General features: G+C 65.4%; 89 protein-coding genes and 1 tRNA gene (1 of these 90 only partly in view). 43 read left to right on the top strand and 47 right to left on the bottom strand.

The genetic code is table 11. The features are described from left to right. Positions 1–223: 223 nt before the first annotated feature. Positions 224–1,171 carry a hydroxymethylglutaryl-CoA lyase gene (locus AC0L3K_RS01725; protein WP_354200304.1) on the bottom strand — a complete coding sequence of 316 codons (948 nt, stop codon included), beginning with the start codon at positions 1,169–1,171 and terminating at the stop codon, positions 224–226. Then, positions 1,168–2,361, bottom strand: coding sequence for a CoA transferase (locus AC0L3K_RS01720; RefSeq protein WP_354200303.1), 1,194 nt, complete (start codon positions 2,359–2,361; stop codon positions 1,168–1,170). The genes AC0L3K_RS01725 and AC0L3K_RS01720 overlap by 4 nt, the downstream gene beginning before the upstream one ends. Positions 2,362–2,553: 192 nt before the next feature. Here AC0L3K_RS01720 and AC0L3K_RS01715 point away from each other — a divergent pair, with 192 nt between their 5' ends. Next, positions 2,554–3,294, top strand: coding sequence for a sulfate transporter family protein (locus AC0L3K_RS01715; protein ID WP_007598514.1), 741 nt, complete (start codon positions 2,554–2,556; stop codon positions 3,292–3,294). A 77-nt stretch (positions 3,295–3,371) separates the two neighbouring features. Here AC0L3K_RS01715 and AC0L3K_RS01710 read toward each other — a convergent pair whose 3' ends face one another. From AC0L3K_RS01710 to nth, 3 genes are read right to left on the bottom strand one after another with little or no spacing between them, the layout of a single operon-like run. Beyond that, entirely contained in the window at positions 3,372–5,000 is a 1,629-nt protein-coding gene (locus AC0L3K_RS01710; protein ID WP_354200302.1) for an MFS transporter, read from the bottom strand. Next, positions 4,987–6,123 carry an HlyD family secretion protein gene (locus AC0L3K_RS01705; protein ID WP_354200301.1) on the bottom strand — a complete coding sequence of 379 codons (1,137 nt, stop codon included), beginning with the start codon at positions 6,121–6,123 and terminating at the stop codon, positions 4,987–4,989. Before AC0L3K_RS01705 ends, AC0L3K_RS01710 begins: the two co-directional genes overlap by 14 nt. Positions 6,124–6,159: 36 nt before the next feature. Continuing rightward, complete coding sequence (gene nth / locus AC0L3K_RS01700; RefSeq protein WP_354200300.1) at positions 6,160–6,912, bottom strand: endonuclease III; 753 nt, start codon at positions 6,910–6,912, stop codon at positions 6,160–6,162. Between the two features lie 22 nt (positions 6,913–6,934). On the opposite strand from nth, the gene AC0L3K_RS01695 reads away from it, so the two are divergent. Both AC0L3K_RS01695 and AC0L3K_RS01690 read left to right on the top strand, forming a co-directional pair. After that, positions 6,935–7,468, top strand: coding sequence for a DUF2244 domain-containing protein (locus AC0L3K_RS01695; protein ID WP_354200299.1), 534 nt, complete (start codon positions 6,935–6,937; stop codon positions 7,466–7,468). 56 nt (positions 7,469–7,524) lie between these two features. Further along, positions 7,525–8,421, top strand: a complete 897-nt coding sequence (locus AC0L3K_RS01690; protein WP_354200298.1) for a bifunctional helix-turn-helix domain-containing protein/methylated-DNA--[protein]-cysteine S-methyltransferase — start codon at positions 7,525–7,527, stop codon at positions 8,419–8,421. Positions 8,422–8,577: 156 nt separating this feature from the next. On the opposite strand, the gene AC0L3K_RS01685 is transcribed toward AC0L3K_RS01690, so the two are convergent. The 8 genes from AC0L3K_RS01685 to dnaK all read right to left on the bottom strand — a co-directional run bounded on the left by AC0L3K_RS01685 (position 8,578) and on the right by dnaK (position 16,039). Then, the gene (locus AC0L3K_RS01685) at positions 8,578–9,201 is read right to left on the bottom strand and encodes a 2,3-bisphosphoglycerate-dependent phosphoglycerate mutase (protein ID WP_007598504.1); all 624 of its coding nucleotides are present in this window, start codon (positions 9,199–9,201) and stop codon (positions 8,578–8,580) included. A gap of 19 nt (positions 9,202–9,220) precedes the next feature. Further along, on the bottom strand, positions 9,221–10,036 hold the full coding sequence (dapB, locus tag AC0L3K_RS01680) for a 4-hydroxy-tetrahydrodipicolinate reductase (RefSeq protein ID WP_007598502.1): 816 nt from the start codon (positions 10,034–10,036) through the stop codon (positions 9,221–9,223). Positions 10,037–10,295: 259 nt separating this feature from the next. Continuing rightward, positions 10,296–10,607: a DUF1330 domain-containing protein gene (locus AC0L3K_RS01675; protein ID WP_027566211.1), complete on the bottom strand. Its 312-nt coding sequence runs from the start codon at positions 10,605–10,607 to the stop codon at positions 10,296–10,298. A gap of 95 nt (positions 10,608–10,702) precedes the next feature. Continuing rightward, positions 10,703–11,416: an orotidine-5'-phosphate decarboxylase gene (pyrF, locus tag AC0L3K_RS01670; protein ID WP_007598498.1), complete on the bottom strand. Its 714-nt coding sequence runs from the start codon at positions 11,414–11,416 to the stop codon at positions 10,703–10,705. Positions 11,417–11,422: 6 nt separating this feature from the next. Further along, positions 11,423–12,001: an NADPH-dependent FMN reductase gene (locus AC0L3K_RS01665; protein WP_354200297.1), complete on the bottom strand. Its 579-nt coding sequence runs from the start codon at positions 11,999–12,001 to the stop codon at positions 11,423–11,425. A gap of 57 nt (positions 12,002–12,058) precedes the next feature. Continuing rightward, positions 12,059–12,658, bottom strand: a complete 600-nt coding sequence (locus AC0L3K_RS01660) for a class I SAM-dependent methyltransferase (RefSeq protein WP_007598495.1) — start codon at positions 12,656–12,658, stop codon at positions 12,059–12,061. An 88-nt stretch (positions 12,659–12,746) separates the two neighbouring features. After that, a complete protein-coding gene (dnaJ, locus tag AC0L3K_RS01655; RefSeq protein ID WP_007598494.1) occupies positions 12,747–13,880 on the bottom strand; it encodes a molecular chaperone DnaJ in 1,134 nt (377 codons plus the stop codon). 257 nt (positions 13,881–14,137) lie between these two features. Next, positions 14,138–16,039 carry a molecular chaperone DnaK gene (gene dnaK / locus AC0L3K_RS01650; protein ID WP_007598490.1) on the bottom strand — a complete coding sequence of 634 codons (1,902 nt, stop codon included), beginning with the start codon at positions 16,037–16,039 and terminating at the stop codon, positions 14,138–14,140. A 395-nt stretch (positions 16,040–16,434) separates the two neighbouring features. Between dnaK and AC0L3K_RS01645 the strand changes: the two genes are divergently transcribed. Then, the gene (locus AC0L3K_RS01645) at positions 16,435–17,376 is read left to right on the top strand and encodes a hypothetical protein (protein WP_219681933.1); all 942 of its coding nucleotides are present in this window, start codon (positions 16,435–16,437) and stop codon (positions 17,374–17,376) included. Between the two features lie 271 nt (positions 17,377–17,647). Next, positions 17,648–18,370, top strand: a complete 723-nt coding sequence (gene pncA, locus AC0L3K_RS01640) for a bifunctional nicotinamidase/pyrazinamidase (RefSeq protein WP_219681965.1) — start codon at positions 17,648–17,650, stop codon at positions 18,368–18,370. Positions 18,371–18,512: 142 nt separating this feature from the next. On the opposite strand, the gene grpE is transcribed toward pncA, so the two are convergent. After that, complete coding sequence (grpE, locus tag AC0L3K_RS01635) at positions 18,513–19,127, bottom strand: nucleotide exchange factor GrpE (RefSeq protein WP_275168934.1); 615 nt, start codon at positions 19,125–19,127, stop codon at positions 18,513–18,515. A 96-nt stretch (positions 19,128–19,223) separates the two neighbouring features. Continuing rightward, entirely contained in the window at positions 19,224–20,312 is a 1,089-nt protein-coding gene (hrcA, locus tag AC0L3K_RS01630) for a heat-inducible transcriptional repressor HrcA (protein WP_007598483.1), read from the bottom strand. A 181-nt stretch (positions 20,313–20,493) separates the two neighbouring features. Between hrcA and rph the strand changes: the two genes are divergently transcribed. From rph to hemW, 3 genes are read left to right on the top strand one after another with little or no spacing between them, the layout of a single operon-like run. Then, positions 20,494–21,207, top strand: a complete 714-nt coding sequence (gene rph, locus AC0L3K_RS01625) for a ribonuclease PH (protein ID WP_007598482.1) — start codon at positions 20,494–20,496, stop codon at positions 21,205–21,207. An 11-nt stretch (positions 21,208–21,218) separates the two neighbouring features. After that, a complete protein-coding gene (gene rdgB, locus AC0L3K_RS01620) occupies positions 21,219–21,854 on the top strand; it encodes an RdgB/HAM1 family non-canonical purine NTP pyrophosphatase (RefSeq protein ID WP_354200296.1) in 636 nt (211 codons plus the stop codon). Beyond that, the gene (gene hemW / locus AC0L3K_RS01615) at positions 21,841–22,995 is read left to right on the top strand and encodes a radical SAM family heme chaperone HemW (RefSeq protein WP_354171993.1); all 1,155 of its coding nucleotides are present in this window, start codon (positions 21,841–21,843) and stop codon (positions 22,993–22,995) included. Before rdgB ends, hemW begins: the two co-directional genes overlap by 14 nt. Positions 22,996–23,116: 121 nt before the next feature. On the opposite strand, the gene AC0L3K_RS01610 is transcribed toward hemW, so the two are convergent. Next, positions 23,117–24,370, bottom strand: a complete 1,254-nt coding sequence (locus AC0L3K_RS01610; protein ID WP_473365413.1) for a penicillin-binding protein activator — start codon at positions 24,368–24,370, stop codon at positions 23,117–23,119. A 349-nt stretch (positions 24,371–24,719) separates the two neighbouring features. On the opposite strand from AC0L3K_RS01610, the gene rsmI reads away from it, so the two are divergent. From rsmI to AC0L3K_RS01575, 7 genes are all read left to right on the top strand, one after another. After that, complete coding sequence (gene rsmI / locus AC0L3K_RS01605; RefSeq protein ID WP_219681937.1) at positions 24,720–25,670, top strand: 16S rRNA (cytidine(1402)-2'-O)-methyltransferase; 951 nt, start codon at positions 24,720–24,722, stop codon at positions 25,668–25,670. After that, a complete protein-coding gene (locus AC0L3K_RS01600) occupies positions 25,657–26,058 on the top strand; it encodes a YraN family protein (RefSeq protein ID WP_007598474.1) in 402 nt (133 codons plus the stop codon). The genes rsmI and AC0L3K_RS01600 overlap by 14 nt, the downstream gene beginning before the upstream one ends. A 10-nt stretch (positions 26,059–26,068) precedes the next feature. Continuing rightward, entirely contained in the window at positions 26,069–27,013 is a 945-nt protein-coding gene (gshB, locus tag AC0L3K_RS01595; protein ID WP_007598473.1) for a glutathione synthase, read from the top strand. A 446-nt stretch (positions 27,014–27,459) separates the two neighbouring features. Further along, a complete protein-coding gene (cpaB, locus tag AC0L3K_RS01590; protein ID WP_007598472.1) occupies positions 27,460–28,263 on the top strand; it encodes a Flp pilus assembly protein CpaB in 804 nt (267 codons plus the stop codon). 10 nt (positions 28,264–28,273) lie between these two features. Continuing rightward, on the top strand, positions 28,274–29,791 hold the full coding sequence (locus AC0L3K_RS01585) for a type II and III secretion system protein family protein (RefSeq protein ID WP_354200389.1): 1,518 nt from the start codon (positions 28,274–28,276) through the stop codon (positions 29,789–29,791). Between the two features lie 67 nt (positions 29,792–29,858). After that, the gene (locus tag AC0L3K_RS01580; RefSeq protein ID WP_473365412.1) at positions 29,859–30,593 is read left to right on the top strand and encodes a CpaD family pilus assembly protein; all 735 of its coding nucleotides are present in this window, start codon (positions 29,859–29,861) and stop codon (positions 30,591–30,593) included. Then, a complete protein-coding gene (locus tag AC0L3K_RS01575; protein ID WP_354172003.1) occupies positions 30,590–31,879 on the top strand; it encodes a CpaE/TadZ family protein in 1,290 nt (429 codons plus the stop codon). The genes AC0L3K_RS01580 and AC0L3K_RS01575 overlap by 4 nt, the downstream gene beginning before the upstream one ends. A 230-nt stretch (positions 31,880–32,109) precedes the next feature. Here the strand turns inward: AC0L3K_RS01575 and AC0L3K_RS01570 are convergent, their stop codons facing one another. Beyond that, the gene (locus AC0L3K_RS01570) at positions 32,110–32,895 is read right to left on the bottom strand and encodes a tetratricopeptide repeat protein (protein ID WP_354200294.1); all 786 of its coding nucleotides are present in this window, start codon (positions 32,893–32,895) and stop codon (positions 32,110–32,112) included. An 80-nt stretch (positions 32,896–32,975) separates the two neighbouring features. Further along, positions 32,976–33,221, bottom strand: a complete 246-nt coding sequence (locus tag AC0L3K_RS01565; RefSeq protein WP_007598461.1) for a PilZ domain-containing protein — start codon at positions 33,219–33,221, stop codon at positions 32,976–32,978. A gap of 226 nt (positions 33,222–33,447) precedes the next feature. Here AC0L3K_RS01565 and AC0L3K_RS01560 point away from each other — a divergent pair, with 226 nt between their 5' ends. From AC0L3K_RS01560 to AC0L3K_RS01540, 5 genes are all read left to right on the top strand, one after another. Continuing rightward, the gene (locus AC0L3K_RS01560) at positions 33,448–34,986 is read left to right on the top strand and encodes a YifB family Mg chelatase-like AAA ATPase (protein WP_247429433.1); all 1,539 of its coding nucleotides are present in this window, start codon (positions 33,448–33,450) and stop codon (positions 34,984–34,986) included. A gap of 53 nt (positions 34,987–35,039) precedes the next feature. Continuing rightward, positions 35,040–35,381: a hypothetical protein gene (locus AC0L3K_RS01555; protein ID WP_354127084.1), complete on the top strand. Its 342-nt coding sequence runs from the start codon at positions 35,040–35,042 to the stop codon at positions 35,379–35,381. A gap of 119 nt (positions 35,382–35,500) precedes the next feature. Next, positions 35,501–35,968, top strand: coding sequence for a hypothetical protein (locus AC0L3K_RS01550; RefSeq protein WP_007598455.1), 468 nt, complete (start codon positions 35,501–35,503; stop codon positions 35,966–35,968). A 140-nt stretch (positions 35,969–36,108) separates the two neighbouring features. Further along, a complete protein-coding gene (locus tag AC0L3K_RS01545) occupies positions 36,109–38,334 on the top strand; it encodes a PAS domain-containing hybrid sensor histidine kinase/response regulator (RefSeq protein WP_473365437.1) in 2,226 nt (741 codons plus the stop codon). A gap of 102 nt (positions 38,335–38,436) precedes the next feature. Further along, complete coding sequence (locus AC0L3K_RS01540) at positions 38,437–39,066, top strand: histidine phosphatase family protein (protein ID WP_219681948.1); 630 nt, start codon at positions 38,437–38,439, stop codon at positions 39,064–39,066. 84 nt (positions 39,067–39,150) lie between these two features. On the opposite strand, the gene AC0L3K_RS01535 is transcribed toward AC0L3K_RS01540, so the two are convergent. The 8 genes from AC0L3K_RS01535 to hisB all read right to left on the bottom strand — a co-directional run bounded on the left by AC0L3K_RS01535 (position 39,151) and on the right by hisB (position 44,414). Next, positions 39,151–39,390: a hypothetical protein gene (locus AC0L3K_RS01535; protein WP_473365411.1), complete on the bottom strand. Its 240-nt coding sequence runs from the start codon at positions 39,388–39,390 to the stop codon at positions 39,151–39,153. A 97-nt stretch (positions 39,391–39,487) separates the two neighbouring features. Next, complete coding sequence (gene coaA / locus AC0L3K_RS01530; protein WP_007598451.1) at positions 39,488–40,444, bottom strand: type I pantothenate kinase; 957 nt, start codon at positions 40,442–40,444, stop codon at positions 39,488–39,490. A 20-nt stretch (positions 40,445–40,464) separates the two neighbouring features. Beyond that, on the bottom strand, positions 40,465–40,791 hold the full coding sequence (locus tag AC0L3K_RS01525; RefSeq protein WP_007598445.1) for a phosphoribosyl-ATP diphosphatase: 327 nt from the start codon (positions 40,789–40,791) through the stop codon (positions 40,465–40,467). Positions 40,792–40,892: 101 nt separating this feature from the next. Next, positions 40,893–41,669 carry an imidazole glycerol phosphate synthase subunit HisF gene (gene hisF / locus AC0L3K_RS01520; RefSeq protein ID WP_007598443.1) on the bottom strand — a complete coding sequence of 259 codons (777 nt, stop codon included), beginning with the start codon at positions 41,667–41,669 and terminating at the stop codon, positions 40,893–40,895. Positions 41,670–41,679: 10 nt separating this feature from the next. Next, entirely contained in the window at positions 41,680–42,411 is a 732-nt protein-coding gene (hisA, locus tag AC0L3K_RS01515) for a 1-(5-phosphoribosyl)-5-[(5-phosphoribosylamino)methylideneamino]imidazole-4-carboxamide isomerase (protein ID WP_354200291.1), read from the bottom strand. 166 nt (positions 42,412–42,577) lie between these two features. Continuing rightward, entirely contained in the window at positions 42,578–43,228 is a 651-nt protein-coding gene (gene hisH, locus AC0L3K_RS01510) for an imidazole glycerol phosphate synthase subunit HisH (protein WP_007598439.1), read from the bottom strand. After that, a complete protein-coding gene (locus AC0L3K_RS01505) occupies positions 43,225–43,755 on the bottom strand; it encodes a DUF2628 domain-containing protein (RefSeq protein ID WP_106943954.1) in 531 nt (176 codons plus the stop codon). Before AC0L3K_RS01505 ends, hisH begins: the two co-directional genes overlap by 4 nt. Positions 43,756–43,820: 65 nt before the next feature. Beyond that, complete coding sequence (gene hisB, locus AC0L3K_RS01500) at positions 43,821–44,414, bottom strand: imidazoleglycerol-phosphate dehydratase HisB (RefSeq protein WP_007598437.1); 594 nt, start codon at positions 44,412–44,414, stop codon at positions 43,821–43,823. A 191-nt stretch (positions 44,415–44,605) separates the two neighbouring features. Between hisB and hslV the strand changes: the two genes are divergently transcribed. From hslV to AC0L3K_RS01475, 5 genes are all read left to right on the top strand, one after another. Continuing rightward, positions 44,606–45,166 (top strand): ATP-dependent protease subunit HslV, encoded by a 561-nt coding sequence (gene hslV / locus AC0L3K_RS01495; RefSeq protein WP_007598435.1) that lies wholly within the window; start codon positions 44,606–44,608, stop codon positions 45,164–45,166. Between the two features lie 177 nt (positions 45,167–45,343). Further along, complete coding sequence (locus AC0L3K_RS01490) at positions 45,344–45,829, top strand: GNAT family N-acetyltransferase (RefSeq protein WP_007598433.1); 486 nt, start codon at positions 45,344–45,346, stop codon at positions 45,827–45,829. Next, positions 45,826–46,443 (top strand): DUF2585 domain-containing protein, encoded by a 618-nt coding sequence (locus tag AC0L3K_RS01485; RefSeq protein WP_473365410.1) that lies wholly within the window; start codon positions 45,826–45,828, stop codon positions 46,441–46,443. The genes AC0L3K_RS01490 and AC0L3K_RS01485 overlap by 4 nt, the downstream gene beginning before the upstream one ends. Before the next feature lie 51 nt (positions 46,444–46,494). After that, the gene (gene hslU, locus AC0L3K_RS01480; RefSeq protein ID WP_007598430.1) at positions 46,495–47,799 is read left to right on the top strand and encodes an ATP-dependent protease ATPase subunit HslU; all 1,305 of its coding nucleotides are present in this window, start codon (positions 46,495–46,497) and stop codon (positions 47,797–47,799) included. A gap of 28 nt (positions 47,800–47,827) precedes the next feature. Continuing rightward, a complete protein-coding gene (locus tag AC0L3K_RS01475; protein WP_473365409.1) occupies positions 47,828–48,952 on the top strand; it encodes a hypothetical protein in 1,125 nt (374 codons plus the stop codon). 27 nt (positions 48,953–48,979) lie between these two features. Here the strand turns inward: AC0L3K_RS01475 and AC0L3K_RS01470 are convergent, their stop codons facing one another. Together AC0L3K_RS01470 and AC0L3K_RS01465 are read right to left on the bottom strand one after the other, a co-directional pair. After that, positions 48,980–50,197, bottom strand: a complete 1,218-nt coding sequence (locus tag AC0L3K_RS01470; protein WP_473365408.1) for a CaiB/BaiF CoA transferase family protein — start codon at positions 50,195–50,197, stop codon at positions 48,980–48,982. Between the two features lie 237 nt (positions 50,198–50,434). Continuing rightward, positions 50,435–50,860, bottom strand: coding sequence for an organic hydroperoxide resistance protein (locus AC0L3K_RS01465; RefSeq protein ID WP_473365407.1), 426 nt, complete (start codon positions 50,858–50,860; stop codon positions 50,435–50,437). Positions 50,861–51,014: 154 nt separating this feature from the next. Here AC0L3K_RS01465 and AC0L3K_RS01460 point away from each other — a divergent pair, with 154 nt between their 5' ends. Further along, complete coding sequence (locus AC0L3K_RS01460; RefSeq protein WP_456766988.1) at positions 51,015–51,476, top strand: MarR family winged helix-turn-helix transcriptional regulator; 462 nt, start codon at positions 51,015–51,017, stop codon at positions 51,474–51,476. 16 nt (positions 51,477–51,492) lie between these two features. On the opposite strand, the gene AC0L3K_RS01455 is transcribed toward AC0L3K_RS01460, so the two are convergent. From AC0L3K_RS01455 to AC0L3K_RS01445, 3 genes are all read right to left on the bottom strand, one after another. After that, positions 51,493–51,735 carry a GIY-YIG nuclease family protein gene (locus tag AC0L3K_RS01455; RefSeq protein WP_354200289.1) on the bottom strand — a complete coding sequence of 81 codons (243 nt, stop codon included), beginning with the start codon at positions 51,733–51,735 and terminating at the stop codon, positions 51,493–51,495. Positions 51,736–51,870: 135 nt separating this feature from the next. Next, positions 51,871–51,946 (bottom strand) — tRNA-Ala (locus AC0L3K_RS01450). 66 nt (positions 51,947–52,012) lie between these two features. Further along, the gene (locus AC0L3K_RS01445; protein WP_007598417.1) at positions 52,013–52,423 is read right to left on the bottom strand and encodes a TIGR02300 family protein; all 411 of its coding nucleotides are present in this window, start codon (positions 52,421–52,423) and stop codon (positions 52,013–52,015) included. Positions 52,424–52,595: 172 nt separating this feature from the next. Here AC0L3K_RS01445 and aroA point away from each other — a divergent pair, with 172 nt between their 5' ends. The 12 genes from aroA to AC0L3K_RS01385 all read left to right on the top strand — a co-directional run bounded on the left by aroA (position 52,596) and on the right by AC0L3K_RS01385 (position 64,791). Continuing rightward, positions 52,596–53,933: a 3-phosphoshikimate 1-carboxyvinyltransferase gene (gene aroA, locus AC0L3K_RS01440; protein WP_035993851.1), complete on the top strand. Its 1,338-nt coding sequence runs from the start codon at positions 52,596–52,598 to the stop codon at positions 53,931–53,933. Continuing rightward, on the top strand, positions 53,930–54,568 hold the full coding sequence (gene cmk / locus AC0L3K_RS01435) for a (d)CMP kinase (RefSeq protein WP_007598415.1): 639 nt from the start codon (positions 53,930–53,932) through the stop codon (positions 54,566–54,568). The genes aroA and cmk overlap by 4 nt, the downstream gene beginning before the upstream one ends. Before the next feature lie 267 nt (positions 54,569–54,835). Further along, a complete protein-coding gene (rpsA, locus tag AC0L3K_RS01430; RefSeq protein ID WP_007598413.1) occupies positions 54,836–56,542 on the top strand; it encodes a 30S ribosomal protein S1 in 1,707 nt (568 codons plus the stop codon). Between the two features lie 265 nt (positions 56,543–56,807). Further along, the gene (gene sppA, locus AC0L3K_RS01425) at positions 56,808–57,788 is read left to right on the top strand and encodes a signal peptide peptidase SppA (RefSeq protein WP_007598412.1); all 981 of its coding nucleotides are present in this window, start codon (positions 56,808–56,810) and stop codon (positions 57,786–57,788) included. Between the two features lie 171 nt (positions 57,789–57,959). Further along, positions 57,960–58,265 (top strand): integration host factor subunit beta, encoded by a 306-nt coding sequence (locus tag AC0L3K_RS01420; protein WP_007598410.1) that lies wholly within the window; start codon positions 57,960–57,962, stop codon positions 58,263–58,265. 71 nt (positions 58,266–58,336) lie between these two features. Further along, a complete protein-coding gene (locus AC0L3K_RS01415) occupies positions 58,337–58,729 on the top strand; it encodes a lipopolysaccharide assembly protein LapA domain-containing protein (RefSeq protein WP_007598407.1) in 393 nt (130 codons plus the stop codon). Between the two features lie 81 nt (positions 58,730–58,810). Next, a complete protein-coding gene (locus AC0L3K_RS01410) occupies positions 58,811–59,482 on the top strand; it encodes a phosphoribosylanthranilate isomerase (protein ID WP_219678801.1) in 672 nt (223 codons plus the stop codon). Beyond that, positions 59,479–60,696: a tryptophan synthase subunit beta gene (gene trpB / locus AC0L3K_RS01405; RefSeq protein ID WP_354200288.1), complete on the top strand. Its 1,218-nt coding sequence runs from the start codon at positions 59,479–59,481 to the stop codon at positions 60,694–60,696. The genes AC0L3K_RS01410 and trpB overlap by 4 nt, the downstream gene beginning before the upstream one ends. Continuing rightward, entirely contained in the window at positions 60,693–61,529 is an 837-nt protein-coding gene (gene trpA, locus AC0L3K_RS01400; protein WP_473365406.1) for a tryptophan synthase subunit alpha, read from the top strand. Before trpB ends, trpA begins: the two co-directional genes overlap by 4 nt. Before the next feature lie 137 nt (positions 61,530–61,666). Then, positions 61,667–62,608 (top strand): acetyl-CoA carboxylase, carboxyltransferase subunit beta, encoded by a 942-nt coding sequence (gene accD / locus AC0L3K_RS01395; protein WP_007598402.1) that lies wholly within the window; start codon positions 61,667–61,669, stop codon positions 62,606–62,608. Then, complete coding sequence (locus AC0L3K_RS01390) at positions 62,605–63,948, top strand: bifunctional folylpolyglutamate synthase/dihydrofolate synthase (protein ID WP_354200286.1); 1,344 nt, start codon at positions 62,605–62,607, stop codon at positions 63,946–63,948. The genes accD and AC0L3K_RS01390 overlap by 4 nt, the downstream gene beginning before the upstream one ends. Positions 63,949–64,050: 102 nt before the next feature. Then, positions 64,051–64,791 (top strand): metallophosphoesterase family protein, encoded by a 741-nt coding sequence (locus AC0L3K_RS01385; RefSeq protein ID WP_354200285.1) that lies wholly within the window; start codon positions 64,051–64,053, stop codon positions 64,789–64,791. A gap of 101 nt (positions 64,792–64,892) precedes the next feature. On the opposite strand, the gene AC0L3K_RS01380 is transcribed toward AC0L3K_RS01385, so the two are convergent. From AC0L3K_RS01380 to ubiE, 12 genes are all read right to left on the bottom strand, one after another. Then, positions 64,893–65,906: an ATP-dependent DNA ligase gene (locus AC0L3K_RS01380; protein WP_354200387.1), complete on the bottom strand. Its 1,014-nt coding sequence runs from the start codon at positions 65,904–65,906 to the stop codon at positions 64,893–64,895. Between the two features lie 145 nt (positions 65,907–66,051). After that, positions 66,052–66,372 carry a thioredoxin gene (trxA, locus tag AC0L3K_RS01375; RefSeq protein WP_007598398.1) on the bottom strand — a complete coding sequence of 107 codons (321 nt, stop codon included), beginning with the start codon at positions 66,370–66,372 and terminating at the stop codon, positions 66,052–66,054. A 63-nt stretch (positions 66,373–66,435) separates the two neighbouring features. Continuing rightward, positions 66,436–69,945, bottom strand: a complete 3,510-nt coding sequence (gene addA, locus AC0L3K_RS01370; protein WP_473365405.1) for a double-strand break repair helicase AddA — start codon at positions 69,943–69,945, stop codon at positions 66,436–66,438. After that, complete coding sequence (gene addB / locus AC0L3K_RS01365; RefSeq protein WP_007598396.1) at positions 69,939–73,085, bottom strand: double-strand break repair protein AddB; 3,147 nt, start codon at positions 73,083–73,085, stop codon at positions 69,939–69,941. Before addB ends, addA begins: the two co-directional genes overlap by 7 nt. 219 nt (positions 73,086–73,304) lie before the next feature. Next, on the bottom strand, positions 73,305–74,027 hold the full coding sequence (locus AC0L3K_RS01360; protein WP_007598395.1) for a nucleotidyltransferase family protein: 723 nt from the start codon (positions 74,025–74,027) through the stop codon (positions 73,305–73,307). A 124-nt stretch (positions 74,028–74,151) separates the two neighbouring features. Continuing rightward, on the bottom strand, positions 74,152–74,469 hold the full coding sequence (locus AC0L3K_RS01355) for a PilZ domain-containing protein (RefSeq protein WP_007598394.1): 318 nt from the start codon (positions 74,467–74,469) through the stop codon (positions 74,152–74,154). A gap of 129 nt (positions 74,470–74,598) precedes the next feature. Continuing rightward, on the bottom strand, positions 74,599–76,131 hold the full coding sequence (gene tsaE / locus AC0L3K_RS01350) for a tRNA (adenosine(37)-N6)-threonylcarbamoyltransferase complex ATPase subunit type 1 TsaE (RefSeq protein ID WP_354200282.1): 1,533 nt from the start codon (positions 76,129–76,131) through the stop codon (positions 74,599–74,601). Beyond that, positions 76,128–78,632, bottom strand: a complete 2,505-nt coding sequence (locus AC0L3K_RS01345; RefSeq protein WP_354200281.1) for a sensor histidine kinase — start codon at positions 78,630–78,632, stop codon at positions 76,128–76,130. Before AC0L3K_RS01345 ends, tsaE begins: the two co-directional genes overlap by 4 nt. A 373-nt stretch (positions 78,633–79,005) precedes the next feature. Then, positions 79,006–79,464 (bottom strand): dUTP diphosphatase, encoded by a 459-nt coding sequence (dut, locus tag AC0L3K_RS01340; protein WP_219678826.1) that lies wholly within the window; start codon positions 79,462–79,464, stop codon positions 79,006–79,008. Then, a complete protein-coding gene (gene coaBC, locus AC0L3K_RS01335) occupies positions 79,461–80,912 on the bottom strand; it encodes a bifunctional phosphopantothenoylcysteine decarboxylase/phosphopantothenate--cysteine ligase CoaBC (RefSeq protein WP_473365404.1) in 1,452 nt (483 codons plus the stop codon). The genes dut and coaBC overlap by 4 nt, the downstream gene beginning before the upstream one ends. A gap of 56 nt (positions 80,913–80,968) precedes the next feature. Further along, the gene (gene ubiB, locus AC0L3K_RS01330; RefSeq protein WP_007598375.1) at positions 80,969–82,543 is read right to left on the bottom strand and encodes a 2-polyprenylphenol 6-hydroxylase; all 1,575 of its coding nucleotides are present in this window, start codon (positions 82,541–82,543) and stop codon (positions 80,969–80,971) included. Further along, positions 82,540–83,301, bottom strand: a complete 762-nt coding sequence (gene ubiE / locus AC0L3K_RS01325) for a bifunctional demethylmenaquinone methyltransferase/2-methoxy-6-polyprenyl-1,4-benzoquinol methylase UbiE (RefSeq protein ID WP_007598374.1) — start codon at positions 83,299–83,301, stop codon at positions 82,540–82,542. The genes ubiB and ubiE overlap by 4 nt, the downstream gene beginning before the upstream one ends. Before the next feature lie 81 nt (positions 83,302–83,382). Between ubiE and mutM the strand changes: the two genes are divergently transcribed. Further along, positions 83,383–84,264 (top strand): bifunctional DNA-formamidopyrimidine glycosylase/DNA-(apurinic or apyrimidinic site) lyase, encoded by an 882-nt coding sequence (mutM, locus tag AC0L3K_RS01320; protein ID WP_473365403.1) that lies wholly within the window; start codon positions 83,383–83,385, stop codon positions 84,262–84,264. Between the two features lie 6 nt (positions 84,265–84,270). Then, entirely contained in the window at positions 84,271–84,840 is a 570-nt protein-coding gene (locus tag AC0L3K_RS01315; protein WP_473365436.1) for a GNAT family N-acetyltransferase, read from the top strand. 191 nt (positions 84,841–85,031) lie between these two features. Here the strand turns inward: AC0L3K_RS01315 and AC0L3K_RS01310 are convergent, their stop codons facing one another. Together AC0L3K_RS01310 and AC0L3K_RS01305 are read right to left on the bottom strand one after the other, a co-directional pair. Continuing rightward, positions 85,032–85,775, bottom strand: coding sequence for a ParA family protein (locus AC0L3K_RS01310; RefSeq protein WP_007598370.1), 744 nt, complete (start codon positions 85,773–85,775; stop codon positions 85,032–85,034). Between the two features lie 280 nt (positions 85,776–86,055). Next, positions 86,056–87,414, bottom strand: a complete 1,359-nt coding sequence (locus tag AC0L3K_RS01305; RefSeq protein WP_219678839.1) for a serine protease — start codon at positions 87,412–87,414, stop codon at positions 86,056–86,058. 250 nt (positions 87,415–87,664) lie between these two features. On the opposite strand from AC0L3K_RS01305, the gene AC0L3K_RS01300 reads away from it, so the two are divergent. After that, positions 87,665–88,468 carry a HesA/MoeB/ThiF family protein gene (locus AC0L3K_RS01300; RefSeq protein ID WP_354200278.1) on the top strand — a complete coding sequence of 268 codons (804 nt, stop codon included), beginning with the start codon at positions 87,665–87,667 and terminating at the stop codon, positions 88,466–88,468. A 9-nt stretch (positions 88,469–88,477) separates the two neighbouring features. Here the strand turns inward: AC0L3K_RS01300 and AC0L3K_RS01295 are convergent, their stop codons facing one another. After that, the gene (locus AC0L3K_RS01295) at positions 88,478–89,485 is read right to left on the bottom strand and encodes an aldo/keto reductase (protein ID WP_354200277.1); all 1,008 of its coding nucleotides are present in this window, start codon (positions 89,483–89,485) and stop codon (positions 88,478–88,480) included. Between the two features lie 115 nt (positions 89,486–89,600). Between AC0L3K_RS01295 and AC0L3K_RS01290 the strand changes: the two genes are divergently transcribed. Then, the gene (locus AC0L3K_RS01290) at positions 89,601–90,509 is read left to right on the top strand and encodes a LysR family transcriptional regulator (protein ID WP_354170418.1); all 909 of its coding nucleotides are present in this window, start codon (positions 89,601–89,603) and stop codon (positions 90,507–90,509) included. A 140-nt stretch (positions 90,510–90,649) separates the two neighbouring features. On the opposite strand, the gene AC0L3K_RS01285 is transcribed toward AC0L3K_RS01290, so the two are convergent. After that, entirely contained in the window at positions 90,650–91,651 is a 1,002-nt protein-coding gene (locus AC0L3K_RS01285; protein ID WP_007598360.1) for a 2-hydroxyacid dehydrogenase, read from the bottom strand. 327 nt (positions 91,652–91,978) lie between these two features. Here AC0L3K_RS01285 and AC0L3K_RS01280 point away from each other — a divergent pair, with 327 nt between their 5' ends. After that, positions 91,979–92,398, top strand: the 5' portion of a protein-coding gene (locus AC0L3K_RS01280) for an SH3 domain-containing protein (RefSeq protein ID WP_007598358.1). The gene runs 111 nt beyond the window's last position; only the first 420 of its 531 coding nucleotides appear in the window; the start codon lies at positions 91,979–91,981; its stop codon lies off the right edge, out of view.

The raw sequence follows: 92,398 nt of genomic DNA, 5'->3' as shown, positions 1-92,398 counted from the left end.
CCCCCCCCCCCCCCCCCCCGCCGCGGCGCGGGGCCCGGGGGGGGGGGGCCCCCCCCCCCCGGGGGGGGGGGGGGGGGGGCCCCCCCCCCCGGCCCCCCCACGGGTGAGGGGTATGTGTCCGCGACTACTCCTCTTCGAGCTCGCGGAGAGCCACCCCTCATCCGGCGCTTCGCGCCACCTTCTCCCACAAGGGGAGAAGGGAAGAGCGTTCCACCCTGCGGATTTAAGCCGCCTTCGCCGCGCTCCCACCCGGCAATCCCGCCCGGGCGAGGCCGCCGTAGAGCTGCTCATTCGGCATTTCCTCGCGCAGGATCCTGCGCACCGCGATCAATTTCTCCAAATCGATGCCGGTCGCAAAGCCCTTGCTCTCGCACAGGAACACGAGATCCTCGAACACGACATTGCCGGTCGCGCCGGGAGCGAAGGGGCAGCCGCCGAGGCCGCCGAGCGAGCCGTCGAGGATACGCGCGCCTTCGTCGAGCGCCGCGGCCGCGTTCGCGATGCCCATGCCGCGGGTGTCGTGGAGATGGATGCAGATCGGCTTTGACCCCGCGAGCTTCACCGCGGCGCGCGTCAGCTCCGCCACCTGCTTCGGCCCGGCATAGCCGACGGTGTCGGCGATGCCGACGAAATCGACACCGGCCTCCAGGCATTTGTCGACCAGCCGCAGCACTTCTGCAGGGTCGACCGCCCCGGTGATCGAGCAGCCCAGCGCCATCGAGATCGCCGCGTTGACCAGCGGCTTGTGGCTGGTGCCATCGCGCATCTCGCACAGGCGTTTCAGATTGGCGATCGCGGACTCGCGCGAGCGGTGCGCATTGGCCTGGCTGTGCTCTTCCGTTGCCGAGACCACGGAGGCGATTTCGCCGACGCCGGATTCCAGCGCCTCGTTCACGCCGCGTTCGTTGAGCGCAAGCGCGATGCCATGCGCGCCGGGCAATGAAGCGACGGTCGCGACGACGTCGCGAACATCGACGAATTGCGGAAACGTCTTTGCCGGCAGGAACGAGCCGACCTCGAAATGCCGCACACCGGCGGCATATTCCTCGCGCACCCAGCGTTGCTTGGCTTCGGTCGACGGAATTTTCTTCACGAGCTGGAGCCCGTCGCGCAGGCCGACTTCGCGCAGGCTGACGCGTTCTGCGGGGTAAATCTCCTGAATCCGGCTCATGCGCGCCTCCCTGTTGTTTTTGACGTGGCGTCTTCATTTTCGGTGTTGATCTCGGCGCGAACGGTCGCGGTGTCGCCCCCGAGCGGCGCGACCCTCAGGCCTTCGCCGATATGGCTGCCGTTCCACTCGATCGGCAGCGCCGGCACCCGGAACGGCTTGCCGTCGGCGGTGACATTGTTGACGAGGCCGCCCGGCCGCAGCACATGCGGATCGGTGAAGAGATCCTCGGGCCGGTTGATCGGAGAAAAGCAGATGTTGAGCGCATCGAGCCTCTGCGACAGTCTTGCCACGTCCCACTGCCTGATGATCCCGGCCGCGCGCGGAATGATCCGCGCACGCGCCAGAATGCGATCGGTCGTGGTGCGCAAGGCGGGATCATCGAGGAATTCAGTCAGGCCGAACTCGCGGCAAAAGCTCTGCCAATGGCCTTCGGTGACGACGCCGATGAAGATGCGCTCGCCGCCGGCGGTCTCGAAGATGTCGTAGATCGGCCACGCATGCTCGCGCTCCGGCATCGAGCGCGGCTTGTTGCCGGTCATCTCGTATTCGACCATGTGCTGGGCAACCAGAAACAGGCAGTTCTCGAACAGGCCGATGCGGATGTCGGCGCCGTCGCGTTGTCCCCCGCGCTTCTGATAGAGCGCAGCGAGGATCGCGATCACACCGAACATGCCGCCCATGATGTCGTTGGCGGACGAGCCGACACGCTGGGGCTTTTCGCTGGTGCCGGTCATGGCGGCAAGCCCCGCCATCATCTGCACGACCTCGTCGAGCGCGGGGCGGTGCTCGTAGGGACCGGAGAGGAAACCCTTGTGGCCGGCGATGATCAGCTCCGGATGCCGGCGGCGCAGTTCGTCGGCGCCAAGCCCCTGCTTCGCGAGCTGGCCGTCGCGAAAATTCTCCAGGAACACGTCGGCCGTCGCCAGCAGCCGGTGCATGGTGTCGAGATCCTCAGGCTTCTCGAAATCCAGCACCACGCTGCGCTTGCCGCGGTTGAACAACGGGAAGAAAGCGGTGCCCATGCCTCCCAGGCTCCGGGTCTTGTCGCCCGCGGGCGGCTCGACCTTGATCACGTCGGCTCCGAGCTGCGCCAGGATCATGCCGCAGGTCGGGCCCATGACCATGTGGGTCATCTCGATGACGCGCACGCCTGCGAGCGGCAATCCGGCCACCGATTCTTCCGTCGCCATATGCGCCTGTTCCTTTGCCCGGCTGGTTCCGCTTGTTGTCAAGCGGGTTGGTGAAGCAACGGTCTTGCCGAATTCATCGTGGCTTCGTTGATGCGGGCGGTCAATCCGGCCATAAGCGGTGCCGCCGATCTCCCTTGCCGAAGTGGCCCGGGGTGTCTACCTCTCGCGGGTGATTTCGTGAGAGGTACTCCCATGCTGGATGCCGCCGTCAAGGCGCTGTCGCAAATGATCTCGCCGCCGATGCGCTCGATCCTGTGGCGGTCGATCGGCGTCGCACTGGTGCTGATCATCGTGCTGGCGATCGGCTTGCAGCGGCTCCTGAGCTGGTTTGCGACCTATGGCGAGGCCTGGCTGGAAGGCCTGCTCGGTCCGGGCTGGCACTCATCGCTCGAGGTGTTGTCCTGGATCATTTCGATCGCCGCGGGCTTCGGCGTCGTGTTCGGGGCTGTGTTCCTGATGCCCGCCATCACCTCGCTGGTGGCGAGCCTGTTCGTCGACGACGTCGCCGACATCGTCGAGCGCGAGCACTATCCGGCGGAGCGGCCGGGCGTCGCGCTGCCGTTCAGCCAGGCGATCTACGAGGGCGTCAAGACCGCGCTGCTGACGATCCTGGTCTACCTGATCGCGTTGCCGCTGGTGCTGTTCGCCGGCGCCGGTTTCCTGGTCTTCTTCCTCGCCACGGCCTGGCTGCTCGGCCGCGAATATTTCGAGCTCGCGGCGATGCGGTTTCGCTCGCCGGAGGAAGCCAAGGCGATGCGGCGCGACAATGCCGCGACCATCTTCACCGCGGGCCTGTTCATCGCAGCCTTCGTCTCGATCCCGATCGTCAATCTGGCGACGCCGATCTTCGCCATGGCCTTCATGGTCCACATGCATAAGCGGCTCTCAGGCCCGCGGCCCGAGCTGATCGAGCCGGCGCGACAGATGCGGTGAGGGGACGCTCCCTCTCCCGCTTGCGGGAGAGGTGACCAACCCCGTCGCGCGATCGGGCGAACCAACCATCGTCGCATTCAGGCGACCTTCACTCCGCATCTGCGCAACAGCATCCTGGCGAAGCCGAACGGCGCCGGCGTGAACGGGCCGGGCGGGGCACGGGTAACAAGCGCGACGACGCCGAGCGCGGCCATCGCCACCCAGAAGCACAGCCAGAAGCCGTCGATATAGGCGAGCACATTGGCCTCGCGCTGGACGAAGCCCGCGAGCGTACCGACCGCGCGTGCCTGTGCCGAGCCGGCACCATGGGCCGCAAAATGGTCGGCGAGCTGTTTCAGCATGCGGACCACATCGACGTCGCCGACGCCGAGATTCTGGCCGAGATAGAAGGAATGGATCTGCTCGCGGACGCGCAGCCACGTCCCCATCAACGCCACGCCGATCTCGGCACCGCCGAGCCGCATGATCTGGATATAGGCGGCAAACGAGGTCGCACGGCTCGGATCGGAATTGGACAGCAGCGTGATGATCAGCGGCAGCAAGGTCAACGACTGCCCGATCGCCTGGAGCAGCACGATGCCGGCGAAATCCTCACGCGCCCAATCATGACTGAGCTGCGTGCCCCAGAGATTGGCGGCGGCGAAGCAGGCAAATCCCACGACCACCACTGTCCGCGTATCGAAATGCCGCAGCAGCCAGATCGAGAGCGGCACCAGCACGAACATCGGCAACGCGCCGTAGGTGAGCAGCAGCAAGCCACTCTGCTCCGGCCTGAGCAGGGCGATGGTGGCGAGGAAGTTCGGCACCAGCGACGCGTTGGACAGGCTGGTCAGCGTGTAGAGCAGGATCAGGACCAGCCCCAGGCCGATATTGCGCGAGAACAGGACGTTCACATGCGCCCAAGGCTGCCGCACCAGGGATTCGTTGACGAGAAAACCCGCGACCAGCACCGCGCCGGCAATGATCAACGCCATCACGGTCCCCGATCCCAGCCAGTCCAGCCGATTGCCCTGGTCGAGCCCGGCATAGATCATCGAGACGCCGGCGCCGAGCAGCAGCATGCCACCCCAATCGGCCTCGCGCAGCAAAGCGCGATTCACCGGTTCGTTCGGCGTGCCCCAATAAACCATCAGGCCCATCAGGGGCGCGATCAGCACGCTCTGCCAGTACAGCCATTGCCAGCCGAGATGGTCGACATAGAAGCCGACCAGCGCGCTCGAGGTATCCAGCGCGAAGCCGACGCGGATCGAATAGATCGAGATCGCTGGGAGCCACCAGCGGATCGGCAAATTGCGGAACACGATCATCAACGTCGCCGGCACGAAGGTGCCGAGCAGGAGGCCATGCACGACGCTGAGCGCGAGCAATGTCGGATAGTCGTGCACGAACGGGATGATCAGCGAGACCGCGGCATAGACGAGGCTCGGGATACCGAGCACGCGGCGCAGGCCGAACACGGTGGCAAGCCAGGCCACCGCGGGCGCGATGAAGATCTGCGAGCCGATGCCTGCTGTGGAGAGCCAGGCGCCCTCGTCGAACGAGAGCGAGAACGCGCCGCGCAGGTCCGGCAGGCCTATTGTGGTCAGGCGGCTGTCGAAATTGGCGAGGAACGAGCCGAGCAGCACCGCCGCCACCGCAAACAAGGGCTGCGGCGCGACGCCGCCGCGCGAGAGCGGTCCGCGACTGGAATCGTCATTTTCCGCCATTGCCGGCCTTGGTGTCGATGCTGGTGACGACCGACATGCCCGGCACCAGCCGCGCCAGCAGTGGCTGGTTGTCGTCGAACTGGATGCGCACGGGAATGCGCTGCACGACTTTGGTGAAGTTACCGGTTGCGTTGTCCGGCGGCAGCAGCGCGACCTGCGCGCCGGTCGCGGGCGCAATGCGCTCGACCCTGCCGCGCAGCTTCTCGCGCGGGAAACTGTCGACAGTGATCTCGACTGGCTGGCCCGGTGCGACGTGCGTCAGCTGGGTCTCCTTGTAGTTCGCGATCACGTAGACCTTCGGCAACGGCACAACGTTGATGAGATTGGTGCCGATGTTGACGTAGTCGCCAGGCTGGACCTGCCGCTCGCCGACGACGCCGTCGAACGGTGCCGATATCTTGGTGTAGCCGAGCTTGAGCTTCGCACTCGCCAGTGTTGCCTTGGTCGCTTCGAGATCGGCGGCGCGCTGCTTCCTGGTGCCTTGCAGGACCTCGAGCTGGTGCTGCTGGGCCGCGATCACGGCGCGGCTCGCGCGCACATCGGCCTGCGCCTTGGCATAGCCTGCGACCGCCTGCTCGAACCGCTGCCGCGTGCCGGATTCGGTCTGCGACAGCGACTGCTGGCGCTCCTGCTCCTGCCGCGCCTCGACCTCCACGGCTTCGGCCGAGAGCCGCGCGGCCTGCGCCTGTGCAATCGTCGCATATTGCAGCTCGATCTGATTGGCCAGATTGTCGAGCACGGCTTGCGCGGCGGCGACCGCCGCTTCGGACTGCGCGACTTGCGCCTCATAGTCGGCAGGATCGATCTGGATCATGAGATCGCCGGCCTTGACGCGTTGGAAATCGGTGACCCCGACGGTCAGCACTTCGCCGGAGACGCGACTGGCAAGCCGCGTCAGCTCGGCCCGCACATAGGCGTCGTTGGTGGTCTGGACCGCCGAATTGCCGACCCATTCGTCGAAGCGCTGCGTTGCCAGCGCGACGAAGCCGAGCGCGACGATCACCGCGAACAGCGGAATCGCGAGCCGGCTCCACAGTGAACTCGCCGGTCGCTGCGTTGGCTTCGGTGGCGGCGCCGGTGTAGCAGGAGGTGGTGACGGCGAGATTTGTTCCTGCTGACTCACGCTAGACTCCAAAAACCACTTTCCCGAACGCTATTTTCAGACCGTCTTTTCCGGCCACCGGCAGAGATCGTTGATCAGGCAAACCTCGCAGCGCGGCTTGCGCGCGAGGCAAGTATAGCGGCCATGCAGGATCAGCCAATGATGGGCATGCAGCATGAACTCGGCCGGGATCACCTTTTCGAGACCGAGCTCGACCTCCAGCGGCGTCTTGCCCGGCGCAAGTCCGGTCCGGTTGCCGACGCGGAAGACATGCGTGTCGACCGCCATGGTGTGCTCGCCGTAGGCCATGTTGAGCACGACATTGGCGGTCTTGCGCCCGGCGCCCGGCAGCGACTCGATCCCGGCGCGCGTGCGCGGCACCTCGCCGCCGAATTCGCTGAGCAGCTTCGCGGACAGCGCAATGACGTTCCTGGCCTTGGTGCGGTAGAGGCCGATGGTCTTGATGTACTCACGCAGGCGCTCTTCGCCGAGGTCGAGCATCTTCTGCGGCGTGTCGGCGATCGCAAACAGCGCGCGCGTCGCCTTGTTGACGCCGGCGTCAGTCGCCTGTGCCGACAGCACCACGGCGACCAGCAGCGTGAACGGATTGACGTGCTCGAGCTCGCCTTTCGGCTCCGGGTTGGCCTTGCGGAAACGGCTGAAGACCTCGTGCACCTCGGGCGGCGTCCAGGGTTTCATGGCCTTGAGGGATTTCTTGCCGGGGACCTTGGGCTTCGCGGCGGCCGCCTTCGCCTTTTTCTTCGGCACGGACGTTTTGCGCGGGGCCGTCTTGCGGGTGATTTTCGCCATGATCGGGATATACTGAGGGACGATGAGCACAGGCAACGAAATTGAGCGCGAACGATCGGGAAGCGAGGCCGAGCCTCAGATCTTTTCCGCGCGCCTGACGCCGCACCGCTCGCTGAACCGCACCGGCTTCCTCGCGGTGATGCTGTTCCTGAGCGCCGTCAGCTTCGTCACCGGCCTCGTCTTCCTGATGATGGGCGCGTGGCCGGTGTTCGGTTTCTTCGGCCTCGACGTGCTGGTGATCTGGTGGGCCTTCAAGGCCAATTTCCGCGCGGCGCGGGCCAGCGAGGAGATCGTGGTCACGCCATCTGAATTACGCGTGCGGCGCATCAGCCAGCACGGCCAAATCGTCGAGTGGACCTTCAATCCGCTCTGGGTCCGGCTGGACATGGAAATCGACGAGGATTTTGGCATCGAGCACCTCTATCTGATCTCGCGAGGTCACCAGATCCAGATCGCCCGCTTCCTCGGACCGGATGAAAAAACAAGTTTTTACAAGGGTTTGGTTGAGGCATTAAATGCCGCCAGGCGCGGTCCGACCTACAATCCGGTGACCTGATTTGCGGATCGGAAATCGGGTGGTTTCGCACCCTGCCCTCTCCTACATTTGTCGTCATGATGACACTCGCGATACATGACCAGCGCCTGGCCGGGCCGGGCTCCCAGAACGCCGCGATGCGCGACTATGATTCCGTGCGCCGGGCGATCGCCTTCATTTCGGAAAACTGGCGCGCGCAGCCGACCATCGAGGCGATGGCGGATGCGGCCGGCGTCACCCCGGACGAACTGCACCATTTGTTCCGCCGCTGGGCCTCGATCACGCCGAAGGCGTTTATGCAGGCGCTCACGCTCGATCACGCCAAGGGCTTGCTCAGGGATTCCGCGAGCATCCTCGATGCGGCGCTCGACTCGGGCCTGTCGGGTCCGGGGCGCTTGCACGATCTCTTCGTCACGCACGAAGCGATGTCGCCGGGCGAATGGAAGAACGGCGGCGCGGGGCTGATCTTGCGCTATGGCTTTCATCACTCGCCGTTCGGCGCTGCGATCGTGATCGCGACCGATCGCGGATTATCGGGACTTGCTTTCGCCGATCCCGGTGAGGAACAGGTGGCGCTTGCCGATATGACGCGGCGATGGCGGAACGCAACTTACGTCGAGGATCACGAAGGCACCGCACCGCTGGCGCAGCGCATCTTCGACACAAAGCTCTGGCGGCCGGACCAGCCGCTGCGCGTGGTGATGATCGGCACCGATTTCGAGGTCCGGGTGTGGGAGACGTTGCTGAAGATCCCGATGGGCCGCGCGGTGTCCTATTCGGACATCGCCTGCAACATCAACAGCCCGAAAGCCTCACGCGCCGTCGGCGCCGCCGTCGGCAAGAACCCCGTGTCCTTTGTCGTGCCCTGCCACCGCGCTCTCGGCAAGAGCGGTACGCTCACCGGCTACCACTGGGGCATCACCCGCAAGCAGGCGATGCTGGGCTGGGAGGCCGGGCAGCTGGGGATGCAGTAAGACTGTCATCGGCAAAGTTTCGTAGGGTGGGCAAAGGCACGCACTTCGCGCGCCGTGCCCACCATCGTTCCGCAATCGCTGCTGCATGGTGGGCACGCTACGCTTTGCCCACCCTACAATTCTGCGTGCTTAGCGCGGCCTAGCCGCCCCTCATCTTTACCCCGCCAGATCCAGCTTCGAGGCCACCGTCGAATCCGCATTGAGACGGTAGATGATCGGCACGCCGGTGGCGAGCTCGCGCTTCAAAATGCCTTCGGGCGAGAGCTTTTCCAGCACCATGATCAGCGCGCGCAGCGAATTGCCGTGGGCGGCGACCAATGTGCGCTTGCCGTTGAGCACGCCGGGCAGGATCTCCTGCACGTAATAGGGCAATGCGCGCGCGAGCGTGTCCTTCAGGCTTTCACCGCCGGGCGGTGGCACGTCGTAGGAGCGGCGCCAGATCAGCACCTGGTCCTCGCCCCATTTCTTGCGGGCGTCGTCCTTGTTGAGCCCCGAGAGATCGCCATAGTCGCGCTCGTTCAGCGCGAGGTTCTTCGTCGTCGGCAGGCCCTTCTGGTCGAGCTCGCCGAGAATGAGATCGAGCGTGTGCTGTGCGCGCGTCAACACCGAGGTGTAGGCGACGTCGAACACGAGGCCCTGCGCCTTCAGCTTGCGGCCGGCTTCCGAGGCTTCCTTCACGCCGAGCTCGGTGAGATCAGGGTCCTTCCAGCCCGTGAACAGGTTCTTCAGATTCCATTCGCTCTGACCGTGCCGCACCAGCACGAGAAGACGTTCGCTCATTGATTGCTTTCCGTTTAGTTCAAATGTCAGACAGGCCGAGCACGTCGGCCATGGAATAGTGCCCCGGCTTCTTGCCGTGCGCCCAGAGCGCGGCCTTCAGCGCGCCGTGGGCGAACAGCATGCGATCCTCCGCGTGATGCGACAGCGTCAGGCGTTCGAACGGGCCGAGGAAGCTCACGCTGTGATCGCCGGCCGCGGTGCCGCCGCGCAACGACGCAAAGCCGATATCGCCGGGCTTGCGCGCGCCGGTGATGCCGTCGCGGCCGCGATCTGCATGCTCGTCGAGCGCGATGCCGCGGCCGGTCGCCGCCGCCTGGCCCAGCATCAGCGCCGTGCCCGAGGGCGCATCGATCTTCATGCGGTGATGGGTTTCGACGATCTCGATGTCGAAGCTCTCGTCGAGCGCCTTGGCGACGCGCTTGACCACGGCGGCGAGCAGATTGACACCCAGGCTCATATTGCCGGACTGCACCACGACGGCGCGGTTGGTGACGCTCTTGATCACGGCGTTGTCGGAGCCCGACAGGCCGGTCGTTCCGACCACGTGCACGAGGCCGCGCTCGGCGGCGATCGCGACATTGGCCAGCGTCGCCGCCGGCACGGTGAAATCCAGAATGCCGTCGGCGTCCTTCGACAATGCCCAGAGATCGCCGGACAGTTTGACGCCATTGGCCGGCAGGCCTGCGAGCACGCCGGCATCCTTGCCGAGCAGCTCCGATCCCGGCGCCTCCAGCGCACCGGCCAGCACCGCGCCTTTGGTCTCGGCAATCGCCCGAGTCAGCGCCCGGCCCATCCGGCCGCCGGCTCCAGCAACGATCAAGCGCATGTCGGACATGGTGCGATCCTCTCGCGGTTGTTGTAGCGGGGGGATGCAGTTCCGGCAACCAAGGGGGATTGGGGGCAGGCGGGCTTCCACCCTCCCCTGGAGCGCGGTCGCTTGCGGCCATCCTTCGAGACGCCCGCCTGCGGCGGGCCCTCAGGATGAGGTTGGAATCCGTGGCAACAAATTCGACGGGCGCCGATACTGCTTAGCCTCATCCTGAGGAGACCGCGGAGCGGTCGTCTCGAAGGACGAGGCGCGCGCAGACCCAGCCTCAGCCGTCCGACGGCTGCGGGCCGTCATAGCCCTCGATGATGATGAGGTCGGCGACGGAGTGCGGCTGGCGCACCTTGATGTTGGCCTGGTATTCCGGCGAGTTGTAGCAAGCGATCGCGGTCTCGTAGTCCGGGAATTCGATCACGACGTTGCGGGTGCGGCTGGCGCCTTCGACCGTGGTGAACTTGCCCGCGCGGACGACGAAGCGGCCACCCCATTTCTTGAAGATCGGACCATTGGCGACGGCATAGGGCTTGTAGCCCTCGTCACTGCTCACGTCGACGCGTCCGATCCAGTAGCCTTTTGCCATTGTTCTTCTCCCTGTGTTGTTGGGCTTCTATTTGAGCATGATCTGATCGGAAAACCGCTGCACACTTTGCGCTAACGCGGCCCTTCGGGTCCGGATCATGCTCCGAGTGCCTCGGCGATCTCGCTCTGGATCGCCTCCGCGATCGCCTTGGGGTCCGTGGCTTCCACCACCGGCCGCCCGACGACGAGATAGTCCGCGCCGGCCGCAATCGCGCGGCCCGGCGTCATGATGCGTTTCTGATCGCCGCTCGCCGCGCCCGCCGGCCGGATGCCGGGGGTGACGAGGCTCATCTGGTGGCCGACGATCTTGCGCAAGGCTCCAACTTCCTCGGGCGACGACACCAGCCCGTCGATGCCGAGCACCTGCGCCTGCTGGGCGCGCGCTTCGACGAGCTCGGAGACGCCGAGCCGGAAGCCTGCCGCGTGCAGATCGTCCTCGTTGTAGGAGGTCAGAACAGTGACGGCGAGGATCTTCAGGTTCGAGCTGCCGCGACCTTCGACGGCACCTTTCATGGTCTGCGGATAAGCGTGCACGGTGAGGAAGGTCGCGCCGAGCCTGGTGATGCTGTCGACGCCCTGCGCCACGGTGTTGCCGATGTCGTGCAGCTTGAGATCGAGAAAGACCTTCTTGCCCTTGTCGGCGAGCTTGCCCACCAGCGGCAAGCCGCCGGCATAAGCCAGCCGATAGCCGATCTTGTAGAAGGTGACGCTGTCGCCGAGCCGGTTGACCATCGCTTCCGCGGCGTCAACGCCGGGCAGATCGAGCGCGACGATCAGGCGGTCTTTCGGGGCGATCTCGGCTGGCGTCATGTCACCTCACATCATGCGTTGGGAAAAATCGATCAACTGCCGCACCAGGTCCTTCAACGCGGCGATATCGCCCTCGTGCTTCAGCCTGTCCATATCGTCATAGGCCTGGTCGGCAAAGGCGAGCGTCAGCTGGCTGGCAATCACATTGGCGTGGCAGGAGGTCAGGATCAGACGCAACGCTTGCAGCGCGCGAGCCGCGCCGAGCCGGCTCTGCGAGGCGCCGGCGAGCGCGAAGACGCGGTTGCGGAACACCTCGCCGCGCGGCTCGTGCAGCTCATGCACGCGACTGACCCAGTCGATCGCGTTCTTCAGCAGCGGCGGCACCGAGGCATTGTATTCGGGCGAGACGATCAGCACGCCATGATGCGCGCCGATCATGCGCTTGAGATTGATCGCGTGCTTGGGCACACCGGACTTGGCCTGCAGGTCGCCGTCATAGATCGGCAGCGGAAAATCGGCGAGCGAGACGCGGGTGACGTCGACGCCGGCCTGGTCGAATGCATAGGCGGCGACCGCTGCCAGCTTCGCATTGTGCGAGCCGGTGCGCAGGGAGCCGGGAATGATCAGAATTTTCGGTGCGGACATCCGCTTCCATGCGTTCGGCGAAACGAGCCCGCCACGCAAACAGCAATGCCGGCGGAATTAGTCCTTGCGATACACCCAGACGCGGGCCGGCGGAAGGTTCATCCAGATCCGTTCGGAGGCCTCTGTGGACACGCCGGGCAGCGATTTCGGAATCGGCGGCACCACCGCGTAGGTGAACTGGACGAAGGGCGCACCGGGCGCCAGGGCCGTGAAGGCGTCGCGGATCAGCCGCAGCCGCGTCAGCATCGGTTTTGTAACCAGCGGCAGGCCCGAGACGACCGCGGAGGCCGGCGCGCTCAGCACGTTCCACAGCGTGTCGCGCAGGCGATAGGCATCGCCCTGCACCACCTTGGCCTGCGGATAGCGGTCGCGCAGCAGGGCGCAGAAGCCCGGATTGTATTCGACGAGGACGAGACGCTTCTGGTCGACGCCGCGCTCGACCAGGGCCGAGGTGATGGCGCCGGTGCCGGGGCCGAGCTCAACCACCGGTGCGTCCGAATTGACGTCGACGTAATGGGCCATGGTCCGGGCCAGCAGCTTGCCCGACGGCATCACCGCACCCATGTGGAGGGGCTTTTCGATCCATGACCGGAGAAAACGCACCTCGTCATCGAGACGGGGCTTCTTCAACGCACGCGCGGACGATGGCAATGGCATGTCGGGACCGGCCGGGACCGCGTGACCGCGGCGTGTCAGAAAATGGTCATAAAGACGTATAGGCCGAAGGCGGCACGGTCAAGACGCGTCAACTCGCCCGATTACCGAAGAAATCCTTGACCTTGGTGAAGAAACCCTCGGATTCCGGCTGGGTGTTGCCGGAGGAGAGCTTGTCGAACTCGGCCAGCAATTCCTGCTGCTTTTTGGTGAGGTTCTGCGGGGTCTCGACCACGACCTGAACGTACATGTCGCCCATTTGGCGCGAGCGCAGCACCGGCATGCCTTTTGATGCGATGCGGAATCGGCGGCTGGACTGGGTCCCGGCTGGGACCTTCACCTTGGTCTTGCCCTTCTCGATGGTCGGCACCTCGAACTCGCCACCAAGCGCCGCCGTTACCATCGAGATCGGCACACGACAATGCAGATCGGCGCCGTCGCGCTGGAAGAACTGGTGCTGGGCCAGCGACAGGAAGATGTAGAGGTCGCCGGGCGGGCCGCCGCGGACCCCGGCCTCGCCCTCGCCGGCGAGCCTGATCCTGGTGCCGTCCTCGACTCCAGGGGGAATGTTGACCGACAGATTCCGCTCGCGGGTGACGCGCCCCTGACCCGAGCAGGACGGGCAGGCGTCCTCGATCATCTGGCCGCGCCCCTGGCAGCCCGGACAGGTCCGCTCCAGCGTGAAGAAGCCTTGCGACTGCCGTACGCGTCCGGCGCCGCCGCAGGTCGAGCAGGTCTTCGGCTTGGTGCCGGCCTTGGCCCCGATGCCCGAACAGGCTTCGCAAGTGACCGAGACCGGAATCTCGATCTGCGCGGTCTTGCCGCCAAAAGCTTCCTCGAGCGTGATTTCCATGTTGTAGCGCAGGTCGGCGCCGCGCTCGCGGCCGCCACGGCCGCCGCGCTGTCCGGCCATGCCGAACAAATCTTCGAAAATGTCGGAAAAGGAGGAGGCGAAGCCCGCGCCGAAACCGGCGCCGCCACCGCCGCCCTGCTCGAAGGCGGCATGGCCGTAACGGTCATAGGCGGCGCGCTTGTCCTTGTCTTTCAGGACCTCGTAGGCCTCGTTGATTTCCTTGAACTTGACTTCGCTGGTGTTGTCCCCGGGATTACGGTCGGGGTGAAACTTCATCGCCAGCTTGCGGAACGACGATTTCAGGACGGAATCGTCGGCATCGCGTTCGACTTCGAGGGTTTCGTAGTAGCAGCGCTTGGTGGACGTGGACATGATGAGCTCAGTCTATCCGATCGCGATTCAAGTCGGAGCGAAGCAACGTCGCCATGCAACGATATAGGCAGCCTTCCGCCTCGCGACAGAGGATTGCATGGCAGTGTTCAGAATAACGGCTGGGAATTGATCGATCGTAACGGGCCCAAATTTAAAGCCTTGGTCCGTCGAGCCCGACACGATGGCCTCCCCCGCGAGGGAGGAGGCCGTTGGCGCGTGTGGGGTCCAAGCCGTCCGCATCATCACCCTCGCGGGGTTCAGGCGGACTTCTTGTTGGTCTTGTCGTCGTCGACTTCGGTGAATTCCGCGTCGACGACGTCGTCCTTGGCCGCGTCCTTCTTGGCGTCGGCCTCGGCCTGCTGCTTGTACATGGCCTCGCCGAGCTTCATCGATGCCTGGGCCAGCGTTTGGGTCTTGGCCTTGATCGCTTCGGCATCGTCGCCCTTCAGCGCTTCCTTGAGGTCGCTGACGGCATCCTCGATGGCGCGGCGCTCAGTCTCGGCGACCTTCGAACCGTGCTCGGCCAGTGCCTTCTCGGTCGAATGCACAAGTCCGTCCGCGTCGTTCTTGGCAGTCACGGCCTCGCGGCGCTTCTTGTCCGCCTCAGCATTGGCCTCGGCGTCCTTGACCATCTTCTCGATGTCGGCTTCCGACAGACCGCCAGAGGCCTGGATGCGGATCTGCTGCTCCTTGGACGTGGCCTTGTCCTTGGCCGAGACGTTGACGATGCCGTTGGCGTCGATGTCGAAGGTCACCTCGATCTGCGGCATGCCGCGCGGAGCCGGCGGAATGCCCATCAGGTCGAACTGGCCGAGCATCTTGTTGTCGGCCGCCATTTCACGCTCGCCCTGGAAGACGCGGATGGTGACCGCGTTCTGGCTGTCCTCGGCGGTCGAGAACACCTGGCTCTTCTTGGTCGGGATCGTGGTGTTGCGGTCGATGATGCGGGTGAACACGCCGCCCAGCGTCTCGATGCCCAGCGACAGCGGGGTCACGTCGAGCAGCAGCACGTCCTTGACGTCGCCCTGGAGCACGCCGGCCTGGATCGCGGCGCCGATCGCCACGACTTCGTCCGGGTTGACGCCCTTGTGCGGCTCCTTGCCGAACAGTTGCTTCACGACTTCCTGGACCTTCGGCATGCGGGACATGCCGCCGACCAGCACCACTTCGCCGATCTCGGCGGCGGTGAGGCCGGCATCCTTCAGCGCCTTGCGGCAGGGCTCGACGGTCTTCTGGACGAGGTCATCGACCAGCGCCTCGAACTTGGCGCGGGTGAGCTTCATCGTCAGATGCTTCGGGCCGGTCTGGTCCGCGGTGATGAAGGGCAGGTTGATCTCGGTCTGCGTCGTCGACGACAGCTCGATCTTGGCCTTTTCAGCGGCTTCCTTCAGGCGCTGCAACGCGAGCTTGTCGTTGCGCAGGTTGATGCCCTGCTCCTTCTGGAATTCGTCGGCGAGATAGCCGACGAGGCGCATGTCGAAGTCTTCGCCGCCGAGGAAGGTGTCGCCGTTGGTCGACTTCACCTCGAACACGCCGTCGCCGATTTCGAGAATCGAGATATCGAACGTGCCGCCGCCGAGATCGTACACGGCGATCGTGCCGGCCTTGGTCTTGTCGAGGCCGTAGGCGAGCGCGGCCGCGGTCGGCTCGTTGATGATGCGCAGCACTTCAAGGCCGGCGATCTTGCCGGCGTCCTTGGTCGCCTGGCGCTGGGCGTCGTTGAAGTAGGCGGGCACGGTGATGACGGCCTGGTCGACCTTCTGGCCCAGATGGGCTTCCGCGGTCTCCTTCATCTTCTGCAAGATGAACGCCGAGACCTGCGAGGGCGAGTAGGTCTGGCCGTCGGCCTCGACCCAGGCGTCGCCGTTGGAAGCCTTCACGATCTTGTACGGAACGAGCTTCTTGTCCTTCTCGACCATCGGGTCGTCGTAGCGGCGGCCGATCAGGCGCTTCACTGCGAAGAACGTGCGCTCGGGATTGGTGACCGCCTGGCGCTTGGCCGGCTGGCCGACGAGGCGCTCACCGTCGTCCGTCACGGCGACGATCGAAGGCGTCGTGCGCATGCCTTCGGAATTCTCGATGACTTTGGCGTTCTTGCCATCCATTACGGCGACGCACGAATTCGTGGTACCGAGGTCGATCCCGATGACCTTTCCCATGGTCCTATATCCTTGTTTTTGCGGCAGGCTGGCTGGGCCCAGAAGGCACCCGAACCGAAACCCCCTAAGATCAAACATTCGCGATATTGCGATGGTTGGGGGTCATATAGGAGGGGGGGAGGTGCCTGCAAGGACCGAACGCAAGTTTCGGCCGTGAAAACATTGGGTTTTGGAAGAACATATCCGGGCTGCACCGCCCTTGCGGGTGAGGAAATATTAACAGGTCCCGCGATCGGCCCGCATCCGTCACAGCATCCCGCCCCGCCCTGTTGCGGCCAGACCAAAACCGCTAAAAGGCGGGCAGCCGGCCGGGCTCGTCATCAGGCCGCCTCGCGCGACAAAACGGCCGGCCGGCCACCATCGAACGGCCTCAATGTGAACCAATCAGAGTGCCCATGAAGCTGATCCGCCCCCTCGCCGCGCTCGTCCTCCTCGTCGCCTCTGCGCTTCCGGCTCTGGCTGCCGACGCCGTTTTCCCACCTGGCTTGCGCCTCGGCATGGTGCCATTGGTCGGCCTTAACACGGCCAAGACTTTTCCCGGCTTCGAGAGCGAGGACGGCAGCGTCAAGGTGCTGATCACAGAGCTGCCGCCGGCGGCCTATGGCGAGGTCGTGAGCGCCTTCAACTCCAATCCGGCCGGAGCCAACGGCGTCAAGCAGGACAAGATCGAGACGCCCGCGGGACTTGCCTATTTCACCACCGAGAGCGGCAAGGCCGGCGAGACCCCGGTGCGGCGCTATTCGATGATCGTGCCGGGCGCCGGCTTCTCCGGCTATGTCGCGGTGCAGATTCCCGAGAATGCGGTCAAGATCTACACCGACGAGGCGGTGCGGCAGATGTTTGCGAGCGTCGTCACCCGCAAGCAGGTCTCGGCCGACGAGCAGATCGCGCTGATGCCGTTCAAGATCACCGATCTCGCCGACTTCAAGGACGTTCGCACGCTGGCGCCGGGCTCGAGCATCATCCTGGCCGACGGCGACGAGAGCTCCGGCTATGAATCGAAGCCGTTCATCATCCTCGGCGTGATCGGCGCCACCCCGCAAGCCGCCGACGACCGCGCCCGCTTCGCCCAGGAGGCGGCGCTCCAGATCCCCGGCGTGCGCGAGTCGCGCGTCACCATGTCCGAGCCGATCCGCATCAGCGGCCAGCAGGGGTTCGAGACCCGGATCGACGGCGTCAGCGGCAAGGACAAGACGCCGGTGACCGTGGTGCAGTGGATCCGCTTCAGCAGCGGCGGCGCCTCGCTGCGCATCATCGCCAGCGCCCCGCGCGAGCAATGGCCGACTGCCTTCACCCGCTTCCGCGCGGTCCGCGACGGCATCCAGCCAAAGGGCTAGCAGCATCTGCGCATGAGATGCGCTCCCTCCCCCGCTTGCGGGGGGCTGGGGAGAGGGTGTCGCCGCAAGGGGACAATCCCCCAGAGGATAGAACCCTCACCCGCCGCGCTCTACGAGCGCAGCGACCTCTCCCGCAAGCGGGCGAGGTGCACCGAACCCGCGGCTCAAGCCCAACGACTCACCAAAGCCGGCTGCATTTTCGGGCTTCTGTTCGTATACGAACGGAACTAGGCTCCCCTTCCGTTGAGTTCATCCTGGAGGGAGGCGAATGATGCTGGATCGGCGACAAGTCTTGGCAGCGCTCGGGACGAGCGCGCTCGTGGCGCTCGCGCCAACCGCAATTCTGGCAGCGGCATCGATCAAGCCGGACGATGCATCCGCGCTGCTCGTGATCGACGTGCAGAACTGCTTCCTGCCCGGCGGCAGCCTCGCCGTGAAGGAAGGCGAGCAGGTGGTGCCCGTCATCAACAAGATCTCGAAAGCATTTTCGAACGTGGTGATGACGCAGGACTGGCACACGCAAGGCCATGTTTCCTTTGCGTCAGTCCACGCCGGGAAGAAGCCGTTCGAGACCGTCGATCTTCCCTACGGCAAGCAGGTGCTGTGGCCGGACCATTGCGTGCAGGGCACCGATGGCGCCGCGCTGTCGAAAGACCTTGCGATCCCGCAGGCCGAGCTCATCATCCGCAAGGGTTTTCACAAGGACGTCGACAGCTATTCGGCCTTCCTCGAAGCCGACGGCAAGACCTCGACCGGCCTTGCCGGCTATCTTAAGGCCCGCAAGATCAAGCGCGTCTTCGTAGTCGGGCTGGCGACGGATTTCTGCGTGGCCTGGACCGCGCTCGACGCGCGCAAGGCGGGCTTCGAGGTCTATGTGGTGGAAGACGCCTGCCGCGGCATCGACAATCAGGGTTCGCTCGCAAAAGCCTGGGCCGACATGGCCAAGGCCGGCGTGAAGCGGATTCAGTCCGCAGATATCGCCGCGAGCGCGTAAGAGACGCAACCGAACTGCTAGACCCTCATCCTGAGGAGCGCGCTTCTTGGCGCGCGTCTCGAAGGATGAAGGCCCCCGCTGCAGCAGCTCGGCCTGCATGGTTCGAGACGGCGCTGACGCGCCTCCTCACCATGAGGATCGATCAGTTCGCAGCGCCGTTCGGCTCGTTGCTGTTGGCGGGCGCGGCCTTGGCGCCGCCCTTGGCGACACCGACCAAGGCGGGACGCAGCACGCGCTCGCCGATGGTGTAGCCGGCCTGCATGACCTGCACGACGGTGCCCGCGGGTACCGACGCATCGGGCACCTCGAACATCGCCTGCTGGAAGTTCGGGTCGAACTTCTGGCCCAAGGGATCGAACTTCTTCACGCCGTGTTTTTCCAGCGCGCTCAGTAGCGAGCGCTCGGTCAGTTCGACGCCCTCGATCAGCGAGGCGAGGCCTGCATCGGCCGCCGCACGGGCTTCGGCCGGAACGGCATCGAGCGCGCGCTGGAGGTTGTCGGCGATGTCGAGCACGTCGCGGGCAAAGCCCGTGACGCCGTAGAGCTTGGAGTCAGCGACCTCCTTGGCGGTGCGCTTGCGCAGATTCTCCATCTCGGCCAGCGTCCGCAGCATGCGGTCGCGCGCCTCGGCGGCTTCCTTCTGCAGGAGCTCGACCGAGCCCGGCTCGGGATCGTCGGGCATGATGTAGGGTTTTGACACCACGGGCTCGCCGGCCGCAGCACTCGTGTCTTCGGGTTGCCGGTCTCGATCGGTCATCGGCTCTCTTTTCGCATTCGTCTCAGGGGGTTTCTGGCCCGCATATCGTGCTTCGGACGCCGAAAATCAAGCGCCCGTGATCGGGAGAGACGCAGGTCAGCCCCCCAGGAGCCGGCTGACGATGCGGGCAGCATAGTCCACGGTCGGGATCACACGGGCATAATTCAGCCGCGTCGGCCCGATCACGCCCAAAACGCCGACGATATGGCCGGCGGCATCCCGATAGGGCGAGATGATGGTGGACGAGCCCGACAGCGAGAACAGCTTGTTCTCACTGCCGATAAAGATCCGCACGCCTTCCGCAGTCTCGGCCCGCCCGAGCAGGTCGATGACCCCGCGCTTGGTCTCGAGATCGTCGAACAGCAGGCGAACGCGCTCGAGATCCTCCAGCGCATGCAAATCCTCGAGCAGATTGGCGTGGCCGCGGACGATGAGCTGGCGGTCCTCGTTCTCGCCGCCGGACCAGCTGGCGATGCCGGCCGAGATCACCTTGTGCGTCAGCTGATCGAGCTCGGTGCGCGCCTCTCCGAGCGCGGTTTCGAGCTCCAGCCGGGCCTCGGCCAGGGTCCGGCCCCGGATACGGGCATTGAGGAAGTTCCCGGCTTCGGTCAACGCCGAGGATGGAACCCCCGGTGGCAGCGTCAACACGCGGTTTTCGACCTGCCCGTCCTCGCCGACCAGGATCACCAATGCCTTTTCCGGTTCCAAGCGGACGAATTCGATATGTTTCAGCCGCGCATTGGATTTCGGCGTCAGCACGACGGCGGCTGCGCGGGTCAGGCCGGAGAGCCGCGTCAATGCCTCTTCGAGCGCAGCCTCCACCGATTGCGCGTGGCCGACGGAGGTCAACTGGCTCTGAATCGCCTGCCGTTCGCTGTCATTGAGATCGCCGACCTGCATCAGGGCATCGACGAAGAACCGCAGGCCGAGTTCCGTCGGCAACCGGCCGGCGGAGGTGTGCGGGGCGTAGATCAAGCCGAGCTGTTCCAGGTCGGCCATGACGTTGCGGACCGACGCGGGCGACAGCGGCATGGCGATCAGGCGCGAAATATTGCGTGAGCCCACCGGCTCCCCGGTCGCGAGATAGCTTTCGACGATTTGACGAAAGATGTCGCGAGAACGCTCGTTGAGCTGGGCGAGGCCCGCGCGCGGCGCGATCAGATGGATCGGATCGTGATGGGCCACAGACCGTAACTCCTCTCAGATACAGCTAATTTGTCTATCCCTGGGGCTTCTGACAAGCGTGGCGTTCGCGGATTGAAAATCCGGGGTGAATAAGGCCTCGATCTTCCCCCTTGCCGCCCACCCTCACCCAACCTACAAGCACCGCCAACAGCCCTTTTCCGAGAGTTTTGGAGGATTTCCCATGCGGCCAAGCCGCCGTGCGCCCGACGAATTGCGCCCCGTGACGCTGGAGCGCGGCGTGGTCAAATATGCGGAAGGCTCGTGCCTGGTGAAATTCGGCGACACCCACGTGCTGGTCACCGCCACGCTGGAAGACCGCCTGCCGCCATGGCTCAAGGGCCAGGGCCGCGGCTGGGTCACCGCCGAATACGGCATGCTGCCGCGCGCGACCTCGGAACGCACCCGCCGCGAGGCCTCCGCCGGAAAGCAGAGCGGCCGCACCGTCGAAATTCAGCGCCTGATCGGCCGCTCGCTTCGCACCATCATCAATCTCGAAGCACTCGGTGAGCGCCAGATCACGGTCGATTGCGACGTCCTCCAGGCCGACGGCGGCACCCGCACGGCCTCGATCACCGGTGCCTGGGTCGCGCTCGCCGATTGCGTCAGCTGGATGAAGGCGCGCAACATGGTCAAGGCCAACGTGTTGCGCGACAACGTCGCCGCGATCTCCTGCGGCATCTACAAGGGCACGCCCGTGCTCGACCTCGACTATGCCGAGGACTCCGAAGCCGATACCGACGCCAATTTCGTCATGACGGGCGATGGCCGCATCATCGAAGTCCAGGGCACCGCGGAACGCGAGCCGTTCACGGAAGCCGAGTTCCTGGCGTTGATGGCGCTTGCGCGCAAGGGCGTCGCGCGTCTCGTGGACTTGCAGAAACTGGCGGTAGCGTAGTCAATAGGCCGATGCATCGCCGAATCACCGGAAAGCTGGTCATCGCGACCCATAATCCCGGCAAGCTCGCCGAGATGAAGGAGCTGCTCGCGCCTTACGGCATCGATGCGGTGTCGGCCGGCGAGCTCGGCCTTGCCGAGCCGGACGAGACCGGAAACGATTTCCGCAGCAACGCCGCGATCAAGGCAATCGCGGCAGCGCAGGCGACGAAGCTTCCGTCTTTCGCCGATGATTCCGGCATCGTGGTCGACGCGCTCGACGGCGCGCCCGGCATCTACTCGGCGCGCTGGGCCGGGCCGAACAAGGATTTTGCCGCGGCGATGGCGCAGATCGAACGGCTGTTGCAGGAGCGCGGCGCGACCACGCCCGCCAAGCGCAAGGCCCATTTCGTTTCCGCGCTGTGCGTTGCATGGCCCGACGATCATCTCGAAGAGGTCGAGGCGCGCGTCGACGGCACGCTGGTGTGGCCGCCGCGCGGCACCGCCGGCTTTGGCTACGACCCGATATTTTTGCCCGACGGCCACAGCCGCACCTTCGGCGAAATGGAAAGCATCGAGAAGCACGGCCTGCCGCCGCTCGGTCTTGGCCTGTCGCACCGTGCCCGCGCCTTCGTGAAACTGGCGGAGATCTGCCTTGAGCCGCGCTAAGGAAGCCTTCGGCGTCTACGTGCACTGGCCGTTCTGCCTGTCGAAGTGCCCCTATTGCGACTTCAACAGTCATGTCCGTCACGCCGCGATCGACGAAGCGCGTTTTGCGTCAGCATTCGCGCGTGAGATCGCGACGACCGCCGAGCGCTCGCCCGGCCGCGAAGTCACCTCGATCTTTCTCGGCGGCGGCACGCCCTCGCTCATGCAGCCTGCAACCGTCGGCGCTGTGCTCGACGCCATCGGCAAGCACTGGACTGTAGCGAAAGACGTTGAAGTCACGCTGGAGGCAAACCCGACCAGCGTCGAGGCCACGCGCTTCGCCGGTTATCGCGCCGCCGGCGTCAATCGCGTCTCGCTCGGCGTGCAGGCGCTCGACGATGCCTCGCTGAAAGCGCTCGGCCGCATGCACAGCGCGCGCGAGGCCCTCGATGCCGTCGCCATCGCGCGCCGCTCGTTCGATCGTTATTCGTTCGACCTGATCTACGCCCGTCCCGACCAGACGCCGGCGATGTGGGCCGATGAATTGCGTCTCGCGATCGGCGAGGCGGCCGAGCATCTGTCGCTCTATCAATTGACGATCGAAGAAGGCACGCCGTTCTTCGGCCTGCATCAAGCCGGCAAGCTGAAGACGCCGGATGAAGCGGTCGCACGCGCGCTCTACGACGTCACACAGGAAACCTGCGACAAGCTCGGCCTGCCCGCCTACGAGATTTCAAATCACGCGCGGCGGGGCGCCGAGTGCCGGCACAATCTGGTCTACTGGCGCGGCGAGGAATATGCCGGCATCGGCCCCGGTGCCCATGGCCGGCTCGACATCGACGGCATCAGGCACGCGACCGCTACCGAGAAGCGTCCCGAAGCCTGGGTGATGCGGGTCGAGACCAACGGGCACGGCGTCGTCACCGACGATCTCCTCAACAGCGAAGAGCGCGCCGACGAATTTTTGCTGATGGGGTTGCGCCTCGTCGAGGGCATCGACCCCGAGCGCTACCGCGCGCTGTCAGGCCGCTCGCTCGATCCCAAGCGCATCACGCTGCTGCGCGAAGAAGGCGCGATCACGGTGGATGCAACGGGACGGCTGCGCGTGACCAGCAGCGGTTTTCCGGTGCTGGACGCGGTGGTCGCGGATCTGGCGGCGTAGCGAGCTGTCGTAGGGTGGGCAAAGCGAAGCGTGCCCACCATTTTTACCACATGTGCAGAAAGATGGTGGGCACGTCGCGCAAAGCGCGCCTTTGCCCACCCTACGGCACCGTCATCTTGAACTACGCCCCAAAACTCTTCGGCGAGCCCGCCACGGCCACGCCGCCGCCCGTCGTGACCTTCATCACCGCGAGGCCGCGCTCGTTGGTGCCGTCGGCGCGGAAGCGGAACAGGCCGTCAATGCCGGCAAAGCCGGACGGATTGGTGAGCACGTCGGATGAGAAGCGCGTCGTGCCTTGCGTGCGCGCCAGCGCGGCGACCAGGGCGACGGCGTCATAGGCGAGCGTCGCGGTGCGCACGGGCTCCGCGCCATATTTGGTGCGATAGCGGCCGGAGAAGGCGCGGAAGCCGGCCGGGTCCGGCGCGGCGTAGAGGCCGCCTTGCAAGTTGGAGCTGGCATAGACGCGCGGACTGTCCCACAGGCCGGTACCGAGCAGCTGGATATTGCGCAGATTCGCCCCCGCCGCGCTCATCGCATCGGCGACCGCGACGACGGCGTCGCCGTCATCGGCGATGAACAGCGCATCGGCGCTGCCGAGCTGCTGCGCAACGGTCCGGGCCGGCGTGGCGCGATCGGCGCCGTATTTCTCGAACGCGACGATGCGCCCGCCGCGGCGCGGCACGGCCGCCTTCACCGCGGCCTCGACCACGTTGCCATAGGCATTGTCGGGCACGAGCACGGCGACGGAGCGCTTTGCGATGCTGGCGGAATATTCGACGATGCGATTGACGTCGGACTCCGGCAGGAAGCTCAGCAGATAGACACCGCGGCCGGCAATGCTGGAATCGGTCGAGAACGCCATCACCGGGATCCCGCGCGTGCGCGCGATCTGCGCCACCGCAGGCACTGATTGCGCGAACAGCGGCCCCAGGATGATCTCGGCGCCCTCGTCCACCGCCTGCTGCGCACTCGCTTGCGCGCCCTGCGGGCTGCCATTGTCGTCCTTGATCAGGAGCTGGATGTTGGGATTCTGGAACTCGGCCAGCGCCATCTCGGCGGCGTTGCGCATCGACTGCGCGGCGAGGCCGGCATTGCCGGATGCCGAGAGCGGCAGGATCACGGCAACCTTCACCCCGCCGGTGCCGGCGGTCGTCGCCTGTTGCGGCGGGCCGGCCGGCTGGGCCGGAGGCGGGGAGGAGCTGCTGAACGGATTGGAGAACTGGCTCAGGCTCTGCTGCACGCCGGCGCAGGCCGACAGCAGCGGCGCGCCGAGCAACAAGCCGAGCGCGCTTCGCCGGGTCGCCCCTGACATCAGGGGCCCCTGAACGGGAGACTCCTCCGAAAAGGAAGATCTGGGATCACGTGGGCCCGTCATGACAGTTTCTCTTCCGACCGACCGTCGCCAGCCGGTCACGACATTCTTTCCACGACACCGGCCATGGATTCAGGCATATTGTCGGCAAATAGTTAACTCAAACAAAAGGATAATGCCCGCTTAACGCGGCTTCCTCTCAAGTTCTGCTAGCTGTCCGCCGTCCGTCACCCAGCATCAAGGCGGCGTTTCCGCCACGAATATGGCGCTGACGCTTCATTCCCTGCGGTATGTGATGCCGAATGGATCACATTCCAGTCCTTCCTCGCCCCTTGTCGCCCCTTGCCCAGGCACGATCTTTTTTCGGGGACCGGTTCCCAGCTCCGGGGATCATGCCTAAGTTCGTTTGATTATGCGCGCAAAGCCGTCCCCGATAAATACACCCGAGATCACGGAGCCCGCCTCGCGCGGTTTCTCCATCGACGCCCATCGGCTTGTCGCGCCGAAGGCCGCGTCGGGCCTGCACCTGGTCGCGACCCCCATCGGCAATCTCGGCGACATCACGCTGCGGGCGCTGCAGACCCTCGCCGGGGTCGATGTCATCGCCTGCGAGGACACCCGCATCACGCGGCGTTTGACCGAGCGCTACGACATCTCCGCGCAGCTCAAGCAATATCACGAGCACAATGCGGAAGCGGCCCGTCCGAAGATCCTGGAACGGCTGTCGCAGGGCGGCTCGATCGCGCTGGTGTCGGATGCCGGCACGCCGCTGATCTCGGACCCCGGCTACAAGCTGGTGCGCGAGGTCTGCGCCGCCGGCCACGCGGTCTACGCGCTCCCCGGTCCGTCCTCGGTGCTGGCGGCGCTGTCGGTCGCCGCGCTGCCGACCGACCGCTTCTTTTTCGAAGGGTTTTTGCCGGCCAAATCGGCGGCGCGACGATCTCGCCTGACTGAGCTTGCGCGCATCGATGCGACGCTGGTGATGTTCGATTCCGGCAACCGCGTGCAGGACACGCTCGCCGAGCTTGCCGAGATCATGGGGAGCCGCGAAGCCGCGATCTGCCGCGAGCTGACGAAACTGCACGAGCAGATTTCGCGCGCCACGTTGCGTGAGCTCGCGCGCGGCGCCGACACGCTGGAGACGCGCGGAGAATTCGTGCTGGTGATCGCTCCGCCTGCGGCGGATGCCGAGATGCTGACATCGGATGCGCTCGACGGTGTCCTGCGCGAGCAGCTCGCCGCGAACAGCGTCAAGGATGCGGTGGCGCATGCGGTCGCGCTCTCGGGCCGGCCGCGCCGCGATGTCTATGCCCGCGCGCTCGAGCTTGCCAAGGAGTTGCGGGGCGGCGATGGCGAAGGCTGAGGTCCCGACGGAACCGAAAATCGCCTCGCCCGAGCGCGTCGCCGCGTTTCGCACCGGCATCTCCGCGGAAAGCCGCGCCGCGGCCTATCTCATGGCCAAGGGCTACCGCATCCTCGCCAAACGTTACCGCACGCCGCATGGCGAGATCGACATCGTGGCGCGCCGCCGCAATTTGATCGCCTTCGTCGAGGTCAAGGCGCGCGCGACGCTGGACGACGCCGCCTTCGCGGTGACGCCGCGCCAGCAGCAGCGCATCATCGATGCCGCGCAAGGCTGGCTCGTCGCGCATCCCGAGCATGCGGAATTTGAAATGCGATTCGATGCCATGCTGATTGCGCCGCGGTCACTTCCACGCCATGTGTTGGCGGCATTCGACGCCTCGACCTGAAAGGCAGACCATGAAACTGAACGTCGCCGTCCAGATGGACCCCATCGCCCGCATCAACATCAAGGGCGATTCCACCTTTGCGCTGCTCCTGGAGGCGCAGAAGCGCGGCCACGGCCTGTCCTATTACACGCCCGACAAGCTCTCGATGGTCGGCGAGGAGATCGTCGCTCCGGTTCAGCTCCTCACCGTGCGCGACGAGCCCGGCAATCATTTCACCCTGGGCGAACCCAGGCGCGAGGCGCTCAACGGCTTCGACGTGGTGCTGCTCCGCCAGGATCCGCCGTTCGACCTCGCCTATATCACCTCGACGCACCTTCTCGAACGCATCCATCCGAAGACGCTCGTCGTCAACGACCCCGCCTCGGTGCGCAACGCGCCGGAAAAGCTGTTCGTGATGAACTTCCCGCAGCTGATGCCGCCGACGCTGATCTCGCGCGACCTCGACGAGATCAACGCGTTTCGCGACAAGCATGGCGCCGTCGTGATGAAGCCCTTGCACGGCCATGGCGGCGCGGCGGTGTTCCGCGTGATGCCGCAGGACATGAATTTCGGCTCGCTGTTCGACATGTTCTCGGTGACCTTCAAGGAAGCCTGGGTGATCCAGCAGTTCATCCCCGAGGTCAAGCACGGCGACAAGCGCATCATCCTGATCAACGGCGAGTTCGCCGGCGCGGTGAATCGCGTGCCGGCCGCCGACGACCTCCGCTCCAACATGGTGCGCGGCGGCGCAGCGCAGGAGACCGAGCTTACGCCGCGCGAGCGCGAGATCTGCGCCACCGTGGGCCCGGCGCTGCGCGAGCGCGGGCTGTTGTTCGTCGGCATCGACGTCATCAACGGCAATCTCACCGAGATCAACGTGACCTCGCCGACCGGCATCCGCGCCATCGCGCGGCTCGGCGGACCGGACGTTGCCGCAAAGCTCTGGGACGTGATCGAGCAGAAGCGGGCGAGGTAGGCATCGGCTTGTAGCCTCAATGTCGTCCTGGCGAAAGCCAGGACCCATTACCCCGGCTGCCAGTTTGACGAACATCGAAGCGATCACCTCCTTAACAACTCATCGCGGTGGTAATGGGTCCTGGCTTTCGCCAGGACGACAGCGGTGATGTGGCGCGTTGTTTCCATCTCACTGCATGCCGGCACCAAGCATCACCCCACCCATCACTAACCACCCATTCACCACGACGCGGCGGCGCATCGTTCGAATGCATGGGCCGCGACTGCGTGAAACTACGGGGCCAGTGGCCGACCGGCTAACGCGACGTTCACCATCTGCCGAAAGACCACAGCGCGGCCGTCGATCACATTCGGCCTCGCAACACCGCTTATACTTTTACTGCCTACTCATCGACACGGGGAACCCGCCAGGTGCGGTTCGAGTGCCCCGCGTAAGAGTAGAAGCGTATGAACACCGCACGCATTGTCGTTCTCGTCATCGCACTGGGCGCCGGCGGCGTCGCTGCGTATCTGGCGAGCGGCTATGACAACAAGCCCGCGCCCGTTCTTCCTGTCGCCGAAAAGCTGCCGACGGTCGAGGTCCTGGTCGCCAAGAACGACATCCAGCTCGGTCAGGCCGTGAAGCCCGAGGACCTGCAATGGCAGGTCTGGCCGGCGGCGACCGCGAGCAGCGCCTTCATCCGCCGCGACAACAGGCCCGAGGCGCAGATCCAGATCGCAGGCTCGATCGCACGCGTGCCGTTGATGCAGGGCGAGCCGATCCGCGAGCAGAAGCTGGTCAAGGCCGACGGCTCCGGCTTCATGGCCGCGATCCTGCCGTCGGGCATGCGCGCGGTCTCCACCGAGATTTCAGCCGAGACTGCCGCCGGCGGCTTCATCCTGCCGAATGACCGCGTCGACATCGTGCTGACCCGCCGCTTGAAGAATCCTGACGGGGCCGGCGGTAACGACCTCATCCTGTCCGAAGCGATCCTGACCAATATCCGCGTGCTCGCGATCGACCAGGCGCCGAAGGAAAAGGACGGCCAGAACGCCGTCGTCGGCAGGACCGTCACGCTCGAGCTCAAACCCGACCAGGTCGCCGCGCTATCGGCAGCGCGCCAGGGCGGCACGCTGACACTCGCGCTGCGCAGCATCGTCGATGCCAACTCGGTCGACAGTACGCCCGAGGACCAGGCGAGCAAGCGGTCCGCCGGGATCAACGTGATCCGCTACGGCGTACAGGCGCGGCAACTGACGTCACAGAAGTGATGGGGACATGATGAACTACGGGGATGATCGGACGGGCATGCGCATTCGGGGGAATTGCGCGCGCTCGTTCTGGACGGGGACGATGCTGATCCTGGGGCTCCTCGCAGCCCCCGATGTCGTCAGCGCTGCAGAAGCGCCGGTCGGCGACCAGGCGCCGATGCAGGCAGCGGATCTCGATGTGTCGCCGGTCGGGACGATCGTGCCGGCGAAGACGCGCTTCCTGTCGCTCGGCGTCGGCAAGTCCGCCGTCATCGACCTGCCGCGCGACGTCAAGGACGTGCTGGTCGCCGATCCCAAGATCGCCAATGCCGTGATCCGCTCGGCCCAACGCGCCTATATCATCGGCGGACAGGTCGGCCAGACCAACGTCGTGTTCTTCGCTGCCGACGGCCAGCAGGTGGCCGCCTACGACATCGCGGTGAAGCGCGATCTCAACGGCATGCGCACGGCGCTGCGTCAGGCGCTGCCGGGCGTGCAGATCGAAGGCGTCGGCGACAGCGTGATGCTGACCGGCTCGGTGTCTAGCCCGGTCGAGGCCCAGCAGGCCGGCGACGTCGCCGCCAAACTGGTCGGCGGCTCCGAGAAGGTGGTCAACAACATCGTCGTGCGCGGCCGCGACCAGGTGATGCTCAAGGTCGTCGTCGGCGAAGTGCGCCGCGATATCGTCAAGCAGCTGGGCGTCGATCTCAGTGCCAGCCTGAACGCCGGCACCGCGGTGGTGAACTTCAACAATTCCAACCCGTTCTCGGTCAGCGGCGGACCGATCGTCAGCAACAACGGATTAGGTGTGGCCGGCATCACCAAGGGCTTCGCGACCGTCAGCGCCACGATGCGCGCGATGGAAAGCGCCGGTGTCATGCGCACGCTCGCCGAGCCGAGCCTGACCGCGATCTCCGGCGAATCCGCCACCTTCATCGCCGGCGGCGAATTCCCCATTCCGTCGGGCTACGCCTGCGATCCCGTCACCCACGTTTGTACCACCCAGATCACCTACAAGAAGTTCGGCATCTCCCTGAACTTTACCCCCGTCGTACTGAGCGAGGGCCGGATCAGCCTGCGCGTGATGACCGAGGTGTCGGAGCTGTCGAACCAGAGCGCCATCACGGTGACCCAGGCGCTGTCCTCGAGCTCGAGCAACTCGATCACCATCCCCTCGATCCAGACCCGCCGCGCCGAAACGACGCTGGAAATTCCCTCGGGCGGTTCGATGGCGATGGCCGGCCTGATCCAGCAGCAGACCAAACAGGCGATCAACGGCCTGCCTGGCGTCGACCAGGTGCCGATCATCGGTGCGCTGTTCCGCAGCCAGGACTTCGTCAACAACGAGACCGAGCTGATGGTGATCGTGACGCCCTATGTGGTGCGCGCGGTGGCTCAGAAGGAACTGTCCCGGCCCGACGACGGCTTCGCGCCGGCCTCTGACGCCCAGACGGCGCTGCTCGGCCGCATGAACCGCCTCTATGGCATCGCGCGCCGCGTCGATCCGATCGCGGGCACGCCCGGTGATTTCGGCTTCATCATCGACTGATGACGAACGGACGACTTGGGGCAAGCGGCAGAGACGGGCGAGAGACGGGGCACGAGGGGATGAAGCGATGACGAAGACCATGGCCGATCGACGTCGCAGGTTGAGCGTCGCGCTGGCGCTGACGGGGCTCTCCGTCATGTTGGGCGCCTGCAACACCACCGGCGAGATCGTCACCCAGACGGTGCCGACCGACTATCGCCAGCGTCACCCGATCGCGGTCGAGGAAGCCAAGAAGTCGATCGTGATCTTCGTCGGCAAGGCTCGCGGCGGCCTCTCGGCCGCGCAGCACGCGGACGTCGCCGGCATTGCCCGGGACTGGGTGCGCGAAGGCACCGGCTCGGTCGTCGTCGACGTCCCCGTCAACGCCGCGAATTCGCGCGCGGCGGCAGCGACCTATCACGAGATCCGTTCCGTGCTCGCATCCGTCGGCGTGCCCTCGCGTGCCATCGTCCAGCATCCGTATCGGCCGGAGGATCCCGGACTACTGCCCACCATCCGCCTGAGCTATTCCCGGATCGCCGCAGTCGCCGGCCCCTGCGGGCTGTGGCCGGAAGATATCGGCCCCTCCATCCTCGACCCCGGCTACAACGAGAACCAGCCCTATTTCAATCTGGGCTGCGCCAGCCAGCGCAACCTCGCGGCAATGATCGACAATCCAGCCGACCTCGAGCAGCCGCGGTCCGAGACGCCAGCCTATAACGCACGGCGTGATATCGCCTTCGAGCGCTATCGCAAGGGCATGCCGATCGCGACCACCAATTCAGACGCCGACAAGGCCAAACTCAGCGATACAGGCAGATGACACGCGTCCACGACGAAGAAGCGGACGATCCGCAGCACCCCGAGGAACACATTGCGCCGGTTCCTCGCATCTCCGTGCAGGCCTTTTGCGAGACCGAGCAGACGCTCGCCGCGGTGACCGCGGCCGGGCAGGATCGCCGTCTCGCCAAGGCGCATCTCACCGCCAAGGACGGCGGCCTCGCGGCGGCCATCGAAGTCTATGAAACGATGCCGACGCCGAACGTCATCGTGATCGAATCCGACGGCACGCGCGACATTCTCGAGGGCCTCGACGACCTCGCCGGCGTCTGCGATCCCGGCACTCGTGTGGTGGTGATCGGCAATCCCAGCGACACCGCGCCTTATCGCGAGCTGGTCCGCCGCGGCGTCAACGACTATGTGGTGGGACCGGTCGAAACGCTCGACGTCGTCCGCTCGATCTGCAGCCTGTTCTCGGCGTCCGAAACCATTATCACCGGCCGTGTCATCGCGGTGGTCGGCGCCAAGGGCGGTGTCGGTGCCTCTACCGTCGCGCACAATGTGGCCTGGACCATCGCCCGCGACCTCGCGCTCGATTCCGTCGTGATCGATCTCGACCTCGCCTTCGGCACTGCAGGTCTCGACTACAACCAGGACCCGGTACAGGGCATCGCCAATGCCGTGCTGTCGCAGGATCGGCCGGACACGGCCCTGATGGAGCGCCTGCTCTCCAAATGCACCGAGCGTCTTAGCCTGCTTGCTGCGCCTGCCACGCTTGACCGCGTCTACGATTTCGGCGCGGAGGCCTTTGACGCGGTGTTCGACACGCTACGCATGACAACGCCCTGCATCGTGCTCGACGTTCCCCACCAATGGTCGGGCTGGACGCGGCGTGCGCTGGTCAACGCGGACGACATCGTCATCGTGGCCGAGCCCGATCTTGCGAACCTGCGCAACACCAAGAACATGCTGAACGTGTTGAAGGCGGCGCGGCCGAACGACCGGCCACCGCTCTACTGCATCAACCAGGTCGGCATGCCCAAGCGGGCGGAGATCGAGGTCAAGGCATTCGCCAAGACCATGGAGAGCCAGCCGATCGCGGTGATCCCGTTCGATTCGAAGCTGTTCTCGACCGCGGCCAACAATGGCCAGATGATCGCGGAGGTCTCCAAGAGCCACCGCACCACCGAGCTGTTCCAGAACGTGGCGAACCGCCTCGCCGGGCGGGGCGAGGTGAAGAAGCCGAAGCGCTCGCTGCTCGGGCCGCTGTTGAAGAAGCTGAAGGGCAGGTCGGGGCGCGCGTCAGCCCCGCATCGCAAGGCGTCGTAGGGACAAGAGCTGAGCTCTCTCCGTTCCCTCCCCCCTTGTGGGGGAGGGGCAGGGAGGGGGGTGCTACACGGGGACTCTTTCCGTCGCGCAGCCAATCGATGCATCGTCACCAATCAGCACTTTTTCCTGGGCTACCCCTCTCCCTAGCCCTCCCCCACAAGGGGGGAGGGAACGCACCTCCCTCGGTGCGCTCGGCGAGGCTCAATCTGTCGAGCTCAGGAATGAGCGGGTTACTTCTCCGCCCGCTGCTGCTTCTTCACCAGCAACTGCCGCAGCGCCGTGACTTTTGCCGCCGCTTGATCCGGCGGCAGGTCCGCCTTCACGATGGTTTCGGCCTCGGCCTGCTTTCCTTCCAGTCCCAGCACGAGCGCGAGATTGGCGCGCACCCGGAGATCGGCGGGATTGCGCTCGTGCGCGCGGCGCATCGTTTCCTCTGCCCGCGGCAGATTGTTCTGCAGCATGTAGGACAGTCCGAGATTGGACAGCACCGACGGTTCGTCCGGCACGATTTTCAGTGCGGCGGCGTAGTATTGCTGCGCCTCCTCGTTGCGACCGAGCTGATCGAGCGCGGCGCCCTGCGCCGACAGGATATGCCAGTCGGGATCCTCGGGCGAATGCGCGCGACCGAGGACGTCGAACGCCTGCTGGAAACTGCCGCTGTCGGCGAGCGCGCGGCCATAGCCGGCGAGCAGCGCCTTGTTGCTGGAATGGGCGAGCACGGCCTGCTCCAGCACCGCGAGCGCCTGCGCGCGCTGGCCGGTCTGGCGCAACGCCTTGCCATATTCGAGCGCGACGTTGGGATCGCCAGGCTTGGCGCGATAGCGCTCGCGCAGCGCGTCCATGTCCGGCCTCACGTCTGGCTTGGCCTCGGCCCTGACAGCCGAGTCCGACTTTCCGCCGAGCGCGCCGGTGATGTCCTCGATGCCGGTGGTCTGACAGCCGCCCAGGGCCAGGATCAGAAGCGCGGAAAACAGATATCTCGCCGGAGGAGAGGCGACGGACAAACGCTTGGACATACTCTGATCACTCGGCGACTGATCAGAGATGCTTACCGATTAACGCTAAAGTCCCGTTAAGGCGGGGCGCTTCCGAAAGCTCAGTCGGTGAATTCAGCGCCGAACTCGCAGCCGATGCGCCAGCGCAGGCGGCACTGCCGGGAATAGTCGGGCGCGAAGATGATGGTGAATTGCGGCGGCACTTCCAGAAATTCCGCCACCACTTTCACGCCGCCATCCGAAATATCCGTGATCGTGCAGTCCCGCGGCAGCGAACCCGCGCCAAAATGAATCTTGGCGAGCCGCGTGCACATCCGTCGTTCGCTTCTCCGGCGATTTGCAAGCATCTGAATTGTTCACCCGTTAGACCACGGCCCATCCCGCAGCCTAGGAGTAGCGGACATTCGTTGGAATGTGCTGAGCAGAGCAGCTTGCATTCGAGGCGTAGTGTCTTCGACGTGTTTACGATCGGTTAGGGCCTTCCGGCCCTCTCGACCCGTTCCCGTATTGTTCTTGCAAGAACTGGCCCGCTCTGCTACCCCTAATTGTGCAAAAGGGCAGGCTGGTTCGGGCATGGTTCAGCGGGTTTCTACCGTCGCCTTTGAGGGGATCGAGGCCCGTGCGGTCGACGTGCAGGTGCAGGTCGCGCCCGGTCTGCCGGCCTTCGCGATCGTCGGTCTCCCGGACAAGGCGGTGTCGGAGGCGCGCGAGCGGGTCCGCTCGGCGCTGATCGCCTCTGGGCTGGCGCTGCCGGCGCGCAGGATCACCGTCAATCTCGCGCCCGCCGATCTGCCCAAGGAGGGCAGCCATTATGACCTGCCGATCGCGCTCGGGCTGATGGGGGCGATCGGCGCGATCCCCCCGGATGCGCTGACCGGCTTCACGGTTCTGGGCGAGCTTGGCCTCGACGGATCGATCGCACCGGTGGCCGGTGTCCTTCCCGCCGCGATCGGCGCCAATGTGCGCGAGGAGGGGCTGATCTGTCCGGCGGCTTGCGGCTCGGAAGCGGCATGGGCGAGCCCGGACATCCAGATCATCGCCGCAAGTTCGCTGATCCAGATCGCCAACCATTTCAAGGGAACGCAGGTGCTGTCGCGGCCGGTGCCGAAGGTACACGAAGCCGCCGCCTCGCCGCTCGACCTGCGCGACATCAAGGGCCAGGAGAGCGCCAAGCGGGCGCTGGAGATCGCGGCCGCCGGCGGTCATCACCTGCTCATGATCGGCGCGCCCGGCGCCGGCAAATCGATGCTGGCGGCACGCCTGCCCTCGATCCTGCCGCCGCTGTCACCGGGCGAGTTGCTCGAAGTCTCGATGATCGCCTCTGTCGCCGGCGAGATCGAGGGCGGCGCACTGACGGCGCGGCGGCCGTTTCGATCGCCGCATCATTCCGCCAGCATGGCCGCGCTCACTGGCGGCGGCATGCGCGCACGGCCAGGCGAGATCTCCCTCGCGCATCAGGGCGTGCTGTTCCTCGACGAGCTCCCCGAATTCGATCCGCGCGTGCTGGATTCGCTGCGCCAGCCGCTGGAGAACGGCGAGGTCTCGGTGTCCCGCGCCAATCACCGCGTCACCTATCCCGCACGCTTCATGCTGGTCGCGGCGATGAATCCGTGCCGCTGCGGCAATGCGTTCGAGCCCGGCTATGCCTGCAAGCGCGGCCGCATCGATCGCTGCACCGGCGACTACCAGGCCCGCATCTCGGGGCCGCTGATGGACCGTATCGACCTGCGCATCGAGGTTCCCGCCGTGACCGCGGCCGATTTGATCCTGCCGCCGCCGGCGGAGGGCTCGGCCGAAGTCGCCGCGCGCGTGGCCGCCGCGCGTGACATCCAGCTCGCGCGCTACGCGGACGCCGGCCTGCCGAAGGTTCGCACCAATGCCGAAGCGCCGGCCTCGGTGCTGGAGGAGATCGCCAAGCCGGATGCGCAAGGCCAGAAGCTGCTGCGCGACGCCGCCGAGACCATGCGGCTGTCGGCGCGCGGCTATCACCGTGTGCTGCGGGTGGCGCGCACGCTGGCCGATCTCGACGGCGCCGACAAGATCGGCCGGCTGCATCTGGCCGAAGCGCTGTCCTACCGCGCGCTCGCAGAGGATGTGCGCCAGTTGGCCTGAGCAATGCGCCGCCGCAGCTTTCTCGACAACATCACCATGCCCGAGATTGAACCATGACCGACGTCAATGCCTGCACCATCAGATTTGTCCGCCCGTCCCAATATGCCGATCGGCTGAGGTCGTACGAGTTGTGGGTCAACGGGACCAGCGTTGGGAAGCTTGCGCGCAATGACGCGTTGGAGGTCACGCTGCCGGCCGGTGCCTGCACGATCGAGGCGACCATTGATTGGGGCAGGAGCCAGCCGCTCATCGTTCGCACCACGCCTGGCCAAATCGTCGAGATTGAGGTCAGGAACAGGTGGGGCGCCTGGGCAGCGCTGTGGGCGATCAGCTTCGGCAAGAACAGCTATTTGGTTCTCACTGAAGTCGAGCGAAAAACGAACAGAAGCGCTTAACCGACTGAGATTCTCATCCCCAGATACCGGCATCAACCCGGCGGTAACGAGTTTCCTTTACGCTCTGCAAACCATAAGGCCCATCAGTTCCCCGTACAGGGCCTGGCGAGTAGCGTGTCATGTTGCGTTTCAAGATCCTGGCCTCGGTTGTTCCCCTGTTGGCGGCCGCGGTGTTCGCGCGCAGCGAGATCGGATCGGTCTCGCATCCCTGCATCGCCCTCGGCGACACCTCGGTCGAGCTGACGTCGCTGTTCTGGACCGCCGGCGTGCATGTCGCCTTCACCGACGATCCCGCGCGCGCCACGGTGCGGGTTCAGATTACCGAGGATGCGGACGCTGCCGACTTCGCCGTTGTCGACGATGGCCCCGGTTCGGAATCGGAGTCCTGCCAGGCCAACCCTTCGACTCGCCTGATCTCGATTGCCGCACAGCCCGTCGACGGCGGTCAGGTGGTCTATCTCTCCACCGAGGGGCCGGCGGATTACCGGGTCTATGTGCGCTCGAAAACCTTCTCGCAGCGCGAGGCGGCGGCGCTGATCGTCGGCGCCCGCGGCGGCCACCGCCATCTCCAGGCGGCCTCGCTTTGAGCCGCCTCGCTTTGCGCCGTTAACGTCTCGTCAACCCTGTTTGGAGGCGGTCGCAGGGCCTCAAACTGTTCGCAAGGTCGGCGGCACATCGTCGTTTACAGCGAGCACAGGTTTTTACGAAAAGAGTCGGGTCGGTGGCGATGGATCGGACGTTCCGGATCAAGGTGCGCATGCGTCGCTTCAGGCGACAGTACCCACGAATCGCCTTCGCGATCCGCTCCTTCATGATCTTCTCGGCGACCTTCGGCGGCGCCTATGGGTTTGTCTCCGGCAGCCGGTCCGAGACGTCCGGCTACGATCCCAATGCGTTTGCGATCGGCGTCAGCTTCCTGTTCGCGCTCGCCTGCCTCGGCCTCGCCACGCTGAGCATGCGCCTGCGCTTCGTCAACAAGCGGATGCGTGCGCTGGCTGCCCACAACGAAACGCTGATCGACCGCAATTGGGAGCTGAAGGAGGCCGAGGAGCGCGCTCGCAGCCTGTTCGAACAGCAGGGCGATCTGATCGTGCTGCGCGACACAGGCGGCCGCATCACCTTCGCCAACGACGCCTATTGCGCGCTTGCCGGACAGGCGCGCGGCGCGCTGGTCGGCACGCGCTTTGATTTCGACGTGCTGGAGCAGGGCGATAGCGCCCGCGAGAGCAACGGCACGCGGATTCACGACCAGAAGATCGCAACCCCGCTCGGCGCGCGCTGGATCGCCTGGCGCGAAGGCTATGTCCGCCTCGACGCCGGCCAGCCTGCCGAATTACAGAGCGTCGGACGCGACGTCACCGACCGCACCGAGACCGAGCGGGCGCTGTCCGAGGCCCGCGATCAGGCCGACGCCGCCAACCGGGCCAAATCGCGCTTCCTGGCGATGGCCTCGCACGAGATACGCACGCCGCTGAACGGCATCATCGGCATGGGCGGGCTGCTGCTCGACACTACGCTGACGCCGGAGCAGTCGACCTACGCCAAGGCCGTGAAGACCTCCGGCGAAGCGCTGATGGCGCTGATCGAGGAGTTGCTCGACTATTCCAAGATCGAGGCCGGCAAGCTCGATCTCGAGCAGCGTCCCTTCGCGCTCTCGGCCCTGATCGAGGACATCACCGAGCTGCTCGCGCCGCGCGCGCAGGCGAAACAGCTCGAGATCGCCGCCTATGTCGACGAGCGGCTGCCGCTCGAAGTGGTCGGCGACGCCGCGCGGCTGCGCCAGGTGCTGCTCAACCTCGCCGGCAACGCCATCAAGTTCACGGCGAGCGGCGGCGTCGCGCTGATCGTCGAGCCCGGCATCTGGCCGAACGAAATCAGCTTTCTGGTGCGCGACACCGGGATCGGCATCGCAGCCGACGCGCAACAGCGCATCTTCCGCGAATTCGAGCAGGCCGACGAACGCGTCGCCCGCACCTATGGCGGCACCGGCCTCGGTCTCGCTATCAGCGAGCGCATCGTCAAGCGCATGGGCGGCCGCATCACGCTCGCGAGCGAGCCGGGCAAGGGTTCGACCTTCGACGTCTCAGTCCCGCTGGCATCATCCTCCGCCGGCGCGGAGCAGACGGCGTTCCCGAGTCCCGACCTCACAGGCAAGTCGATCCTGCTGATTGCCGACGGCATCGAGGCTTCCCTGATCGCGCGGCGGCTGGAGCGCTGGGGCGGCCAGACCTGCATGGTGACCGACGCCGCGGTGGCGGAAGCGCTGCTGCCGGAACGCTCATGGCATTCGGTGCTCATCGATCGCGCGCTCGGCGCTGCCATTGCCGACCGCCTCGGCGAAGCCGCACGCAGCCATGCGACGCAACGCCTCGTGCTGCTGACGTCCGGCTCGCGCCACGAGAAAATCTCGCCGGCCTTCACCGGCTTCCTGGTGAAGCCGCTGCGCGCGGCCTCACTCGCCGCACGCCTCGCGCTGCCCCCGGAGGTCGCCTCGCCCGATCTCGCGCCGGAGCCATCTGCCCCATCCACCGGCGCGGTACCGGCGAAAGGCCTCTCGGTTCTCGTCGCCGAGGACAACGAGATCAATGCGCTGTTGATGCGCTCGCTACTGACGAAACTCGGTCACCGCGTCATCATCGCGATCAATGGCGAGGCCGCGCTGGAATCCTGGCTCGGCGCGTCCTCGGCCGGCACGCCCTATGATCTCGTGCTGATGGACATCCAGATGCCGCAGCTCGACGGCATCGAAACGACAAAACGCATCCGTGCGCATGAGGCGGCCAAAGGCGGCCACCACACGCCGATCCTCGCGCTCACCGCCAATACGCTGGTGGAAGATCGCTACGCCTGCTTTGAAGCGGGCATGAACGGGTTTCTGATCAAGCCGCTCGATCGCGAGAAGCTGGAAGAGGCGCTGGCCGGACTGGCGGCGGCGCGGCAGCTGACGGTTTGATCCGGATTCCATAGGAACCCGATCTCGGACGGCAATCGACAATTGAAATCGAGCGCTTCGCGCGTCACCATCCTCTGGGGCATTTTAAGCAGAGGATTTCGCATGAACATGCTTTGCCGCCTCGCCTTCGTGATCCTTCTCTGTGGTTCCACTCAAGCCACCTCGGCCGATAGCTCGCAACTGATCGCCTCGCTCAAGCAAGGCGGTTACGTGTTGGTGTTTCGCCACACGGCCACCGACGACAGCCAAAAGGATGTCTACCCTTTCAAGTTCGACGACATGAGCGCCCAGCGTCAGCTCAGTGAAAAGGGCCGCGACATGGCGCGCCAGATCGGGACGGCCATCAAGGAACTCGCGATCCCGATCGGCGATGTCTACACCAGCAAGCTGAACCGCGCGATCGAGGCGGGCAGACTGATCTCCGGTCGCGAGCTCAAGCCAGTCGACGCGTTGACGGACAGCAGCAACGCGAGTGCGTCGGGCATGGCAAATCCGACCGGTGCAAATGCAAAAGCGGGCCAGGCCGTGCGGCAGCTCGTCGATGCGCCGCCCAAGGCGGGCACCAACACCTTCCTGGTCACCCACAAGACCAACATCGCCGATGCCTTCGGCAAGGATGCCGGGGACGTGCAGGAAGGCGAAGCTTTCGTCTACCGGGCAAGCACCACCGGTGCGGCGGCTTTCGCAGGGCGCATCAAGCCTGCGGATTGGATCGCGAAGGCCGGCAAGTGAGCCGCTTGCCGGCGACGCACGTCAGCTTGGGTGCGGAGCAGGCCGGGCGCCCGGCATCACTGCGCGCTCCGGCGGAATGAACCGTTATGCGGCGTGAGCAGGAAACCGCGGCGCGGACAGCTTGGCCGTCGGCGCTGGCGTGCCCTTGAATTTGGTGTCTGCCTGGGCCGCGCGCTTGCAATGCGGACACACGAAAAGATGCGCGATGATCGGAGTCGGCTCGTCCGCCAGCAGTTCGGAACGGAACCACTTCATCTCGATATGGCAGTCCGGGCAGGTCGGTGCTTCCAGCTGCTCGGCGGCGTTTCTGAGACGATCAACCATGGGTCCCTCGCGTTTACGAAGGTCATAGCGGAATACCCTTTGCCGGTCTGCAACAAAAGACACTCTGCGCGCGGGCTAGACTCGTCGACCGCAGCGATTACAGCCTGCGCAGCGCCACGCTCGCCACCGTGTGGTCGGCGCCCTTCTTCAGAATCAGGGTCGCGCGGGGGCGGGTCGGCAGGATGTTGTCCTCGAGATTTGCGAGGTTGGTGCGTTCCCAGATCGCGATCGCGGTGGCGGTGGCTTCCTCGTCCGACAACAGCGCGTAGCGGTTGAAGTAGGATTTTGGATTGGTGAACGCGGTGTCGCGCAGCGACAGGAAGCGCCTGATGTACCACTGCCGCAGCGCGGCCTCGTCGGCGTCGATATAGACCGAGAAATCGAAGAAGTCGGACACCACGGGCACGGCCTTGCCGTCACGCGGCAGTTTGCCGGTCTGCAGCACGTTGACGCCCTCGACGATCAGGATGTCGGGCTGGTCGATCTCGGCCCACTGGTTCGGCACGATGTCGTAGGTCAAATGCGAATAGACCGGCGCGCGCACATGGCGGCGGCCGGCCTTGATGTCGGAGAGGAAGCTGAGCAGCAGCGGCAGGTCGTAGCTTTCCGGAAAACCCTTCTTCTGCATGATGCCCTGCCGCTCCAGCACGGCGTTGGGATACAGAAATCCGTCGGTGGTGATCAGCTCGACTTTTGGACGCGGCGACCAGCGCGCCAGCAGCGCCTGAAGCACGCGGGCCGTGGTGGATTTTCCAACCGCGACCGAACCGGCGACGCCGATGATGTAGGGCATCTTGCGGTCGCGGATGTTGAGGAACTGGCGCTCCGCGTAATAAAGCCGCTGCATCGCATCGACATAGATCGACAGCAGGCGCGACAGCGGCAGGTAGATGTCCTCGACCTCCTGCAAGTCGAGGCGGTCGTGCAGCGAGCGCAGCCGGTCGAACTCGCCCGGCTCCAGCGTCATCGGCGTGTCGTCGCGCAGTCGCGACCACTCCTCACGCGTATAGACGCGGTAAGGATTATACTGCTGCTCGGGTGCGCGGATATCCATGACGCGACTCTCCACCTCGGCTAGCTGCCGCCCTTGCGCGACGCCTTTTCTTCCAACCCTGACATATTGGTCCGCTTGTCCAATGCGGCCTCGACCTCTTCCAGCTTTACGCCGCGGGCCTTGAGCAGCACAAGGAAATGATAGAGCAGGTCGGCGCCTTCGGCGATCAGATGCGCGCGATCGTTTTCGACTGCTGCGATTACCGTTTCGACTGCTTCCTCACCGAACTTCTTGGCGCAATGTTCGGCGCCCTTGTCGAGGAGCTTGCGGGTATAGGACGCCTCGCCACCCGCTGCCGCGCGGGCGTCGATGGTCTCGGCCAGATCGTGGATCGTGAAACGCGGCATACAAATACCCGGAAAACGCGCCTTGGCCGATGATTGGCCGGTTATCTGGCGGGATAAGCCGATCCCCGCCAATCATGTAGCATTTTTAGGAACGGGAGTCGTCAGGCATCGAGGCGCATGGGTAGCCCGCGCCGGGACATGTGCTCCTTGGCTTCGCGGACGGTGAATTCCCCGAAGTGGAAGATCGAGGCGGCCAGCACGGCGGTGGCGTGGCCGTCGCGAATACCGTCGACGAGGTGGTCGAGATTGCCGACGCCGCCCGAAGCGATCACGGGAACGGGAATGCTGTCGGCGATCGCCCGGGTCAGCGGGATGTCAAAACCCTGCCGCGTGCCGTCGCGGTCCATCGAGGTGAGCAGAATTTCGCCGGCGCCGAGCGAGACCACCTCCTGGGCGTATTCGATGGCGTCGATACCGGTCGAGTTGCGGCCGCCATGTGTGAAGATCTCCCAGCGCTCTCCGCCACCGGCGCGCTTGACCCGCTTGGCGTCGATCGCGACCACCACGCACTGCCCGCCGAATTTTTCGGCAGCTTCCTTGACGAACTCGCGCCGCGACACCGCGGCGCTGTTGATCGAGACCTTGTCGGCGCCCGCGCGCAGGAGGGTCTTGATGTCGTTGACCTCACGCACGCCGCCGCCCACGGTGACGGGCATGAAGCAGGCTTCCGCGGTGCGCCGGACCACGTCCAGCATGATGCCGCGATTCTCATGGGTCGCGGTGATGTCGAGGAAAGTGAGCTCGTCGGCGCCGGCAGCGTCGTAGGCGATCGCCGCTTCGACGGGGTCACCGGCATCACGCAGGTCGACGAAGTTGACGCCCTTGACGACCCGGCCGTCCTTGACGTCGAGGCAGGGGATCACGCGCACCTTGAACATCGGATGTCTCCTAGGCCGCGGCGCGGATCAGGGTGAGGGCGGCTGAGGGATCGAGCCGGCCATCGTAAAGCGCGCGACCGGCGATCGCGCCGGCGAGCTTTTTCGCGCGCGGCGTCAGCATCGCCTTGACGTCCTCGATCGAGGCGAGGCCGCCGGAGGCGATCACGGGAATCGAAATCGCATCCGCCAGCGCAATGGTCGCATCGAGATTCAGGCCCTTGAGCAGGCCGTCGCGCGCGATGTCGGTGAAGATGATGGCGGCGACGCCGGCATCCTCGAACCGTTGCGCGATCTCCAGCACCGTCACCTGCGAGGTCTCGGCCCAGCCTTCGACCGCGACCTTGCCGTCACGTGCGTCGAGCCCGACCGCGACGCGGCCGGGGAATTTTTTTGCAGCAGCCTTCACCAATTCGGGGTCGCGCACCGCGGCGGTGCCGATGATGACACGGGTGACGCCCTTTTCGAGCCAGGCCTCGACAGTGGCGAGATCGCGAATGCCGCCACCGAGCTGCACCGGAATCGTGATCGTCTTCAGCATCGTCTCGACCGCCTGCGCATTCACGGGCTTGCCGGCAAACGCGCCGTCGAGATCGACGACGTGGAGATACTCAAAGCCCTGCGCGACGAAGCTCTCGGCCTGCGCGGCGGGATTGAGGTTGAACACGGTCGCGCGCGCCATGTCGCCCTGTTCGAGGCGCACGCATTGGCCGTTCTTGAGGTCGATCGCAGGAAAGAGAATCATGATTGAGCCAGGATTTTTCTGCGCGAACGGTGCGCTCCCTCCCCCCTTGTGGGGGAGGGCTGGGGAGAGGGGTAAGCCACGGGCACCACCGTTGCGGCTACCCCCCTCCCGAATGCTTCGCATTCGACCTCCCCCACAAGGGGGGAGGTAACAAGAGCAGCGGCCATCACGGTTTCCATCGCAAGAAGTTCGAGATCAGGGCCAGACCAAAGCGCTGGCTCTTCTCGGGGTGAAACTGCGTCCCGATCGCCGTGTCCTTGCCGACGATCGCGGTGACGGGCCCGCCGTAATCGGCGCGCGCAAGCACGTCCGCCTCGTTGGCGGCTTTGAGGTGGTAGGAGTGCACGAAATAGGCGTGCTGGCCCTTAGGGCCGAGCGGCAGCCCGTCCAGCACCGGGTGCTCGCGCAGCACATCGAGCGTATTCCAACCCATGTGCGGGATCTTGAGGCTCTCGTCGCGCGGCGTGATCTTCTCGACGTCGCCGCCGATCCAGTTCAGGCCTTGCGTGATCACGTGCTCTTTGCCGCGGGTGGCGAACAGCTGCATGCCGACGCAGATGCCGAACATCGGCCGCGCCTTGACGCGCACCGCCTCGGTGATCGCCTCGACCATGCCGTTGACGGCATCGAGCCCACGCCGGCAATCGGCGAAGGCGCCGACGCCCGGCAGCACCAGACGGTCGGCGCCGTAGGCCTGGTCCGGATCGCTGGTGACGAACACCTTTTGCGGATTGTCCATGCTGCGCGCGGCGCGCTCGAACGCCTTGGCGGCCGAATGCAGATTGCCGGAACCGTAATCGATGATGGCGACGCTCATCTTGACCCTCCCGGTTCTGGAAACAAACCAATGATGCCACCTGCCGGCATCGGCGGCGGGTTGGAGAATTGCTGACCCGGCACGTTGCGGGTCGGCGGCGGGCCGCCGCGATCGACGGCCCATTGATCGTTGACGATGCCGCGCTGCTTCTGGCTCCAGCGCTCGAAGAAACGGCGCTCGGCGGTGTCCTCGTCGTCGGAAATCACCACGTCGAGCTGCCGCCATTTACCGCGCGACAGCGTCCAGCGGCGCAGGCTCGAGGCCTCGAATCCCATCAGGAGCGCGACGATGACGTCGGCGAAGAAGATCGAGGAACGGCCGACGCCGAGGCTGGACAGCCCGACGTTGAACGCGGCAACGAAGATCACCCAACCGATCAGCGCCAGCCACAGCCGATTCCACAGCAGCCAGAGCGGGCCGAAGATCATCGCCCAGAAATGGAAGCCGTCGCGCACGAAGACGAACTTGTCGGTCGCGCGCAGATCGGCTCCGGCAGGGGAGGGAGCATGAACTGTGTAGACGGACATGGCGATGCCCCGTTCCCAAGAATTCAGTGATACCGCAAACGGCGCGTGCCGCGGGCCGAAAGATGTCAGCCGCCGAGCGAGCCCTTGGTGGACGGGATTTCGCCCACCGCCTTCGGATCGATCGCGACGGCGGTGCGCAGCGCCCGTGCCAGACCCTTGAAGCAGGACTCGGCGATATGGTGGCTGTTATCGCCATATAGGGTCTCGACGTGAAGAGTCACGCCGGCGTTCATGGCGAAGGCCTGGAACCACTCGCGCACCAGCTCGGTGTCGAACTCGCCGATCTTGTCGCGAGGGAAGTCGGCCTTGAACACCAGGAAAGGGCGGCCCGAGATGTCGATCACCACGCGTGACAGCGTCTCGTCCATGGGCATGTGCACGCCAGCATAGCGGGTGATGCCCGCCATGTTGCCGAGCGCCTGCTTGATGGCCTGGCCGAGCGCGATGCCGGTGTCTTCGGTGGTATGGTGATGATCAATGTGCAAATCGCCGACCGCCTTGACCGTGAGGTCGATGCGGGAATGGCGGGCGAGGAGATCGAGCATATGGTCGAAAAAGCCGATGCCGGTCGCGATATTGGACACGCCGGTGCCATCGAGGTTCACGGTGACCTCGATGTCGGTTTCCTTGGTCTTGCGCTTGATCGTCGCGGTGCGCATCAAAACTAGCTTTCATCCTCGTTCGGGGCCGAAAACGCCGGTCTTTTAACAGCCAAATGACGCCTTCGCTACTGCGGGAACGGCTGGCCGGGCCTCTACTTCTGCCTATGGTGAGCGAAATTGGTCCCGGAGCGGCCCGTTGTGCCCCCGCTCCCGACCGCCTAAATCAGCCCGGACAATGAGGATCATTCATGCAGGACTCCCCAAACAGCTCGCCGGGCTGGCACGGCACCACGATTTTGACGGTCCGCAAGGGCGGCACGGTGGTGGTCGGCGGCGACGGCCAGGTCTCGATCGGCCAGACCGTGATCAAGCACAACGCCAGGAAGGTCCGGAAACTCGGCAAGGGCGACGTCATCGGCGGCTTTGCCGGCGCAACGGCCGACGCCTTCACGCTGTTCGAGCGCTTGGAAGCCAAACTCGAGCAATATCCGGGGCAATTGACCCGGGCCGCCGTCGAGCTCGCCAAGGACTGGCGCACCGACCGTTATTTGCGACGGCTGGAGGCCATGATGATCGTTGCCGACAAGGACGTCTCCCTGGTGCTGACAGGCACCGGCGACGTGCTGGAGCCCGAAGCCGGCGTCATGGCGATCGGCTCGGGCGGGAATTACGCGCTGGCGGCGGCCCGCGCCCTGCTCGACACCGACAAGGACGCCGAGACCATCGTCCGCCGCTCCCTCGATATCGCCGCCGACATCTGCGTCTACACCAACCGCAATGTCACCGTCGAAGCGCTGTCCGCCGGGTAGGGCCTATCTGTGGCTGGACAATGTAGCTCCGGACTGGCTGCAACCTCACCCGCTTGCGGGAGAGGTCGCGCCGAAGGCGCGGGTGAGGGCTCTGTCCTCTTGGGGGCTGTCCCATTGCGGACGCACCCTCTCCCCAACCCTCTCCCGTAGACGGGAGAGGGAGCGCAGCACCGCTAGATGACCCTCGCCTACACCTTCCGCCCGATGACCGCGGCCGATCTGCCGTTGATCCGGCGATGGCTCCGCGAGGTACATGTGCGGGAATGGTGGGGCGATCCGGACGAGCAGTTCGCGCTCGTGAGCGGCGATCTCGATGAGCCGGCAATGGACCAGTTCATCGTGTTGGCCGGCGACAAGCCGTTCGGCTATCTTCAATGCTACCGCCTGACAGCCTGGAATACGGGTCTTGGGCCGCAACCGGAGGGCACCCGTGGCATCGATCAGTTCATCGGCGAAGGCGACATGATCGGGCGCGGGCACGGTTCGGCATTGATCCGCCAATTCGCCGACGCGCAGTTGCGGCAGGGTCTGCCCCGCATCGTCACTGATCCTGATCCGCTCAACGCGCGCGCGGTGCGTGCCTATGAGAAGGCCGGCTTTGTCCCCGACCGCATGGTCGAGACGCCCGACGGAGCGGCGCTGCTGATGGTGCGCGAGCCATGACGCTGGCAACCACGCATGAGAGCAGGGCCGCGTTTCCACCGCTCGCCTGGGTCGGCATCGCGCTGCTGCTGCTGGCGATGCAGGCCTCGATCCTGCTCGCGATGGGACGGGTGCCGATCTGCACCTGCGGTTACGTCAAGCTGTGGCATGGCGTGGTGAACAGCTCGGAAAATTCGCAGCACATCGCCGACTGGTACAGTTTCTCGCACATCCTGCACGGCTTCCTGTTCTATGGACTGACCTGGCTGCTGTTCGCGCGGCTGCCATTCGTGTCGCTGTCCTGGCCCGCGCGCCTGATCGTCGCGATGCTGATCGAGGGTGCCTGGGAGATCGTCGAGAACTCGCCATTCATCATCGAACGCTACCGCGCCGGCACGATCTCGCTGGATTATTTCGGCGACAGCATCGTCAATTCGGTTTCTGACAATTTGTCCATGATGCTGGGCTTCCTAGCCGCGCGCCTGCTGCCTATATCGGTGACCGTCATGCTCGGGCTCGCCTTTGAAATCATGCTGGCGCTGCATATTCGCGACAATCTGACGCTCAATATCCTGATGCTGATCCACCCGGTCGAGGCCGTGAAACAATGGCAATCGGGTCCGCCGATCATCTGATGGCAAAAAAGCGGCTTGTCCCGTCCCGCATCTGATCCTAGCTAAGGTCCCATGACAGACTTCTCCCCCCGCGAAATCGTTTCCGAACTCGACCGTTTCATCGTCGGCCAGGCCGATGCCAAGCGCGCCGTCTCGATCGCGCTGCGCAACCGCTGGCGGCGGCAGCAGCTCGAAGGCTCCTTGCGCGAAGAAGTGCTGCCGAAGAACATCCTGATGATCGGCCCGACCGGCGTCGGCAAGACCGAGATCGCGCGGCGGCTCGCCAAGCTCGCCAACGCGCCGTTCCTGAAGGTCGAGGCGACGAAATTCACCGAGGTCGGCTATGTCGGGCGCGACGTCGAGCAGATCGTGCGCGATCTCGTCGAGGTCGCGATCGCCCAGGTCCGCGAGCGCAAGCGCAAAGACGTGCAGGCACGTGCGCAGCTCGCCGCCGAGGAGCGCGTGCTCGATGCGCTGGTCGGCGCCAATTCCAGCGCGGCGACGCGGGACTCCTTCCGCAAGAAGCTGCGCGCGGGCGAGCTCAACGACAAGGAGATCGAGATCGAGACGCAAGGCGGCGGCAGCGGCTTTCCGATGTTCGAGATCCCGGGCATGCCTGGCGCGCAGATGGGCGCGGTTTCGATCGGCGACATCTTCGGCAAGCTCGGCGGACGCAGCAAGACGCGGCGGCTGACGGTGGAGAGCTCGCACGAGATCCTCATCAACGAGGAATCCGACAAGCTGCTCGACAGCGATCAGTTGACGATGGAGGCGATCAGCGCGGTCGAGAACAACGGCATCGTGTTCCTGGACGAGATCGACAAGATCTGCGCCCGCGAAGGCCGCGCCGGCGGCGACGTCTCGCGCGAGGGCGTGCAGCGCGACCTGCTGCCGCTGATCGAGGGCACCACGGTCTCGACCAAGCACGGCGCGGTGAAGACCGACCACATCCTGTTCATTGCCTCCGGCGCCTTCCATGTCGCAAAGCCGTCCGACCTGTTGCCGGAACTGCAGGGCCGCCTGCCGATCCGCGTCGAGCTGCAGGCGCTGACCCGCGACGACATGCGTCGCATCCTGACCGAGCCAGAGGCTTCGCTGATCAAGCAATATGTCGCGCTGATGCAGACCGAGGGCGTCACGCTCGACATCACCGACAACGCCATCGACGCACTTGCGGACGTCGCGGTCGCCGTGAATTCCACCGTCGAGAACATCGGCGCGCGGCGGCTGCAGACCGTCATGGAGCGGGTGCTGGACGAGATCTCCTTCACCGCCCCCGACCGCAGCGGCGAGACCGTCAGGGTCGACGCCGATTTCGTCCAGAAGCACGTCGGCGACCTCGCCAAGAACGCGGATTTGAGCCGGTTCATTTTGTAATTCCGGGCGGCCGCGCTATGGATGCGGCGTGACCGCACGCATCCTGCAAAACCCCTGGCGCGTCCTGCTCGCGATCAACGCGGCGGTCATCGTCGGCGTCTTCGTTCACAAGATCCAGCTGCCGCCTTACGTCCCCTACATCCACCTCCTCGTCGACTACCATTTCGGCTTCATCAAGCGCGCGCTGATCGGGGCGATCGTCGCGCTGTTCATCGACAAGGTGCCGGTATGGCTGGTGTTCGCGCTCGGCGGCGCGACATGGCTGGTGACGCTGGGACTCTACGCAAGACTATTTCAGAAGACGTTCGGCTTCACGGCGAAGACATCGCCGCTGTTCGTCTTCATCGCGGGCTCGCCGTTCTTCCTCAAGAACTTCATGCACACGCTCGGCCATTTCGACATCTATGGCTGCGCGCTGGCGATCATCCTGCTGCTGGTGCCGGCCGGCTCGCTGCTGTTCGTGGCGCTGGCTGCGCTGTTCTCGATCGTTCTCGTCCTGATCCACCACATCCATCTCCTGATGTATGTGCCGACGATCATCACCATCGTCGTGATCAGGCACTATCTGACGCAGGGCTGCGATCGCACCAATGTCGCGTTCGGCGTCGTTGCCCTGCTTGCCGTCTCCACGCTGTTCTTCGCCGCGCAGTTTTGGGGAACGATGCCGATCGCGGAGGCGGATTTCGTTGCCTACCTGAAGAGCCGGATGGCCGATCCGTCGCGGACCGATATGTTGCAGTTTGCCTACATCTGGTATCAGCCGCTGACGAAGGAGATTTCCGACACCTGGGGCCGCCTGCCCCACAACATCCTTGGCGTGCCCGTGTTCTTGCTGCTGATCTGGCTGCACATACCGCTGTGGCGTTATTTTGCAAACCTTATCGGCGCGCTGGCAAACGACACGCATCGCCGTCTTGTGATCGCGGCGCTTGCCGGCGTCAGCCTCGCCTGCCTCGTGATGTTCGCGATGGTGTTCGACTATTCGCGCTGGATCTCGAACTGGGCGGTCTGCATGTTCCTGATCCTGCACGCGGTGAAGATGCTGCCCGCCGCACGCGAGACGCCGCTGATTCGGGCGGAGGATCAGAAGACGAATATCTTCGGCCTGATCCTTACGCTGATCCCGCGCGTCGGAATCGTCCGGCCGTTTTAGACGGTGAAGCTCGATCTTCGTCTTATCTCAGCGCTTGCGCTCGGGTCCGCAGACCGTGCCCTGCTCGACCATCGCGTCGATCTCGGACCTGGAGTAGCCGAACTCGCCCAGCACCTCGGCGGCGTGCTGGCTGAATTTCGGCGGCAGGCGACGTAGGCTCGGCTTGCTGCGATCGAGCCGGATCGGGGATGCCACGCCCTTGTACCAATCCTTCTCGATGATATCGCCGCGCGCGATCGTGTGCGGGTTGGTCAACGCTTGGTCGATCTTCTGCACGGGGCCTGCGGGCAGGCCCGCAGCGAGCAGGCGATTGCACAGCGGCTCGGCCTCGTGCTGGCTGAACACGGCGGCGAGCTCGGCCCGCAGCGCCTCGCGATTGGCGATGCGGTCCTTGTTGCGCGCAAAGCGCGGATCGGTGCCGAGCTCGGGCTTGCCGATCTCCTTGGCGAGCTTGCGGAAGGTGCCGTCATTACCGACGCCGATGAAGATGTTGTCGGTCTTGGTCGGGAAGATCGCATAGGGCACGAGGTTGGGATGCTCGTTGCCGGTGAGCGCCGGCGGCTTGCCATGCATGAAATAATTCGCGGTGTGCGGATGCATGATGGCAAGGCCGGTCTCGTACAGCGTGGTCTCCAGGAACTGGCCCTGGCCCGAGCGCTGCCGCTCCGACAACGCCATCAAGATGCCGATCGCCGCATAGAGGCCGGTGCCGATGTCGACCAGCGGCACGCCGATCCGCATCGGCCCGCTCTCGGGCGAGCCGGTCGCCGCGATCATGCCGGTCATGGCCTGGATGATGGCGTCATAGCCGGGATTGCCGCCGCGGGGACCATCGGCGCCGAAGCCGCAGATCCGGCAATGCACGAGGCGCGGAAATTTTTCGCGCAGCACCTCGTTGCCGATGCCCCATTTCTCCAGCGTGCCCGGCTTGAAATTCTCGATCAGGACGTCGGCGCTCTCCAGCATCTTGAGCAGCACGGTCCGGCCGCCCTCGGAGGCGAGATCGAGGCCGATCGAGCGCTTGTTGCGGTTGATGCCGATGAAATAGGCTGCGTCTTCGTCGTGGAAGGGAGGGCCCCAGTCGCGCACCTCGTCGCCTGCGGGCGGCTCGACCTTGATCACGTCGGCGCCATGGTCGGCGAGGATCTGGGTGCAATAGGGCCCGCCGAGCACGCGCGTGAGATCGATGACGCGCAGGCCGCTCATTGCGCCCGTGGCGGCTCCAGAACTGGCGGCTTCAGTCATGCCTTCGCGTCCCCTGTGTCGATGTGATCACAGGCCTAACGAGGTTCGTCCGAGCCGGCAATGGCTTCCCGCGTAGGGCGTCATGCAGGCGGTCGCCGCAATCCCGCGGGATGGCAAACCCCGGGGCGCCGGGGGGGGGGGGGCGGCGGCGGGCGCCCCCGCCGCGGGGGGCCCCCCCCCCCCCCGCCGGGGGCCCCCCCGCCCCCCCCCCCCCCCCCCCCCGCTTCACCGAACCGATCAGACGACCGTCAGGCGAACGTCGACATTGCCGCGCGTCGCGTTGGAATACGGGCACACCTGGTGCGCCTTCTCGACCAGCGCCTCGGCTTCCGTGCGGGCGAGGCCCGGCAACGAGACGGCAAGGTCGATGTCGAGACCGAAGCCGCCGGCCGCGCGCGGACCGATGCCGACGGTCGAGGTCACGGAGGCGTCGGCCGGAACCTTGGGGCCGCCCTGCGAGGACACGAACTTCATCGCGCCGATGAAGCAGGCGGCATAGCCCGCCGCAAACAGCTGCTCGGGATTGTTGCCCGCGCCGCCTCCGCCGCCGAGCTCCTTCGGCGTGGTGAGCTTGACGTCGAGCGCGCCGTCGAGGGTCGCAGCATGGCCGTCGCGGCCGCCGGTGGCCTTTGCGCTGGTCTTGTAGAGGACGTTCACTGACATTTTCGTCTCCCTGTGTGTTCGGGTGGGGTGCGATCCTTATTGCAAACAATTAGATTGCGCGCAATTGAAACTATGGCGCCTCACATTTAATTGTTCGCAATTGAATGTGGCGACGGCCGGCCCCAGAATGGAAGCAAGTCCTGTGAGATTCTCCATGCCCCGGAAACATTCGGCAGCGGACGCGCCGCTGCGCCTCGATAACCAGATCTGCTTCGCGGTCTATTCGGCCGCGCACGCCTTCAACCGCGTCTACAAGCCGCTGCTGGACCGGCTCGGCCTGACCTATCCGCAATATCTGGTGATGCTGGTGCTGTGGGAGCGCGACGACGTGCCGGTCAAGGACATCGGCGAAAAGCTGCACCTGGATTCGGGCACGCTGACGCCGCTGCTCAAGCGGCTCGAGGCGGCCCACCTCGTCAAGCGCACGCGCTCGAGCGAGGACGAACGTCAGGTGCTGATCGCGTTGACGCCGCAGGGCCACGCCTTGAAGGACAAGGCGCGCGCCGTGCCGCAATCGATCCTGGCGGCGTCGGATTGTTCGGTCTCGGAACTGGTCGCGATGAAGGATGAGATTGTGGCGTTGCGCGATCGGTTGAACGCGGTGATCGGGGAGTAGGGGAAGAGGTGCGCTCTTAGGACAGCCGCTTCTTTGTGAAGGCCCGGCCGGAGTGAGACTTCAGGTACGCTTCAAAAGCGAGCGCTTTGTACTTGTCACGGAAGGCGCAGTACCAGATCAGCTTCCAAGGCTTGAACTTGGCGGTGTGGGTGGATTTGCCAGCATTGTGCTCTGGAATCCGGCGCTTCAGATTTTCCGTGGCCCCAACGTATTCCTGCTCGGGAAATTCGATGCTGCGGAGGATGTAGACGTACCACATTGACGATTATCGCCTGGGCAGCCGCTGCGTGGGAATCTCACCAGTCCGTCTTCGCCCTTCGGGCTTCGCCGGACACCACGCTTCGCCCTTCGGGCTGTGCGCGGCTGCGCCACGCGTAGCCCGAAGGGCGAAGCGTGGTGGAGCCAGGCGGGATCGAACCGCCGACCTCTTGCATGCCATGCAAGCGCTCTCCCAGCTGAGCTATGGCCCCTTAACCGTCCGACGCGCCTTGGGCGACGCGTCGGGAAAGACCCAGAACCACAGTTCTGGAATTATCTCAAGTCTCTTCGTCACCGCCGACATCACCAATGATGTCGGTGACGTCCTCATCGCCCTCTTCGTCGTCGGCGATAAAGGTCGAATCATCGTCGTCATCGTCCTCGATGGTCTCATCGACTTCGATGTCGTCCTCGGATTCGGGCACGACGGCCTTGACCTTGCCGGTGTTCTCCTCGGCATCGGCCTCCTCGAGCGAGACCTCCTCGACCTCCGCCGGCTCCGGCGTGGCGTCGGCGGCAGCGGCTGCGTGGCGGGCTTCGGCGCCGCGGGGCGCGCGCGCCGGCGCGATGGGCGCGATCGGCACGACTTCTCCGGTATAGGGCGAGATCACCGGATTCTTGTTGAGGTCATAGAACTTTTTGCCCGTGGTCGGGCAAATACGTTTAGTTCCGAGTTCGGACTTGGCCACGGCAGAGGAATCCTGGAAATGTCTGAAAAGCGGTGCTTCACTTGGCTAGTTGGCGGCCCGCTGTCAATAGCGCATTACGGGAGAACGACATGCCCGTGACGGCGGGGAGACCGTGTGGTACCTGCCCCGCGAGTCCCGCAGGGACGTTTCGGGCCTATCCAAGGACACAAACTTGACCGATTCCGACAAGCCGACGCCGCTCCAGTCGCGCGCCAGCGGTCCCCTGACCGGGAAAGTACGGGTGCCCGGAGACAAGTCGATCTCCCACCGTGCCCTCATCCTCGGCGCGCTCGCGGTCGGAGAGACACGGATTTCGGGCCTCCTGGAGGGCGAGGACGTCCTTAACACCGCCAAATCCATGCAGGCGCTTGGCGCCAGGGTCGAGCGCACCGGAGATTTCGCCTGGAAAGTCGACGGCGTGGGTGTCGCAGGCTTCGCGGAGCCCAAAGCGCCGCTGGATTTCGGCAACTCCGGCACCGGCTGCCGGCTCGTCATGGGCGCCGTCGCCGGCTGCCCGATCTCTGCGATTTTCGACGGCGATGCCTCGCTGCGCACCCGGCCCATGCGCCGGATTCTGGACCCGCTGGAAAAGATGGGCGCGAAGGTCGTCGCCGGCGGCGAGGGCGGCCGTCTGCCGTTGACGGTCCAGGGTGCGCGCGATCCGCTGCCGATCACCTACAAGACCCCGGTCGCCTCGGCGCAGATCAAATCCGCCGTGCTGCTCGCGGGCCTGGCCGCGCCCGGCATCACCACGGTCATCGAGACCGAGGCCAGCCGCGACCACACCGAGCTGATGCTCAAGCATTTCGGCGCCGAGATCACCTCGGTGCGGGAAGGTCAGCACGGCCGCCGTATCACGCTCGTGGGGCAGCCGGAGTTACATGGCGCCAATGTCGTCGTGCCCGCCGATCCCTCATCGGCGGCGTTCCCCATCGTTGCCGCGCTGATCGTCGAAGGTTCCGAAATCGTTCTGTCCGACGTCATGACCAATCCGCTGCGCACCGGTCTTTTCACCACGCTGCGCGAAATGGGTGCCTCGATTGAGGAAAGTGAAGTTCGCAGCGACGCCGGCGAGCCGATGGCGAAGCTGCGCGTACGCGCCTCGAAATTGCGCGGTGTCGAGGTGCCGCCGGAGCGCGCACCGTCGATGATCGACGAATATCTGGTGCTGGCGGTGGCGGCCGCCTTCGCCGAGGGCACGACCATCATGCGCGGCCTCCAGGAGCTGCGCGTCAAGGAATCCGACCGTCTTGAAGCCACCGCCGCCATGCTCCGCGTCAACGGCGTCAAGGTCGAGGTCTCCGGCGACGATTTGATCGTCGAAGGCCGCGGCCACGTTCCCGGCGGCGGCGTTGTGGCCACCCACATGGACCATCGCATCGCGATGTCCGCGCTGGTGATGGGCTGCGCGTCCGACCAGCCGGTGACCGTCGACGACACCGCCTTCATTGCCACCAGTTTTCCGGATTTCATTCCGATGATGCGTTCGCTTGGGGCCGATTTTTCATGATCATCGCCATCGACGGGCCCGCGGCGTCGGGCAAGGGCACGCTCGGCAAGCGCCTCGCCCACCATTACGGCTACCGTCATCTTGATACCGGCGTGATCTATCGCGCGGTGGCCTATTCCCTGATGCAGTCCGGTCATGATCTCCGGGACGAGGCGGCGGCGGTCGCTGCGGCGCTGGAACTCGATCCCGAGAAGTTCGGCAATCCCGCCCTGAAGACCCAGAAGGCCGGCGAGGGCGCCTCCATCGTCTCGGCGATCCCAAGGGTGCGCGAAGCCCTGATCAGTTTTCAGCGGCAATTCGCCGCCGATCCGCCGGGCGCCGTGCTCGATGGGCGGGATATTGGAACCGTGATCTGCCCCCATGCCGACGTGAAGATCTTCGTCGTCGCCGACCCCAAAGTCCGCGCCCGCCGCCGGACCATGGAGGCCAAGGCGAGGGGTGAGGAGGCCGATGAGGCCGCCGTACTCGCCGACATCATCCAGCGCGACGAACGCGACAAGAACCGGGCGATCGCGCCCCTGAAGCCGGCCGCGGATGCTTACTTGCTAGATAACTCCCAACTGGATATAGAAGGCGGCGTCCGGGCCGCCATCGACATTATCGAGGCCGTCCGAGCGGGCCGGTCGCGGGGTTAAGCCGCTGCCGTCATTGGAGGAAGCGCCCGCTCCCGCTCTTTGAGGTCGATACTCTCGGTCCCTGCTTGGGGCCGACGCGATCCAGGCTCCGGACAAAAGATTTCCACGTATCGTACGCGCGGGCCTCAGCCGGCCCGCTTCCGCTGTTCCGCCCTCCAGGTCGGAGCAGCGAGCGGTCGCTCGAAGGTTCTGCGGACCTTCCGACACTGCGCGTACGATGCGCCCAAGAACCCAACGGCCGGCATGACATCCGCAACTGGAGAACAAATGGCTTCGACTTCTGCTGATACCTATAGCCCGTCGCGCGACGATTTCGCCGCGATGCTCGACGAGTCCTTCGCAGGCGGCAACCTGCAGGAAAGCTCAGTCATCAAGGGCAAGGTTGTTGCAATCGAAAAGGACATGGCCGTCATCGACGTCGGCCTGAAGACCGAGGGCCGCGTTGCCCTCCGCGAATTTTCCGGCCCCGGCCGTGACAGCGAGCTCAAGGTCGGCGACGAGGTGGAAGTGTTCCTCGACCGGATCGAGAACGCCCTCGGCGAAGCCGTGCTGTCGCGCGACAAGGCGCGCCGCGAAGAGAGCTGGGGCAAGCTCGAGAAGGCCTTCCAGAACAACGAGAAGGTCAACGGCGTCATCTTCAACCAGGTCAAGGGCGGCTTCACCGTCGACCTCGACGGTGCCGTGGCCTTCCTGCCGCGTTCGCAGGTCGACATCCGTCCGATCCGCGACGTTGCGCCGCTGATGAACAACTCGCAGCCGTTCCAGATCCTCAAGATGGACCGCCGCCGCGGCAACATCGTCGTGTCCCGCCGCACGGTTCTCGAAGAGACCCGCGCCGAGCAGCGCCAGGAGCTGGTGCAGAACCTCGAAGAGGGTCAGGTCATCGACGGCGTGGTCAAGAACATCACCGATTACGGTGCGTTCGTTGATCTCGGCGGCATCGACGGTCTGCTGCACGTCACCGATATCGCGTGGCGCCGCGTCAACCATCCGACCGAGGTGCTCTCGATCGGCCAGACCGTGAAGGTCAAGATCATCAAGATCAACCACGAGACGCACCGCATCTCGCTGGGCATGAAGCAGCTGTTGGACGATCCGTGGCAGGGCATCGAAGCCAAGTACCCGCTGGGTGCCCGCTTCACCGGTCGCGTCACCAACATCACCGACTACGGCGCGTTCGTCGAGCTCGAGCCGGGCATCGAAGGCCTGATCCACGTCTCCGAGATGTCGTGGACCAAGAAGAACATGCACCCCGGCAAGATCGTTTCGACCTCGCAGGAAGTCGAAGTGCAGGTGCTCGAAGTCGATTCCGTCAAGCGCCGCATCTCGCTCGGCCTCAAGCAGACCATGCGCAACCCGTGGGAGGTCTTCGTCGAAGGTCACCCGACCGGTTCGACGGTCGAGGGCGAAGTCAAGAACAAGACCGAGTTCGGTCTGTTCCTGGGCCTCGAGGGCGACGTCGACGGCATGGTCCATCTCTCCGACCTCGACTGGAAGCAGCCGGGCGAGCAGGTGATCGACAACTACAAGAAGGGCGACATGGTGAAGGCCGTGGTGCTCGATGTGGACGTCGAGAAGGAGCGCATCTCGCTTGGCATCAAGCAGCTCGAAGGCGACCCCTTCGCCGAGCCGGGCGATGTCAAGAAGGGCGCTGTCGTGACCTGCGAAGTGATCGACGTGAAGGAGAGCGGCATCGAGGTGAAGATCACCGGTACCGACTTCACCACGTTCGTGAAGCGCTCGGAGCTCGCCCGTGACCGCAACGATCAGCGCGCCGAACGCTTTGCCGTCGGCGAGAAGGTCGATGCCCGCGTGATCCAGTTCGACAAGAAGGCCCGCAAGGTCCAGGTGTCGATCAAGGCCCTCGAAGTCGCCGAAGAGAAGGAAGCCATCGCGCAGTACGGCTCCTCCGATTCGGGGGCGACGCTCGGCGACATCCTCGGCACCGCGCTCAAGAACCGCGACACCAAGTAAGCGAAACGCAGGTTTCGCTGCATCAAAGCCCCGGCGCAAGCCGGGGCTTTTTTGTTGTTGAGGTCGTAGCCCGGATGGAGCGAAGCGCAATCCGGGAAAGCCTCTCCGTGAGGCGAGAACCCCGGATTACGTTTGCGCTCCATCCGGGCTACGCCGCTACCGGCCTTGTTTTCTTCTAATTGCGCCGCAATTGATGTATCCAGATAAGCCAATGGTCACGCTGCGACGGCACAACGCGCCCGGCCTTTCATCTGGAGATACTGAGATGTCGCTCGATTCGGACATCATCGTCGATCGCCGCAGGATCCGCCGCAAGCTGACGTTCTGGCGCGTCTTGGCCGCGCTGATCGCGATCGCGGCGATCGCTGGCTTCGCACTGGTCGCGACGCCGGGTGCGCGCGGCACGTTCGCGTCCGCCGGCTCGATCGCGCGGGTCCAGATCGACGGCCTGATCCGCAGCGATTCCGATCGCACGCAGGCGCTCGAGCGGCTGGAGAATTCGCAGGCTGCTGCCGTCATCGTCCACATCAACTCGCCGGGCGGCACCACCGCCGGCTCCGAGCAGCTCTACGATTCCCTTGTGAGTCTGAAGGCGAAGAAGCCTCTCGTCGTGGTCGTCGAAGGCCTCGCCGCCTCCGGCGGCTACATCACCGCGATCGCCAGCGATCACATCATCGCCCAGCAGAGCTCGCTGGTCGGCTCGATCGGCGTGCTGTTCCAGTTTCCGAACGTCTCGGAGCTGTTGAAGACCGTCGGCGTCAAGGTCGAGGAGGTAAAGTCCACGCCGCTGAAGGCCGCGCCCAACGGTTTTGAGCCAACCAGCCCCGAGGCACGGGCGGCGCTCGATGCGCTGGTGAAGGATTCCTATGCCTGGTTCAAGGGATTGGTGAAGGACCGGCGTGGCATGGATGACACGCAGCTCGAGAAAGTGGTTGATGGCCGTGTCTTCACCGGACGCCAGGCGATCGACCTCAAGCTGATCGACCAGATTGGCGACGAGAAGACTGCCGTGACCTGGCTGGTCGAGCAGAAGGGCGTCAAGAAGGGACTCTCCGTGCGCGATTACAAGCTGCAGCCGCGCTTCAGCGATCTGCCGTTCCTCAAGACGGCGGCCGCAGTGACGCTGGAAGCACTGGGTTTAGGCTCGATTGCGCATCAAATCGGACAAACCGGCGTCGCACAGGCGGTCGATCGGCTCGGAATGGATGGAATGCTCGCCTTGTGGCAGCCGGCGGCGTCGAACTGACGGAACCGGGCGAGCCCCGGAGGTTTTTCCCGTTCGGCGCGTGCAGGGCCAGCCTGCTTTTTTGGCATTTGTCACGTATTTTCACGACGCTCAACCTTCATTTAGCGTCTTGACAGATCACGGTATTTTCACGGAAATGGTCGTCCGCACGCTCCCGGGTCCTATCTCTCGATGATCAAATCCGAACTTGTTCAGCGTATCGCCGAGCACAACCCGCATCTGTACCAGCGGGATGTCGAGAACATTGTGAATGCGATTCTCGAAGAGATCGTAGCGGCTCTCGCGCGCGGTGACCGCGTCGAGTTGCGCGGCTTCGGTGCCTTCTCGGTCAAGCATCGCCCTGCACGCGCAGGGCGCAATCCGCGCACCGGCGCCCATGTGCCTGTCGATCAGAAGAGCGTTCCGTTCTTCAAGACCGGCAAGGAAATGCGCGAACGGCTGAATCGCGACCATCCGGATCCAGGCGCGCCAGACTGAGGTCCACCTCAGGGTTTCCGGCGGTCGCCACCGATGCGGCCGCAACTTTGATTCAAGGCGAGCGAGCCGAGATGCGAAAATTCCTGACCGCGCTGGTCGTGATTCCGCTGGGCCTGATCCTGATGATCTTTGCCGTCGCCAACCGGCATTTCGTCACGGTCTCGTTCGATCCCTTCGTGTCCAACGACCCGTCATTCTCGGTCACGCTGCCGCTGTTCCTGCTCCTGATCGTGGTGGCCGCGCTCGGGGTTCTCGCGGGCGGTTGTGCCGTCTGGTTCGGCCAGCGGCACTGGCGGCGTGCGGCGCGCCGGCATGACGCGGATGCCCGGGCCGCGCGAGGCGAGCTGGCCGATCTGCGGGCCCAGGCGGCCGCAGCAAGGCCCGAGTCCCAGCGCCTCCCCGTTCCCTCCGGGGTGGGGCTTTACGGGCCCGTCGGGCGAGACAAGCAGCGCGCGACGTTGTAGAAGCGGCCGCGACCGAAAAGCCCGTTTTCCGGCCGCGGACCTGCGGCCTCCATTTGCTTTGAGCCCATATCCGTCGAGAACATGTCCCTGCTCGTCAAAATCTGCGGCCTGTCCACGCCCGAGACGCTCGAAACGGCGCTCGAGGCGGGTGCCGACATGGTGGGCTTTGTGTTCTTCCCGCCGTCCCCGCGGCATTTGTCGCTGGAAGCCGGCCGGGGGCTCGGCCGGCAGGTGAAGCGGCGCGCGCTCAAGGTCGCCCTCACCGTCGATGCCGACGACGCCACGCTCGACAACATCATGGACGCGCTGTCGCCGGACATTTTCCAGCTTCATGGCACGGAAAGCGTGGCCCGGCTGCGCGACATCAAGCAGCGGTTCGGTCGCCCGGTGATGAAGGTCGTGCCGGTCGCAACGTCAGCCGATCTCGCCGTGCTGCCCGGCTACGCAGAGGTGGCCGAACGCATCCTGTTCGATGCGCGCGCGCCGAAGGACGCGACGCGGCCGGGCGGCCTCGGTGCACCGTTCGATTGGCATCTGCTCGGAAACCTGGAGCTGAACGTGCCGTATATGGTTTCGGGCGGGCTAGATGCAGGGAACGTCGCCGAAGCCGTTCGCGTCACCCGCGCCGGTGGTGTGGACGTCTCCTCCGGTGTCGAGAGCGCCCCGGGCGTGAAGGATCCCGGGATGATCAAGGCCTTCATTCGCGCCGCGCGCGCAAGCCAAGATGCAAATCAAGAGTTGAGCGTCCGATGAATGTTGTAAAACCCAATTCCTATCGCAGCGGCCCCGACGAGCGCGGCCATTTCGGCATATTCGGCGGACGCTTCGTTGCCGAAACCCTGATGCCGCTGATCCTCGATCTGGAGAAAGCCTACACCGATGCCAAGGCCGATCCGGCCTTCCAGATCGAGATGAACGGCTATCTCAAGAATTACGTCGGCCGGCCCTCGCCGCTTTATTTTGCCGAGCGTCTGACCGAACATCTCGGCGGCGCCAAAATCTATCTCAAGCGCGAAGAGCTCAACCACACCGGCTCGCACAAGGTGAACAACGTGCTCGGCCAGATCATGCTGGCGCGGCGGATGGGCAAGAAGCGCATCATCGCCGAGACCGGTGCCGGCCAGCACGGTGTCGCCACCGCGACGCTGTGCGCGCGCTTCGGCCTGGAATGTATCGTCTATATGGGCGCCGTCGACGTCGAGCGGCAGCAGCCCAACGTCATCCGCATGGAGATGCTGGGCGCAACGGTGGTCCCGGTGCAGTCGGGCACGCGCACGCTGAAGGACGCCATGAACGAGGCGCTGCGCGATTGGGTCACCAACGTGCACAACACGTTCTACTGCATCGGCACGGTCGCAGGGCCCCATCCCTATCCGACGCTGGTGCGCGACTTCCAGTCGATCATCGGCAATGAGACCAAGGTGCAGATGCAGGAGATCGAAGGCCGCCTGCCGGATTCGCTGGTCGCCTGCATCGGCGGCGGCTCCAACGCGATGGGCCTGTTTCATCCGTTCCTTGACGATTCCTCGGTCGAGATCTTCGGCGTCGAAGCTGCGGGCCACGGGCTGACGCAACTGCATGCGGCATCGATCGCGGGCGGCCGTCCCGGCGTGCTGCACGGCAACCGCACCTATCTCCTGATGGACGCGGACGGCCAGATCCAGGACGCGCATTCGATCTCCGCCGGCCTCGACTATCCCGGCATCGGCCCCGAGCACTCCTGGCTGCACGAGATCGGCCGCGTGAACTATCTCTCCGCGACCGACGACGAGGCGCTCGCAGCGTTCCAGCTGCTGTCAAAGCTGGAAGGCATCATCCCCGCGCTCGAACCGGCACATGCCATCGCCAAGGTGATGGAGCTCGCGCCGAAGCGGACAAAAGATCACCTGATGGTCGTCAACCTCTCCGGCCGCGGCGACAAGGACGTCCCGCAGGTCGGCGACATCCTGAGGGGCAAGCGCAAGTGACCACGCGTATCGACACCCGTTTCGCAGAGCTGAAGAAAGCCGGCCGCTCGGCCTTCGTCACCTTCGTGATGGCCGGCGATCCCGATCCGGCGACCTCGCTCGAGATCATCAAGGCGCTGCCGAAAGCGGGCGCCGACGTGATCGAACTCGGCATGCCCTTCACCGATCCGATGGCCGACGGTCCCTCGATCCAGGCGGCAGGCCTGCGCGCGCTCAAGGCCGGCATGACGCTGAAGAAGACGCTCGATCTCGTGCGCGGCTTCCGCAAGGACGACAACACGACGCCGATCGTGCTGATGGGCTACTACAACCCGATCTACATCTACGGCGTCGACAAATTCCTGGTCGATGCGAAAGCCGCCGGCATCGACGGCCTCATCATCGTCGATTTGCCGCCGGAGGAGGACGACGAGCTCTGCCTGCCCGCGATGAAGGCCGGCCTCAATTTCATCCGCCTGGCGACGCCGACTACCGACGACAAGCGCCTGCCGGCCGTGCTCGCCAATACCTCGGGCTTTGTCTATTACGTCGCGATTACCGGCATCACCGGCGCGGCGGCTGCAGATGCCTCCGCCGTCGGCGAGGCCGTTATCCGCATCAAGCGGCACACCGAGCTGCCGGTCTGCGTCGGATTCGGTATCCGCACGCCGGAGAATGCCCGCGCAATCGCCTCGCATGCCAATGGCGCCGTGGTCGGTACCGCGCTGGTCGATGCGCTCAAGAACAGCCTCGATGCGGACGGGCGCGCCACCGGCAAGACCGTCAACGCCGTCGCTGAGCTGACGGCGGCACTCGCGCAGGGCGTCAAAGGCGCGCAACAGGCGGCGGAATAGGCCACAATTCCGCTGCCAAGTCCGGCGAGCAAGTCCGACGAGCAAGGCCGACGATATGGCGGCTTGCCGGGCCGGGTCCCGGCCGCCATATATCTCTTCAGGCGGTCCCCAGGCGGGATCGCACATCGGAGCAAACCATGAACTGGCTTACCAATGTGGTCCGGCCGAAGATCCGCAACATGCTGCGGCGGGAGACGCCGGAGAATCTGTGGATCAAGTGCCCGGATTCCGGACAGCTCGTGTTCTACAAGGACGTCGAGGCCAACCAGTTCGTCATCCCCGGCTCGAACTATCATATGCGCATGAACGCGGTGGCGCGTCTGAAGTCGATTTTCGACAACGAGACCTGGTACGACGTCGCGCTGCCTGACGTCACGCCCGATCCGCTCAAGTTCCGTGACGAGAAGAAGTACGTGGATCGCATCAAGGATGCGCGCGCGCGAACCAACCTCAACGACGCGATCAAGGTCGGCTACGGCAAACTCGAAGGTGCCGCCGTCGTCGTCGCCGTGCAGGATTTCGACTTCATGGGCGGCTCGCTCGGCATGGCCGCGGGCGAAGCCATCGTGCGCGGGCTCGAGCTTGCGGTCGAGAAGAAATCACCCTTCATCGTGTTCGCCGCCAGTGGTGGCGCGCGCATGCAGGAAGGCATCCTGTCACTGATGCAGATGCCGCGAACCACGGTCGCGGTGCAGATGCTGCGTGAAGCAAAACAGCCCTACATCGTCGTGCTGACCAACCCGACCACCGGCGGCGTCACCGCGTCCTATGCGATGCTCGGCGACGTGCAGATCGCCGAGCCCGGTGCACTGATCGGTTTTGCCGGCGCGCGCGTGATCGAGCAGACCATTCGCGAAAAACTCCCCGAGGGTTTTCAGCGCGCCGAATATCTCAAGGAGCACGGCATGGTCGACATGGTCGTGCATCGCCACGAATTGCGCCCGACCCTGGCGCGGCTCTGCCGTCTGTTGACCAGGGCGCCGGCGCTGGAGAGTGGATCCAAACCGGTGCAGCCGGTCGTGAGCCCGGCGCAGATCGTATCGGCTCCCGAAACGGCGCCGGCCGCGCCGCACGCGTGAACGCTTCCTCTGACAGCGCAAAGCCGCCGCTCGGCGAATTGATCGGGCGGCTGTCGGCCCTGCATCAGAAACGCATCGATCTCGGGCTGGATCGGATGCACCGCCTGCTCGAGCGGCTCGGTCACCCCGAGCGCAAGCTGCCGCCGGTGATCCACATCGCCGGTACCAACGGCAAGGGCTCGACGCTGGCTTATCTGCGCGCGACGCTGGAAGCCGCAGGCCTGCGCGTCCACGCCTACACATCGCCCTATCTCGTTCGCATCAACGAATGTTTCCGGCTCGGCCGCGTCGGCGGCGGCGTGCTGGTCGATGACGACGAGTTGCGCGCGGCACTGGAAGAGGTCGAGCGTGTCAATGCCGGCGAGCCGGCCACACTGTTCGAGCTCAAGACGGCGGCTGCATTTCACCTGTTCGCGCAGAACCCGGCCGATGTGGTTCTGCTGGAGGTCGGCCTTGGGGGCCGGCTTGATTCAACCAATGTGGTTGACGCGCCGGCGGCCTGCGTGATCACGCCTATCAGCATGGACCACATGGATTTCCTCGGCGATACTTTGACGTCGATCGCCGGCGAAAAGGCTGCAATCATCAAGCAGGGCGTGCCCGTGGTGTGCGCCGAGCAGCCGGGTGAGGCGATGGCCGTGGTCGAGGCGCAGGCCAAGCGCATGCGGGCGCCGTTGTTTGCCGCGGGCGAGAGCTGGCATGTCAACGTCGAGAACGGGCGGCTGGTCTATTCTGACGAGCGCGGCTTGATGGATCTCACGGCGCCTCGCCTGTTCGGCCGCCACCAGTTCGACAATGCCGGTCTCGCCATCGCAACGCTGCGGGCCACCAACGCCTTCAAGATCAACCAAGCGGCGTTCGAGGCCGGGATCGTCGGTGCGGAATGGCCGGCACGGATGCAGCGCATCGCTTCGGGCGAGTTGCTCGCTCTCGGCCCGCAGGGCTCGGAGATCTGGCTCGACGGCGGCCACAATGCGGAAGGCGGCCGCGTTGCGGCGGCCGCGCTCGGCGATCTCGAAGAGCGGGTGTCGCGGCCGCTGGTCGTGATCGCGGGCATGATGGCCAACAAGGACGCGCAGGGTTTTCTCGCCAATTTCGCCGGTCTGACCCGTCACATCATCGCGGTGCCGATTCCCGACACCGACAACGCCATGCCGGTCGACCGCCTCACGGATGCCGCCCGCAGCCTCGGCATGCGGGTCGAGCCCGCGCCCGGCGTCGAGGCCGCACTGCGCGCCTTGGCGAAGCTCGCCTACGAAGTGCCGCCGCGCATCCTGATCACCGGCTCGCTCTATCTCGCCGGCCACGTGCTCGCTATCAACGGCACGCCTCCTGCATAGAGTTTGGGTAGCCCGGATGGAGCGAAGCGCAATCCGGGATTGTACCAAAAGCGACAAAGGCCCCGGATTACGCTTCACTCCATCCGGGCTACAGGAAGACCCATGCGTTTTGCAGCGATTGCCGACGTCCACGGAAATTACCTCGCGCTGGAAGCTGTGCTCGCCGACATCCGCGCGCAAGGCGTCTCCGACATCGTCGATCTCGGCGACATGCTGAGCGGCCCGCTCGATGCGCGCCGCACCGTCGAGGTCATGATGCGACTCGATGCCGTGCACGTGCTCGGTAATCACGATCGCTATCTGCTCGATCGTCCGCCGGAGAAGATGGGCTCGTGGGATCGCCCCGCCCATGCGCAACTCAACGCCGCGCAACTCGACTGGCTGCGTGCGCAGCCGATGACGCGCGTCTTTCGCGAGCAGGTGTTCCTCTGCCACGCGACGCCCGACAGTGACGAAGTCTATTGGCTCGATACGGTGCATCCGGATGGCGCGGTGGCGCTGTCGCCGCTCGATCGCATCGAGCAATTTGCGCAAGGCATCACGCAATCGCTGATCCTGTGCGCCCACACCCATCTCGCCCGTGCCGTGCGACTTCGAGATGGAAGGCTGATCGTCAATCCCGGCAGCGTCGGCAGCCCCGGCTATCGCGACAAGCATCCGTTCCCGCATGTCGTGGAGGCCGGTACGCCGCACGCGCGCTATGCGATTCTCGAGCTAACCGATGGTGCCTGGCAGCTCACGTTCCGCCAAGTCGTCTACGATCACGAGACGATGGCCGCGCTTGCTCGCCGCAACGGCCAGCCGGAGCTGGCGAACGCGCTGGCGACGGGATGGATTGCCTAGCGCCGTCGCCTCGTAGCCTGGATGGAGCGAAGCGCAATCCAGGAATCGTGCCACAAATGACGACGGCCCCGGATTACGCTGCGCTCCATCCGGGCTACCGGTTACGGCTGTTTCAACAGCTTCATCGGATCGGCCACCTTCTGCTTCAGCTGCTCGAAGCTGCATTGCCGCGGGGCCTTGTCGGGACGCCAGCGCAGAATCGAGGTGCCGTGGCGAAAGCGCTCGCCGCTGAAATGGTCGTAGCAAACCTCGATCACCAACTTCGGCTTGAGCGGACACCACTTGGCCGAGCGCTCGGTGGACCAGCGGCTCGGCCCGCCCGGCGCGTTGCCGGTGAAGCCCGGCTCGCCGATCAGCGCCTCCAGCCGATCGGTCAGATCGGGCTTGTCCGTCGCCTTGATCGCCGAGGTGAAGCCGACATGATGCAGGAGACCTTCGTCGTCATAGAGTCCGAGTAGCAGCGATCCCACCACCTTCCGGCCGGCGATCTTGTTGGTGGCATAGCGGAAGCCGCCGACCACGCAATCGGCGCTGCGGAATTTCTTGATCTTCTGCATGCCGTCGCGATTTCCCGCCTGGTAGGGCAGGTCGATGCGCTTGGCGATGACGCCGTCCGAGCCGCCGCCGGATTGCGCCAGCCATTTCCTCGCAATGGCGTAGCTCGTGGTCGCCGGTGAGAGGCGGAAGATGCTGCCTTTCAGATGGGCCTTGGCAAACGCTTCCAGCGCCGGCCGTCGTTCGCTCAGCGGCTGCTCGGCAAGTTGTTTCTCCCGGGCCGTCGCAAGCAGATCGAACGCGAGATAGAGCGCCGGCGTCTCCTCCGAGAGCTTGTTCACGCGGCTCGCTGCAGGGTGGATGCGTTGCAGCAGAGCGTCGAAGGAAAACCCCTTGCCGTGCGGCACGACGATCTCGCCGTCGAGCGTGAAGCGATCCGCCTTCAGCTTCAGCGCCGTCGCGACAATCTCGGGGAAATAGCGTGCGAGGTCCTCGCCGGATTTCGAACGCAGATCAATACTGCCGCCGTCGCGCGACAGCAGGCAGCGGAAGCCATCCCATTTCGGCTCGTATTGCCACTCCTTGCCGCGCGGGATCTCGTCGACCGAGCGCGCCTCCATCGCCACGAGGGACGTCGACTTTCGCGCGCGCTTTGCGGGAGGGGGAGGCAACAGGCGGGACTCATCATACGCTGGACATGTCCCATCAACGCAAAACGGCCGGCTTTCGCCGGCCGCTTCCAAAAATATTCTTCCGCGAGGCGGATCAGACCGCGGAGGTGATCCACTGCTGCAGCTTCGCCTTCGGCGCCGCGCCAACCTGGCGGGAGGCCATCTCGCCGCCCTTGAAGATCATCAGGGTCGGGATCGACATCACGCCGTATTTCGACGCGGTCTTCGGGCTCTCGTCGACATTGAGCTTCACGATCTTGACCTTGTCGCCCATCGCACCGGCGATCTCGTCGAGCGCGGGTGCGATCATGCGGCAGGGGCCGCACCATTCGGCCCAGAAATCGACGACCACGGGGCCGTTTGCCTTGAGCACTTCGGCTTCGAAATCGGTGTCAGAAACCTTACCAACGGCCATGGGAGTACCTCGTACCTGAGAGAAGGGCGCGACGGGAATCGCGCCCGAGATCATGGCGTCAACCTATGAATGGCTCCTTGCCGGGTCAAGGACGCTCACACCGAGATGAAGAGATGCCAGCGCCGCGTCCAGCGCGGGAGCCGAAATCTCCATATATTCAAGGGCCTCGGTCCAGAGCAGGACGGCGCGGATCGGCTTTTGGGGATAAAGCCGCGATAGCACCGCCCGATATAGCGCCAGCTGGCGGACATAGGCGGCGGGCGCCGCATGGGCGCTCTTGGAAGCCGCCTGATTGGTCTTGAAATCGACGATCAAGACCTCATCCGGCCGAACGACCAGCCGGTCGATCTGGCCGGACACCAGCGCGGGAGCGTGGCCCGGCCGTTCCAGCCTGCCGACAATCGCGACCTCCGCCCGGCTGCCGGCGGCAAACACGGGGGCAAACCGTGGTTCGGCGATCAAGGCGAGCACCTTGTCGGCCAGCGCGGCCCGGTCGGCCTCCGCCCAGTCCGCGGCATTGCGCGCCATGAAGCCGAGCGCGGCCTCGCGCCGACGCTCGGTGGGGATGTCGGGGAGCGATTGCAGCAGCCGGTGCACCAGCGTGCCGCGTTGCAGCGCGAGCGCGCGGGACTGCACTGATTCGCCCGACAGCACGGTGCGGCCTTCCCCGGACGGCTGGCCGGAGGGGCGCACCGGATCGTCTTCGATGGTCTCGGGCGGTACCGGCGTCCGCAGCCAGACCGGGAGCGCGGTCGTCTGGTCCAACGAGATCGCGGGCGTGCCCAGCGCCACGACATCCTCCGGTCGGGAGAAGCGCGTTACCTTTCCCAGCGGCGTCTCGATCGTCTCTTTCGCCAGGCCCGAGCCGGCGAGCCCGGTGTCGACCAGATCGTACCAGCTCAGCTTGCGGACCGTCTTCATGTTGCCGGGCATGCAGCCGCCGACGATGAGCCGGTCGGCGGCGCGCGTCATCGCGACGTAGAGCAGGCGGCGGTATTCGTCCTCGGTCTCCTCGAGCATCGCCTTGCGGGCGTCGGCGACGGGCTTGGGATCGTCCGCCTTGCGTCCGGCCCAGACCACCACCTCGCCGCCATTGCCGCGCGGGACCTGGATCAGCCGGAGCCGCTGCGAATCCGCGGGCGACGATGTGGTGTCGACCATGAACACGACCGAGGCCTCCAGGCCCTTGGCGCCGTGCACGGTCATCACCCGCACCTCGTCGCGCGAGATCTCCATGTCGCGCTTCACCTCAGTATCGGCCGAGCGCAGCCAGGCCATGAAACCCTGCAGCGAGGCCGGCGCCTTGCGCTCGTAATTCAGCGCCAGCTCCAGGAACTCATCGAGCGCGTCATTGGCCTCATGGCCGAGCCGGCGCAGCATGCGCGCGCGTCCGCCGTCGCCCCCGAGCAACCAGGCGTAAAAGGCGAACGGCGTCTCCTCGCGGGCTCGGGTTTCGCAGGCTTCGAGGCGTCGCAACGCCGCAGTGAATGTCTCGCTTGTCGGGGCATGTTCGCCGAGCGCGCGGCGCAGCGATCCCTTGCGGTCATGGGCCAGCTGGAACAGATCGTCGTCATCGAGCCCGAACAGCGGGCTCTTCAGCGCCACCGCGAGCGCGAGATCGTCCTGCGGCAGCAGCAGCGCGTCCGCAAGATTCATTAGGTCGATGATTCCGATGTGCTCAGTGAGCTTGAGCCGATCGGCGCCGGCGACCGGAACGTTGGCGTGCTTCAGCGCCTGGATCACTGCATCGAACGCGTTGCCGCGGCGGCGCACCAGGATCAGCATGTCGCCATAACGCAGGGGACGCCGCTCGCCCTCGTGGCCCGTCAGCGTGCCGCTCTCGACCAGCCGCTTGATCTCGGTCTGGATCCGGCGCGCGAGCTTCACCTCGGGGCTGGTGGCGGCGACGCCGTCGAACGGCGCGCGCCAGCCCTCGATCTCCTGCCTGTCGTCGGCTTCCGCAAGGTCCCAGAGCTCGATCACGCTGGGACCTGCATCGCCGAGAGCGTTGTGCAGGGGATGACCGGTCTCGAGCGAATGGATGCTCTTGTAGATCGCGGGCTCGCGGAAGACGTGGTCCACCGAATGCAGGATCGCGGCGCCGGAGCGGAACGAATAGGTGAAGGCGACCGGATCGAATTTCAGTCCGGCCGCCGTGAACTTGCGGTGCAGCTCGCGTCGGCGTGCGTCGAACTCCCGGGGCTGAGCACCCTGAAAGGAGAAAATCGACTGCTTCTCGTCGCCGACAGCGAAGACGGTGCGATTCAGGCCTTCGCGCGCACCTTCGCCGGCGGTGAATTCCGAGATGATGTGCGCGACGATGTCCCATTGCCGCGGGCTGGTGTCCTGGGCTTCGTCGATCAGCACGTGATCGACGCCGCGGTCGAGCTTGTAATGCACCCAGCCCGAGGAAACGCGGTCGAGCATCGCCAGCGTCTTGTCGATCAAATCGTCATAGTCGAGCAGGCCGCGCTCCTGCTTCTCGCGACGGTAGTTTGCGGCGGCGGCGGTTGCGATATGCAGCAGGGCCGCGCTGCGGTCGCGCATGGTCACCGTGCGGCGCTTCTCGATCAATCCTGCCAGGCGTTGCGCCTCGTTCTCGAACAGGCGGGCGACGGATGGTTTCTGCTCGCCGAACTTCTTGGTCAGCACCGCCTTGCGCGGCAGCTTTTCGTCGGTCAGGAAGACGCAGAGATAGGCATCGACCTGCGCGGCACCGGAAAACGCCTTTGCTTCGCGGAGCCGGCTGGCCTGGTCGTTGTCGGACTTGCTGCCGTCTTCCAGCGCGAAGGCGATGTCGTCCCAGCGCGATCGCGGCAGATACGGGCCGTCGAGAATCTCCGTCTCGACATCCTCGATGCGGTCGTTTGCGTCCACGCCCAGCACGGCCGCCATCTGCGCAGCAGCGGCCTCGGCGTTGCCGGCCTCATCGGTCCAGGCCATGAAGTGGTCGCGGCTGAGACATGCCTCGCGCACGACCTCCTTGAAGGTGACGTCGGCGGCGCTCGCCATCGCGGTCTGCAGCGCGCGGCCGGTGATGCTTTCAGGGTCGCGCGCGGCCTCCAGCAGCACCTTCAGATTGGCGCGCTCCATCATGTCGGTCTGGTCGCGCTCGTCGATCACGGCAAAGCGCGCGGGGACATTGGCCTCGAACGGAAACTGCTGGAGCAGGCGCGTGCACAGCGCGTGGATGGTCTGCACCTTCAACCCGCCCGGCGTCTCCAGCGCGCAGGCGAACAGCTTGCGCGCTTCGCGCCGCAGTTTTCGGTCCGGATGGGGAATGCCGACGTCACGGATCGCCGCATCGAGCGCGGTGTCGTCGAGCGTCACCCAATGCCCGAGCGTGGTGAACACGCGCTCGGCCATGTTGGCGGCAGCCGCCTTGGTGAAGGTGATGCAGAGGATCTTTTCCGGCGGCACGCCCGAGAGCAGCAGGCGGATCACGCGCTGCACCAGCACATGCGTTTTGCCCGAGCCGGCATTGGCCGACACGAAGGCCGACGCGGTCGGATCCGATGCGCGCGCCTGTCGCGCGCGCAACTCATCCGGGATGGGGCGCGGTGCCTTCACCATTCCTCGATCCCCAATCCACCGGCCGCGGACCATTCCTTGATCCGGGCGAGATCGTCATAGGCGCCGTAGCGGTTGGTCCACATCGGCAGGTTCAAGGAGGTATAGGGCTGGTTCTCGTCGTCGAAGGCGCGAATCAGCGCCTCGAGCTTGGCCCTGGCCTCAGCAGCCGCGGTGTCCGGCGGCTGCGGCTCGTCGCCTTGCCTATACTTGAGCTCGAGAACGCGCTCCTCGCCCGGCGGATTGTTGCCGCTCAGGCGAACATAGACGAGCTGGCTCACGGACGCACCAGCATCGATGTCGGGAAAACCGCCCTCGCGCAGGATCGCGGCTTCCAGCGTGAGCTGCGGCGACAGGCCCATGCGGACCTGCTTGCCGGTCGGTGGCTGGCCGGTCTTGTAGTCGAGGATAGCGTAGCCGCCGCCTTGGCGCCGTTCGATGCGGTCGGCGCGAGCGGAGAGACGGAAGCTGCGCCCATGGTCGAGCGGGATCGAGATTTCGCCGCGGGTTTCCGCGGTGATCACCTCGATCGCGCCGCGCCGCGCCGTCTCCCATTCGCCGAACCAGCGCGCGATGCGCTGGAAGCGCGGCCACCACAGCGCCCGCGCCTCGGGTCGCTCCATCAATGGCGCAAAGTATTTTTCGCCGATCGCGCGCAGCACGCGTGAGGGATCATCTGGCAGATCGGTGGCGTAGCGTTCCGTGAACTCGCCGAGCGCATCATGGATTGCCGAGCCGCGGTCGGCGGCCGACAGCGGCATGTCGACGGGATCGAGCGCGTCGAGCCGCAAAATGTGTTTTGCGTAGATCGTATAGGGATCGCGCAGCCAGTCCTCGATCCCGGTCACAGACATCCTGAGCGGCCGGGTCGCGCGGGGCGGTCGCGGCTCGGGCTGCTTGATCGGTCTCACCTCGTCGGGCTGGTCCAGCGCGGCTGCGAACCGCACGTATTTCTCGCCCGCGCGAATCGCGGCCTTCCAGTGCGCATCGCCCGCGACCGCCTCTAACCGATGCAGGAAGCGCGAGGCGACCGCCGGCGCACCGCCGGCCTTGGCGGAGTGGGTGAGGATGACCTCGTCGCCACCGAGCAGTTGCGCAAAATCGTGGGCGGAGAGGCCGATGCGGCGTTCCGGCAGATCGAGGCCGAGCTGGTGCCGCATCGGTCGGCTCAGCCACGGATCGATCCGCGGCGCCGGTGGCCAGACCCCCTCGATCAGGCCGCCAACGATGATGCGGTCGGCCTGCATCAGGCGCGATTCCAGCGGGCCGTAGATCTGCAAGCGCGCGCCCGGCCTGTCCCGCCGCCGCACCGCGCGATCGCTGAACGCGGTCTGGAAGACGTCTGCGTAGTCGGGCAGCGTGACCATCAATCCGCTGGTCGTGCCGCCGCGCAGGAGATCGTCGAAGGCGCTCGCGAGCGCGAGGCCTTCGCGCTCCTCGAACGCCAGCGGGATGCCCTGCTCGTCGCGCGACAGCTCGATCATGATCTCGCGATGCCGATGCGCGAGTTCGGCGAAGTCATATGGTCTTGATGATGCAAGACTCTCGATCGGCGCCAAGGCTTGTCGTAAGCCATCGATCAGCACCTGAATGCGATCGAGGTCTTCGGCCTTGAGACGTGCACGCGGCTCGGCCTTGTGCAGCGCGGAGACCTCGCTGCGCCACAGCTTTGCCAGTTCCTCGCGAAAGCGATTGAATTCGCGCAACAGGCCGGCGGTGCCCGCGGGCGGGCGCGTGCCGCGCAACAAAGCGAGCTCCAGGTCTTCGATCGCCGCCTTCCATGCACCAGACGCCCGGCCGATCCGGCATAGCGGATGCTTCAGCATCGCCAGCAGCGTCGGCGGCTCCAATCCCTTGGTCGCAGCCTCCGCTGTCAGTCGCGCAAAGACGCCGGCGGCGGTTTCCATCAGGACATCGCCGCCGGAATCATCGAATGCGAGATCCCATCGTGTCAGCGCAGCCATCACCCGCCGCGCCAGCGCGCGATCGGGCGTGACCAGCGCCGCGGATTTGTCGAGGTGCCGCGCCTCGCGCATCGCGATGGCGATGGCGAGCGCTTCCATTTCCGGGTTGGGGGCTTCGACAACCGCGAGGTTCTTCATGCCGCCGGTGATCTTCGCGGCCACATCCGGCTGCTTCAGCCGGTCGTGCCATATCTCGGTCTTGGCCGAGGGCCGCATCGATTCCGACGCCAGCAGATCGCGACCGCCTTCCGCCGGTGGCTGGAGACTATCGACGTCGCTGCGCTTGATGCCAAACCGATCCAGCAGCGCGTGCATGGCATATTGCGGATGGTTCGAGACCGGGTGCTCAGCGAACTTGCCGAGCGAATCGCGTACGCCGCCGATGCTGCGCCATGCATCGTCGTCGAGATCAGTGTCGAGGCCGGGCAGCACCACGGCGCCATGCGGCAGCGAGGCGACTGCATGGAGAAATCTTGCCGTGGCCGGCATCGAGCCGGTCGAACCGGCCGCGATCACGGGGCCTTGGTGATGCGCGGTCAGCCGCTTGGCTTCGGCATCGATCAGGAGGTCGCGGCGGGCAGCGGGCTCGATGCGTTTGATTTCGGCGAGATGACCCGGCCAAGCGATGCGCGCGATACGCAAAAATTCAAGCGAGTGCTGCCAGTACCGGTCGAGCATATCAGGTACGAGGCCATCGAGCGCGCTCCAGTCGACGCCGCGCGTGACCATGTCGTCGATCAGACGCGCGAGATCGGAAGCCAGCGCCAGCGTCGAGGCGGGGCCCCCGACGACCAGCGGAGACAGCACCGGGCCCTTGGCCCAGGCCGCGACGAGCTGCGCCAGTGTCAGCCGCCGTTCGAGCTCGCCGAGCCGCGGCGGAATGTCGAGCGGCGTTGCGCCGGAAAACTGTTCGCCCTCATCGGCGAAAGCGAGCTCATCCTCGTCGATGTCGCCGAGCGCGACGATGCGCGGCAGCACGACCGCATCCGCCTTCATCTCGTCGAGGAAGATCTCGCGGACGACGCGCATGGCGCGCCGTGTCGGCAGGTACAGCGTGGCGTCCGCCAGCCGCGCCGGTTCCTTGCGCGCCTCAAAGCCCTCGACCAGCCGGCCGTCGAGCAGGCTGGAGACGACGGTGCGCAGGAACGGAACTGAGATGGGAACGCTGAAAACGCGCATGAGCTGCCTGATTCGGGAATCAGGCGCCAATATAGGGAGGCGGACTCAAATGGATATGGGTGGAGGGAGATAGTCCCCGCTGTTCGCCGGACCAGAACAGGTGCCGTAGGGTGGGCAAAGGCGCAACGCGCCGTGCCCACCATGTTTCCGCGAATTTCAGCTTAGATGGTGGGCACGCTTCGCTTTGCCCACCCTACGGCACCGTGCGCGAGAGCGGCCCTACGCCACGCTCTCCAGAAACGCCTCTTCGGCCGCGTGGACGGCATCAGGCGTGCCGACATGCATCCAGACGCCGTCGAGGCGAAGGCCGAACAGCCGCTCCTGCTCGTTGGCACGGTCGAACATCTTGGTCAGCGAGAACTCGCCCGTGGGGGCATCGGCGAAGATCGACGGCGACAGGATCGCCGCGCCGGCATAGACGAACGGAACGACCTCTTTTTCCTTGCGCTTGCGCAGGGCGCCGTCCGCCAGCATGCCGTAATCGCCGCGGCCGCTATAGCCGATGCTGGTCGCCGTCGGCGCCATCAGCAGCAAAATGTCCATGCGCTCAGGGTCGAAGTTTTCGGCGAGCCGCGTCAGGTTCGAGCGCACGCCGTCGATCCACAGCGTGTCGGAATTGACGTGAAAGAACGGTGCGTCCCCGAGCAGCGGCAGTGCCTTGACCACGCCGCCACCGGTGCCGAGCACCTGGTTGCGCTCGTCCGAGATGGTCACGCGCGGATGCTGGCGGGATGCGGTGTGATCGATGATCTGGTCCGGCAGATAGTGCACGTTGACCACCGCCTCGCTCACTCCGGCGTGGGCGAGCTTGTCGAGCACGTGGTCGAGCAGCGGCTGGCCGGCCACCGGAACCATCGGTTTCGGCATCTTGTCCGTCAACGGACGCATGCGCAGGCCGAACCCTGCGGCGAGCACCATGGCTTTGGTCGGTTTGACGGACATCCTTCGCTTTCTCAGACCTACTGATTTCGCGTTCGCAGCAATCCTAACACGAGGTTCGACTGACCGCACCGCGTCTTAATCGCCTTAACCACCTGCCGTGACGCTTGTACGACGGGTGTTGCCGTTACGCCCCGATGGATGTGGAACGCGTCTTTTTCTTCTTGTCGCCGAGCTTGAGAAAGTTGACGCCGATCTGGTCGCCATTGACCCAGGCGAGCTCGCAGCGTCGGTACGCAAGTCCGGTGGACGACAGCAGCAGAAAAAACTCCTTCAGATGCAAGCCTTCGACTGAGCCGTCGATGGTCAGCTTGGCGCCGCTGTCGGAGACGTCCTCCATGGTGCAATCGCGCCGCCAGGTGCCGTCGATACCCATCATCTGGGCTGCGATCCCGCGTTCGAAAACAACCCGGCTGTTGCCGCGCTGGTCCGTCTTCACCGCCATCTGCCCTGCTCCAGCCCCGTAATCATCCGGCTGCCTCGCCGCTAGATTACCGGTGTCTTGGCTAACAGCCGGTAAATCGGGCCCCGAATCAGCCTTTTCCGCCCCTGCTAGCCTTTTCAGCCTTGGGCCTCAGCCTTGGGCCGGCCTTCGGGGTGGCGGGACATTGGCGAGATACCAGTCGCGCAGATGGGCGAGCGCGGGATGCGCCAGCGAGCGCTGGAGATAGGTCCAGATCCGCGGCTGGTGACGCAGATAATGCGGCTTGCCGTCGCGGCGGTTGAGGCGGGCGAAGGTGCCGAGCAGACGCGTGTTCCGCTGCGCCGACATGATGGCGTAGAGCTCCGCGAAGCCGGCCGCGTCGAAGCTCGCGGCGCTGGCGCGGCGCGCCTTGATGTAGCGCGACAGCAGCGTCAGTTCGATCGCCTCGGGCACATCGATGCGGGCGTCCTGGAGCAGCGACACCACGTCGTAGGATTGCGGCCCCAGCACGGTGTCCTGGAAATCGATCACGCCGACGCGTTCGATGCCGGTGCGATTCCCGAGCCAGATCAGGTTCGGGGAGTGATAGTCGCGGATGATCCACGTCTTCGGCGAGGCCTGCGGCTTCTGCAGCAGCTCGCGCCACATCGCGAAAAATTCGGCGCGCTTCCCGTCGTCCAGCGGCGCGTTGCGATCGGGCAGGTACCATTCCGGCATCAACCCAATTTCGGTCAGCAGTGCCTCGGTATCGAAGACGGGAATGGCGTAGGTCTGCCCCCCGAGCGGCAGCGTCTCCGGCAGCGTCTTGCCGTGCAGCACGGCTAGCAAATCGACGGCGGCTTCGTAGCGTTCGGTGATCGGGCGGGGCGGATCGCCCTCGATCACGCCTTCGCTGCCGAAGTCTTCGCTGATCAGGAATCCGTGGTCGAGGTCGGAATGATGGATCGCGGGCGCGGAGATTCCCTGCGCGCGCAGGCCCTCATCGATGGCGACGAAGGGTTTGATGTTTTCGGCGAGATGCACCGCGGCGCTGTAGGATTTTCCGTTGTACATCGCAGCGCCATCCGGGCGCTGCGGCGAGTTCATGAGGATGACGATCTCGTCGTCGCGCAGCAGCCGCGCATAGGAGCGCGTCGAGGCGTCGCCTGCCATCCGCTTGCGCGTTGCCTCCATGTAGCCGGATGCATCGAGGAATTCTCGCAGCGCCTTTAGCCGCGCGACGATGGCGGCAGCCTTGCCATGGCCGGTGATGTCGGCGGCGCGTGCGTTCGAGCCCAGTGCCGGCCGGTGCGTCAGCGCGATGTCGATGCGGTCTTGAGGCATCGCCGAGGGCGCGCGCTCCGGCCATTCGATCAGGACGAGGGTTGCTTCCGGCAGCGGCGACAGCCCGATCTCTTCGAGCTCGCTCTCGTCCTCGACGCGGTAGAGGTCGGCATGCATCACCGGGAATGGCGGCAGCTCGTAGCCCTGCACCAGCGTGAAGGTCGGGCTCGGCACTTCCAGTGCATCGTCGCCGGCGAGGTAGCGGATCATGGCTCGCGCCGCCGCGGTCTTGCCGGCCCCGAGATCGCCGGTGAGCGTGATGACATCGCCGGGGCCGACCAGCAGCGCGAGGTCGGCCATCAATTGCGCAGTGGCCGTCTCGTTGTGGAGCGCGACGGAGAATGTGGCTGGCGCAGTCATTCGGCGGCGTCGCGATGCGCCGCCTGGTCGGTCGGGAAATCACAGATCACGACCGTGCCCCTGCCCACGATCGAATCGACCCGGATGTTGCCGCCATGCAGCTCGACGAAGGAGCGCACCAGCGACAGGCCGAGCCCGGCGCCGCGATGACGCGAGCCCTGCGAGCGGCTCTCGAACCAGTTGAACACCTTGTCCTTCATGTCGGCAGGTATTCCAGGCCCGGAATCTGTCACCGTGAAGACCACACTGCGTTCGGTGCGGCGGGCGCTGATGCCGACGGTGGAATCCGGTGGAGAAAACCCGACGGCATTGGCAAGGAGGTTATAGAGCACCTGCACCACGCGCTTCTCGTCGCCGGTGAAGCTGCCGACATCGGGCGCGATCTCGACCTTGAGGCGGATGCGGTCGGTGGCGAGCCGGTCCTGGAGACCCTCGGCGGCGAGCTCGATGGTCTTGCTGACGTCGACCGGGCCGAGTTCCAGCTTCATGGCGCCGGCGTCGATGGTGGCGAGATCCAGGATGTTGTTGGTCAGCGCCAGCAGCGCATTGGTCGATTTGGTGACGTAGTCGAGATATTCGGCCTGTTTCGGCGTCAGCGGCCCGGTCGAGGGATCGCTGAGGAAATGCGCGAAGCCGATGATGGTGGTGAGCGGCGAGCGCAGCTCGTAGGAGACATGGTGGACGAAATCCACCTTCATCTGGTCGGCGGCCTCCAGCGCCTCGTTGCGCTCGCGCAGCGCGCGCTCGACGTTCTCGGTGTCGGTGATGTCCTGGAACGTCAGCATCGTTGCGCCGTCGTGCAGGGGCCGGATCATGCCGTCGAGCACGCTGCCGTCCTTGCGCTCCAGCTTCAGCGGAACGTCGGCGCGGCTCTCGATCGAGGTGACGGCCTCGCGGATCTGCCGCCAGACGATCGCGTCATCGAACAGCTGATGGCACCAGCCCTCGACGGTCTGGATGTGCGGCTCGTCGCGCATGGCGTCAGCGGACAGCTTCCACATCCGGACGAAGGCCGGGTTGAACAGCTGCGCCTTGCCGTTGCTGCCGAACACCGCGACGCCCTCGGCGAGGCTGTCCAGCGTCTCGCGCTGGACCCGGATCATGCCGTCGAAGCGGCGGGCAAGCTCGAGGCTCTCGGTGACGTCGTCGAACAGATAAGTGACGCCGCCTTCGGGGTTCGGCGTGGTGACGACGGAGAGCGCGCGGCCGTCGGGCAGGTACCAGGTGTCCTTGGCAGCCTCGACCGCCCGATAGGCCTCGTGCAGCTTCGCCTTCCAGGCGCGGAAGTCCGGCTGCTCCGGCAATTTGCGCGCGGCGCGGAGCTTGTCGAGCACGCTGGAATCGTCAGGGTTGGCGTCGAGGAAGGTGCGGTCGAGGTCCCACAGCTGGCGGTAGGAATCATTGTAGAAGGCAAGCCGGCGCTGGCCGTCGAACACGGCAACGCCGGAGGAGAGCTGGTCGAGCGTGCGGCGATGCGCTTCCGCCATCCGCACCAGCGCCGAGCTCAAGGCATCCGCTTCGCTGGCATCAATGGCAACGCCGACATTGCCGCCGCCGACATTGACGGCGCGCACGTCGTAGATGCGCCGCTCGCCGCCGATCACGATCGGCAGGCGCGAGGTGAAATTGGCCGTTTCCTTCAGCCCCCGCTCCATCGCGGTGCGGTCGGCGCTGTCGAGCAGCTCGAGCTTGCGCTCCTGGGCGTCGGTGATGCTGGCCGCCTCGGTCGCACGGACATAGGCGGGGTTGGCGTAAGCCAGCGCGCCGTTCTCGCCCTTGGCCCAGATCGGCCAGGGTGCGGCGGTCGCGAAGCCGCGCAGCATTTCCGTCTCGTCGGAGAGGGCCTTGTAACGCAGATTGGTCTCGGCCAGATCGCGGCGGAGCCCTGAGAGCTCGCGAATCCTGACGATGGCCTGGCCGCCGATGGCGCGGCCGATCGCCTCCAGCGTGTGGCCATGCGCGGTGGTGAGCGTCAGCTGGAACCCGTCGCCGCGGTCGCGCAGCGCATCGACCGCGTGATCCATCCGGAGCGCCGGTTCCGGCGGCAACCAGGTTCCAAACGCGAGCACGCGCTGTGGAGAGGAGTCGCGCGGCAGCACCATGGAGATGTCACCGGAGATCTGCGCGCGATTGTCGCCGGCCGGCCAGGAGATCAGGATCTGCGGCTCGGCGAACAGCAGTGCGCCGAAGCGGTCGGCCTGGAGCTGGAGTTCCCCGATCCGGGCGCGCAGCCGCGCCTCATTCTTCGCCGTGCGCACGCGCGTGCGCATCAGGAGGATCGCGGCGACCACCGAGAAGCCGAGCAAGGCCAGCGCGGTGGCCAGCACCGCGAGTTCCTGCCGGTTGAAATCCAGCAATGCTGAGAGTGTGTCGACGAGGTCGGCGGCCTCAGCCGGCGCAGCCGGCAGCAGCGCTGCGAGAGCGCTTCCCAACAAGCCGTTGCGCACGAGCGATGTGCACGACAGCAGCGTCCGACGCATCGACACGATCACGCCTGACATAGTTGCCCCAAGATCGCACGAATTTGCGCGCGGCGACCCCCGTCGCGCGCGAATCAAACGACAATACCCTCACCGTGACTCCACCGGTAAGAGTCCAGACCGTGAACGCAACGGCGACCCCAAAAAAATGCGGGCGCGGTGTTCCAATTCACGTAGTTCCTCGGGTGATTCGAGTGGAATTGCCGTGTGATCGCGCGTCATGCGGAGCTTACCGCGAAGCCGGTGCGCTCCCTCCCCCGCTCGCGGGGGAGGGTTGGGGAGAGGGTATCTCGGCAACGGGACAATCCCCCAGAGGATAGAACCCTCACCCGCGCCTTCGGCGCGACCTCTCCCGCAAGCAAGCGGGAGAGGTGCACCCAACGCTCACCCCGTCTTAGCGGCCGGTCGAGCCGAATCCGCCGGCACCGCGGTCGGTCGCGGACAGGGTCGCCACGGGAACCAGCGCGGCCTGCACCATTGGCGCGATCACCATCTGTGCGATGCGCTCGCCGCGCTTGACCACGAAGGCGGTCTGGCCGTGGTTGATCAGGATCACCTTGATCTCGCCGCGATAGTCCGCGTCGATCGTGCCCGGTGAGTTCAGCACGGTGACGCCGTGCTTGGCGGCAAGGCCGGAACGCGGCCGCACCTGCGCCTCGTACCCGGGCGGCAACGCTATCGCGAGGCCCGTCGGCACCAGCGCGTATTGGCAGGGCGCGAGCGTCAGCGGCTCGTTCTCGGGCACCGCCGCCATGAGGTCGAGACCGGCGGCATCATTGGTCTGGTAGGCCGGCAGCGGCAGCCCTTCCGCATGGGGCAGGCGCTGCAGTTCGACGGTGACTTTGGTGCTCAAGATGCGGGCTCCCGGGATTTGCCGGTCACGCTCTTTGCGATATGCGCGACCAGTTCAATGGCGACCTGTTCCTTGGTCATCGCCGGCCAGGAATCAACTGCAATCTCGCCGTTATCGGCACCATTGTTGCGGCTGATGAGGTGCACGGTGTTGCGGTCCCCGCCCATCACGCCGGTTGCGGGAGAGACGTCGTTGGCGACAATCCAATCGCAGCCCTTGCGGGCAAGCTTCGACTTCGCGTTGTCGATGAGGTGCTCGGTCTCGGCGGCAAAGCCGATCACCAGTGGCGGACGCTTGTCGGTCAGTTTCGAGATCGTCGCGAGGATATCGGGGTTCTCGACCAGCTGGAGCGGCGGCATGCCGGCCGAGGTCTTCTTCAGCTTCTGCTCGCCTTCATTGACGACCCGCCAGTCGGCGACTGCGGCGGCGAAGATCGCGATGTCAGCGGGAAGCGCGGCCTGCACCTGCTCCAGCATCTGCCGCGCCGATTCCACATGCTTGACCGTCACGCCCTGGGGATCGCTGAGATCGACCGGGCCGCTGACCAGGATCACCTCGGCGCCCGCGGCCTGTGCGGCGGCGGCGATCGCAAAGCCCTGCTTGCCGGAGGATCGGTTGGCGATGTAGCGCACCGGGTCGATCGGCTCGTGGGTCGGGCCTGCGGTGATCAGCACGCGCTTGCCGGCGAGTGGGCGCAGCACCGGCGGCCGCAGCAGCCGCTCGGCGGCGGTCGCAATCTCGATCGCTTCGGACATGCGGCCGATGCCGGCTTCACCTGCTTCCGCCATCTCGCCGGAATTCGGCCCGATCAACATCACGCCGTCGCGTTGAAGCTGCGCGACATTGCGCCGCGTCGCCGCGTTGTTCCACATCAGCGGATTCATGGCCGGCGCGAGCAGGACCTTGCGGTTGGTCGCGAGCAGGATGGCGCTGGCGAGATCGTCGGCATGGCCGTTGGCCATCTTGGCCATCAAATCCGCGGTCGCAGGCGCCACCACGATCAGGTCGCACTCCCGCGCCAGCCGGATATGACCGGCGTCGAACTCGCTCTGGGGATCGAACAGGTCGGTGTAGACGCGCTCGTGCGAGAGCGCGCTCACGGCCAGCGCGGTGACGAATTGCTGCGCCGCCTTGGTCAGCACGCAGCGGACCTCGATCCGCCGCTCCTTGAGCCTTCGGATCAGGTCGAGCGATTTGTACGCCGCGATCCCGCCGCCGATGATCAGGGTGACGCTGGCTTCTGGAACGGCGCCGGTGCGTTGAGGAATCGGGGTGGTGAAGGCCGCGGGCGGCGCCGTGAACGGCGTCAGGGGCTCCTCACGGCCTTCGATCAGCTCCCCGAGGATGACCCGGACCTCTTCCTCGACCGACCTGCGGTTCTTGGCCGAGCGCAGCCTGAGGTAAGTTTTGATGCCTTCGTCGAGCTTGCGAATGGTCAGGCTCGCCATGACGCCCCTCCAGCACAAATGATAGCGATGCTAGCATCTGTGTGATTGCACTGCAATCAAAGATTCCGGACGGCGATCAGGATGCCGATGAAGGTCGCGGCAATGATCCAGAGCGCCACGGTGCGCCAACGGTTCTTGCGGCCCTCGCTGCGGCCCATCGCCGCGATGCTCTCCGGCGACAGCCGGATGCCCTCCCGGGTCATGGTCTCCAGCTGTTCGAGCACCGCAACCGAGCGCTCGGCGATGTCAGGCAGACGCATCAGGATGCGCGCGAGATCGCCGGTCCCGGAGATCGCGCCCTGGACCCGGCCGATCGGGCCGAGATTGCGCTCGATCCATTCCCGCACCACGGGGTCGGCGACCTTCCAGATGTCGAGCTTGGGATCGAAGCCGCGTGCCACGCCCTCGACCACCACCATGGTTTTCTGGAGCAGGATCAGCTCGGGCCGCGTGGTCATGTCGAACAGGCCGGTGACCTCGAGCAGCAGCGTCAGCAGCCGCGCCATCGAGATCTCTTCCGCCGTGCGGTTGTGAATGGGCTCGCCGATGGCGCGGATCGCTTGCGCGAAGTTCTCGACCGAGTGATGCGCGGGCACATAGCCCGCCTCGAAGTGCACTTCCGCGACGCGACGATAGTCGCGGGTGATGAAGCCGAGCAGGATTTCGGCGAGGAAGCGCCGCTCCTTCATGCCGAGCCGGCCCATGATGCCGAAATCAACCGCGACGAGGCGACCCGCGTCATCCAGGAACAGATTGCCCGGGTGCATGTCGGCATGGAAGAAGCCGTCGCGCAGCGCGTGGCGCAGGAAGCTCTGAATCACCTTGCGGCCGAGATCGGGCAGATCGACCTGCGATTCTGCCAGGCGCTTGTGATCGTTCAGCGCGATGCCGTCGATCCATTCCATCGTCAGCACGTTATGCGTGGTACGGTCCCAATCGACGGTCGGTACGCGGAAATCAGGATCGTCGCGCGTGTTCTCCGCCATTTCCGACAGCGCCGCGGCCTCGAGGCGCAGGTCCATCTCCATCGCGACCGAACGCGACATGGTGTTGATGACCTCGATGAGGCGCAGGCGCCGCGCCTCGGACGAATAGGATTCGGCCTTGTATGCGACGAAGAAGAAGTCGGAGAGGTCGCGGCGGAAGCGTGCGGCCACGTTGGGCCGCAGCACTTTCACGGCGACCGCCTTGCGGATGCCGTCGCGCAGGACTTCGCCGCGATGTACCTGTGCGATCGAGGCGGCTGCGACCGGCGCACTGAGGCTCGCGAACACATCGGTCAGCGGCCGTTCCAGCGAGGTCGCGATCACAGCTTCCGCTTCGGCTTGCGAGAACGGCGGCAGGCGGTCCTGAAGGCTTTCGAGGTCGCGCGCCATGATGACGCCGACGACGTCGGGGCGGGTCGCCAGAAATTGCCCAAGCTTGAGATAGGCCGGGCCCATCCGGGTCAGCGCACGCGACAGCCGCGGGCCGTGCTTCGGGCCGCGCCGCTCGATGATGCGCGCAAGCTTCAGCGCGAGTTGTCCGGGCGGCGGCACCAGGCTCGGATCGACGGCGCCGAACACGCCTTCGCGCGCAAAGACGAACGCGGCGCGCATCAGGCGCGCACTATGGGTTATGGCAGAGATCACAAACGCCAGCCCGAATGCAGTGCGACGATGCCGCCGGACAATATCTGCCAGTTCACGCGGGCGAAGCCGGCGTCACGGATCATGTCGGCGAAGGCGTTGGGTCTTGGAAACTTGCGGATCGACTCGACCAGATATTGGTAGGACTCGGCGTCACCCGTGATCATGCGGCCGAGCGGCGGGATCACCTTGAACGAGAACAGGTCATAAAGGCGATCCAGCCCGGGCATCTCGACGGTGGAGAATTCCAGGCAGAGGAAGCGGCTGCCTGGCTTGAGCACGCGATAGGCTTCGGCCAACGCGAGATCGATCCGCGGCACATTGCGAATGCCGAAAGCGATCGTATATGCGTCGAAGCTGCGGTCGGCGAAAGCGAGCGCTTCGGCATTGCCTTCGACGAAATCGACTTGGGTCTCGAGATGCCGCTTGGCGGCGCGCTCGCGGCCTACCTCCAGCATCCCGGAATTGATGTCGCAGACGGTGGCATGGAAGCCGGGGCCTGCGGCGTTGGCGGCGCGGAAGGAGATGTCGCCGGTGCCGCCGGCGACGTCGAGCAGCGCGAACGGCCGGTCGCCTCGCGGCGGGTCGAGCGCGGTGATCATGATGTCCTTCCAGACCCGATGCAGGCCGCCGGACATCAAATCGTTCATCAAATCATAGCGCGACGCCACGCTGTGAAACACATCGTTCACCAGCGTCTGCTTGTCGCCCAGGGGCACGTCCCTGAAGCCAAAATGCGTGGTTTCGCCCGGCCGATCCATTACTCTACTCCACGAGGCGGACCATAGCGCGCCCGCCGCAATGGCGCTATCACACCGCCCTCATAAGGTGAATGCCTGACCATGCCCGAATTGCCCGAAGTCGAGACCGTCCGCCGCGGCCTTCAGCCTGTCATGGAGGGCGCAAAAATCCTGGTCGCGGAGGCCCGCAGGCCCGATTTGCGCTTTCCCTTCCAGCCGGATTTCGTGGCCCGATTGAAGGGGCAGGTCGTCACGGGGCTCGGCCGCCGTGCAAAATATCTCATGGCCGATCTCGCCTCCGGCGACGTGCTGTTGATGCATCTGGGCATGTCGGGCTCGTTTCGCGTCATCAAGCCGGACAACGAGGTAGCGCCCGGCGAGTTTCACCATCCGCGAGCCAAGGACTCCACGCACGATCACGTGCTGTTTCGGATGTCCTCCGGCGCCGACATCATCTTCAACGATCCGCGCCGCTTCGGTTACATGAAAGTGATCGCGCGCAGTGCGCTCGACGACGAGCCACTGCTGCGCGGGCTCGGCCCCGAGCCGCTCGGCAACGAATTCGACGCAGCGATGCTGGCGCGGTCCTGCGCAGGCAAGACCACGAGCCTGAAAGCCGCGTTGCTCGATCAGCGCGTGGTCGCCGGGCTCGGTAATATCTATGTCTGCGAAGCCCTGCATCGCTCGCATCTGTCGCCGCGCCGGATCGCGGCGACACTCTCGACCAAGAAGGGCGAGACGACGGACCACGCAAAGCGATTGGTCGGCGCGATCCACACCGTGCTGAACGATGCGATCAAAGCCGGCGGATCGTCATTGCGCGACCACCGCCAGACCTCGGGCGAGCTCGGCTATTTCCAGCACTCGTTCAAGGTCTATGACCGCGAGGGCGAGAAATGCACCACGCCGCGATGCGGCGGCATCGTCAAGCGTTTCACGCAGAACGGCCGGTCGACCTTCTGGTGTCCGAAATGTCAAAAATAGCTGCTCATACAGACGCCGCAACTTGAAACCGAACGGCTGATCCTGCGTCCGCTCGCGCTATCCGACGCGCCGGCGATCCAGCGCCATTTCGACAACTGGAATATCATTCGGCATCTCTCCACCGTCGTACCCTGGCCGTATCCAGCCGATGGCGCAGAAGCTTTCGTCCAGCTGCAGTTCGACAAGGTCTCAGCCGGAGAGGAGATTTATCTCTGGGTGCTGGTGCTGAAGGGCGGCGATGATGAGGCGATTGGAAACATTCATTTCCGGCCCCGTGCCGAAGGCCTGAAAGGCCATCGCGGCTTTTGGCTGGCCGAGCCTTACTGGCGCCGCGGGTTGATGACGGAAGCGGTCGCCGCGGTGAACGACTTCGCATTCATTACACTGGGCCTCGATCATTTCTACGTCTGCAACGCGGCCACCAACGAGGCCTCACGCCGGGTCAAGCAGAAGACCGGTGCAGAGTTCGTCGGCTTCGTCGAGCTCGCGCATCACGGCGGACAGTCGAAAGCAGAGAAATGGATCGTGCGGCGTGAAGCCTGGCTGCGCGATAAAGGCAATGTGCGGTTGGATTGAGCCAGAGGGGCGCGATGGTGCGATCCATCCAGGCTACGAAAGCGAATTCGTTGTGCTCGCAATGCCGATGGATGGAGTCCTCTCAAAAACGCGAAGCGAAGCAATCCAGCCGGGCTGGTGGCCGGATTGCTCCGTCGCTGGGGCCCTTCCGGATGGTGAAGGGCCGGCTGGCGTCTGAGCGATTGCCCCGCTCAGGACGCCAGTGTCGTGGTCTCGTCGGCCGCTAGCTCGGCGGCCACGTGCAACATTCCGTCCGCGGCCGCGATGACCTGGTCGATCAGGACATTGGTGGTGGCGGCGAGCTCGAGCCGGGTCTCGATCCAATGCCAGAGGCCGCGGATCTCCTCGGTCGACTTGCCGTTCGGCGCGAATTCGCTCACCGCAAGGCCGCTCGCGAGCGAGTCCTGGTGGTCGTTGCGCATCCCGATCAGCGGGCGCGCGAGCACCTCGGCGAGATCGAGCGCTGCTTCCTCGGCGAGGGTGTTGGCGGCATTGTCGATGCGCTGACCGCGGATCGGAGTCTGGTTCAGGACGAAGCTGTAAGGCCGCTTCCAGGCACGCGCGACGCTCAGCGTCGAAACGGTCGCCTCGATGTCGGCGACGCTTGGGCGGGCCGGGATCAGGCAGAGATCAGAATGGCGGATCGCGGCGGTGGTCGCGGCGCTGAGGCCGGCGGCGGTATCGACGATCGCGAGCTGGAGGCCGCTGTCGGCCAGCATCTTCAGGCGCGGCTCGATGTCGGCGGCGTGATAGATCGGCTCGACGACGAGATCGTCGGTGGTGCGGCGGCGCTGCCAGTTGGACAGTGTGCCCTGCGGGTCGGTTTCGATGAGGCGAACGGTGAAGCCGGCCTGCTTGGCTGCCAGCGCGAGGCCGATGGCGAGCGTGCTCTTGCCGCTGCCGCCCTTTTGGGTGGCCAGTACGATCGTGTGCATTGAAGATCCTTTGGAGTGCTCGGGTCAGGGAAGCGCCACGCGAACGTGCATCGATCTCGATGCTGAGCTCTTCTCGCTCAGGACGTGCCGGCCCGATCCAAAGGGGATCGCGGAGGTCCGAATCAGCAGTCACGATGATGGCGGAATCGGGAATTCCAGCGAATCCGTACCATTACTGGACCCGTACTCGTACGTGTGCTGTGTGCGCTGACGAGTTGATCGCGTGCCCCGGACACAGCGCAGCGGCATCTCATGCCGCACCGCGCCCGTGACACGAGAGTTACTTGCGCACGCAGATCACGCGCACAACGGCGGCTGTCGCATCTGTGGACGTGCCGTTCGCCGCGACACCATTCGCTTTCAGGAAATCACGCACCGTCTCCGCGGAGACCATCACCGCCTGCGACGCCGGCACCGCTGTCGCGGGTCCTGCGACCATCGCCGGCTTCAACAGCGCGATGCCGCCGAATTTGCCGTCGCCGTCGATGGCGGGGCTGCCGGAGAAGCCGACAGCCGGCGGCGGTGAGAGCGGGGAATCGCCGCCACCGACAGATGCCAGCGCAGCCTTGAGGCTTGACACACCGGCGGCTCCGCCCTGGCTCTGCGGATCAGCGATACCGATGACATCGATACTCGTCTTTGCCGCGCCGGCGGCGAGGCTGAAGGGCTTCAGGCCGCGGGCACCGTAGATATGCAGCAGCGCGAGGTCGTGTTCCCGGTCCTCGGCGAGCCGGTCGGCGCTGCCATAGCCGGCGATCGTGATCGCGAGACAGGAATCGGTGACGAGGCGGTCGGTGACGATCGCGCCATCGTCGCTGACGACGAGACCGGTGCCATACTCGACGGTCTTGCGCGGCGGCGGCCCGGCTTGCGGCCCTGACGGAAACGCGTTGAACGCGCTCGACATCGCGATCACGACCGGCTCGACCGTGTTCTCGGTCGCCTGATCGTAGAGGATCGTCATGATGCGGACTTCATCACCCCGAGAAGTGCCGCGCATGTAAAATTTCTTCAGGCCCTGCAGACCCGACAGCACGAAGAAGTCGGGCTTGACCACGGTGTAGTCGACCTTGCGACCCGGCTCCTTCTTCTCCGCTTCGGCAAGCTTGGCTGTGGTCGGGCTCGCCTCCTTGCGGCGGCTGAGCAGCACCTGCACCGTGCCATTGGGCGAGGTCCATTTCGAGCCGTTGGCGTCGGTCGCCTGCTGCGGCACCAGCTTTGAGGGAATGCCAAGCCGCGCGCCGCTGGTCATTTCCGTAACGATCTTCCAGCCGACGCTGTCCTGCTTCCGCCGCGCCGTCTCGGCGAGCGCGGCGCGTTCCTGCGGATTGAGTACGCCGGTCGGCTTGCCGCCCTTGGCTTTCTGGTACTCCTTGATCGCCTCGACCAGGCGCGCGCTGACGTCACCGGTGATGGCGCCGTTGTACTGGCCAACCCAGGCAAGGTCGGACTGCAGCGACAGCCGCTCCGCCTGCGCCATGGCATCGGCCGTCGCAGCCGGCGTCTGCAATGCAGGAGGCCGGATCGGAACGGTCTGGACCGGCTTCGGCTTGGTGCCGGGCATCTGCGGTGTCGTCATCTGGGCGTTCGCGCCTGTCGCAGCCGCAAACATCAGTGTTGCCGCAAGCATCGATCTCATGACAAATCCAGCCAGCCCATTGAACGCAATGCCATTGAAGCACATCTCGTTGGTCGCGAACAATGTTGCGGTGGTTCAGGCCGGCGATAGAAGCCGTGGACTCAGGCCCTCATCCTGAGGAGCGGCCTCAAGGCCGCGTCTCGAAGGATCGCCCGCGGCGATAGCAGGGCCTGCATGGTTCGAGACGCGCGTTCCGCGCTCCTCACCATGAGGATCGACAGCGAGAGCGTAGTAGGAGAGGCGTAGGACGATGCTGAGCCCGGACGAACTCGAACGCTATGCCCGCCATATCGTGCTGCGCGATGTCGGTGGTCCCGGCCAGGCTGCGCTGAAGCGGGCCTCCGTGCTGGTGATCGGCGCCGGCGGGCTCGGTGCGCCCGCGTTGATGTATCTGGCGGCCGCCGGCATCGGTACGCTCGGCGTGGTCGATGACGATGTGGTGTCGCTGTCGAACCTCCAGCGCCAGGTCATTCACACCACGCCCGATATCGGCCGGCACAAGGTCGAGAGCGCGGCCGAACGGATCACGGCGCTCAATCCGCATGTCCGCTTCGTCGGCCACGCCACCTGGCTCAATGCCGACAATGCGCTGGCGCTGATCGGCGACTATGACCTCGTGCTTGACGGCTCCGACAATTTCTCGACCCGCTATCTGGCCTCGGACGCCTGCTTCTTCGCCAAGAGGCCGCTGATCACGGCGGCGCTCGGCACCTTCGATGGCTCGCTGACCACCATCCGTGCGCATGAGAAGAACGAGCGGGGCGAATTCAATCCGACCTATCGCTGCCTGTTCCCGGAGGCGCCGCCGCCCGGGACCGTACCGGCCTGCGCCGAAGCCGGCGTCATGGGCGCGCTCGCGGGCGTGATGGGCTCGATGATGGCGCTGGAGGCGATCCGCGAGCTCGTCGGCTTTGGCGACGGCCTGGTTGGCCGTCTCCTCATGATCGATGCGCGCGCGATGCGCTTCGAGACGCTGCGTTACGCGCGCGATCCGGCCAATCCGCTCAATGGCGATGGGCCTGTGATCACCGATCTCAGCGCCCATCGCACCTGATCGCAGCCGCTACGCTGTGGCCGGCTTCTCGCTGTCGAGATGCGCCATCTGCTCGGCGGCGTAGCGCGTACCGGCGGCGACATCGGGCGGGAAGGCCGTTGCCAGCATCGCGAGATGAGCTGGCGTCAGCGTGACCTTGGCCGCACCAAGTGCCTCGCTGAGGCGGTTACGGGTGCGGGCGCCGACCAGCGGCACGATCTCCTTCGCTTGCGCCGCCACCCAGGCGATCGCGACCTGTGCCGGCGTCGCGCCAATCTCGGCGGCGATGGTGCGCAGCTGCTCCACCAGAGCCAGATTGACCTCGAGATTCGATCCCTGGAAGCGCGGCGTCATCAGCCGGTAATCCTTGCCTGCCTTGCCGGAGTCCTTCGACCAATGACCGCTGATGAGGCCGCGCGCCAACACGCCGTAAGCCGTGATGCCGATGCCGAGCTCGCGGCAGGTCGTCAGGATGTCGCGTTCGATGCCACGCTCGATCAGCGAATATTCGATCTGGAGATCGGCGATCGGGTGCACGGCATGCGCGCGGCGGATGGTGTCGGAGCCGACCTCGGACAGGCCGATATGTTTGATGTAGCCGGCCTTCACGAGATCGGCGATGCCGCCGATGGTTTCCTCGATCGGAATGTTGGGATCGAGCCGCGCCGGACGGTAGATGTCGATGTAGTCGGTGCCGAGCCGCTGCAGTGAATAGGCCAGGAAGTTCCTCGTTGCGGCCGGCCGCGTGTCCATGCCGGTGAATTCGCCGGCAGGACCGCGCAGCGCACCGAACTTGACGCTGATCTGCACCCTGTCGCGCGGCACGTCCTTGAGCGCTTCGCGCACCAGCATTTCATTGTGGCCCATGGCGTAGAAATCGCCGGTGTCGACCAGGGTGATGCCGGCATCCAGCGCCGCGTGGATCGTGGCGATGCTCTCGCCGCGATCGGCGGGGCCGTAGACCTCGGACATGCCCATGCAGCCGAGGCCGAGGCTTGAGACGGTGGGGCCGGTTGAACCGAGTTTGCGCTGTTCCATGATGGCTCTCCTCGAAAAGGCGCTGACTGCGCCGCGTGACGAGGCCAGATATGCGCCTGATCGATTACGCCGATAAGCTGGACAATCGAGAATGGCTTGTTCACAGTGGCGAACAATGGCCGAGCCCGACCTGCGTGATCTCGACGTCTTCGTGGCGGTCGCCCGCACCCGCAATTTCCGGCGTGCGGCGATCGATATTCGCGTGTCGGTGTCGAGCCTTAGCCAGCGATTGCGGGACCTGGAGGAGCGCCTCGGCGTCCGCCTGATGAACCGCACGACCCGTAGCGTCGCCCTGACCGAGGCGGGTGAGTTGCTGCTGTCGCGCGTGGCGCCGGCGCTGCGCGATGTCGGCGACGCCCTGGATCAGGTCCGGGGCCTGCGCGAGGTGGCCTCGGGCCGGCTGCGCATCAACGCGCCGCCGCCTGCGGTCGATCTCGTGCTGGCGCCGATGGTCGGGCCGTTCCTCAAGGCCTATCCGCAGGTCGACCTCGACATCGTCTCCGAGAGCGGGTTCGTCGATATCGTCAGCGCGGGCTTCGATGCCGGCGTGCGTTATGGCGAGCATCTCGCGCAGGACATGGTGGCGATCCCGCTGAGCGGCCCGCAGAGCTATGTCGTGGTCGCTTCGCCCGATTACCTCGCACGCCGCGGCAAGCCTGAGCATCCGAAGGATCTACTCGACCACGATTGCATCCGCGCCCGCTACTCCAGCGGTGTCATGCATGATCTGGAGTTCGAGAAGGCCGGTCAGCTGGTGAAGGTCGACCCGCCGGCAAAGCTGATCTCGACCAACATGGGCCTCTCCATGCGCGCGGCGCTCGACGGAGCCGGCATCTGGGCGACGCTTGATGGTTACGTCGGCGAAGCCCTGAAGTCGGGCGCGCTGGTCAGGCTGCTTGAAGACTGGTGCGAGCCGTTTTCCGGACCGTTCCTGTACTATCCAAGCCGGCGCCAGACGCCGCCGGCGCTGCGGGCCTTCATCGATTTCGTCGCCGACTGGCGCAAGCGAAACGCCCGAGGATAGCAGACCCTCATGGTGAGGAGCGCGGAACGCGCGTCTCGAACCATGAAGGCCCGGATCTCGCCTGCGGCAATCCTTCGAGACGACCGCTACGCGGTCTCGTCAGGATGAGGCAGGAGAGCTTATCGCGCAGAAAGTTGAACTCAGAGCATGCTCGGCAGCACGCGATCCGGCGGCTTGTGCGCGTCGAGGAAGGTGCGGATGTTGATGATCACCTTCTCGCCCATCTCGACGCGGCCCTCGATCGTGGCCGAGCCCATATGCGGCAGCAGCGTCACCTTGCCGGCCTTGGCGAGCCGCACCAGCTTCGGGTTCACCGCGGGCTCGTGCTCGTAGACGTCGAGGCCGGCGCCGCCGATCTCGCCGCCTTCGATCAGCTTGATCAGCGTGTCCTCGTCAGTGACCCCGCCGCGCGCGGTGTTGACGATGTAGGCGTCCTTGCGGATCAGCTTCAGCCGGCGCGCCGACAGCAGATGGTAGGTCGCCGGCGTGTGCGGACAGTTCACCGAGATGATGTCCATTCGAGCCAGCATCTGGTCGAGGCTTTCCCAATAGGTCGCGCCCAGCTCTTCGGCGATCTTCGGCGCCACCGGCCGGCGGTTGTGATAGTGGATCTGCAAGCCGAAGGCGCGGGCGCGGCGTGCGACCGCCTGGCCGATGCGGCCCATGCCGATGATGCCGAGGCGCTTTCCGCCGATGCGATGGCCGAGCATCCAGGTCGGCGACCAGCCCGGCCAGGGTTTTCCTTCCGTCAGGATCGAGGCGCCTTCGATCATCCGCCTGGGCACGGCGAGGATCAGTGCCATGGTCATGTCGGCGGTGTCTTCGGTCAGAACCTTCGGTGTGTTGGTGACGGTGATGCCGCGGGCATGCGCGGCCTCGACATCGATGTTGTCGACGCCGTTGCCGAAATTCGCGATCAGTTTCAGCCTGCAGTCGGGCTGGTTGACGATGTCGGCGGAGATGTGATCGGTCACGGTTGGGACCAGCACATCGGCCGTGCGGGCGGCTTCCGCGATCTGCTCGGGCGACATCGGCGCGTCGTCGAGATTGATCCGCGCGTCGAATAGCTCGCGCATCCGGGTCTCGATCGAGTCCGGAAGCTTGCGCGTCACGACGACGAGGGGCTTTTTCTTCACCGACATGTCCTGCCCTCATGAGGCGTTGCGAGCCGCCTCTGTCGCCAAAGGCCGGCCGTTGAGGCCTCATTAACCCGGTTGTTCGACACTGCAACTGCCGTGTCGTCCCCGGCGTTTCCTTCAAGCTCTCCCGACATTTCCGGCCGGAAAATCGGGACAAACCGGTTGTTCAGATGCCCGTCCTCTCTAGCAGAAGGCCGGGCCAAGACAAGAACCACGGGTAAAGGGCTCGGGAACACCCGCATAGGCGGGTCACAGGGACGGCAGCGGCCTGGTTTTGGAATTTTGGGGCGAGGGCCCGGCTCGGCCGGACCTTCGACAGGAGACGGGTTGATGGCGTTGGGGCGTTTTTGTTCGGTGATGGCGCTCGTTTGCACCTGGTTGAGCGCTTCGGTCAGCCCGGGGCATTCGGCAAAGGACAGCACACCCCAGACTGCCTCGGGCCTCCCGGTGCCGCGCTACGTCAGCCTGAAATCGGATCACGTCAACGTCCGCGCCGGCCCGACCAAGGACAACGACGTCGCCTGGGTCTACACCCGCTCCGGCCTGCCGGTCGAAATCACCGCCGAGTTCGAGAACTGGCGCCGGGTCCGCGATTCCGAGGGCGCCGAGGGCTGGGTCTATCACTCGCTGCTGTCGGGCCGCCGTACCGCCGTCGTCACCATGAAGCACAAGGACGAGCTTGCGCCGATCTATGACCGCGCCGATCCCGACAGCGCGGTGGCCGCAAAGCTCCAGGCCGGCGTCGTCACG

Source organism: Bradyrhizobium sp. MI1.10, assembly GCF_055811035.1.
This window is presented reverse-complemented; position numbering and strand designations above follow the sequence as displayed.

Coding starts and splice junctions, on each gene's coding strand:
- AC0L3K_RS01725 (WP_354200304.1), bottom strand. CDS start 1,171: ATGAGCCGGATTCAGGAGATTTACCCCGCAGAACGCGTCAGCCTGCGC.
- AC0L3K_RS01720 (WP_354200303.1), bottom strand. CDS start 2,361: ATGGCGACGGAAGAATCGGTGGCCGGATTGCCGCTCGCAGGCGTGCGC.
- AC0L3K_RS01715 (WP_007598514.1), top strand. CDS start 2,554: ATGCTGGATGCCGCCGTCAAGGCGCTGTCGCAAATGATCTCGCCGCCG.
- AC0L3K_RS01710 (WP_354200302.1), bottom strand. CDS start 5,000: ATGGCGGAAAATGACGATTCCAGTCGCGGACCGCTCTCGCGCGGCGGC.
- nth (WP_354200300.1), bottom strand. CDS start 6,912: ATGGCGAAAATCACCCGCAAGACGGCCCCGCGCAAAACGTCCGTGCCG.
- AC0L3K_RS01695 (WP_354200299.1), top strand. CDS start 6,935: ATGAGCACAGGCAACGAAATTGAGCGCGAACGATCGGGAAGCGAGGCC.
- AC0L3K_RS01690 (WP_354200298.1), top strand. CDS start 7,525: ATGATGACACTCGCGATACATGACCAGCGCCTGGCCGGGCCGGGCTCC.
- AC0L3K_RS01685 (WP_007598504.1), bottom strand. CDS start 9,201: ATGAGCGAACGTCTTCTCGTGCTGGTGCGGCACGGTCAGAGCGAATGG.
- dapB (WP_007598502.1), bottom strand. CDS start 10,036: ATGTCCGACATGCGCTTGATCGTTGCTGGAGCCGGCGGCCGGATGGGC.
- AC0L3K_RS01675 (WP_027566211.1), bottom strand. CDS start 10,607: ATGGCAAAAGGCTACTGGATCGGACGCGTCGACGTGAGCAGTGACGAG.
- pyrF (WP_007598498.1), bottom strand. CDS start 11,416: ATGACGCCAGCCGAGATCGCCCCGAAAGACCGCCTGATCGTCGCGCTC.
- AC0L3K_RS01665 (WP_354200297.1), bottom strand. CDS start 12,001: ATGTCCGCACCGAAAATTCTGATCATTCCCGGCTCCCTGCGCACCGGC.
- AC0L3K_RS01660 (WP_007598495.1), bottom strand. CDS start 12,658: ATGCCATTGCCATCGTCCGCGCGTGCGTTGAAGAAGCCCCGTCTCGAT.
- dnaJ (WP_007598494.1), bottom strand. CDS start 13,880: ATGTCCACGTCCACCAAGCGCTGCTACTACGAAACCCTCGAAGTCGAA.
- dnaK (WP_007598490.1), bottom strand. CDS start 16,039: ATGGGAAAGGTCATCGGGATCGACCTCGGTACCACGAATTCGTGCGTC.
- AC0L3K_RS01645 (WP_219681933.1), top strand. CDS start 16,435: ATGAAGCTGATCCGCCCCCTCGCCGCGCTCGTCCTCCTCGTCGCCTCT.
- pncA (WP_219681965.1), top strand. CDS start 17,648: ATGCTGGATCGGCGACAAGTCTTGGCAGCGCTCGGGACGAGCGCGCTC.
- grpE (WP_275168934.1), bottom strand. CDS start 19,127: ATGACCGATCGAGACCGGCAACCCGAAGACACGAGTGCTGCGGCCGGC.
- rph (WP_007598482.1), top strand. CDS start 20,494: ATGCGGCCAAGCCGCCGTGCGCCCGACGAATTGCGCCCCGTGACGCTG.
- rdgB (WP_354200296.1), top strand. CDS start 21,219: ATGCATCGCCGAATCACCGGAAAGCTGGTCATCGCGACCCATAATCCC.
- AC0L3K_RS01610 (WP_473365413.1), bottom strand. CDS start 24,370: ATGACGGGCCCACGTGATCCCAGATCTTCCTTTTCGGAGGAGTCTCCC.
- rsmI (WP_219681937.1), top strand. CDS start 24,720: ATGCGCGCAAAGCCGTCCCCGATAAATACACCCGAGATCACGGAGCCC.
- AC0L3K_RS01600 (WP_007598474.1), top strand. CDS start 25,657: ATGGCGAAGGCTGAGGTCCCGACGGAACCGAAAATCGCCTCGCCCGAG.
- gshB (WP_007598473.1), top strand. CDS start 26,069: ATGAAACTGAACGTCGCCGTCCAGATGGACCCCATCGCCCGCATCAAC.
- cpaB (WP_007598472.1), top strand. CDS start 27,460: ATGAACACCGCACGCATTGTCGTTCTCGTCATCGCACTGGGCGCCGGC.
- AC0L3K_RS01585 (WP_354200389.1), top strand. CDS start 28,274: ATGAACTACGGGGATGATCGGACGGGCATGCGCATTCGGGGGAATTGC.
- AC0L3K_RS01580 (WP_473365412.1), top strand. CDS start 29,859: ATGACGAAGACCATGGCCGATCGACGTCGCAGGTTGAGCGTCGCGCTG.
- AC0L3K_RS01575 (WP_354172003.1), top strand. CDS start 30,590: ATGACACGCGTCCACGACGAAGAAGCGGACGATCCGCAGCACCCCGAG.
- AC0L3K_RS01570 (WP_354200294.1), bottom strand. CDS start 32,895: ATGTCCAAGCGTTTGTCCGTCGCCTCTCCTCCGGCGAGATATCTGTTT.
- AC0L3K_RS01565 (WP_007598461.1), bottom strand. CDS start 33,221: ATGCTTGCAAATCGCCGGAGAAGCGAACGACGGATGTGCACGCGGCTC.
- AC0L3K_RS01560 (WP_247429433.1), top strand. CDS start 33,448: ATGGTTCAGCGGGTTTCTACCGTCGCCTTTGAGGGGATCGAGGCCCGT.
- AC0L3K_RS01555 (WP_354127084.1), top strand. CDS start 35,040: ATGACCGACGTCAATGCCTGCACCATCAGATTTGTCCGCCCGTCCCAA.
- AC0L3K_RS01550 (WP_007598455.1), top strand. CDS start 35,501: ATGTTGCGTTTCAAGATCCTGGCCTCGGTTGTTCCCCTGTTGGCGGCC.
- AC0L3K_RS01545 (WP_473365437.1), top strand. CDS start 36,109: ATGGATCGGACGTTCCGGATCAAGGTGCGCATGCGTCGCTTCAGGCGA.
- AC0L3K_RS01540 (WP_219681948.1), top strand. CDS start 38,437: ATGAACATGCTTTGCCGCCTCGCCTTCGTGATCCTTCTCTGTGGTTCC.
- AC0L3K_RS01535 (WP_473365411.1), bottom strand. CDS start 39,390: ATGGTTGATCGTCTCAGAAACGCCGCCGAGCAGCTGGAAGCACCGACC.
- coaA (WP_007598451.1), bottom strand. CDS start 40,444: ATGGATATCCGCGCACCCGAGCAGCAGTATAATCCTTACCGCGTCTAT.
- AC0L3K_RS01525 (WP_007598445.1), bottom strand. CDS start 40,791: ATGCCGCGTTTCACGATCCACGATCTGGCCGAGACCATCGACGCCCGC.
- hisF (WP_007598443.1), bottom strand. CDS start 41,669: ATGTTCAAGGTGCGCGTGATCCCCTGCCTCGACGTCAAGGACGGCCGG.
- hisA (WP_354200291.1), bottom strand. CDS start 42,411: ATGATTCTCTTTCCTGCGATCGACCTCAAGAACGGCCAATGCGTGCGC.
- hisH (WP_007598439.1), bottom strand. CDS start 43,228: ATGAGCGTCGCCATCATCGATTACGGTTCCGGCAATCTGCATTCGGCC.
- AC0L3K_RS01505 (WP_106943954.1), bottom strand. CDS start 43,755: ATGTCCGTCTACACAGTTCATGCTCCCTCCCCTGCCGGAGCCGATCTG.
- hisB (WP_007598437.1), bottom strand. CDS start 44,414: ATGCGCACCGCGACGATCAAGCGCAAGACCAAGGAAACCGACATCGAG.
- hslV (WP_007598435.1), top strand. CDS start 44,606: ATGCAGGACTCCCCAAACAGCTCGCCGGGCTGGCACGGCACCACGATT.
- AC0L3K_RS01490 (WP_007598433.1), top strand. CDS start 45,344: ATGACCCTCGCCTACACCTTCCGCCCGATGACCGCGGCCGATCTGCCG.
- AC0L3K_RS01485 (WP_473365410.1), top strand. CDS start 45,826: ATGACGCTGGCAACCACGCATGAGAGCAGGGCCGCGTTTCCACCGCTC.
- hslU (WP_007598430.1), top strand. CDS start 46,495: ATGACAGACTTCTCCCCCCGCGAAATCGTTTCCGAACTCGACCGTTTC.
- AC0L3K_RS01470 (WP_473365408.1), bottom strand. CDS start 50,197: ATGACTGAAGCCGCCAGTTCTGGAGCCGCCACGGGCGCAATGAGCGGC.
- AC0L3K_RS01465 (WP_473365407.1), bottom strand. CDS start 50,860: ATGTCAGTGAACGTCCTCTACAAGACCAGCGCAAAGGCCACCGGCGGC.
- AC0L3K_RS01460 (WP_456766988.1), top strand. CDS start 51,015: ATGCCCCGGAAACATTCGGCAGCGGACGCGCCGCTGCGCCTCGATAAC.
- AC0L3K_RS01455 (WP_354200289.1), bottom strand. CDS start 51,735: ATGTGGTACGTCTACATCCTCCGCAGCATCGAATTTCCCGAGCAGGAA.
- cmk (WP_007598415.1), top strand. CDS start 53,930: ATGATCATCGCCATCGACGGGCCCGCGGCGTCGGGCAAGGGCACGCTC.
- rpsA (WP_007598413.1), top strand. CDS start 54,836: ATGGCTTCGACTTCTGCTGATACCTATAGCCCGTCGCGCGACGATTTC.
- sppA (WP_007598412.1), top strand. CDS start 56,808: ATGTCGCTCGATTCGGACATCATCGTCGATCGCCGCAGGATCCGCCGC.
- AC0L3K_RS01420 (WP_007598410.1), top strand. CDS start 57,960: ATGATCAAATCCGAACTTGTTCAGCGTATCGCCGAGCACAACCCGCAT.
- AC0L3K_RS01415 (WP_007598407.1), top strand. CDS start 58,337: ATGCGAAAATTCCTGACCGCGCTGGTCGTGATTCCGCTGGGCCTGATC.
- AC0L3K_RS01410 (WP_219678801.1), top strand. CDS start 58,811: ATGTCCCTGCTCGTCAAAATCTGCGGCCTGTCCACGCCCGAGACGCTC.
- trpB (WP_354200288.1), top strand. CDS start 59,479: ATGAATGTTGTAAAACCCAATTCCTATCGCAGCGGCCCCGACGAGCGC.
- accD (WP_007598402.1), top strand. CDS start 61,667: ATGAACTGGCTTACCAATGTGGTCCGGCCGAAGATCCGCAACATGCTG.
- AC0L3K_RS01385 (WP_354200285.1), top strand. CDS start 64,051: ATGCGTTTTGCAGCGATTGCCGACGTCCACGGAAATTACCTCGCGCTG.
- AC0L3K_RS01380 (WP_354200387.1), bottom strand. CDS start 65,906: ATGGAGGCGCGCTCGGTCGACGAGATCCCGCGCGGCAAGGAGTGGCAA.
- trxA (WP_007598398.1), bottom strand. CDS start 66,372: ATGGCCGTTGGTAAGGTTTCTGACACCGATTTCGAAGCCGAAGTGCTC.
- addA (WP_473365405.1), bottom strand. CDS start 69,945: ATGGTGAAGGCACCGCGCCCCATCCCGGATGAGTTGCGCGCGCGACAG.
- addB (WP_007598396.1), bottom strand. CDS start 73,085: ATGCGCGTTTTCAGCGTTCCCATCTCAGTTCCGTTCCTGCGCACCGTC.
- AC0L3K_RS01360 (WP_007598395.1), bottom strand. CDS start 74,027: ATGTCCGTCAAACCGACCAAAGCCATGGTGCTCGCCGCAGGGTTCGGC.
- AC0L3K_RS01355 (WP_007598394.1), bottom strand. CDS start 74,469: ATGGCGGTGAAGACGGACCAGCGCGGCAACAGCCGGGTTGTTTTCGAA.
- tsaE (WP_354200282.1), bottom strand. CDS start 76,131: ATGACTGCGCCAGCCACATTCTCCGTCGCGCTCCACAACGAGACGGCC.
- AC0L3K_RS01345 (WP_354200281.1), bottom strand. CDS start 78,632: ATGTCAGGCGTGATCGTGTCGATGCGTCGGACGCTGCTGTCGTGCACA.
- coaBC (WP_473365404.1), bottom strand. CDS start 80,912: ATGGCGAGCCTGACCATTCGCAAGCTCGACGAAGGCATCAAAACTTAC.
- ubiE (WP_007598374.1), bottom strand. CDS start 83,301: ATGGATCGGCCGGGCGAAACCACGCATTTTGGCTTCAGGGACGTGCCC.
- mutM (WP_473365403.1), top strand. CDS start 83,383: ATGCCCGAATTGCCCGAAGTCGAGACCGTCCGCCGCGGCCTTCAGCCT.
- AC0L3K_RS01310 (WP_007598370.1), bottom strand. CDS start 85,775: ATGCACACGATCGTACTGGCCACCCAAAAGGGCGGCAGCGGCAAGAGC.
- AC0L3K_RS01305 (WP_219678839.1), bottom strand. CDS start 87,414: ATGAGATCGATGCTTGCGGCAACACTGATGTTTGCGGCTGCGACAGGC.
- AC0L3K_RS01300 (WP_354200278.1), top strand. CDS start 87,665: ATGCTGAGCCCGGACGAACTCGAACGCTATGCCCGCCATATCGTGCTG.
- AC0L3K_RS01295 (WP_354200277.1), bottom strand. CDS start 89,485: ATGGAACAGCGCAAACTCGGTTCAACCGGCCCCACCGTCTCAAGCCTC.
- AC0L3K_RS01290 (WP_354170418.1), top strand. CDS start 89,601: ATGGCCGAGCCCGACCTGCGTGATCTCGACGTCTTCGTGGCGGTCGCC.
- AC0L3K_RS01285 (WP_007598360.1), bottom strand. CDS start 91,651: ATGTCGGTGAAGAAAAAGCCCCTCGTCGTCGTGACGCGCAAGCTTCCG.